This is a genomic window from Streptomyces griseiscabiei (assembly GCF_020010925.1).
In the GTDB taxonomy this organism is placed as follows: domain Bacteria; phylum Actinomycetota; class Actinomycetes; order Streptomycetales; family Streptomycetaceae; genus Streptomyces; species Streptomyces griseiscabiei.
Window position 1 is genome coordinate 2,518,915 of the sequence record NZ_JAGJBZ010000001.1, and the last position, 115,343, is coordinate 2,634,257.

97 protein-coding genes and 5 pseudogenes (1 of these 102 running past the window's edge) are annotated in these 115,343 nt (G+C 69.7%); 41 read left to right on the forward strand and 61 right to left on the reverse strand.

Translation table 11 applies throughout. The features are described 5' to 3' along the window. Positions 1-25, forward strand: the 3' end of a protein-coding gene (locus tag J8M51_RS10840; protein ID WP_086751623.1) for a DUF885 domain-containing protein. 1,667 nt of this gene lie to the left of the window's left edge; 25 of the gene's 1,692 nt are visible here — the last part of the coding sequence; the start codon falls outside the window, past its left edge; the stop codon is at positions 23-25. A 121-nt stretch (positions 26-146) separates the two neighbouring features. Here the strand turns inward: J8M51_RS10840 and J8M51_RS10845 are convergent, their stop codons facing one another. Continuing rightward, the gene (locus J8M51_RS10845) at positions 147-674 is read right to left on the reverse strand and encodes an immunity 21 family protein (protein ID WP_086751621.1); all 528 of its coding nucleotides are present in this window, start codon (positions 672-674) and stop codon (positions 147-149) included. 65 nt (positions 675-739) lie between these two features. Further along, positions 740-1,225 carry a rhodanese-like domain-containing protein gene (locus tag J8M51_RS10850; RefSeq protein ID WP_086751619.1) on the reverse strand — a complete coding sequence of 162 codons (486 nt, stop codon included), beginning with the start codon at positions 1,223-1,225 and terminating at the stop codon, positions 740-742. A 131-nt stretch (positions 1,226-1,356) separates the two neighbouring features. Between J8M51_RS10850 and J8M51_RS10855 the strand changes: the two genes are divergently transcribed. Next, complete coding sequence (locus J8M51_RS10855; RefSeq protein WP_086751640.1) at positions 1,357-1,812, forward strand: Lrp/AsnC family transcriptional regulator; 456 nt, start codon at positions 1,357-1,359, stop codon at positions 1,810-1,812. Positions 1,813-1,817: 5 nt separating this feature from the next. Here the strand turns inward: J8M51_RS10855 and J8M51_RS10860 are convergent, their stop codons facing one another. The 5 genes from J8M51_RS10860 to J8M51_RS10880 form a co-directional block, all read right to left on the reverse strand. Continuing rightward, positions 1,818-4,817, reverse strand: coding sequence for an AAA family ATPase (locus J8M51_RS10860; RefSeq protein ID WP_267299138.1), 3,000 nt, complete (start codon positions 4,815-4,817; stop codon positions 1,818-1,820). 43 nt (positions 4,818-4,860) lie between these two features. Continuing rightward, entirely contained in the window at positions 4,861-6,024 is a 1,164-nt protein-coding gene (locus tag J8M51_RS10865) for an exonuclease SbcCD subunit D (RefSeq protein WP_086764241.1), read from the reverse strand. Positions 6,025-6,205: 181 nt separating this feature from the next. Continuing rightward, a complete protein-coding gene (locus J8M51_RS10870; protein ID WP_086764238.1) occupies positions 6,206-6,832 on the reverse strand; it encodes a YigZ family protein in 627 nt (208 codons plus the stop codon). A 45-nt stretch (positions 6,833-6,877) separates the two neighbouring features. After that, on the reverse strand, positions 6,878-7,423 hold the full coding sequence (locus J8M51_RS10875; protein WP_086764235.1) for a SixA phosphatase family protein: 546 nt from the start codon (positions 7,421-7,423) through the stop codon (positions 6,878-6,880). Further along, positions 7,420-8,121: a hypothetical protein gene (locus J8M51_RS10880; RefSeq protein WP_086764233.1), complete on the reverse strand. Its 702-nt coding sequence runs from the start codon at positions 8,119-8,121 to the stop codon at positions 7,420-7,422. Before J8M51_RS10880 ends, J8M51_RS10875 begins: the two co-directional genes overlap by 4 nt. A 232-nt stretch (positions 8,122-8,353) precedes the next feature. Here J8M51_RS10880 and J8M51_RS10885 point away from each other — a divergent pair, with 232 nt between their 5' ends. Beyond that, on the forward strand, positions 8,354-8,761 hold the full coding sequence (locus J8M51_RS10885) for a CoA-binding protein (RefSeq protein WP_086764231.1): 408 nt from the start codon (positions 8,354-8,356) through the stop codon (positions 8,759-8,761). A 49-nt stretch (positions 8,762-8,810) separates the two neighbouring features. On the opposite strand, the gene J8M51_RS10890 is transcribed toward J8M51_RS10885, so the two are convergent. From J8M51_RS10890 to J8M51_RS10905, 4 genes are all read right to left on the reverse strand, one after another. Continuing rightward, entirely contained in the window at positions 8,811-9,830 is a 1,020-nt protein-coding gene (locus tag J8M51_RS10890; RefSeq protein WP_086764229.1) for a universal stress protein, read from the reverse strand. Positions 9,831-9,941: 111 nt separating this feature from the next. Further along, complete coding sequence (locus J8M51_RS10895) at positions 9,942-11,462, reverse strand: VWA domain-containing protein (RefSeq protein WP_267299139.1); 1,521 nt, start codon at positions 11,460-11,462, stop codon at positions 9,942-9,944. Next, positions 11,459-12,379 carry an AAA family ATPase gene (locus J8M51_RS10900; RefSeq protein WP_086763411.1) on the reverse strand — a complete coding sequence of 307 codons (921 nt, stop codon included), beginning with the start codon at positions 12,377-12,379 and terminating at the stop codon, positions 11,459-11,461. Before J8M51_RS10900 ends, J8M51_RS10895 begins: the two co-directional genes overlap by 4 nt. A gap of 112 nt (positions 12,380-12,491) precedes the next feature. Continuing rightward, positions 12,492-13,148, reverse strand: a complete 657-nt coding sequence (locus tag J8M51_RS10905; protein ID WP_086763413.1) for a TetR/AcrR family transcriptional regulator — start codon at positions 13,146-13,148, stop codon at positions 12,492-12,494. Positions 13,149-13,299: 151 nt separating this feature from the next. Between J8M51_RS10905 and J8M51_RS10910 the strand changes: the two genes are divergently transcribed. Then, complete coding sequence (locus J8M51_RS10910; protein WP_086763415.1) at positions 13,300-13,857, forward strand: NAD(P)H-dependent oxidoreductase; 558 nt, start codon at positions 13,300-13,302, stop codon at positions 13,855-13,857. 115 nt (positions 13,858-13,972) lie between these two features. Here the strand turns inward: J8M51_RS10910 and J8M51_RS10915 are convergent, their stop codons facing one another. The 3 genes from J8M51_RS10915 to J8M51_RS10925 form a co-directional block, all read right to left on the reverse strand. Beyond that, positions 13,973-14,533: a YbaK/EbsC family protein gene (locus tag J8M51_RS10915; protein ID WP_086763417.1), complete on the reverse strand. Its 561-nt coding sequence runs from the start codon at positions 14,531-14,533 to the stop codon at positions 13,973-13,975. A gap of 56 nt (positions 14,534-14,589) precedes the next feature. Continuing rightward, on the reverse strand, positions 14,590-15,165 hold the full coding sequence (locus J8M51_RS10920) for a helix-turn-helix domain-containing protein (protein ID WP_086763419.1): 576 nt from the start codon (positions 15,163-15,165) through the stop codon (positions 14,590-14,592). Between the two features lie 93 nt (positions 15,166-15,258). Further along, the gene (locus tag J8M51_RS10925; protein ID WP_086763422.1) at positions 15,259-16,038 is read right to left on the reverse strand and encodes an acyltransferase; all 780 of its coding nucleotides are present in this window, start codon (positions 16,036-16,038) and stop codon (positions 15,259-15,261) included. Positions 16,039-16,135: 97 nt separating this feature from the next. On the opposite strand from J8M51_RS10925, the gene J8M51_RS10930 reads away from it, so the two are divergent. Then, positions 16,136-16,678: a gamma carbonic anhydrase family protein gene (locus J8M51_RS10930; protein WP_086763424.1), complete on the forward strand. Its 543-nt coding sequence runs from the start codon at positions 16,136-16,138 to the stop codon at positions 16,676-16,678. 79 nt (positions 16,679-16,757) lie between these two features. On the opposite strand, the gene J8M51_RS10935 is transcribed toward J8M51_RS10930, so the two are convergent. From J8M51_RS10935 to J8M51_RS10945, 3 genes are all read right to left on the reverse strand, one after another. After that, a complete protein-coding gene (locus J8M51_RS10935) occupies positions 16,758-17,414 on the reverse strand; it encodes a DedA family protein (RefSeq protein ID WP_086763426.1) in 657 nt (218 codons plus the stop codon). Between the two features lie 112 nt (positions 17,415-17,526). Continuing rightward, on the reverse strand, positions 17,527-19,140 hold the full coding sequence (locus J8M51_RS10940; protein ID WP_267299140.1) for a carboxylesterase/lipase family protein: 1,614 nt from the start codon (positions 19,138-19,140) through the stop codon (positions 17,527-17,529). A 156-nt stretch (positions 19,141-19,296) separates the two neighbouring features. After that, positions 19,297-19,734, reverse strand: a complete 438-nt coding sequence (locus J8M51_RS10945; RefSeq protein WP_086756664.1) for a DUF4442 domain-containing protein — start codon at positions 19,732-19,734, stop codon at positions 19,297-19,299. 189 nt (positions 19,735-19,923) lie between these two features. On the opposite strand from J8M51_RS10945, the gene J8M51_RS10950 reads away from it, so the two are divergent. After that, positions 19,924-20,991 carry a hypothetical protein gene (locus J8M51_RS10950; protein WP_086756666.1) on the forward strand — a complete coding sequence of 356 codons (1,068 nt, stop codon included), beginning with the start codon at positions 19,924-19,926 and terminating at the stop codon, positions 20,989-20,991. 128 nt (positions 20,992-21,119) lie between these two features. Beyond that, positions 21,120-22,433 (forward strand): MFS transporter, encoded by a 1,314-nt coding sequence (locus J8M51_RS10955; protein WP_216587559.1) that lies wholly within the window; start codon positions 21,120-21,122, stop codon positions 22,431-22,433. A 62-nt stretch (positions 22,434-22,495) separates the two neighbouring features. Here the strand turns inward: J8M51_RS10955 and J8M51_RS10960 are convergent, their stop codons facing one another. Continuing rightward, positions 22,496-23,341 carry a spermidine synthase gene (locus J8M51_RS10960; protein ID WP_086763012.1) on the reverse strand — a complete coding sequence of 282 codons (846 nt, stop codon included), beginning with the start codon at positions 23,339-23,341 and terminating at the stop codon, positions 22,496-22,498. 93 nt (positions 23,342-23,434) lie between these two features. Next, the gene (gene tuf, locus J8M51_RS10965) at positions 23,435-24,616 is read right to left on the reverse strand and encodes an elongation factor Tu (protein WP_086763010.1); all 1,182 of its coding nucleotides are present in this window, start codon (positions 24,614-24,616) and stop codon (positions 23,435-23,437) included. Positions 24,617-25,128: 512 nt separating this feature from the next. On the opposite strand from tuf, the gene J8M51_RS10970 reads away from it, so the two are divergent. Then, positions 25,129-25,926 (forward strand): TVP38/TMEM64 family protein, encoded by a 798-nt coding sequence (locus tag J8M51_RS10970; protein ID WP_086763008.1) that lies wholly within the window; start codon positions 25,129-25,131, stop codon positions 25,924-25,926. Between the two features lie 34 nt (positions 25,927-25,960). Here the strand turns inward: J8M51_RS10970 and J8M51_RS10975 are convergent, their stop codons facing one another. Next, complete coding sequence (locus tag J8M51_RS10975) at positions 25,961-27,130, reverse strand: thiolase family protein (RefSeq protein WP_086763006.1); 1,170 nt, start codon at positions 27,128-27,130, stop codon at positions 25,961-25,963. Positions 27,131-27,233: 103 nt separating this feature from the next. Between J8M51_RS10975 and J8M51_RS10980 the strand changes: the two genes are divergently transcribed. Then, positions 27,234-27,704 (forward strand): winged helix-turn-helix transcriptional regulator, encoded by a 471-nt coding sequence (locus J8M51_RS10980; RefSeq protein WP_086763005.1) that lies wholly within the window; start codon positions 27,234-27,236, stop codon positions 27,702-27,704. Between the two features lie 236 nt (positions 27,705-27,940). Here J8M51_RS10980 and J8M51_RS10985 read toward each other — a convergent pair whose 3' ends face one another. From J8M51_RS10985 to J8M51_RS10995, 3 genes are all read right to left on the reverse strand, one after another. After that, positions 27,941-28,552: a cupin domain-containing protein gene (locus J8M51_RS10985; RefSeq protein ID WP_398856309.1), complete on the reverse strand. Its 612-nt coding sequence runs from the start codon at positions 28,550-28,552 to the stop codon at positions 27,941-27,943. 104 nt (positions 28,553-28,656) lie between these two features. Further along, a complete protein-coding gene (locus J8M51_RS10990) occupies positions 28,657-29,592 on the reverse strand; it encodes a DUF6807 domain-containing protein (RefSeq protein ID WP_086755962.1) in 936 nt (311 codons plus the stop codon). Further along, entirely contained in the window at positions 29,589-30,827 is a 1,239-nt protein-coding gene (locus J8M51_RS10995) for a Gfo/Idh/MocA family protein (protein ID WP_179203109.1), read from the reverse strand. Before J8M51_RS10995 ends, J8M51_RS10990 begins: the two co-directional genes overlap by 4 nt. Positions 30,828-31,174: 347 nt before the next feature. Between J8M51_RS10995 and J8M51_RS11000 the strand changes: the two genes are divergently transcribed. From J8M51_RS11000 to J8M51_RS11030, 7 genes are all read left to right on the forward strand, one after another. Further along, entirely contained in the window at positions 31,175-32,050 is an 876-nt protein-coding gene (locus J8M51_RS11000) for an undecaprenyl-diphosphate phosphatase (protein WP_086755958.1), read from the forward strand. A 455-nt stretch (positions 32,051-32,505) separates the two neighbouring features. After that, positions 32,506-34,041, forward strand: a complete 1,536-nt coding sequence (locus J8M51_RS11005; RefSeq protein WP_225966627.1) for an ISL3 family transposase — start codon at positions 32,506-32,508, stop codon at positions 34,039-34,041. Between the two features lie 353 nt (positions 34,042-34,394). After that, positions 34,395-34,757 carry a MaoC family dehydratase gene (locus J8M51_RS11010; RefSeq protein WP_075693505.1) on the forward strand — a complete coding sequence of 121 codons (363 nt, stop codon included), beginning with the start codon at positions 34,395-34,397 and terminating at the stop codon, positions 34,755-34,757. 892 nt (positions 34,758-35,649) lie between these two features. Continuing rightward, the gene (locus J8M51_RS11015) at positions 35,650-36,090 is read left to right on the forward strand and encodes an ester cyclase (protein WP_044472782.1); all 441 of its coding nucleotides are present in this window, start codon (positions 35,650-35,652) and stop codon (positions 36,088-36,090) included. Then, the gene (locus J8M51_RS11020) at positions 36,087-36,641 is read left to right on the forward strand and encodes a TetR/AcrR family transcriptional regulator (RefSeq protein WP_231885174.1); all 555 of its coding nucleotides are present in this window, start codon (positions 36,087-36,089) and stop codon (positions 36,639-36,641) included. Before J8M51_RS11015 ends, J8M51_RS11020 begins: the two co-directional genes overlap by 4 nt. Positions 36,642-36,858: 217 nt before the next feature. Next, positions 36,859-37,701 (forward strand): alpha/beta fold hydrolase, encoded by an 843-nt coding sequence (locus tag J8M51_RS11025; RefSeq protein WP_006379149.1) that lies wholly within the window; start codon positions 36,859-36,861, stop codon positions 37,699-37,701. A gap of 123 nt (positions 37,702-37,824) precedes the next feature. Beyond that, positions 37,825-38,277, forward strand: coding sequence for a DUF1569 domain-containing protein (locus J8M51_RS11030; protein WP_006379044.1), 453 nt, complete (start codon positions 37,825-37,827; stop codon positions 38,275-38,277). Between the two features lie 433 nt (positions 38,278-38,710). Here the strand turns inward: J8M51_RS11030 and J8M51_RS11035 are convergent, their stop codons facing one another. The 6 genes from J8M51_RS11035 to J8M51_RS11055 all read right to left on the reverse strand — a co-directional run bounded on the left by J8M51_RS11035 (position 38,711) and on the right by J8M51_RS11055 (position 48,177). Beyond that, positions 38,711-40,837, reverse strand: a complete 2,127-nt coding sequence (locus tag J8M51_RS11035; RefSeq protein WP_173402941.1) for a glycoside hydrolase family 2 protein — start codon at positions 40,835-40,837, stop codon at positions 38,711-38,713. A 237-nt stretch (positions 40,838-41,074) separates the two neighbouring features. Beyond that, entirely contained in the window at positions 41,075-41,614 is a 540-nt protein-coding gene (locus J8M51_RS46260; protein ID WP_078507299.1) for an alcohol dehydrogenase catalytic domain-containing protein, read from the reverse strand. A 249-nt stretch (positions 41,615-41,863) separates the two neighbouring features. Further along, positions 41,864-44,842: a glycoside hydrolase family 2 TIM barrel-domain containing protein gene (locus J8M51_RS11040; RefSeq protein WP_216868753.1), complete on the reverse strand. Its 2,979-nt coding sequence runs from the start codon at positions 44,840-44,842 to the stop codon at positions 41,864-41,866. Positions 44,843-44,924: 82 nt separating this feature from the next. Next, positions 44,925-45,866 (reverse strand): carbohydrate ABC transporter permease, encoded by a 942-nt coding sequence (locus J8M51_RS11045; protein WP_006379287.1) that lies wholly within the window; start codon positions 45,864-45,866, stop codon positions 44,925-44,927. Continuing rightward, positions 45,863-46,885, reverse strand: coding sequence for a carbohydrate ABC transporter permease (locus J8M51_RS11050; protein ID WP_006378583.1), 1,023 nt, complete (start codon positions 46,883-46,885; stop codon positions 45,863-45,865). The genes J8M51_RS11045 and J8M51_RS11050 overlap by 4 nt, the downstream gene beginning before the upstream one ends. Continuing rightward, on the reverse strand, positions 46,882-48,177 hold the full coding sequence (locus J8M51_RS11055) for an ABC transporter substrate-binding protein (RefSeq protein WP_006378736.1): 1,296 nt from the start codon (positions 48,175-48,177) through the stop codon (positions 46,882-46,884). Before J8M51_RS11055 ends, J8M51_RS11050 begins: the two co-directional genes overlap by 4 nt. A gap of 521 nt (positions 48,178-48,698) precedes the next feature. On the opposite strand from J8M51_RS11055, the gene J8M51_RS11060 reads away from it, so the two are divergent. The 3 genes from J8M51_RS11060 (at position 48,699) to J8M51_RS11070 (ending at position 53,412) form a co-directional block, all read left to right on the forward strand. Then, complete coding sequence (locus J8M51_RS11060) at positions 48,699-49,763, forward strand: LacI family DNA-binding transcriptional regulator (RefSeq protein WP_173402939.1); 1,065 nt, start codon at positions 48,699-48,701, stop codon at positions 49,761-49,763. A 224-nt stretch (positions 49,764-49,987) separates the two neighbouring features. Then, positions 49,988-52,045, forward strand: a complete 2,058-nt coding sequence (locus J8M51_RS11065) for an RICIN domain-containing protein (RefSeq protein ID WP_037727461.1) — start codon at positions 49,988-49,990, stop codon at positions 52,043-52,045. A gap of 110 nt (positions 52,046-52,155) precedes the next feature. Then, positions 52,156-53,412 carry a sensor histidine kinase gene (locus J8M51_RS11070; protein WP_006378614.1) on the forward strand — a complete coding sequence of 419 codons (1,257 nt, stop codon included), beginning with the start codon at positions 52,156-52,158 and terminating at the stop codon, positions 53,410-53,412. A 117-nt stretch (positions 53,413-53,529) separates the two neighbouring features. Here the strand turns inward: J8M51_RS11070 and J8M51_RS11075 are convergent, their stop codons facing one another. The 8 genes from J8M51_RS11075 to J8M51_RS11110 all read right to left on the reverse strand — a co-directional run bounded on the left by J8M51_RS11075 (position 53,530) and on the right by J8M51_RS11110 (position 63,791). Next, complete coding sequence (locus J8M51_RS11075; RefSeq protein ID WP_006379216.1) at positions 53,530-54,333, reverse strand: alpha/beta fold hydrolase; 804 nt, start codon at positions 54,331-54,333, stop codon at positions 53,530-53,532. Then, entirely contained in the window at positions 54,330-55,928 is a 1,599-nt protein-coding gene (locus tag J8M51_RS11080; protein ID WP_006379147.1) for a glycoside hydrolase family 43 protein, read from the reverse strand. Before J8M51_RS11080 ends, J8M51_RS11075 begins: the two co-directional genes overlap by 4 nt. A gap of 11 nt (positions 55,929-55,939) precedes the next feature. Then, positions 55,940-57,088, reverse strand: a complete 1,149-nt coding sequence (locus tag J8M51_RS11085; RefSeq protein WP_006378835.1) for an alginate lyase family protein — start codon at positions 57,086-57,088, stop codon at positions 55,940-55,942. 85 nt (positions 57,089-57,173) lie between these two features. After that, a complete protein-coding gene (locus tag J8M51_RS11090; RefSeq protein ID WP_256964237.1) occupies positions 57,174-59,105 on the reverse strand; it encodes a hypothetical protein in 1,932 nt (643 codons plus the stop codon). A gap of 6 nt (positions 59,106-59,111) precedes the next feature. Then, positions 59,112-60,587 carry a hypothetical protein gene (locus J8M51_RS11095; RefSeq protein WP_256964235.1) on the reverse strand — a complete coding sequence of 492 codons (1,476 nt, stop codon included), beginning with the start codon at positions 60,585-60,587 and terminating at the stop codon, positions 59,112-59,114. Positions 60,588-60,597: 10 nt separating this feature from the next. After that, positions 60,598-61,464, reverse strand: a complete 867-nt coding sequence (locus J8M51_RS11100; protein WP_173402938.1) for a carbohydrate ABC transporter permease — start codon at positions 61,462-61,464, stop codon at positions 60,598-60,600. Continuing rightward, positions 61,461-62,414, reverse strand: a complete 954-nt coding sequence (locus tag J8M51_RS11105) for a carbohydrate ABC transporter permease (protein WP_006379128.1) — start codon at positions 62,412-62,414, stop codon at positions 61,461-61,463. Before J8M51_RS11105 ends, J8M51_RS11100 begins: the two co-directional genes overlap by 4 nt. Positions 62,415-62,462: 48 nt before the next feature. Further along, a complete protein-coding gene (locus J8M51_RS11110) occupies positions 62,463-63,791 on the reverse strand; it encodes an ABC transporter substrate-binding protein (RefSeq protein WP_006378647.1) in 1,329 nt (442 codons plus the stop codon). A gap of 377 nt (positions 63,792-64,168) precedes the next feature. On the opposite strand from J8M51_RS11110, the gene J8M51_RS11115 reads away from it, so the two are divergent. The 3 genes from J8M51_RS11115 (at position 64,169) to J8M51_RS11125 (ending at position 68,487) form a co-directional block, all read left to right on the forward strand. Continuing rightward, positions 64,169-65,182: a hydroxyacid dehydrogenase gene (locus tag J8M51_RS11115; RefSeq protein ID WP_173402937.1), complete on the forward strand. Its 1,014-nt coding sequence runs from the start codon at positions 64,169-64,171 to the stop codon at positions 65,180-65,182. Positions 65,183-65,299: 117 nt separating this feature from the next. Next, positions 65,300-67,264, forward strand: a complete 1,965-nt coding sequence (locus J8M51_RS11120) for a glycoside hydrolase family 127 protein (RefSeq protein ID WP_013005177.1) — start codon at positions 65,300-65,302, stop codon at positions 67,262-67,264. A gap of 227 nt (positions 67,265-67,491) precedes the next feature. After that, complete coding sequence (locus J8M51_RS11125) at positions 67,492-68,487, forward strand: LacI family DNA-binding transcriptional regulator (protein ID WP_231885171.1); 996 nt, start codon at positions 67,492-67,494, stop codon at positions 68,485-68,487. 444 nt (positions 68,488-68,931) lie between these two features. On the opposite strand, the gene J8M51_RS11130 is transcribed toward J8M51_RS11125, so the two are convergent. After that, positions 68,932-70,482, reverse strand: a complete 1,551-nt coding sequence (locus tag J8M51_RS11130) for an endo-1,4-beta-xylanase (protein WP_231885299.1) — start codon at positions 70,480-70,482, stop codon at positions 68,932-68,934. A gap of 215 nt (positions 70,483-70,697) precedes the next feature. Then, a complete protein-coding gene (locus tag J8M51_RS11135) occupies positions 70,698-72,131 on the reverse strand; it encodes a GH1 family beta-glucosidase (RefSeq protein ID WP_010354074.1) in 1,434 nt (477 codons plus the stop codon). A 453-nt stretch (positions 72,132-72,584) separates the two neighbouring features. Here J8M51_RS11135 and J8M51_RS11140 point away from each other — a divergent pair, with 453 nt between their 5' ends. Beyond that, complete coding sequence (locus J8M51_RS11140; protein WP_075693511.1) at positions 72,585-73,544, forward strand: LacI family DNA-binding transcriptional regulator; 960 nt, start codon at positions 72,585-72,587, stop codon at positions 73,542-73,544. Next, entirely contained in the window at positions 73,426-73,839 is a 414-nt protein-coding gene (locus J8M51_RS11145) for a cutinase family protein (RefSeq protein WP_223786226.1), read from the forward strand. The genes J8M51_RS11140 and J8M51_RS11145 overlap by 119 nt, the downstream gene beginning before the upstream one ends. Before the next feature lie 137 nt (positions 73,840-73,976). On the opposite strand, the gene J8M51_RS11150 is transcribed toward J8M51_RS11145, so the two are convergent. Then, positions 73,977-74,624, reverse strand: a complete 648-nt coding sequence (locus J8M51_RS11150; protein WP_013005176.1) for a TetR/AcrR family transcriptional regulator — start codon at positions 74,622-74,624, stop codon at positions 73,977-73,979. Between the two features lie 268 nt (positions 74,625-74,892). Between J8M51_RS11150 and J8M51_RS11155 the strand changes: the two genes are divergently transcribed. The 6 genes from J8M51_RS11155 to J8M51_RS11180 all read left to right on the forward strand — a co-directional run bounded on the left by J8M51_RS11155 (position 74,893) and on the right by J8M51_RS11180 (position 84,467). Continuing rightward, entirely contained in the window at positions 74,893-76,167 is a 1,275-nt protein-coding gene (locus J8M51_RS11155) for an ABC transporter substrate-binding protein (protein WP_006378806.1), read from the forward strand. Positions 76,168-76,331: 164 nt separating this feature from the next. Then, positions 76,332-77,318 (forward strand): carbohydrate ABC transporter permease, encoded by a 987-nt coding sequence (locus tag J8M51_RS11160; RefSeq protein WP_006378862.1) that lies wholly within the window; start codon positions 76,332-76,334, stop codon positions 77,316-77,318. 89 nt (positions 77,319-77,407) lie between these two features. Further along, positions 77,408-78,229: a carbohydrate ABC transporter permease gene (locus J8M51_RS11165; protein ID WP_006378596.1), complete on the forward strand. Its 822-nt coding sequence runs from the start codon at positions 77,408-77,410 to the stop codon at positions 78,227-78,229. A gap of 127 nt (positions 78,230-78,356) precedes the next feature. Beyond that, positions 78,357-80,192, forward strand: coding sequence for a glycoside hydrolase family 3 protein (locus J8M51_RS11170; RefSeq protein WP_006378679.1), 1,836 nt, complete (start codon positions 78,357-78,359; stop codon positions 80,190-80,192). A gap of 43 nt (positions 80,193-80,235) precedes the next feature. After that, a complete protein-coding gene (locus tag J8M51_RS11175) occupies positions 80,236-82,653 on the forward strand; it encodes a glycoside hydrolase family 3 N-terminal domain-containing protein (protein ID WP_223786224.1) in 2,418 nt (805 codons plus the stop codon). A 200-nt stretch (positions 82,654-82,853) separates the two neighbouring features. Beyond that, a complete protein-coding gene (locus J8M51_RS11180) occupies positions 82,854-84,467 on the forward strand; it encodes a GH35 family beta-galactosidase (RefSeq protein WP_006379260.1) in 1,614 nt (537 codons plus the stop codon). On the opposite strand, the gene J8M51_RS11185 is transcribed toward J8M51_RS11180, so the two are convergent. The 7 genes and pseudogenes from J8M51_RS11185 to J8M51_RS11215 all read right to left on the reverse strand — a co-directional run. Next, the gene (locus tag J8M51_RS11185; RefSeq protein ID WP_010354077.1) at positions 84,461-85,231 is read right to left on the reverse strand and encodes an SDR family NAD(P)-dependent oxidoreductase; all 771 of its coding nucleotides are present in this window, start codon (positions 85,229-85,231) and stop codon (positions 84,461-84,463) included. The genes J8M51_RS11180 and J8M51_RS11185 overlap by 7 nt on opposite strands. A 55-nt stretch (positions 85,232-85,286) precedes the next feature. Beyond that, the gene (locus J8M51_RS11190) at positions 85,287-88,184 is read right to left on the reverse strand and encodes a glycosyl hydrolase (RefSeq protein WP_006378968.1); all 2,898 of its coding nucleotides are present in this window, start codon (positions 88,182-88,184) and stop codon (positions 85,287-85,289) included. A 181-nt stretch (positions 88,185-88,365) separates the two neighbouring features. Further along, positions 88,366-88,590, reverse strand: coding sequence for a hypothetical protein (locus J8M51_RS11195; RefSeq protein WP_075693497.1), 225 nt, complete (start codon positions 88,588-88,590; stop codon positions 88,366-88,368). Continuing rightward, complete coding sequence (locus J8M51_RS11200; protein WP_107307715.1) at positions 88,493-88,849, reverse strand: alpha/beta fold hydrolase; 357 nt, start codon at positions 88,847-88,849, stop codon at positions 88,493-88,495. The genes J8M51_RS11195 and J8M51_RS11200 overlap by 98 nt, the downstream gene beginning before the upstream one ends. Before the next feature lie 135 nt (positions 88,850-88,984). Beyond that, entirely contained in the window at positions 88,985-89,788 is an 804-nt protein-coding gene (locus J8M51_RS11205) for an IclR family transcriptional regulator (protein ID WP_010354078.1), read from the reverse strand. 224 nt (positions 89,789-90,012) lie between these two features. Next, a complete protein-coding gene (locus tag J8M51_RS11210; RefSeq protein WP_306080762.1) occupies positions 90,013-90,447 on the reverse strand; it encodes an FAD-binding protein in 435 nt (144 codons plus the stop codon). 196 nt (positions 90,448-90,643) lie between these two features. Continuing rightward, positions 90,644-90,946, reverse strand: a pseudogene (locus J8M51_RS11215) (FAD-binding protein); the annotation flags it as partial. Between the two features lie 264 nt (positions 90,947-91,210). On the opposite strand from J8M51_RS11215, the gene J8M51_RS11220 reads away from it, so the two are divergent. Further along, the gene (locus J8M51_RS11220; RefSeq protein WP_006378900.1) at positions 91,211-92,212 is read left to right on the forward strand and encodes a MarR family winged helix-turn-helix transcriptional regulator; all 1,002 of its coding nucleotides are present in this window, start codon (positions 91,211-91,213) and stop codon (positions 92,210-92,212) included. Here J8M51_RS11220 and J8M51_RS11225 read toward each other — a convergent pair. Beyond that, a complete protein-coding gene (locus J8M51_RS11225) occupies positions 92,199-92,495 on the reverse strand; it encodes an oxidoreductase C-terminal domain-containing protein (protein WP_006378921.1) in 297 nt (98 codons plus the stop codon). The genes J8M51_RS11220 and J8M51_RS11225 overlap by 14 nt on opposite strands. Before the next feature lie 703 nt (positions 92,496-93,198). Further along, complete coding sequence (locus J8M51_RS11230; protein WP_010354081.1) at positions 93,199-93,324, reverse strand: hypothetical protein; 126 nt, start codon at positions 93,322-93,324, stop codon at positions 93,199-93,201. A 102-nt stretch (positions 93,325-93,426) separates the two neighbouring features. On the opposite strand from J8M51_RS11230, the gene J8M51_RS11235 reads away from it, so the two are divergent. From J8M51_RS11235 to J8M51_RS11245, 3 genes are all read left to right on the forward strand, one after another. Further along, complete coding sequence (locus J8M51_RS11235; protein ID WP_037727451.1) at positions 93,427-93,720, forward strand: hypothetical protein; 294 nt, start codon at positions 93,427-93,429, stop codon at positions 93,718-93,720. Between the two features lie 165 nt (positions 93,721-93,885). After that, entirely contained in the window at positions 93,886-94,506 is a 621-nt protein-coding gene (locus tag J8M51_RS11240) for an enoyl-CoA hydratase/isomerase family protein (RefSeq protein ID WP_010354083.1), read from the forward strand. Between the two features lie 25 nt (positions 94,507-94,531). Then, complete coding sequence (locus J8M51_RS11245; RefSeq protein ID WP_223786221.1) at positions 94,532-94,942, forward strand: hydrolase; 411 nt, start codon at positions 94,532-94,534, stop codon at positions 94,940-94,942. A 49-nt stretch (positions 94,943-94,991) separates the two neighbouring features. On the opposite strand, the pseudogene J8M51_RS11250 reads toward J8M51_RS11245, so the two are convergent. From J8M51_RS11250 to J8M51_RS11265, 4 genes and pseudogenes are all read right to left on the reverse strand, one after another. Then, positions 94,992-95,663, reverse strand: a pseudogene (locus tag J8M51_RS11250) (helix-turn-helix domain-containing protein); the annotation flags it as partial. A gap of 32 nt (positions 95,664-95,695) precedes the next feature. Then, positions 95,696-96,613: an IS3 family transposase gene (locus J8M51_RS11255; protein WP_012998059.1), complete on the reverse strand. Its 918-nt coding sequence runs from the start codon at positions 96,611-96,613 to the stop codon at positions 95,696-95,698. Further along, positions 96,610-96,918 carry a transposase gene (locus tag J8M51_RS11260; RefSeq protein WP_041668893.1) on the reverse strand — a complete coding sequence of 103 codons (309 nt, stop codon included), beginning with the start codon at positions 96,916-96,918 and terminating at the stop codon, positions 96,610-96,612. Before J8M51_RS11260 ends, J8M51_RS11255 begins: the two co-directional genes overlap by 4 nt. 68 nt (positions 96,919-96,986) lie before the next feature. After that, positions 96,987-97,241: pseudogene (locus tag J8M51_RS11265) on the reverse strand (helix-turn-helix domain-containing protein); the annotation flags it as partial. 455 nt (positions 97,242-97,696) lie between these two features. Between J8M51_RS11265 and J8M51_RS11270 the strand changes: the two are divergent. Next, positions 97,697-98,887 carry an IS110 family RNA-guided transposase gene (locus J8M51_RS11270; protein ID WP_006378715.1) on the forward strand — a complete coding sequence of 397 codons (1,191 nt, stop codon included), beginning with the start codon at positions 97,697-97,699 and terminating at the stop codon, positions 98,885-98,887. 48 nt (positions 98,888-98,935) lie between these two features. Here the strand turns inward: J8M51_RS11270 and J8M51_RS11275 are convergent, their stop codons facing one another. Then, complete coding sequence (locus J8M51_RS11275) at positions 98,936-99,373, reverse strand: VOC family protein (protein WP_010361140.1); 438 nt, start codon at positions 99,371-99,373, stop codon at positions 98,936-98,938. Between the two features lie 384 nt (positions 99,374-99,757). After that, positions 99,758-100,072 (reverse strand): hypothetical protein, encoded by a 315-nt coding sequence (locus J8M51_RS11280; protein WP_223786220.1) that lies wholly within the window; start codon positions 100,070-100,072, stop codon positions 99,758-99,760. Positions 100,073-100,682: 610 nt separating this feature from the next. Here J8M51_RS11280 and J8M51_RS11285 point away from each other — a divergent pair. Then, positions 100,683-101,920 (forward strand): annotated as a pseudogene (locus J8M51_RS11285) (IS256 family transposase). A 224-nt stretch (positions 101,921-102,144) separates the two neighbouring features. On the opposite strand, the gene J8M51_RS11290 reads toward J8M51_RS11285, so the two are convergent. Together J8M51_RS11290 and J8M51_RS46460 are read right to left on the reverse strand one after the other, a co-directional pair. After that, entirely contained in the window at positions 102,145-102,915 is a 771-nt protein-coding gene (locus J8M51_RS11290; protein ID WP_006379225.1) for a recombinase family protein, read from the reverse strand. Between the two features lie 134 nt (positions 102,916-103,049). After that, positions 103,050-103,388: pseudogene (locus J8M51_RS46460) on the reverse strand (zinc finger domain-containing protein); the annotation flags it as partial. A gap of 70 nt (positions 103,389-103,458) precedes the next feature. Between J8M51_RS46460 and J8M51_RS11295 the strand changes: the two are divergent. The 5 genes from J8M51_RS11295 (at position 103,459) to J8M51_RS11315 (ending at position 107,410) form a co-directional block, all read left to right on the forward strand. Continuing rightward, positions 103,459-104,274 carry an oxidoreductase gene (locus J8M51_RS11295; protein ID WP_010358267.1) on the forward strand — a complete coding sequence of 272 codons (816 nt, stop codon included), beginning with the start codon at positions 103,459-103,461 and terminating at the stop codon, positions 104,272-104,274. 76 nt (positions 104,275-104,350) lie between these two features. Next, the gene (locus J8M51_RS11300) at positions 104,351-105,262 is read left to right on the forward strand and encodes an alpha/beta hydrolase fold domain-containing protein (RefSeq protein ID WP_006378832.1); all 912 of its coding nucleotides are present in this window, start codon (positions 104,351-104,353) and stop codon (positions 105,260-105,262) included. Positions 105,263-105,336: 74 nt separating this feature from the next. Beyond that, positions 105,337-106,350 carry an NADP-dependent oxidoreductase gene (locus J8M51_RS11305; RefSeq protein WP_006378619.1) on the forward strand — a complete coding sequence of 338 codons (1,014 nt, stop codon included), beginning with the start codon at positions 105,337-105,339 and terminating at the stop codon, positions 106,348-106,350. Positions 106,351-106,487: 137 nt separating this feature from the next. Further along, on the forward strand, positions 106,488-107,078 hold the full coding sequence (locus J8M51_RS11310) for a TetR/AcrR family transcriptional regulator (RefSeq protein ID WP_006378871.1): 591 nt from the start codon (positions 106,488-106,490) through the stop codon (positions 107,076-107,078). A 182-nt stretch (positions 107,079-107,260) separates the two neighbouring features. Then, positions 107,261-107,410 (forward strand): hypothetical protein, encoded by a 150-nt coding sequence (locus tag J8M51_RS11315; protein ID WP_162138053.1) that lies wholly within the window; start codon positions 107,261-107,263, stop codon positions 107,408-107,410. Between the two features lie 8 nt (positions 107,411-107,418). Here J8M51_RS11315 and J8M51_RS11320 read toward each other — a convergent pair whose 3' ends face one another. From J8M51_RS11320 to J8M51_RS11335, 4 genes are all read right to left on the reverse strand, one after another. Beyond that, positions 107,419-108,114 carry a Tn3 family transposase gene (locus J8M51_RS11320; RefSeq protein WP_006378841.1) on the reverse strand — a complete coding sequence of 232 codons (696 nt, stop codon included), beginning with the start codon at positions 108,112-108,114 and terminating at the stop codon, positions 107,419-107,421. Positions 108,115-108,487: 373 nt separating this feature from the next. Beyond that, on the reverse strand, positions 108,488-110,998 hold the full coding sequence (locus J8M51_RS11325; RefSeq protein ID WP_006378563.1) for an ABC transporter permease: 2,511 nt from the start codon (positions 110,996-110,998) through the stop codon (positions 108,488-108,490). Between the two features lie 80 nt (positions 110,999-111,078). Then, complete coding sequence (locus J8M51_RS11330; protein WP_013005175.1) at positions 111,079-111,858, reverse strand: ABC transporter ATP-binding protein; 780 nt, start codon at positions 111,856-111,858, stop codon at positions 111,079-111,081. A gap of 1,299 nt (positions 111,859-113,157) precedes the next feature. Continuing rightward, positions 113,158-115,314 (reverse strand): DUF6351 family protein, encoded by a 2,157-nt coding sequence (locus J8M51_RS11335; protein ID WP_006378768.1) that lies wholly within the window; start codon positions 115,312-115,314, stop codon positions 113,158-113,160. Positions 115,315-115,343: the final 29 nt, after the last annotated feature.

A 115,343-nucleotide genomic window follows, 5' to 3' on the forward strand; every position in this document is an offset into this window, starting at 1 on the left:
GGTGGAGGAGCTGTCCCGGCTGTGATCCGGGCCGGCCGGGCCCGCCACCGCCATCGCGGGCCGGGCCCGGCCGCCACCACCGCCGCTTCCGGCCGGGCCCGGCCGCCGCCGCACCGCTTCGGGGAGCGGGGAATCCGTACGACCGCTCAGCCGGTCAGGGGTCTCACGCGGACCAGGCCGAGCCAGGTCTCCGGCCCCGTCGAGACATGGGCGGCGCGCACCCCGTAGCGGCCGGGGCCCAGCTCCACCCGTATGTGGTCCGTGTCCCGGAAGGCGCTCCCGGGCCAGGCGGCGTCGAACAGGACGACCGGGCCCGGCACCCGCCACTCCACCTCCGGCTCCCAGACGGCCGTGTCGAGCGCCGCCGGGACGGCCGCGAGGAGTTCGGCCTCGGTGTCGGCGGCGTACCAGCGGACGAAGGTGCCGTGCTCGGGGAGGTAGGCGGTGGAGGCGGGTTCATGGCCGAGGACCAGGGCGCGGGTGTCGCCGACCGGCAGCAGGCCGATGTGACCGTCGACGTCACAGGCCCGGTCGTAGTCGGACGAGGTCTCGTCGCCGTCGGCGCCCGCCCAGAACGGCAGTACCGCCTCCGGCAGCGCTATGAGCGGTCCGCCGCTCGACTCCACCCACCGCACCACATCGGGCACCGCCACCGCATCCGCGTATCCAGCCATGCCCCGAAGCTACACGGCGCCCGCGTAGCCGAACTCGCCGCCCCCGCACCCCTCTTGACAGATTGTCAGCAACCGCAGTTCGCGTCGTCCACCGGGCCGGTCAGCGGGTCCACCGCCTGCCGCGCCCCGCCCTCCCAGGTCTCGTAGGCGAGGCCCTCACGCGCCCAGTACTCGAAGCCGCCGAGCATCTCCTTGACCCGGAAGCCGAGTTCGGCGAGGGCGAGCGCGGCGCGGGTGCCGCCGTTGCAGGCGGGGCCCCAGCAGTAGGTGACGACCGGCACGGACTTGTCGAGCAGCGTCTCCGCCAGCTCGGTGATCCGCGCGGTGGGGAGGTGGACGGCGCCCGGGACGTGACCTTGCTCCCAGGACCGGGTGGAGCGGGAGTCGAGGACGACGAAGCCGGGGTCGCCGTCGGCGGCGAGGGCTGCGGCCACGTCGGAGACGTCGGTGTGGAAGAGGAGGCTCGCCCGGAAGTACGCGGCGGCCTCGGCCGGAGCGGCGGGGGCGACCCGCAGGACGGGGTTGGCGGCGGACGTGGCGGTGACGCTCATGAGCCGGCCTTTCTCTCGTGGAAGCCCTTGTTTCCCTGACCTGAAATCTATGGCCGGTGATCATCTCCATGAAGAGGCGTTCCACGGCCCGAGGCTTGATCGGCCGGGGATTCCCCTGCTATCCCTCGACCATGACCGTGAATCCCCCGCACGAGCCCGATGTCACCGACTGGCGCATCCTGGAGGTCCTCCAGCGCGAGGGCCGGGTCAGCTTCGCCGAACTCGCCCGGGCCGTGTCGATGTCGCCGAGCGCCGTGACCGAGCGGGTGCGGCGGCTGGAGGAGGCGGGCGTCATCCAGGGGTACGCGGCCGTCGTGGACCCGGAACGGCTGGGGCTGCCGATCCTGGCGTTCGTGCGCCTGCGCTACCCCAACGGCAACTACAAGCCCTTCCACGACCTGGTGGCCGTCACGCCCGAGATCCTGGAGGCGCATCACGTCACGGGCGACGACTGCTTCGTGATCAAGGTCGCCGCCCGTTCGATGCGCCACCTGGAGGAGGTGTCGGGCAAGATCGGCGCGCTGGGGTCGGTGACGACGAGCGTCGTCTACTCCTCACCGCTCCCCCGGCGCCCCCTGGGCCACTGACACGATCACCGGCCCCGCTGCCGCACGACCGACCCCGTCCGCTCCTTGACGACCTCCAGCTGGGCGTGGACGCGCCGCCGCAGATCGGCGACATGGCTGACGATGCCGACACTGCGGTCGCGTTCGCGCAGCGCGTCGAGGACGTCGAGGACCTCGTCGAGGGTCTGGTCGTCGAGGCTGCCGAATCCCTCGTCGATGAAGAGCGTGTCGAGACGTACGCCACCGGCCTCGTCGGTCACGACGTCGGCGAGACCGAGGGCGAGCGCGAGGGAGGCGAAGAACGTCTCTCCGCCGGAGAGCGTGGCCGTGTCCCGCTCCCGCCCGGTCCAGGCGTCGACGACATGCAGCCCGAGCCCGCTGCGGCCCCGTCCGGCCCGGTCGTCGGAGTGGACGAGGGTGTAGCGGCCGGAGGACATGCGCTGGAGCCGTACGGACGCGGCGGCGGCGACCTGTTCCAGCCGGGCGGCGAGGACGTACGCCTCCAGCCGCATCCTGCGCTCGTTGTCGGCGGAGGTGCCGGCCGTGAGCGTCGCCATCCGGGCGACCCGGTCGTACTCCTCCCGCAGGGGCGCGAGCCGGCGTACGGCGGTGGTGGCCCGCGCGGAGAGCCGGTCCAGTTCGGAGCGGCGGCGCTCGGCTGCGTCCCACGCGGAGACGGTGTCCTGGAGCCGCCGGGCGGCGGCCTCGGCGGTCCGCTCGGCGGTCGCGAGGTCGGCGGGCGGCCGCTCGGCCGCGGCCGCCGTCTCCGCCTCGGCGAGGACGGCCCGTACGGCGGCCCCCTCCGACTGCCGGGCGTCCAGGCGGTGTTGAAGATCGCGGTGGGCGGCGTCGTCGAGGACGGCGGCGGCAGCGGCCACCGGGGTGTCGAACCCGGCGCGGAAGGCGGCGTCGGCGAGGCGCGCGTCGGCGTCCTTGAGCCGCTGCGCGGTGTCGTCGGCCGCCCGCACGGCGTCGGCGGCCCCGGTGAGCAGCGCGGCCAGCCGTTCCAGCTCGGCGGCCCGCGCGGACACGCTCTCGGCCTCGCCCCGAGCCTCGGTCAACTCCGCTTCCAGGGCTTCCCGTTCCCGTTCCAGCGCGTCACGCCGGGTGGTGCGGGTCGCGGCCCGCAGCACCGCCTCCTGCTGGGCGGCGGTCCGCCGGTCGTGTTCCCGTTCGGCGTGCAGCAGCGCCTCCCGCGCGGGGTGCAGCTCGCCGGCGCCGCGCCGTGCCTCGGCGTACGCGTCCTCCAACTCGGCCGCCAGCTCGGCGAGTCGAGCGGTCGGGGTGTCACCGGCCTCGGCGCTCGCGGCGGCCAGCGCCCGCTGGGCGAGCCCGAGCAGCCGCTCCGCGTCGGCGCGCTCGGCGTCGGCCCGCTGGAACGCGGCGAGCGCCCGCTCCTCCGCCTCCCGGTCCACGTGTCCGGCGACCTTCCGGGCCGGCTCGGGGTGTTCGGTGCCGCCGCAGACGGCGCAGGGCCGCCCCTCGACGAGTTCGGCGGCGAGTTCCGCCGCGATGCCCGACAGCCGCTGTTCCTTGAGGTCCAGCCAGTGCGCGCGGGCTTCCACCGCCGACTCGGCCAGCCGCAGCACCCGCGCCTGCGCCTCGTCGGTGTCCCGGCCCAGCTGGTCCCGCTGCCGGGCCGCCGCGAGCCGCTTCCCGGCGGGTTCCCGGCGCTCGGCGAGCTGTTCGGCGCGGGTGGCGGCCTCCTGCGCGGACTCGATCCGGGTCCGCAGCTCGGCGCGGGCGGTCTCCCAACCGGCCAGCCAGCCCCCGGCGTCCTGGAGGACGTCCTCGTCGGCCCGCTCCTCGTCGAGCAGTTCCGCCCGCTCGCCGAGGAGCACCGCCAGCCGCCGCTCCGCACGGCGGGCCGCCTCCAGACCGCCCAGTTCCTCCGCCACCTTGCGGGCGGCGCCGGCGAGCCCGGCGGCACCCGCGTCGGCGTACGTCCCCGGCAGCCCGGCGCGCCCCCGCTCTTCCTCCGCACTCGCCCGCCGATGCTCGCGCTCGGCCTCGTCGCGCAGCTCCAGCGCGGGCACCACGGCCTCCGCCTTGCGGGCCCGCTCCATCCGCGCCCGGTCCTCCCGGTGCGCGTCGGCCCGCTCCTCCAGCCGCGCGGCCCGCTCCCGCGCCTCCGCGAACCGCCGTTGCAGCCGGGCGACTTCGCGTACGTCGTCCAGGGCGCGGTCGGCGGCGGCGCGGGCCGACTCGGCGGCGGCGCGCGCGCAGTGGGCGACGGTGAGCCGTTCCCGCGCGGTGCTGCGGGCGACGGCGGCCCAGCCCAGCACGGCGTCGGCGAGCCCGGGGTCGCCGGGTGCCGCCTCGGGCGGCTCCGGGCCGTCCCCCGCCGCCTGCTGCATCCGGTGGGCGTCGGCGAGCAGGTCCGTGTCGCCGTCGCGCACCCGTGCCTCGGCCGCCCGGCGCCGGTCGGCGAGCCGCTTCTCGACGGCGGCGAAGTGATGGGTGTCGAAGAGCCGGCCGAGCAGCTTTCCGCGTGCCTCGGCGTCGGCCCGCAGGAACCGCGCGAAGTCGCCCTGCGGCAACAGCACGACCTGGCAGAACTGCTCCCGGCTCATCCCCAGGACCTGGGTGATCTCCTCGCCGATCTCCTGGTGGGACCGGCTGAGATCCTTCCAGGACCCCGCGCCCGCGTCGTACTCGCGCAGCCAGCTCTGCGCCTTGTCGACCGTGGTCCCCGCCCGATTCCCCTTCTTCGGCCGCTCCCAGGGCGGCTGTCGGGTGACCTCCAACCGGCGTCCGGCGACGGTGAGTTCGAGCCGGACCTCGGTACGTGTCGAAGGCGCCGCGTGGTCGCTGCGCAGGGTCATGCCCTGCCCGCCGCCGTTCTGCCGGGCGCCCGGCACCGAGCCGTACAGCGCGTAGCAGACGGCGTCCAGGACCGAGGTCTTGCCCGCGCCGGTCGGGCCGTGCAGCAGGAAGAGCCCGGCGGCCGAGAGGTCGTCGAAGTCGACGGACTGGGCGCCGCCGAAGGGGCCGAAGGCGGTGATGTCGAGCCGGTGGAGCCTCATCGGTCCCCTCCCGGGGCGGGCCGGGGCGACGGGTGGACGGGGTTCACCGGGCGACCTCCCGCACCGTCTCGTCGGCCCTTACGTCGTCGAACGCGTCCCTGAGCACGCGCCGTTCGTGTGCGTCGGGGCCCGTGCCGCGGACGTGGGCGACGAAGTCCTCGGCGATCTCCTGGTCGTCGCGGCCGGCGAGGCGGCGGGCGTAGGAGATGTCCGGGTCGCCGGGGGCGCGCTCGGGATCGAAGACGAGGCTGAGGGTGTGCGGGAAGCGGGCGCAGAGCCGGGCCATGGGCTCGGCGGGCCGGACCGGGTCGGTGAGGGTGGCCTCGACCCAGGCCTCCTCGTGCCGGGCCAGCTCCGGGTCGGCGAGCAGTTCGTCGAGCCGTCCCCGGATCCGGGCGAGAGGACGGGGGACGGGGCAGTCCACGCGCTCGGCGTCCACCGAACCGTCGGCGCCGAGGTCCACCAGCCACATGCTCTTGCGGTGGTCGGCCTCGGAGAAGGAGTACGGCAGCGGGGACCCGGAGTAGCGGACGCGGTCGGTGAGGGTCTGGCTGCCGTGGAGGTGGCCGAGCGCCACATAGTCGACGCCGTCGAAGACCCCGGCCGGCACGGAGGAGACACCGCCGACGGAGATGTCCCGCTCGCTGTCGCTGGGCGCGCCGCCGGTGACGAAGGCATGGGCCAGGACGACGGAACGGGTGCCCTCGGCGCGGGTGGCCAGATCCGCCCGGACCCGGTCCATGGCGGCGGTGAGCACCGCCTCGTGGCCCGGCTTCTCGACGCCGAACTCGTCCCTCACCAGGGCGGGTTCGAGATACGGCAGCCCGTAGAAGGCGACGTCGCCGTCGGCGTCCGGCAGCACCACCGGCGTCCCGACCGCCGAGGCCGCCGTCCGCAGATGGACGCCCGCCCGGCCGATGAGTCCCGCGCCGACACCGAGCCGCCGCGCCGAGTCGTGGTTCCCGGAGATCATCACCGTGGGCACCCCCAGCTCGGCCAGCCGGTGCAGGGCGTCGTCGAAGAGTTCGACCGCCGCCAGCGCGGGCACCGCCCGGTCGTACACGTCCCCGGCCACGACCACCACGTCCACGTCGCGCTCCCGCACGGTGGCGACCAGATGCCCGATGAACTCGGCCTGCGCGCCGAGCATGTTGACGCGGTGGAACGTCCGGCCCAGATGCCAGTCGGAAGTGTGCAGCACCCTCATGAGATCGCCCCGACCCGCACCTTCACCCCTCATGCCCCTCCGGAACCGCCGCGATACAGCGCCGAACAGCGCGAACCGCCACGAACCGGACCAGGGCTCACCGTCAACGCCCGCCACGCTAACGCATCCCGCACCCGCTCCTCTCCGGAACGGGGAGCCGCGGGCACACGTCGAGGGCCGGTCAGGCGTCCCCGTACGCCTCGCCGCCGAGTTCCAACTCTGCCGTGCCCGCGGTGGAGTCGGCGAGCCAGGCGCGGAACGCGTCCACCTCGGCGTCGGGCAGGGCGATCTCGATGGTGACGGCCTCCGCGTACCGCACGTCACGGACCTCGCGCCCGGTGGAGCGCAGGTCGTTCTGCACCTTGCCGGCGCGCTGGTGGTCGACGGTCACCGTGGCCAGCCGGAAGCGTCGGCGGGTGAGGGTGCCGAGCGTGTCCAGGGCCTCGCCGACGGCACCGCCGTACGCCCTGATGAGGCCGCCCGCGCCCAGTTTGACCCCGCCGTAGTACCGGGTGACGACGGCGACGACGTACCGCATGTCCCGGCGGAGCAGCATCTGCAGCATGGGGACGCCGGCGGTGCCGCCGGGCTCGCCGTCGTCGCTCGCCCGCTGGACGGCCGCGTCGGCGCCGATGACGTACGCGAAGCAGTTGTGCGTGGCGTCGGCGTGCTCCTTGCGGACGGCCGCGACGAAGTCCTGGGCCTCCTGCTCGGTGGCCGCCGGGGCGAGCGCGCACAGGAACCGGGAGCGGTTGACCTCGGTCTCGTGCACGCCGGCGCGGGCGACGGTGCGGTACTCGTCCTGCATCCGGCCAGCCTATGCGCAGGCCGGCGCACGCCGAGGGGCGCCCCGTCAGGGCTTCTTCTTCCCCCGGGCCACGATCAGGTCCGTCAGCAGGGCCGTGCCCGGGGTGAGCGCGGCCCAGGTCTCGCCGTGCCAGGAGAGGAACGCGATCGCCGAGGTGGGGAACTTGGTCCGTACGTCGTCCAGGGTGTCGTCGAGGCCGTCGCCGGCCAGGTCGAGGACGAGTTCCTCCAGTCCCGGGTTGTGGCCGACGAGCAGCAGCGTGCGCACCCGGTCGGGGACCTCGCGCACCACGTCGAGCAGCTCCGGCACCTCGGCGGCGTACACCCGCCCGTCATGCCGTACGGGCGGCGGCGTTCCCCACTCCGCGGCGGCCAGCTCCCAGGTCTGCCGCGCCCGTACGGCCGTGGAGCAGACGGTGAGGTCGGGCAGGCAGTCCGCCCCGGCGAGGGCCCGGCCGGCAGCGGGGGCGTCGCGCAGGCCGCGCGGTGCCAGGGGCCGCTCGTGGTCGGGAACGCCCACCGGCCACGCGGACTTGGCGTGCCGCAGGACGACGAGTCTGCGCAGGGGGCCCACGCCGGCGCGCGTGATCATGCCGATGCTCCGATCTCACGGGTGAGTTCCAGTCCGAGGAGCCGGTCCGCGTAGGCGTACGTCTCGAACCGCGCGCCGTCCGGCACGTCCCGCGCCCCCTCCACCTCCCTCAGTACGCCGAGCACCGCGCGTACGTCGAGGTCGTCCTCCCACGCGGCGCGCAGGGCCTGCCGCACGGGCTCGGGAACGGGCCTGGACGGCCGCGTCGCCCAGGCCGCGACCGCCGCGCGCCAGTGGGCGACCGTGTCGGCGGCCTCGGCGAGCGCGGTCGCGTCGAGGGTGGCGGGGGCCCGGTGGGGCTGCGCGAGAAGGGCGAGGCGGAGGGCGGAGCCCGACGGGGCCGGGGAGCCCGACGGGTCGGGTTCCCCGGGGCCGGTCACCGGGGCGACCGCGACGCTGAGGCCGGTCCCGGGCTCCCCCGAGCCGAACACCCGCAGCACCCGCTGTCCTCCCCCCGCCGTCGGGGCCTCGCTCGGCCGGACACCGAGGTCGTCGGCGCGCGCCCGCAGCGCGGTGGACGGGTCGGCGACCAGCAGGACGGGGCTCCCGCCCAGTTCCAGGGCACGGGCGAGGACATCGGCGACCAGCAGGACCCGCAGGGCCGAGGTGTCGTCCCCCGGCACGTCGGCATGGACCCGGGTGAGCGCCCTGCGGATCTCGGCGGGCTCGCCGGTCCGGGCGTCGGTGATACGCAGCACGGGGTGAGCGTAGGCGCGGGACGGCCGGAACGCAGTGCGGAGGACGGTATTCCGGAGATCGCGCCGTACCGCGGCCGCTCGAAGCCGTACGTGAACCAGTTCCCGGAAGCGGTGCCGGACGTCACGCCCGGCACCGCTTCCGGGAATCGCCGGGCCCCGCCCGCTGTTGCCGCTGGCAGCGCACCGCACGGACGGGCGCTCCACCGGCCGACCGACCGACAGAGGAGACGGCATGTACGGCGACCCCGCCACGATCCGCAGGGTGCTGACGGAACTCGGCGACACCTGGGCCGTCGTCGGCCTGTCCAACAACCGCGACCGGGCGGCGTACGGTGTCGCCCAGGTCCTCCAGCGCTACGGCAAGCGCGTCGTCCCGGTGCACCCCAAGGCCGAGACGGTCCACGGCGAACAGGGCTACGCCTCCCTCTCCGCCATCCCCTTCCCCGTGGACGTCGTCGACGTCTTCGTCAACAGCGACCTCGCGGGCTCCGTAGCCGACGAGGCCACCCGCATCGGTGCCCGGGCCGTCTGGTTCCAGCTCGGCGTGATCGACGAACCGGCCTACCACCGCACCCGCGAGGCGGGCCTGGACATGGTCATGGACCGCTGCCCGGCCATCGAGATTCCACGGCTGGCCTGAGGACCCCGCTCCCCCGGTCCGCAGAGCATCGTCGAGGCGGCCCCGGACCTCACTCGTGCGCGACCACGGCCACCGGCACCCCCGCGTGATGGAGCACGGCGTGCACCACGGGCCCGATGTGCGCCCCCACCGGCGAATGCCGTACCCGGCGCCCGACGACCACCAGGCACGCGTCCCGGGACGCCGCGAGCAGATGCTCCGCCGCCTTCCCCCGGCGGGACTCCTCCACCACCTCCACCCCGGGAAACTCCCGTCGCCACGGCACCAGCACCTCGGTCAGCGTCCCGGCCTCCACCTGGCCCACGTCGGCGTCGAGATCGGCCTCCAGCTCGGGCCGCTCGCGGAGGCCCGAGTGCGGCGGCGGACGCCAGTCGTGCAGGATCCGCAACGTGGTCCCGCGCACCAGGGCCGCCTCGAACGCGAACCGGATCAGCGTGTGATCCGGCTGCACGGTGTCCAGCCCGAGGACGACGGGCCGGAACGGCGACCCGGCACCCGGCTCGCCCTCCGTCCCCGGCTCGGTCCCTTCCCCGGCCGGCCCCGGCGAACCCGGCCCTCCGGCCGGCCCCGGCACATGCTCGTCCGAGGCCCGCTCCCCGGCCCGTACGAGCACCACCGGCCGCTCCGTGTGCGCGACCACGTGCAGCCCCACGGAGCCGAGCAGGAACCCGGCGATCCCGCTCAGCCCGCGGGAGCCGAGGACCAGCAGTTCCCCGCTGTGGGCCACCCCCACCAGTTCCTCGCTCGCCCGGCCCGCCAGCTGCTCGACCCGCACGTCGAGGCCCGCGTGCCGTGACCGGATCCCGTCGGCCGCCTCACGCAGCACCTTCCCGACGCCCGGGTCCCGCCACGCGCTCCGCCCCACGCCCACCGGTCCCACCTCCGCGCCGACGGGCGGGCCCGTCCCCGGCCCCAGCACCGGTTCCCTGCCCATCGGCTCGGGAACCGGCTCCCAGACATTGACCAACCGCAGCGGCAGCGCGCGAAGCGAAGCCTCCCTGGCCGCCCACTCGGCGGCGGCCAGACTCTCGGGCGAAGCGTCGATACCGGCGGTGACGGTGCGGAACATGGGCGCACCTCCAGAGGTCGAGGTCTGCTTCCAGGATCGCCGCAGCGCGGCCGATCCGCAGGGGCGCGACCGGGCCGCGGTGAGGGGGCCCGCCCCCGCACGGGCCCCGCGTCACACCGGCAGCAGCCGGGTCACCAGTTCCCCCAGCCGCCGCGCGTTCCGGCAGGCGTGCATGTCGACGATGTCGGCGTAGACGTGGGCGGCGGAGTCGCCCGTCCCCCACTGCTGCGGCGACTCGGGGTTCAGCCAGTGGACCCGGCGGGCGCGGGCCGCGATCCGCCGCAGGGCCTCCGGGTGCGGATCGAACCCGTTGGTGCGGGCGTCCCCCAGGACGATCACCGACGTACGGGGGCCCACGGCGTCGAGGTGCCGCTCGGCGAACTCCCCGAGCGCGGCCCCGTAGTCACTGCTGCCGTGCCAGCCGGAGACGGCGGCCTCGGCGGTGATCCGGCGGGCGAGCTCCGCGGGGTCGGCCGCGCCATGGGTGACCAGGCCGGTGACCTCGTCGACGCGGTTGACGAACGCGTACACCCGCACCTTGCTGAACTGGTCCCGCATCGCCTGCACCAGGAGCATCGTGAAGTTGGCGAACCCGGCGACCGAGCCGGACACGTCGCAGAGCAGCACGATCTCCGGGCGGGCGGGCCGGTGCCGCCGGTAGGCGGGGCGCAGGGGCACCCCTCCCGTGGACAGCGAGCGCCGGAGGGTGCGCCGGATGTCGATCTGACCGCGTGCGGCCCGGCGCCGCCGGGCGGCCAGCCGGGTCGCGAGCTTCCGGGCCAACGGCTGTACGGTACGGCGGAGTTCGACGAGCTGCTCACGGCTCGCGATCAGGAAGTCGACCTGGTCGGCGCTGGGCGCGACACCCCGCGCGGCGATCGTCTCCGCGCCCCGGCGCTCGGCGACCCGCCGCCGCGCCTCGGCACCCACCCGCTTCCGGAACTCCTCGATACGGCGCCGCACTTCGTCGGCGTCCAGCCGCTCGGTGAACCCACCCGAACCGAGACCGGAGCCGCCACCGGCCTCCGCACCCGCTCCCGCGTCGAATGACAAACCGCCACCGAATCCCATCCGGAACCCGGCCCCGCCTCCTCCGCCCGTCCCACCCGTCCCGCCGGCCTCCCGCGCACCCGCCAGAATCCGCGCCAACAGCGTCTGCGGCCGAAGGCGGTCCAGCGTCTGGTGGGCCGACCAGCCGTCCGACCCGGGGGAACCGTAACGGCCGAGCAGTTCCACGGCCTCGGCCGCGAGCCGGCCGAGCGCGACCGCGTCGTTCAGGGCCAGCGCCTCGGCGAGCCGGTCCCGCAGCTCGTCCCGGTCCCCGGCCGAGGCCCGCCGCGCACCGGTCAACTCCCCCACGCCGAGGGGGAAGTACAGCTCGAAGGTCGAGTCGAACACGGCGCGCTGCCGGTCGGCGCGCAGCAGCGCCGCCGCCAGCCCCTCGCGGATCCGCTCCCGGTCGGCGAGGCCCAGCACCTCCAGCACCGCCGCCGCGTCCACGGTCTCACCGGGCCCGATCCGAATCCCGTGACCACGCAACGCCCGTACGAACGCGGTGAGCCGGTCGGCCAGCGGCGCCGCCGAAGCCGTACGCACCTCACGCACTCCGTCGGCCCCGGCCCCGGCGGTCATACCAGCGTCAGCTTCCGCGCGGCCTTCTCGATGTCGTCCTGGTGCTTGAGGATCACGCCCAGGCTGTCCCGTACGACGTTCTCGTCGAGGGTGTCGGCGCCGAGGGCCAGCAGGGTGCGGGCCCAGTCGATGGTCTCGGCGACGGAGGGGGCCTTGCGCAGCTCCATCTCGCGCAGCGCGCCGACCACGCGGACGACGGAGTCGGCGAGGGCGGCGTCGAGGCCGGGGACCCGCAGCCGTACGATCCGGCGCTCCAACTCGGCGTCGGGGAAGTCGAGATGGAGGAAGAGGCAGCGGCGGCGGAGCGCCTCGGAGAGTTCCCGGGTGGCGTTCGAGGTGAGGACGGTGAAGGGGCACCGGGTGGCGGTGATCGTGCCCAGTTCCGGGACGGTGACCTGGAAGTCGCTGAGCACCTCCAGCAGCAGCCCCTCGACCTCGACGTCCGCCTTGTCGGTCTCGTCGATGAGGAGCACGGTCGGCTCGTCGCCCCGGATGGCGGTCAGCAGGGGGCGGGTGAGCAGGAACTCGTCGCTGAAGATGTCGGTGCGGGCGTCGTCCCAGGCCTCGTCGCGCCCGGCGGTGATGCGCAGCAACTGCTTGGCGTGGTTCCACTCGTACAGCGCGCGGGACTCGTCGATGCCCTCGTAGCACTGGAGCCGGACCAGCCGGGCGGCGCCGACCCGGGCGACGGCCTTGGCCAGTTCGGTCTTGCCGACGCCCGCCGGGCCTTCCACCAGCAGCGGCTTGCCGAGCCGGTCGGCCAGGAAGACGGTGGTGGCGACGGCGGTCGAGGCCAGGTATCCCACGTCGGCGAGCCGTGCGGCGACCTCGTCCACAGAGGCGAAGAAACCGGTCCCGGTGGCTTGCGGCCGCTCGTGGGCGTCGTGCTCGGCACGGTCCGCGGACTCGTAGGTCATGTGCTCTCCCCCTGGCCCTGTGCGCGAGGCCGTTCCCCGACACCTCCCCCAAAGTTACCAAGCGGTCGCTTTCCCTGTCTGCGGACCGAGGGTCCCGGTCCCGGACCGGACCTCAGGCCGCCACGACCAGCCGCTCCACCAGATCCGCCCATCCCCGCTCCAGCCGGTCCAGCGACATCCCGCGCCGCTCCACCAGGTGATCCACGAGCCCGATGTCCAGATAGCCCAGCAGGGTCTGCGCCAGCAGTTCGAGGTCGCCCGTCGCACGGGCCCGGCGCAGCAGCATGCACAGATGGCCGAGACGGAGCTGCGTGGCGGGGCCGGTGTGGCGGCGGGAGAGGTCGGCGCGGGCGGCGAGGTAGAGGTCGCGGTGGGCGTACTCGTGGCGGATGACGGCGGCGCCGAAGGCCCGCAGCCGCTCGACGGGCGGCGCGTCGGGGCCCAGGGGCGGCGGCCCGGTCAGGAAGGCGGCCTGCAGCTCCCGCTCCTGGTGGTCGAGGAGCGCGACCATGAGCCCGAACCGGTCGCCGAACCGCCGGAAGACGGTGCCCTTGCCCACCTCGGCGGCGGTCGCCACGGCCTCCATGGTCAGATTGGCGGCTCCGCAGTCGGCCGCGAGCTTGGCGGCGACCTCCAGCAGCCGCGTACGGTTGCGGGCCGCGTCCGCGCGCAGTCGTGGCTGGTCGGAGGCGGTCGGGGTGAGGTTCAGCAGTCCGTCGAGGGGGTCGGGGTCCTGAGGCGCCGGGAAGGGCGGCAGCGACTCTTTCATGAAATGAGCGTAACGCTCACCACAGAGAAGTGGACCCCGGTCCGGATAGGTGCTACAAATTTCAACGGACCCCGGTCCGCTTAGCTCGCCCCACCGGGCCCGTGCCCGGTCAGCCTTTCCCCACGTGCACATCCTTGCTAGGAGTCAGCTCATGTCCGTACGCATCCTCGCGCTCGTCGGCAGCCTTCGCGCCGGTTCGCACAACCGCCAGCTCGCCGAGGCCGCCGTGAAGCACGCCCCCGAGGGCGTCGAGATCGAGCTGTACGAGGGTCTGGGCGACGTCCCGTTCTACAACGAGGACGTCGACAACGAGGCCGCCCTCCCGGCCACCGCCGCCCGGCTGCGCGAGGCCGCCGGCCAGGCCGACGGCTTCCTGCTGTTCTCCCCCGAGTACAACGGCACCATCCCGGCCGTCCTGAAGAACGCCATCGACTGGCTGTCCCGCCCGTACGGCGCCGGCTCCTTCACCGGCAAGCCGGTCGCCGTGGTCGGCACCGCGTTCGGCCAGTTCGGCGGCGTGTGGGCGCAGGACGAGACCCGCAAGGCCGTCGGCATCGCCGGCGCCACGGTCCTGGAGGACGCCAAGCTCTCCATCCCCGGCTCGGTCGTCCGCTTCGCCGAGACCCACCCGGCCGACGACGCCGAGGTCGTCACCGGCCTCACCGAGGTCCTGAACCAGCTCACCCAGGCGGGCACCGCCGCCGCCTGATCCGGCGCTCAGCCGTCCCGCCGGGTCCCGGGCCACACGCCCGGGGCCCGGCGTCGGCGTTCCCGGCACCGGCACCGGCGCCGCGGCGAGCGACCCGGCCGCTCCGGGGCCGCCCTCAGACGGTCACTCCCAGCCCCTCCAGCACCACCGCGTTCGGCAGCTCCGCGAGCGCCTTCCCCGGCACCAGCAGCTTGCCGCGCCGCCGGCCGCTGCCGACCAGGACATACGGCAGATCGACGACGGCCGGGTCCACCAGCACCGGCCAGGCCGCGGGCAGCCCGAGGGGCGTGATGCCCCCGTACTCCATCCCGGTCTCCCCGACAGCGGTGTCCATCGACGCGAACGAGGCTTTCCGCGCGCCGAGTTGGCGGCGGACGACGCCGTTGACGTCGACGCGGGCGGTGGAGAGCACGACACACGCGGCCAGCGTCGACCCGCCGCCCCGCCTGCCCGCGACGACCACGCAGTTCGCGGACTGTTCGAGCAGTTCCTGCCCGTAGTGCTGGACGAAGACCGCGGTGTCGGCCCACGCCGGGTCCGTCTCGACGTACAGGATCCGGTCGGCGGGAACACTTCCCGGCCAGCCGCGTACGGTGTCGGCGACCGGGCCGACGAGGTCGTCGAGGCAGTCGGGGGCGGGGGTGACGTGGTCGAAGTCTCCGATGGGTGCGCGCATGGACGCACGGTAACAAAGGCCCGGTGGCGGCCGGTTCGGCGTCCCGGTGCCGCGTCTCAGTGCTGCACGGGAGGCACCGACACCGTCAGCACCAGCTCCGTCGGCACGTCTCCCCGGTTCGCGTACTCATGGGCCGCGTTGGCCTCGAAGGTGACGCTCGAACCGGCCGGGACGCGGTACTCCGTGCCCTCGACGGTCAGGGTCAGTTCACCGGCCGTGACATGCGCGATCTCGACCGTGCCCAGGGGGTGCGGGTCCGACCCGCTGCCCTCGCCCGGCATCAGCAGCCAGCTCCACATCTCCAGCGGGCCGGGCGCCTCCGTACCGGCCAGCAGCTTGCTGTAGCTGCCCGCCTCGGTGTGCCACAGCCGGACCACCTGCTCCGGCGGGACGATCCGGACCCTCGGCCCCTGCTCGTAGTCGAGGAGCGTGGTGACGCTGACGCCCAGCGCGTCACCGATCTTGACGACGGTGCCGATGCTGGGGTTGGTGCGGGCCTGCTCGATCTGGATGAGCATGCCCCGGCTGACTCCGGCGCGGGCCGCGAGCGTGTCCAGGGTGAAACCCCGCTCGGTGCGCCAGCGCTTGACGTTCCGCGCCAGGGACTGGGTCAGCAGGTCGAGATCCGACACATTCCGTCCAATATTCTCAATGGCAGGGTTCAGTGCGATGCACCAACGGTGACGGGCCCACTGTACTGGCTGTCCTGGTCGGCACCCCGGCGCTCAGGCGGACTCCCCCGCCCCCTCCGCGTCCCATTCCGCCAGCGCCAGCAGCTGTTCCGGGGTGACCCCGTCGGGGATCGGCACGGGCGCGGGCGTGCGGATCGGGGGCTGCCACCCGTCCACCGGGTCCCACCGGCGCACGACCCGCGCGGGCGCCCCCGCGACCACCGAGTGGTCCGGCACCGCACCGCGCACGACCGCTCCCGCGGCGACCACCACGTTCCGCCCGATCCGCGCCCCCGGCAGGATCACCGCGCCCGTGCCGATCCAGCAGCCGGGACCGATCGACACCGGGTCCATCCGGGGCCACTGTCTGCCGATCGGCTCGTGCGGGTCGTCGTAGGAGTGGTTCGTGGACGTCACATACACATACGGCCCGAAGTAGCAGTCGCTGCCGATGGTGACGGTGGTGTCGGCGATGACATGGCTGCCGCGGCCGAGGACGACCCCGTCACCGATGCACAGGATCGGTTCCGCGCCGAGGTCCAGATCGGGCATCAGCCCGGCGGTCAGGGTGACCTGCTCGCCGATGATGCAGTGCGCGCCGAGATGGATCCACGGCTCGCCGAAGACCGTGCCGAGCGGGAAGGCGAGTCTGGTACCGGTTCCCATCGCGCCGAAGCGGAGGCGGCCGGGCCGCTCCGCCGTCACCGACCCCGTGCGCTGCAGCCACGCCCAGCCCGCGTGGACGGCGCGCTGCACGAGGCGGCCCCGCCAGGACGAGAACGTGTTCTTGCTCTTCGGCACCCGCTCACGGTACTCACCCGGCGGCACCCCCATGACGTCATGGAGCTGTGATCTTCACCCCACGCGGGGCCCGTCCCATGGCTTACGGTGCGGGTGAGGACTGATCTTCACCCAGCATCTGGAGGCGGCGATGAACCGGCAGCGGGCCCTGATCACGACGTTCGGCGGCAGGAAGCCGGACGTGGAGGAGGCGGCGTTCGTCTCCCCCACGTCGGTGGTGATCGGCGACGTGACGCTGCGGCCGGGGTCGAGCGTCTGGTACGGGGCGGTGCTGCGGGCCGAGTTCGAGCCGATCGTCATCGGCGTGGACGCCAACGTGCAGGACAACTGCACCCTGCATGTGGACCCCGGTTTCCCGGTCTCGATCGGCGAGCGGGTCTCGATCGGGCACAACGCGGTGGTGCACGGTGCGACCGTCGAGGACGACTGTCTGATCGGGATGGGCGCGACGGTGCTGAACGGCGCGGTGATCGGGGCGGGGTCGCTGGTGGCCGCGCAGGCACTGGTGCCGCAGGGGATGCGGGTGCCGCCGGGTTCGCTGGTGGCGGGGGTGCCGGCGAAGGTGAAGCGGCCCCTCACCGACGAGGAGCGGGAGTTGGTGACCTTGAACGGGACGCACTACACGGAGTTGGCGGTGGCGCACCGGAAGGCGCAGGAGGAGTACGGGGCCTAGACCGTCAGCGGGTGGGCGGAGGCCGGTCGGCCCACGCGGCGGAGCCGTACGGCGACACGGCCCCGCGCCCCCGCTGGGCCTACCGGGCTTCCCCGGCGGCCACCAGATCCCCCTCCGACGCCTCCGCCTTCTCCGCCGCCTTCTTCGCCTTGCGCTTGATCACCAGCATCGAGGTGACACCGATCAGGACCGCCAGGACCAGGCCCAGCCAGGAGAAGCGCTTGAGCCAGGCCTCGGCGACGACACCGACGTAGTAGATGACGGCGGTGGTGCCGCCGGCCCAGAGGATGCCGCCGAGGACGTTGGCGACGGCGAAGCGCCAGTAGGGCATCTGCAGGACGCCAGCGAGGGGCCCGGCGAAGATGCGCAGGAGGGCGATGAAGCGGCCGAAGAAGACGGCCCACATGCCCCACCGGTCGAAGGAGCGCTCCGCGACGGCGATGTTGCTCTCGCTGAAGTGCTTGGGGAACCGCCGGCTGAGCTTGGCCAGCAGCGGGCGCCCGCCCTTGCGGCCGATGGCGTAGCCGATGGAGTCGCCGATGATCGCGCCGGCGGTGGCACAGGCACCGAGGACGAACGGGTCGATCTCGCCGTGCTGGGAGGCGAGCAGCGCGGAGGAGACCAGGATGATCTCGCCCGGCAGCGGAATGCCCAGGCTCTCCAGGCCGATGACCAGTCCCACCAGCAGATAGATGGCGAGCGGAGGCACTGTTTCGAGCCACTCCTGGACGTGCAAAGCCGGTTCCTCCCGTGCAGCGGATCAAACGGATCTCAAGGCCCCCGGCGTACGGTCGCGGCGGAGCGCACGCCGGGGCAGCCTACCCGCTTACTCGGACGGCGCCGGATGCCTACGGGTTGTCCCACAGGTCGCACCGGTGCTCACCGTGCACGGTCGCACTCAGTGCGTTGCCGCCCTGTCCGGCGGTCCGCAGGGAGAGGATCTCGCCGCCCCCGGCCGGGATCGCGGGCTGGCCCGCGGCCCTGGGCACCCCGTCGCGGACGAAGGAGCCCCAGTAGTCGGTCATCTGGCGGGCGAGCCGGCGCTGCCCGGCGTCGAGCGGTGACTCCAGGCCGAAGTGCCGGAAGAGGTACTGCACCTCGTTGACGTGGGTCGCGCCGAAGTCGAAGTCGGTGCCCAGATCGCGGAGCGAGGCGAAGGGCGGGGAGGTGCGGTCGGCGAACTCGTACGCGTAGACCGGGCCGCGTTTGGCGAGGGTCCGGTTCAGCCGCAGCGCGGAGCAGGCGAAGAGCTGGTCGCCCTGGACGGCGGCGTAGGCCAGGGTGGGCGAGGCGTACCCGGCGAGCGGGTAGCGGTCCAGGGCGCGTTCGCCGAACTCGGCCCGGACGACGGCCGGGTACCGCTCGGCGGTGAGCGGGGCACCGGCCCCGTCGAAGCGCGCGAAGGCGAAGAGGCGGCCCTCGTCCTGGTTGGCGCCGTTGAGCACGGGCACCCCCGCCGCCGCGCCCTCGGCGTAGGCCCGGGCCGGCTGTACGGGCAGGAACGCGCCGCCGACGACGGGGCCCCAGTTCAGCCCGGCCTGGGCGGCGAGGATCTCCTCGGCGGACCGGCCGCGCAGACAGGCCACGTCCGCGCAGTCCAGCCGGGCGAGGAAGGTCCGCCCCTGGGCCGTCGCCGCCTCCCGGGTGCGGCCCGCGCAGTCGCCGTACGCGCCGCTCTGCACGATCCCGGCGCGGAAGAGGCCCTTCCCGGTGGGCGAGGCCAGCTGGGTGCAGACCGAACGGCCGCCCGCGGACTCACCGGCGACGGTGACCCGGGCCGGATCGCCGCCGAAGCGGCCGATGTTGGCCCGGACCCAGCGCAGTGCGGCCTGCTGGTCGAGCATCCCGAAGTTGCCGGAGACCCCGTCGCGCGCCTCGGCGTCGAGGTCGGACGTGGCGAGGAACCCCAGGGCGCCGAGGCGGTAGTTGACGGTCACGACGACCGTGCCGGTACGGCGGGCGAAGGCGTCCGGCACGACGTCCTCACCGGCGCCCGCGGTCAGTCCGCCGCCGTGCAGCCAGACCATGACGGGCCGCTGGGCGCCGCCGCGCGGTGTGTACACATTGAGGTCGAGGCAGTCCTCGGTGTGGGTCGGCTGCTCGTAGCCCGGGTCCCAGCTCGCGGTCTGCGCGCATCTGTCGCCGAACTCGCGGGCCTCCCGCACCCCTTGCCAGGGGCGGACGGGCCGGGGCTCGGTCCAGCGGAGGTCCCCGACGGGCGGCTGGGCGTAGGGGATGCCGAGGAACTGCCGGCCCTCGGCGGTGTTCTCGCCCCGGACCCAGCCGGAGCCGGTGCGGACGAGGGGCGACCCCGAGCTCTCCGCCCGTGCCGGTGCGGGGGTGAGCAGGGCGGCGGCGAGGGCGGCGGCCAGGACGGTGACCACCGGGCCCAGCCGCCTCGGGACGGGATCCCGCCGTCTCGGGCGCAGGGTGCCTGAACGCCGGGACACGGTCTCTGACATGAGCCGTCACTCCTTCGTGGGGGCGTCGGACGGACGTCGTGCGCATGTGTCGGCGGCGAAACTAGAGGCGACAGTGACTCGTGTCAATGACGGGAACAAGCCGCCCCCGCCACCCTGTTCGGGGTGCGGGAGGGCGGCGAGGGGCGGGGCCCCTGCTCAGGAGTTGGGGCGCAGTGTCCAGACGACGGTCATCTCGCCCGTCACGGCACCGTCACCGCGCCGGATCTCGATGGTGACGGGGAACTCGGGGCGCTGTCCGGCGTCGAGTTCGGCGACGACCTCGGCGGCGGGGCGGCCGAGCGTGGCGGTGGCCGTGACGGGGCCCATCGCGAGCTTCCGGTACGCGATCTCCGCGCCGACCGCGAGCGGCACCGCCCGGGAGAGCTGGTCCCCGAACGCGGCGAGCACGATCGTCCCGCTCGCCGTCTCACCCAGCGTGAACATCGCGCCGGCGTGCGGCCCGCCGACGTGGTTGTGGAACTCGCCCTGGTCCGGCAGCACCACCACAGCCCTCTCCGGCGTGGCCTCCAGGAACTCCAGCTTCAGGGTCCTGGCCATCGGCACGGTGGCGGCGAGCATCTCGCCGATCGACATCTGGTCTGCGCTCATGGCGCGATGTTACCCGCGAGTAGCCAATCCTGGCCAGAGGTGCCGGAGTGAAGGACCCGTGGCGGCCCGGAAGTCGTCGTACCCCGGCGTTTTGGAGCCGTTCGTCCCGACTGCAAAGGCTCTTCGTGGACTCCCGTGGCACCCCGGCCCCCGGCACATCTATGGTTACGAGCCATGTGGCCAGGACAGCAGCAGCCGCCCGGGGGCGAGCACCAACCGCAGCAGCCGAATCCGTACCAGCAGCCGGGGTACGACCAGTCGGGACAGCCGGGGCAACCGGGACAGCCGGGATACCAACAGCCGGGGTACCAGCAACCCAACCCCTACCAGCAGCCCGGGTACCAGTCGACGGGCCAGCAGGCCCAGTACGGGCAGCAACCGCAGTGGGGTGCCCAGGGGCCCGCGGGCCCGCCGGTCCCGCCGGGCGGAGGCGGCGGCAACCGGACGAAGCTGATCGCGATCGTCGCGGCCACGGCCGTCGTCGTGGCGGCCGGTGTGACGGGCTTCCTGGTGCTCGGGGGCGACGGCGACAAGGACGACTCGAAGACCCAGTCCTCCTCCTCGTCCTCCCCCTCGCCGACCGCGTCCGAGAGCACGGAGGACAATCCGCGCGGTGAGGACGCCGGGGCGAAGCCGACCGTCGCGGGCTGGAAGGTCGTCGTCAACCCCAAGTGGGGTACGGCCTTCGACGTGCCCCCCGAGTGGGACGTCCAGTCGCCGGACACCTTCATCGGCTTCGAGGACGACAAGAAGGGCGACGGGTCGGTCCTCATCGGCATGTCGGCACCCGCCATCCTCAAGGAGAAGTGGTGCGTGTCCGACGACGACAAGGACGGCAACGAGAGTTCGAGCTCCCTCGCCGCCGCGGGCACCAAGGGCCAGCAGGGCGCCAAGGGCACCGAGGACATCGCCCGCAACGACGCTGCGTGGTGGGTCTTCGGCGGGTACACCGACCAGAAGGACTCCTCCAAGAAGAAGCTGACCATCGGCAAGGCCGAGGCGTACACCACGGCGTCCGGTGTCGAGGGCAGTGTCGCGACCACGTACTCGAAGGGTGTCGCCAAGAAGGGCAAGTGCGACTCCGACGGCAAGGCGACCACGTTCGCGTTCAAGAACTCCGCCGGTGACTACGTCTCCTGGACCTTCCACGGCGCCAAGGGCGTCGCCGACGAGGTCCCGGACGCGACGGTGAAGAAGATCCTCAGCACGGTACGGCTGTACGGCGAGCCGACGGGCGGCTGAGCCGGCGGACGGCGGGGCCGCCCCGGTGACCGGCCCCGCGTGGTCCCGGGTCCGGGTCCGGCCCGATCCGGCCACAGCGCACGCGAAAACGTTTTGGCAGGCGGGGCCGGGGCGGGGATAGTCGGCGGGTGACGACTCCCGCCGCCTTCCGCCGCCCCGCCTGGGCCGGCCGCAACTACACCCTCCTGACGACGGCCGCGGTCGTCACCAACCTGGGCAGCCACGGCGCCCTGATCGCGGCCGCGTTCGCGGTCCTGGAGTCGGGCGGCGACGGCGGGGACGTCGGCCTGGTCGCGGCGGCGCGCACCCTCCCGCTGGTGCTGTTCCTGCTGATCGGCGGCGCGATCGCGGACCGTCTGCCCCGCCACCGTGTGATGGTCGCGGCGAACACCCTCAACTGCCTCTCCCAGGCCGTCTTCGCCGTGCTGGTGATCACCGGCACGGCCGACCTGTGGCAGATGATGCTGCTCTCCGCGCTCGGCGGCACCGGCCAGGCGTTCTTCAACCCGGCCGCCGAGGGCATGCTGCTCTCCTCGGTCACCGCCGAACAGGCGGGCCGGGCCTTCGCGCTGTTCCGTCTCGCCTCGCAGGGCGCGACCATGACGGGCGCGGCCCTCGGCGGCGCCATGGTCGCGGTGATCGGCCCCGGCTGGGTGCTCGCGGTGGACGCCGCCGCGTTCGCGTTCGCCGGCGCGCTGCGCGCGTTCCTCGACGTCAGCCACATACCGGACCGCGAGCCGGGCCACGGCATGCTGGCCGATCTCCGGGACGGCTGGCGGGAGTTCACCGGCCGTACCTGGCTGTGGGCGATCGTCGTCCAGTTCTCCCTGGTAAACGCGGTCATCGTCGCCGCCGACGCGGTCTACGGCCCCCAGGTCGCCCGCGACAGCCTCGGCGGACCCGGTCCCTGGGGCCTGGCCCTCGGCCTCTTCGGGGCCGGCAACGTCGTCGGGGCACTGCTCATGACCCGCTGGAAACCGCGCCGTCTCCTCCTCGTGGGCGTCCTGTGCGTGTTCCCGTTCGCCCTGCCGTCCGCCGCGCTCGCCGTCCCGGCGCCGATCTCCGTGCTGTGCGTCGCGATGTTCGTCAGCGGTCTGTCGATCGAGGTGTTCGGCGTCTCCTGGATGACCGCGCTGCACCAGGAGATCCCCGAGGACAAGCTGTCCCGTGTCGCGGCCTACGACTGGTTCGGCTCGGTGGCGATGGTGCCGCTCGCCGCCGCGCTGGCGGGTCCGGCGGAGAGCACCTTCGGACGTACGGCGGCCCTGTGGGGCTGCGCCGCGCTGTGCGTGGCCGCCACGGCGGCGGTCCTCGGCGTACGGGACGTACGGAACCTGACCCGGCGCACGGTCCCGGTGGCCCTGGCCAAACCGGCGGGCGAGCCCGAAGCCGAGCCCGGCCCCCGCCCCGAGCCCGGACCCGAGTCCCACAGCCGAGCCTGACTCCGCCCCCGCCCCCGCCGCTGCCGCGTCGCACCCGCGGCACGGCACTCGGCGATCCCGGTTCAGCCGATGCCGAAGGCTCCGGCGGGCGGCTCCGGCGACGGTACGGCGTCCTCCTCGCGGACGGGCGCGGCGCCGCCGATGAAGGCGCGCAGCGCCGGGCCGTGCTCGACCCGGGCCGGGAAGGCGTCGGCGGCGGTCCTGCGGGCCAGGGCGGCGATGTCGGGCGGCCGGTGGGCGGCGACCAGCACGGCGTTCCCGAACCGCCGGCCGCGCAGCACACCCGGCTCGGCGATCAGCACCAGCTCCTCGAACACCGTGGCGAGCGTGGCCAGTTGGGACCGTACGAACGCGAAGGGCGCGGCATCGGCCAGGTTCGCGAGATACACCCCGTCCGCGCGCAGCACCCGTCCGGCGGCCCGCGCGTACGCCACGGTCGTCAGATGCGCCGGGACGCGTGAGCCGCCGAACACGTCGCCGACGACCACGTCGGCGGAGTCCGAGGGGGCCGCTTCGAGCCATTCCCTCGCGTCCGCGCCGTGCAGCGCGATGGCCGCGTCGCCGGGCAGCGGCAGCTGCTCGACGATCAGTTCCAGCAGACCCCGGTCGTACTCGACGACCTCCTGCCGGGACCCGGGCCGGGTGGCGGCGACATACCTGGGCAGGGTCAGCGCGCCCCCGCCGAGGTGCAGCACGTCGAGCGCCCGCCCCGGCTCCGCCACCGTGTCCAGCACATGACCGAGCCGTCGCGCGTACTCGAACTCCAGGTGCGTCGGCTCGTCCAGGTCCACGTACGACTGCGGCGCCCCGTCCACCGTCAGCAGCCAGGCCCGCTCCCGGTCGACGTCCGGCATGAGTTTGGCGGTGCCCTGATCGATGGCACGGGAGACGGGTATGGCTTCGTTCACGGTGCCCATTCTGCTGCAGGGAGCGGTCCGGAAGGGGCGTGGGGGACCGCGGGCCGGCCACGCGGCCCGCGGTCCCCCACGTGCGCACACCCCCTACTGGACGGCCGTCACGGTCCCCGCCCCCACGGTCCGGCCGCCCTCACGGATCGCGAACCCGAGCCCGGGCTCCAACGGAACGTCCCGGCCCAGCTCCACACTCATCGTGACCCGGTCCCCCGGCCGCGCGACCCCGACCTCCCCGAGGTCGACGTCGCCCACCACGTCCGCGGTACGGATGTAGAACTGCGGCCGGTACCCGGTGGCCACCGGGGTGGTACGGCCCCCCTCCCGCGCCGACAGCACATACACCTGGGCGGTGAAGTGCCGCTTGGGCACGACGCTTCCGGGCGCGGCCACGACATGACCGCGCCGGACGGAGTCCCGGGGCACCCCGCGCAGCAGCAGCGCGACGTTGTCCCCGGCCTGCGCCTCCGCCATCGGCTTGCCGAAGGTCTCCAGGCCGGTGACGACGGTCTCCACCTCGGCGCCGAGCACCTCGACCCGGTCGCCCACATGGACGGTGCCGCGCTCGACGGCCCCGGTCACGACGGTGCCCCGGCCGGTGATGGTCAGGACGTTCTCCACGGACAGCAGGAACGGCGCGTCCAGATACCGCTCCGGCATCGGGACGTACGTGTCCACCGCGTCGAGCAGCGCGTCGATCGACGCCGTCCACCGCGGGTCCCCTTCGAGCGCCTTGAGACCGGAGACCCGTACGACGGGTACGGAGTCGCCGCCGTACCCGTGCGCGGTGAGCAGCTCGCGGACCTCCAGTTCGACGAGGTCGATCAGCACGTTGTCCTCGCCGTCCTCGACGGAGTCGGCCTTGTTCAGCGCGACGACGATGTGGTTCACCCCCACCTGGCGGGCGAGGAGCACATGCTCGGCGGTCTGCGGCATGATCCCGTCGAGCGCGGAGACGACGAGGATCGCCCCGTCGAGCTGCGCGGCCCCGGTGACCATGTTCTTCACGTAGTCGGCGTGGCCCGGCATGTCGACGTGCGCGTAGTGCCGGGTGTCGGTCTCGTACTCGACGTGCGCGATGTTGATGGTGATGCCGCGCGCCGCCTCCTCGGGGGCGCGGTCGATGCGGTCGAACGGCACGAACGTGCCAGCCCCGCGCTCGGCGAGGACCTTGGTGATGGCGGCGGTCAGGGTCGTCTTGCCGTGGTCGACATGGCCCATCGTGCCGATGTTGAGATGCGGTTTCGTGCGGACGTAAGCAGTCTTGGACATGGCGGTACCTCGAAGCCTCTTCAGCGGTACTGAGTGATGGCCCCGGCGGCGCGGAACGGCGGCCGGGACGGGGACCCCGAGGTTCTGCCGACCCTCCCCCTGCGGGGTCCGCCGGAATGTCCGGGAAGGGTCAGCTTCGGGCGCCGTCTGCGGCGGCCACGACAGCGAGAAGGGCAGCCTTCGGCACATCCGCGACTGTCGCGGATGCGGCGAGAACGAAGGCGTGCCGGAACATGAGGCCGATCATCGTCGACAAGTCGGCCCGCGTCGAATGGTTTTCGGTACGCGCGGGTTCCCGGAGGGAGCGGAAGAGAGATCCTTCACAGGAGGACATGCGAGGTGAACGCGGTCCCGGCCCGCGCCGTGTTCCGGAAGGCGCAGGCAGCGCGGTGCGCGGTGCCCGCCGGGACACCGGTCGGGGTGTGCGGGACGAGCCGGATGTTCCGCTCGTTGTGACCCCCGTGAGACGTTCCGTACGGCATTCCCGTACACGGGTCGGTTACCGTCGTCGAATGCTCGATGCCACCACCCGCTCTGGGGGCACCGCCACGGTCCTTCCCCGGGCCGCCGCCACGGAGCTCGCCGTCGCCGTCCCGGCCGCTTCCTCCGTCCCGGCCGCTCCCGTCGTGCCGCCGGGGCGCGCCGCCCGCTGGGGCAGAGTGCTGCTCTCGCCGTGGGCGCGGTTCTCGCTGCTCGTGGCGCTGCTGCTGGGCGCGGTGTCGGCGGTCCTGCTGTTCGAGCCGCAGCGGCTGCTGGCCGACGGCTGGCCGCCCCAGCTGAGCGGTGCCGCGGCGGTGGTGATGTTCGCGGTGGCGTACGGGCTGTGCACGGTGGCGTTCGTGCCGCGGCCGATCCTCAACATCGCGGCGGGCGCCCTCTTCGGCTCCCAGCTGGGTCTGGTGTCGGCGCTCGGGGGCACCGTCCTCGGGGCCGGTATCGCCTTCGGCCTCGGCCGTATGCTCGGCCAGGACGCCCTGCGGCCCCTGCTGCGCCACCGCTGGCTGAAGTCGGCGGACGGACAGCTCAGCCGCCACGGCTTCCGCTCGATGCTGGCGGCCCGGCTCTTCCCGGGAGTGCCGTTCTGGGCGGCCAACTACTGCGCGTCCGTCTCCCGTATGGGCTACCTCCCCTTCCTGCTCGCCACCGCCCTCGGCTCCGTCCCGAATACGGCCGCCTACGTCGTGGCCGGTGCCCGGGCCTCCTCCCCGACCTCGCCCGCCTTCCTGATCGCCATGGCCTGCATCGCGATCCCGGCCCTGATCGGCGCGGCGGTGGCCTGGCGCAAGCGCCACCACCTGCGGGCCCGCTGAGACCCGGGCCCGGCCGCGCGCACCGGGGCCCGTCTCACACCGCCTCCACCACCATCGCGTTGGCCAGCCCGCCCGCCTCGCACATGGTCTGCAGCCCGAAGCGGGCGCCGCGCTCCCGCAGGGCGTGCACCAGCGTCGTCGTCAGCCGCGCCCCACTCGCCCCGAGGGGGTGCCCCAGGGCGATCGCGCCGCCGTGGACGTTGACCTTCCGCAGGTCCGCCCCGGTCTCCCGCTGCCAGGCGAGCACCACACTGGCGAACGCCTCGTTGACCTCGAAGAGGTCGATGTCGTCGACGGTGAGCCCGGCGCGGCGGAGCACCTTCTCGGTGGCCGGTACGACTCCCGTGAGCATCAGCAGCGGGTCGGAGCCGGTCACGGCGAACGCGTGCAGCCGGGCCAGCGGGCGCAGCCCGAGCCTGGCCGCCGTCTCGCCGGACGTGATGAGCACGGCCGAGGCCCCGTCGTTGACCGGGCTGGCGTTCCCGGCGGTGACGTTCCACTCGATCTGCGGGAACCGCTCGCCGAACGCGGGGTCGTGGTACGCGGGCCGGAGCCCGGCGAGGATCTCGGTCGTGCTGCCGGGCCGTACGCACTCGTCGTGTGTCACCCCGTCCAGCGGGGCGACCTCGGCGTCGAAGCGGCCCGCTTCCCAGGCGGCCGCGGCCTTGCGATGGGACGACACCGCGAAGGCGTCCATCTCCTCGCGCCCGATCGACCACTTCGCGGCGATCAGTTCGGCGCTGATGCCCTGCGGTACGAGCCCCTCGGGGTAGCGCGCGGCCACACCGGGCCCGAACGGGTCCTTGCCGGGCGGCACGTTGGACCACATCGGCACCCGGCTCATCGATTCGACGCCACAGGCCACGACCATGTCGTACGCCCCGGACATCACACCCTGGGCCGCGAAGTGCACGGCCTGCTGGGAGGAACCGCACTGCCGGTCGACCGTGGTCGCGGGCACCGCCTCCGGGAAGCCCGCCGAGAGGACGGCGTAACGGGTCGTGTTCATGGCCTGTTCGCCGACCTGGTCGACGGTGCCGCCGATGACGTCGTCGACGAGCGCCGGGTCGACGCCCGAGCGGTCGACGAGGGCGCGCAGGGTGTGGGCGAGGAGTTCGACCGGGTGGACCTGGGCGAGGGAGCCGTTCGACCTGCCCCTGCCGATCGGGGTGCGTACGGCTTCGACGACGACTGCGTCACGCATGAGCGGGCCTCCAGGGCTGCCGGGCGGCTACCAGTGAGTAGGAAATCCGAACTCACCATAGCCCGATAAGTTGGAAAAACAAACCCTCCCCTAGACTGGGCTCATGCCCGCCTCCCGTGATCCGCGCCCCTGTTCCATCGCCGACGCGCTGGCGATCGTCGGCGAGAAGTACTCCCTGCTGGTCCTGCGCGAGGTCTGCCTGGGGAACAGCCGCTTCGACCAGCTGGCGCGCAACATCGGGGCCCCGCGCGACGTGCTGGCGACCCGGCTCCGCCGCCTGGTCGACGCGGGCATCCTGGACAAGCACGCCTACAGCGAGCGCCCGCAGCGCTTCGAGTACCGGCCCACCCGGGCGGGGCTGGAGCTGGAGCCGGTCCTGATGACCCTCATGGCATGGGGCGACCGCCATCTCCGGAAAGACGACGACCGCCCCATGGTGATCGAACACATCTGCGGCAACGAACTGATCCCGACCGTCACCTGCAAGGCCTGCGGCACCGAGGTCCACCACGAGGACCTCACGGCCCACCCCCAGACCCCGGGCTGGAAGGTGACGGGCCCGACGGCCGGCTGAGCCCCGGGCTCACACGAGCGCCCTGAAGGGGCGCGAGGAACTGCGCGACAAGCCACCCACGACCGTCGGCCGCCCCACCACACCACACCCCGAGCCGGAAGGCGATGCCCGACGGCACCCCGGGAAACCCGCTCGCACCAGCCCCCTCAAAGGGCGCGGGGAACCGCGCGGCAAGCCACCCACGACCCGCAGCCGCCCCGCTCCACCACGGCACCCCCACCCCGGAAGGCGCCCCTCTACTCCCCCTTGTAGACGTCCAACCGCCCGCACATCCCGAACTTCCCGTGCTCGACCGGCCCCTCGGCCCGCACGACGGCGTCGGCCAGATGCGACACGTCCCCCCGCTCCAGCCGCTCCAACTGCTCCCCGGTCACCGCGGCGGCGACCCGCGCACCCCGCTCCCACCGCGCCCGCCACTCCGCGAGCCGGGGCCGTACGAGCGCGGCGGCGGCCCGGTGGAACGCGGCGAGCGGCTCGGGGCCGGAGGCGTCGCGCAGGGCCCGGTAGCCCTCCAGGGCGAGGTCCCGCCGGGCGCGGGCGACCCGCTCCCGCTCCTCCTCCGGCGCGTCCACCGGGATACGGGTGGCGGCGGCGTACGTCTCCGGGTCGGTCAGATACTCCGGGGGCAGCGTGAGGACGGCGTCGCCCGCCTCCGGGAGCCCGCTGTTCTGCATGAGCACGGTGATCCGCAGCTCGTCCTCGTTGACCAGCCGGTGGATCGTGCCGGGGGTGAACCAGGCGACCGTCCCGGGCGCCAGCGGCGTCACCTCGTACCCGGACGTGGTCAGCGTCTGCACGGCCCCGCGCCCGCCGGTGACGACGTACGCCTCCGAACAGGTCAGATGCATATGGGGAGTTCCGCCGCAGACCCCGTCGGCCGCGGGCCAGTCGTACACGGACAGATGCGAGACGGCGACCCCGCCCGGCAGCCCCTCGTACCCCTCGTAGCCGTTCACCACGGGTGCGCCTCCAGGTACTTGGCGATCTCCTCCCGTTCCCAGGCGCCGTCGGCCACGACGACCCGGTAGCAGCGGGTGAGCGTGTCGCCGGGGGCCAGCTCCAGTTCGTCGAAGAAGGCCCAGGAGGGGGCGACGGCGGCGAAGGGCTCGTTGCGGACGAACCAGTGCGCCGGGTGGGCGCCCCCCGCTCCCGTGTGGTCGTTCTCGGGCGCGTGCACGAAGAGAAGCGTGGCGTGGCCGTCGGTGCCGTCGTGCTCACCCGAGTAGGCCAGCCAGGGCGCCTGCTCGCCCATCAGCCCGGGTCCCTCGGCGTCGGGCCCGATGATCCGCCCGTCCCGGAAAGCGCGCGGACCGCGCCAGAACAGGCCCGTGTAGCCCGCCATCTCCCGCCCGGCGGTCGTCGGACTGCCGAACAGCAGCGGCTCGTCCCGGCGGTTGGTGATCACGCTCGTCCAGGTCAGCGCCCAGGAACCCGACGCGGTGTCGACGTCGTGGATCTCGATCCGGCGCTCCTCGTCGGCCCACAGCTCCCCGGTGTACGGGTGCCAGGTCAGCCGCTCGGCGATCACGACCCGCTCGCCGTCCGACTCGACGACGTCGAACCCGGTGTGCGTCATCGAGCCGACCCGCTCGGGGATCGGCAGATAACCCTCGCCGTGCACATAGGAGTTGCCGCCCCACAGGTTCTGCCCCGACAGATGCGAGGCGGTCAGCTGCAGGCCCTTGTGCCAGCGGTGGTCGTTGGGCCGGAAGTCGGTGACGACGTCCCCGGCGAGCGTCCGCAGCGGATGCAGATACGGCTTGGGCGCCTCCCAGGCCGCCTCGGGCCGGTAGACGTAGCTCAACAGCTCGACGCCGGTGGTGGGTTCGGTGACCGTGATCCGGTCGCCGTGGGCGTGGACCACGCGCAGCCCGTCGTGGAAGGTCATGCGGTGATCTCCTCACTCGTGCCGGTGGAGCCCGCGTCGGCGGAGCTCCTGTCGGCGGACACCTGGGCGGTTCCGGGCGCCCACCCGGGGGCGCCGCCGTGCATGGCCGTGTAGTACGGGTCCCCGGGGCCGATCTCCCCCCGCCGTACGGTCGCGTCGGTGAACGCGGACTTGTACAGCGCGGCGATCAGCTCCAGGCTCGTACGCCCGTCGGCGCCACTGCTGCGCGGGCGTTCCCCGGCGCGCATGCTCGCGACCAGTTCGCGCAGCTGGGCCAGGTGGGAGCTGGGCACGTCCTCGCCGAAGTCCCGCCAGGCGGCCGCGTCCTCCTCCGGGGTGCCGGGGGCCGGGGTGATGGCCCAGTCGGCGTTGGAGTGGCCGTACAGATGGGTCAGTTCGACGGTGGCGCGTTCGCAGTCGATACGGATGCGGCTGACCTCGTCGGGGCTGAGGACGCTGTTGACGACGGTGGCCAGCGCGCCGCTCTCGAAGCGGACGAGGGCGGTGGAGACGTCCTCCGTCTCCACGTCGTGGACCAGGCGCCCCGCCATCGCCCGGACCTCGCTCCACGGGCCGAGCAGATCGAGCAGCAGGTCCATCTGGTGGATGCCGTGGCCCATGGCGGGCCCGCCGCCCTCGGTGGCCCAGCGGCCGCGCCAGGGCACGGCGTAGTAGGCGGTGTCGCGGTACCAGGTGGTCTGGCAGTGGGCGACGAGCGGACGTCCGAGGCTCCGCTCGGCGAGCAGCCGCCCGACGTGCCGCGAGCCGGAGCCGAAGCGGTGCTGGAAGACGATCGAGGCGTACGGTCCGCCGGTCTCCGCGCCCTCCTCCGCCTCGACCGCGTCGAAGTCGGCCAGCGTGGGCACGGGCGGCTTCTCGCACCACACCCAGGCCCCGGCCCGCAGCGCGGTGATCGTCTGGTCGCGGTGCAGGGTGGGCGGGGTGCAGATGCTGACCAGGTCGGGCCGCTGCTCCGCGAGCATGCGGTCGAGATCTGTGTAGCCGTGCGGGATGCCGTGCTCGGCGCAGAACTTCGCCACCGCGTCGGCGTCGATGTCGACGGCGGCGACGACCTCGGTCTCGCCCTCCTCGGCGAGCCGCTCCAGCGCGGGCAGATGGGAGCCGCCGCCGATGGCGCCGATACCGATGATCGCGGCCCGGACGCGGCGGCCGGCCAGGGGGGTGGGGGGACAGTGGTCCGGCGTCGGGCTCGGGTCGTTGCTGGTTGTGGGCATGGACGTGATCAGCACTCCATCGAACGTGACATCGGACGGTGGTGGGCGCCTGGTGGCGGGGGTTCCGGCGGAACGGCGACCCTCATCACGGCAAGCGCTTTCCCTCGCCAGCAAAGTATGTGCGGACATAGTGACTGGTCAACACCGCGGTTCCGGCCGTTCCACGCCTTGGAACGGCCGGGCCGTCGCCTGTTCCGCGCAGCGCGGTTCCGGCCCTGCGAAACCCCTGTGGCAGCCCTGTCACCAAGGGGCGCTAGGCTGCCCCCCAGCACCTGTGATCACCCGCCCCGCGGCGCGGCACGTCTTCCGTCGGCCCTCCACGATCAGCGCTTGGACCACGTAACTTCATGTCTTGGTTTGAATCCCTCATCCTCGGACTCGTCCAGGGGCTGACCGAATTCCTCCCCGTCTCCTCCAGCGCGCATCTGCGCCTGACCGCGGCCTTCTCCGGCTGGGAGGACCCGGGCGCGGCCTTCACCGCGATCACCCAGATCGGCACCGAGGCCGCCGTGCTGATCTACTTCCGCAAGGACATCGCCAACATCATCTCGGCGTGGTCGCGCTCCCTGTTCAACAAGGAGATGCGCAGCGACCACGACGCCCAGATGGGCTGGCTCGTCATCGTCGGCTCCATCCCGATCGGTCTCCTCGGTGTGACCCTCAAGGACCAGATCGAGGGCCCCTTCCGCGATCTGCGCCTCACGGCCACCATGCTGATCGTCATGGGCATCGTCCTCGGTGTGGCGGACCGTCTCGCCGCACGCGACGAGACCGGCGGCAAGCACCGCGCCGCCAAGGAGCGCAAGAGCCTCGAACAGCTCAGCATCAAGGACGGTCTGATCTTCGGCCTCTGCCAGGCCATGGCCCTGATCCCCGGCGTCTCCCGCTCCGGCGCCACCATCAGCGGCGGCCTCCTCATGGGCTACAAGCGTGAGGCCGCGGCCCGCTACTCCTTCCTCCTCGCCATCCCGGCCGTGATCGCCTCGGGCGGGTACGAGCTGAAGGACGCGATGGAGGGCGGCCATGTCTCCTGGGGCCCGACGATCTTCGCCACCGTCATCGCCTTCTTCGTCGGCTACGCGGTCATCGCCTGGTTCATGAAGTTCATCTCGCACAAGAGCTTCATGCCGTTCGTCTGGTACCGCATCGCCCTCGGTGTGGTGGTGATTGTGCTGGTCAGCATGGGTGTGCTGAGCCCGCACGCGGGCGAATCCGGCGGCTGAAACCGGGCCGCACAGGTAGCGCTGTCTAGCATTTCCTAGCGCCTGATTGCAGCATCACGCCATGATCATCTCCCACTTGTCTCCCACTCGTCTCCCACCTGGGAGGCGGGACGCACGGCCAAGTAGGGGATGACGCGGAAGGGCCCGCACGATGGTGCGGGCCCTTCCGCACAGAGGGTGGAACGCGTCATCTGAGGTTCATGTCCGGCCTAGGCCGCGACCCTCTCCACGAGGAAACGCAGCCGCTCGTCCACCGTGTCCCAGGCAGCACCCGGTGAGGTCGTCCAGCGCGGCGGCGGCCGTGAGGGTGAGCCGGCCGAGGCGCGCTTCCATGTCCTCCCACGTGTGCGTCACCTCGACTGCCTCACCAGGCGGACCCGTGCCCCGTACACCGTTATGGCGGCTCTGTTCCGTAGTCGGTGGTGACGGTTGGTGACGGGCGTCGTTGATGTTGTATGCGAGATGTCAACTCCCTCGTGGCAACGGTGTTCTCAGGGCTCTCAGCGCTGGTCATCGAGGATGTGGCGGACGACGGCGAGATGATCCGGGTCTTGGCCCGAACCCGGGATGTTCCCTTTCCCTGCTCGATGTGCGGGGTCCCGACGGGGAAGGTGCACGGATACCACGTCCGGACCGTTGCGGATGTGCCGGTCGATGGCCGCCGGGTCGTGGTCAACGTCCGGGTACGACGTCTGGTCTGCCCGGTCCTGGGCTGTCGGCGGCAGACCTTCCGCGAGCAAGTCCCTGGGCTGATCGAGCGCCTTCAGCGCCGCACCACGCGTCTGACCAGCCAGGTCTCGGGGGTGGTCAAAGAGTTATGCGGCCGGGCGGCTGCCCGGCTCACCCGGTTACTGGCCGTGCCCGTATCGTTCGCCACCGCCCTGCGGGTGCTGCGGGCAATACCCCCGCCGACGCTGCGGATCCCGAGGGTGATCGGGGTCGATGACTTCGCCCTGCGCCGCCGGCACCGCTACGCCACGCTCATCATCGATGCCGAGACCGGGGAACGCGTCGACGTCCTGCCCGACCGGGAAGCCGCCACATTGGAGGCTTGGCTGCACGGGCAGAAAGGGATCGAAGTCGTGTGCCGGGACGGCTCGGCCACCTACGCCGAGGCGATCCGCCGGGCCTTGCCCGACGCGGTGCAGGTCAGCGACCGCTGGCATCTGTGGCGGAACCTGTGCGACAAAGTTCTGGCCGAGGTCCGCGCCCACGCCCCCTGCTGGGCCACCGTCAACCCGCCCCGGCCCGGCGGCGTCCGCGAGCAGACCACCCGCGAGCGCTGGCATAAAGTCCACGCCCTCCTTGACTCCGGCGTGGGCCTGCTCGACTGCTCCCGCAGACTGAACCTCGCCCTGAATACCGTCAAGCGCTACGCCCGCATCCCTGAACCGCCCGCGGATCGCATCGCCCCCCGCTACCGGCCCACCCTTGTCGACCCCTACCGCGACCACCTGCGCCGACGCCGTGCCGAGGAACCCGCCGTCCCGGTCACCCATCTCCTCGAAGAGATCCGGAAGTTGGGCTATACCGGCAGTGCCAACCTGCTGGTCCGCTACCTCAATCAGGGCCGCGCTGAAGGCGACCGCCCCGTGACAACCCCCCGCCGCGTCGCCCGGCTCCTGCTCACCCACCCCGAGCACCTGTGGACCAAGGACACCGACCTGCTCGGCCTCCTCACCGCGGCGTGCCCGGAGATGACCGAACTCGCCCGACTCACCGGCGAGTTCGCCGCGTTCCTTACCCCGGCCCATGGCAACAACGACAAGCTCTCCCGGTGGATCGCGACAGTCCGCACCGCTGGCCTGCCCCACCTGCTCAGCTTCTGTAACGGCCTCGAACTCGACCGCGCCGCCGTGAACGCCGGCCTCACCCTGCCCCACCACAACGGCCGGACCGAGGGCGTCAATACCCGAACCAAGAAGATCATGCGGCAGATGCACGGCCGAGCAGGATTCGACCTCCTCCGTCACCGCATCCTCCTGCAATGAGGAGAACGCACCGTCACCACCGACTACGGAACAGAGCCCGATTGCTGACACGTCCTCAGGCCGATAAACAGGGGCAGCCACGCGCCGTGGACCATTACTGGGCATTCCGGGTCAGCGGGTGCGGGCCACCAGTGGCGGTGCTGGTGGAGAAGGCGTCAACACTGAAGGGGCGGCAGCGCCAGGCCACCCAGGCTTCCGGGGCTCGTCCAGCGAGCGGTGCAGCAGGCGCCCAGCGTTGTGGACCAGGTACGCGACGACGCCAGCAGCGTCACATTGCTGTGTTCAGGGGACCGCGTCCGGCACCTGAACAGCGGTGGCGGTGAGTGCCGCCGTAGCGCCCGCCCCAGAATGACATCGACCGTTTCGCCGATGTCACCGGCGATCACCAGTGGATCCACCTCGACCCGAACAAGGCCGCGAAGGGCCCGTACGGAACGACGGTCGCCCACGGCTATCTGGTCCCGTCCCTCGTCCCCATGCTCCTGTCGGAAGCCGCGCGGACCGAGGGGCTGACCGCCGCCATCAACTACGGCAGCAACAAGGTCCGTTGCCCGGCCCTCACACCCGTGAACTCCCAGGTGAGGGGCATGGTGGAGCTGACGGAACTGCGGCGCGGACCGCAGGGAGCCCAGGCCGTCCTCCGCGTCACCGTCGAGCGGCGGGGCGGCGACAAGCCTGTGTGCGTCGCCGAAGTCGTTGCAGTGCTCTTCGAGTGAACCCACAGAGGAGAAAGCTGACATGAGAACCCCTCCCTCATAGCGGAGGGAGGCATCACCCCGTCGGCGACCTCCTCCCCACGGAGACCAGCCGCGGCATCTTCCCCTTCGGCGGCGTCACCACCCCACCGTTCGACCCGGTCTGCCTCCGGCCAACCAAGGCAGCGCCCTCCTCGACAAGCGGCGGCTGGGCGAACTGGCCGTCCAGCGAGTCGGCCAACTCCCCGCAGGCGAACTGCCACCCCCTATCGTCCCGATACCAAACTTGGATGTCCGCGGCACGCCGTGACTCACCCTTTACCTCGATCCGGCAGCGAGGTTCGGGCGCTGAGCGACTCGGCGGTTCGCTCGCAATGTCCCCTGCAGTCGGGGGTGGGCCGTCGCGTGACGCTGCGGCTGCGCCGGGCTCCACGGGCCCGGGGTGGTGCGGGTCTCCCCCGTTCTGGTCTTCGTCGGGACAGGACCGACGGTCGGGTGACGGCGGGAAGTTCAGAGAGTCGCCGCCCGCAGGTGGTGAACGCGTTGGCCCAGGGCCAGGTGGCCTCGATGCGGAGCAGGCGGCGGGCGTGCTTCGCGATGCGGGCCCGCAGGCGGCAGAGGCGAAAGCGCCTGGTGCCGGGCTCGGCATCGACCAGATCGGCGTGGTCGCGCACCGCCAGGAGCCTCACCCAGGCGTCGCGGTCGGCGGTCAGGTTGGCGGAGAGCATCCAGCCGCAGTTCCCATCCCAGGACTCGGGTGGGAGGTCAATCAGGCCCATCACCTTGTTCGTGGGGCACCCGGTCCTCAGTTCGCTTCGCTGTAGTCGTCACCGCGGATGATGCCCCAAGGCAAGCCCCCACCTTGGGCCAACCGGCCCTTGGCTCGCATCTTACTTACCTGTAAGTTAGAAGCATGGTTACCACCGTGGCCGAAGTGGCCGCATCAGACATCAAGGCCCTTGAGGCGTTCTGCGATCGATGGGAGAGGGCTTGGAACGAGCACGATGGCGATGCCGCGGCGGCGTTGTGCGCCGAAGACCTGGTGTACGACGAGCCGGCGCTCGGTGAGACGGCACACGGCCCCGACAGCCTCCGCGCCTTCGTGACGCAGATGGCACAGGCCTTTCCCGACTACTCGTTCACGCGTATGGGGTTGTACGGGGAGGTGACGCGGCGGGCCGTGCTGGTGGCGTGGCGCTTCTCGGGGACCCTCGCCGGCACGGGGCAGCGCGTGGAGTTCCACGGTGACGACCGTCTGGAGCTGGGAGAGGACGGGCTGATCCACGCCTACCGGTGCCTGTACGACCACCGCTTCGTGCTGAGTCAGATCGGCCGCGCGAAGGCCGAGAAGTGACCGAGCCCGGCCGCACCCGTAAGCCGGCGTCGGTGCGGCGGGCTGAGATCATGGAGGCGGCCGACGCTGAGTTCGCCCGGAAAGGACTGTCGGGGGCGGGCATCGAGGCGATCGCCGCACGGGTCGGCATCTCCCATCCCCGCATCGTGCAGATGTTCGGCTCGAAGCGTGATCTGTTCCTTCAGGTCGTACACGCGGCCTACGACGGGATCGAGGCCACCTTCGAGAGCGCCGAACCGACGCTGAGCGCGCTCGGTGACGCCTACCGGCATCTCCTGCAGAGCCGACCCACTGTCGGCCTCGTCCTGTTGCAGGCTTATGCCGCGTCAGGCGACGCGGTGGTCCAGGAGTCGGTACGGCGGCGCCAGCTCGACCTCCAGCAGACCATCACCCGTCTGACGGGCGCCGACCCGATGCAGGTGCGCTCCTTCTTGGCCACCGGTCTCGTCCTGACGGTCTCCACCGTGCTGGACCTGCCTGAACGGCGCACCGACACGGAGTGGGGCGCCTGGATCATCGGCCGCACGGACCCACCCACCGACGAGCCATGAGGCGCAAGCGGCGACAGAACTGATGCGCCCTGAGGGGCACCCGCAGCGCCGCGACACCGCGCGATCGACGAGCCGTCACCCTAGGTCGCCGCAGCTGTCGCCGCATCTCCACCCGCCGGCTCGTCCTGGCGGTGGCTCTTTCGGCGCTGCTCGGCAGCGGAGCGTTCGTGGGCACGATGCCCCGACGGGGCGCCCACCTTCCCGAAAAGGATGCACCATGACAGAACACCTTGAAATCCCATCGGCTTCAGGCACCTTCGACGCGATCGCAGCAGGACCCGCCGACGGGCGCCCCGTCCTGCTCCTGCACGGCTTTCCCCGGACCGCCGTCCTCTGGGAAGAACAAGTGGCCGCGCTGGGTGACCAGGGCTTCCGCGCGGTCGCGCCCGACACCCGCGGCTATTCGCCAGGTGTGCGCCCGATGCGTGCCGACGCGTACGGGGTGAGCGAACTGGTCGGGGACGTTCTGGCGGTGGCCGACGCACTCGCCTGGAACCGCTTCGACCTCGTCGGACACGACTGGGGCGGCGCCATCGCCTGGTGGACCGCGGCCCGGCACGCCGAGCGACTGCGCACGCTCACCACCGTGTCGACGCCGCATCCCAACGCGCTGGGCGAGGCACATCGCACCGACGACGACCAACGCCGTCGCTCCCAGTACCAGCAGGACTGGCGCAGCCCCGACACAGAGGCCCGCTTCCTCGCGGACGACGCCGCGCTCCTGCGTTCCCTCTACCAGGGCAAGGTTGCCGACCATCACGTCGACTCATACGTACAGCGTCTGTCCGAACCCGGTGCGCTGAGCGCGGCCCTCAACTACTACCGCGCCGACCGGCCTGACGCCGCGGTCGGGAAGATCCAGGTACCCACGCTCTACGTCTGGGGCACCGAGGACGTCGCGCTCGGGTCCACCGCAGCTCATGCCACAGAAAAATGGGTGAGCGGCCCCTACTCGTTCCACGCACTGCAAGGCATCAGTCACTGGGTCCCCGATGAGGCTCCCGAGGTCCTCACCAGCCTGATCATCGACCACCTGAACGAGCATGCACCGGCGCTCTGACGCAGTAGTCAGTACCAGTGCTTGCCCAGCGAGCGGGGAGTGCCCGGCATGGGCCTGCCGCCAGGGGCGGGACCGACGTCGGGGCCCTGGCCGTCGAGCATGCAGGAAACGGAATCTTGCGATATGACCTCACTCACCCTCGTCCAGCTCACTGAACGGCTCCGCAAGGACCTCGGTCGCCCCGAGCGTGACCTGCTGGCGCCGGGCAGCGCCTGGAACCTGTCCCAGACACTGCAGCACTGTGCCCAGACCGTCCGCTACTCCGTCTCCGGTTATCCCAAGCTCAAGCCCGCCCTGTTCCGGGCGACGGCAGGCGCTCTGGCCAAGTGGGTCTTCCTGCGCCGCGGAGCGATGAAGCACCCGCTCGGCGCGGAGATCGACGGAGCGCCGCCGCTGGACCCGGGCCTGCCGGTGAGCGAGGCCGCGGCCGGCTTCACGGACGCGGTGGCCCTGTTCACCGGCCACACCGGAGAACACGCCCCCCACCCCGCCTACGGACGCTGCACACACGACGAGTTCGCGCGGCTGCATACCATGCACCTCGCCGAACACCTCCCGGGACTGGCCCATGCCTGACACTGCTCCCGCCGGTGCTCGTTCATCGTGACGCAGGACGTGCGCGACGCCGTTCTGCGGCCGGGCGAATTCACCCTCCGCACGAAGCTGACAGTTCCCATCGAACGGGCCATGGCTCGCCCTGCCGTGATCATGGCCCCGACGGCAGTCGCACGAAGCTGACGCCGTGGGCGACTCGGCGTGACACGCGGCGGCGGACTGAACGGCACATCGAAGCTCCGGTCGGGCAGAACGACCTGACAGGTCACTCTGCCCACCGGAGCTTCGTCGCGTACGTCGTGTGCCACCTGGCATCGTCACGCCGCCGAGACCCGCCCACCTACGGGATCGTGGCGGTGGTCATACGGCCACCCGAGAACTGTGGCATCGCCCGCCCTACCCCTGTAGCGCCTGTGCCGCGTGCGGACCGGGCGGCTGTCGAGGGGCGGGGTTCTCAGCCGAGTGTCCAGTTGACGCTGTCGGTATAGGTGGAGCCGTTGATGGTCGCGGTGACCGTCACGGTGTTCTGGCCGGGCCTCAAGGTGATGCTGGGCCATCTGAAGATGTGGTCGCTGCTGCTCCGGGTTCCCAGGGAGGTGCCGTTGAGGGTGGCGGTGACCTGGCCCGCGTTGGAGTAGACCTTGAGTTCGGTGGTGGGCTCGGTGCGCTGGGTCCACCGACGGCTGGTGATGTAGAGGGTGGGAGTGGTAGCCCAGTTGGACTTGTACCAATAGAAGGCGTCCTTGCGGATCTGCCGGTCGCGGGTGACCAGGCCCTTGTCGTTGATGCCGGGCTGGCCCCCCTCGCTGCGGCCGTCGGAGGGGAAGTCGAACATGGCCCAGACGAACGTGCCCCAGATGAAGGGACGGGCGGCGAGCTGCTTCCAGGCCGCTTCGTGGAACAGCGACTGGTACTCCTCGGGGTGCCAGGATCCGCCCGGAGCCGGCTTGGGCGGGTTGAGGGCGTGCTGGGTGGTGCTGGCGCCGACGCCGTACTCCGACATGGCGATCCTGCGGGACGGGGAGGTGGCGTGCAGGTTGTCGGCCCACGCGCCGAGGTCGCCGTCCTTGGAGCCGTAGTACCAGCCGTAGTACTTGTTGAAGCCCGTGGTCTGGGTGTGCAGTCCCGCCTGCGCGTTGTCGGGGTCCTCGCCGCGGACCGCGTAGGTGGAGAGCCTGTCCGGGTCCTCGGCCTCGACGATGTCGGCCAGTGACGCGAGCAGCGTGTTCGTGGCGGTGCCGTTGTAGTCGATCTGCTCGTTGCCGATGCCCCAGAAGGCGATCGAGGGGTGGTTGTAGTTCTGCCGGATCAGTTCCCGCAGCTGGTTCTGGGTGCTGGTGGTGAAGGCGGCCGAGTCGGTGACGAGGTCGACCAGGGGAATCTCCGCCCACACGATCATTCCGCGTTCGTCAGCGAGGTTGTAGTCCTTCTGGTCGTGCTGGTAGTGCGCCATCCGGACGGCGTTGGCGCCGATCTCGCTGATGAGGTCGAAGTCCTGGGTGTGATCGGCGTCGGATATCGCCCAGCCCTGGCCGGCCCGGTCCTGGTGCAGGTTGACGCCATGCAGGTGGAGGTGGCTGCCGTTGAGGCGGAACCCGGTGTTGGCGTCGACGGCGATGGAGCGAAGACCCAGGCGTTCGGTCACCACATCCGTGATCTGGTCCCCGCCCCCGGTGACGTCATGGATCTCGACGCCGGCGTTGTGGAGGTAGGGATCCGCCAGGCCGTTCCACAGGTGCGGGCTGCTGATGTGGAGAGTCTGCTGGACCTCCGTGCCGGTGGCCGCGAGGACGGTCTGCGCGGTGCTGCTCGTCTCCGCGACGACGGTCCCGCTCTTGTCCGCGATGACGCTGCGCACGACCACCGATCTGGTGGTGGTGCTGTCGTTCCACAGCTTCGTCGTGACGGTCACCGTGGCCGAGGCCGCGCTCACGTTGGTCTGCCGGAGGTAGACGCCGGGGCCCGCGTAGTCCGTCATCCGGACGTGGAGGTCGTCGACGGCCCACAGGCTCACGTTGCGGTAGATGCCGCCCTGGAAGGTGTAGTCCGCGCTCAACGGGGCGATGCCGGTGTCGCGGGCGTTGGTCACCTTCACCGCGATGACGTTGTCCCCGCCCGGGACGAGCGCGGCCGTGGCGTCGAAACGGAAGCGGGAGTACCCGCCCTTGTGCTGCCCGAGGTACGTGCCGTTGACCCAGACGTCGGCGATCTGGTTGACCCCGGCGAACTGCAGGTACAGCCTCTTTCCGGCGAGTTCGGCCGGCACGGTGTAGCGGCGGCGGTACCAGCCCACTCCGCGGTAGTAGTCGTTGCCGCCGTCGGCACCGCCGACGGCGTTCCACGTGTGGGGGGTGACGACGGACGTCCATCCGGAGTCGTCGAAACCGGGCGCTTGCGCACCAGTGGCGTCCGCTCTGATGAATCGCCACCCGTTGTTGAGGTGGATCCACACCCGCGGATCCGGCGCCGTGTACGTCACAGCGGCGGACGCGGCACCGGCATGCGGGATCCCGGCCAGCGTGGCCAGTACTCCCGCTGCCGTCCCGCCGAGTACCTGTCGGCGACTGGGCAAACCTGTCATGTCAGAACTCACTTTCCGTGGAGTCGAGAAGGAAATCGACCTGGCGCGGCATTACGCCGACGACCGTGGCGGGCCGGGCAGCACCCGGATCGGGCTGACGGCCTGCTTCAGACAACCGGGAGGAGTGCCCCGGCCCGCCTCGCGTCCAGTCGGCGCTTCTCCCGGGCAGCGGCGCCGTAGTGGCACGAGGTGTGATTCTCGGAGATGCGGGGCCGCGCCGGCCGGCGCGGCCGTTGGTCATGTGGAAGCCGGGCGAGGTCGCACCTGGAGAGAGGGCCCCGGCACGTCGGCACAGTCGAGCGGAATGCCTCCCGATGACCCCATGGCCGAACCTCGCCAAGCCCGAGGAAGGACCGACACACGGAGCAACCCCCTATACCTGGGCTCACCACTCGGCTTCCGCCATCGGCTCTCGGACGACTGCGACGCGCTCATGGAGTCGGGAACCCGGTAGAGACAACGCTCGTGGCCGACCCTGCGCGCAGGGCACAGCCCGCAAGGCTGGGTGGGGTTGATCACGACCAGGCCACCGGGCTTGAGGCCGGCGACGGCCGGGCCGACCTCGGTGACCGTGCCCACGCCCTCGCGGCCGAGGATCAGGCCCTTCTGTCCGATGGCGTACTTGCCCTTCCGTTTGGTCATCAGACGGTGTGCGAACCCATGGATGCATCCTTGAAGACCGCACCGCTGTTTCGGCCCGTCGCTGACGAAGTGTGTGCCGGGAAACGGTCCTGACGAGGGCGGTGGGCTTCGCCGGGTCGCCTGGCCGGCCGCCATCGCCCCTCGACAGCGGCCCGGGGCTCGCCGAGCTCGGCACAGGCTCGCGCGTAGGCCTCGGCCCGGCCGATCTCGGAGAGGGGGATGCGGCAGGCGCCCGGCTCGAGCGGCATGCTCTCGTCGAGGGCAGTCCGCGGTCCGGGACCATCGTTCGGGGAACCGCCAGCCACCCCCGCCGCCGGGCCGTGCAGCGCCCGGTCGGCCCGCCGGCCCACGGTGGGCAGCAGCGTCGCCGACGGGCTCTGTTGCTCAGGCGCCCGGTGTGATGCGCAGCCTGATGGTGCGGGCTTCGGGGCGCAGCACGAACTCCGGCCACACGTCCGGCCCGCAGGACCGGGAGCCGAGTCCGTGCTGGACGGCGTCGATGATCAGGTGACTCGCGGTCGACTCCGGGAGCTCGAAGGGATGTGCGGCGCTGGCGATCTGCTGGGGGGTGTGGCGCCCGAGGGTGAAGCCGGGGCGCCGACCGCGGGCGTCGGGGAGTGCCACGAGCCGCAGTACCTCGGTGCCGCCGCTGGTCAGCGTGAGGCGCCGCAGCTGGGAGCGGTGGCCGGTCTCCTGGGGGCGCGCGTAGGCGACCGCGAGGTCCCCGATCGGGTAGGAGAAGCGGCCGGTGCGGGCCGCGCGGAGACTGTCGGGGTAGGACTCCAGCGGGCCCAGGCCGAACCAGTCCGCGCCGTCGACGGGTGCCGTCCCGTCGGGCAGTTCGAAGCGCACCCCGATCCGCGGCCACACCGACCGCCAGCCGCGCGACGGCTCGATCTCCACGCGCAGTTCGAGTTCGCCGTCCTCGATCGACCAGAGGGACTCCACGGTCACCGAGAGGGCGGAGCCCGCGGCGGAGACCCGGTCCACGGTGCGCAGGGCGTCCGCGGCCTGCTCGACGTCGAGGCGCCGCGTGGTCAGCCGGTCCAGGCCGTCGCGGCGCCAGGTGTCGGCGCTCGACACCCCGAGGACGCTGTTGTCGCTTCCCTCCAGCCGGTCGGCCCGGCTCTCGTCGTTGTCGGTGGGCGCGCGGAACAGTTCCAGGCGAGGGCCGGCCACGGGGCGCCCGGCGAGGCGGGTGAGGGAGCCGCCGGTGAACTCGGCGATGCCGAGCGTGAGCGTTCCCTCGCCGGGCCGCCAGTCGCGCCGGGGCCGGGCGACGGGCACCGGCCGCCGTACCGAGCGGTCGAGTTGGGCGGTGGCGATCTCATGCCCCTGCGGCGCCCAGGCGGTCGCCGTCGCCAGCACCGCCTCGACCGTCAGCCAGGTCTCGCCGTCCGGGGCCACCGCGACCGGCGGCAACGGCACCCGCCCCGACTCGCCCGCCGCGAGGACCGGGGCATCCCACTCCCCCAAGTCCACGAGGTTCCCGTCGTGCTCGACGCGCCAGCGAAAGCGCAGGTCGGACGTGTCGGCCGAGTGCCGCAGGTTGGTGATCACGAGCTTGTCGCCGTCGAAGGCGAAGCGGATCGGCGTCACGACCGCCTTGAACTCGTACAGGCTCGGCGTCGGCACGTCGTCGCTGAGCAGCATCCCGTCCATCACGAAGTTGCCGTCGTGCACGACCTCCCCGAAGTCGCCGCCGTAGGCGTGGTACGGCGTCCCGTCCGGGGCCGTGGCCAGGATGCCGTGGTCGCGCCACTCCCAGACGAAACCGCCGTGCACCCGCGGGAACCGGTGGACCAGTTCCTCGTACTGGTCGAGGGCACCCGGCCCGTTGCCCATCGAGTGGGCGTACTCGCACAGCAGGAACGGCTTGGTGCGCTGCCGGGCGCCCTGCGCGGGGGTGCAGCCGAGCAGCGGCGCGACGGAACCGTCCGTGCCGATCTGCTCGATCTCCGGGACCGTCGGATACATGCGGGAGTAGACGTCGGTGTACTCGCCGGTGTAATCGCCTTCGTAGTGCACGGGACGCTCGGGGTCGCGGGCGTGGACCCAGGCCGACATCGCGGCGAGGTTGGCGCCGGTTCCGGCCTCGTTGCCGAGTGACCAGATCACGATGGCGGGGTGGTTCTTGTCCCGCTCGACGGTGCGCTGGACACGGTCCAGATAGGCGGCGCGCCAGGCCGGGTCGTCGCTCGGGTTGTCGGCCCAGTCGACGTTCTCGAAGCCGTGGGTCTCCAGATCGCTTTCGAGGACGACCCAGAAGCCGAGTTCGTCGGCGAGGTCGAGCAGCCGGGGATGCGGGGGGTAGTGACTGGTGCGGATGGCGTTGACGTTGAACCGCTTCATGCGGGCCAGGTCCGCGCGGGCGTGCTCCTCGTCGAAGACCCGGCCGCGCTCGGGGTGGGCCTCGTGCCGGTTCATCCCGTGGAAGACGACACGGCGGCCGTTGACCAGGAGCCGGTCGCCGTGGATCTCGACCGTGCGGAAGCCGACCCGCAGGGCGATGCTCTCCGCGGCCGAGGACACGGTGGCGTCGTACAGGCGGGGCCGCTCGGCCGACCACGGCTGGACGCCCGCGATGTCGAGGGGCGCCACGTCGGCCGGGGTGGCCCAGACCCGCTCGACGCCGAGTTCGGGGATGCGCAGGGTGACGGGGAACGCGGCGGCGTCGGCGGTGACCTCCGGGTCGATACGGCCGTTTCCGTGGTCGTAGCCGGTGCGCAGCCAGACGTCCTCGACGCCCCCGGCCGGGCGGGCGAGCAGGGTGACGTCCCGGAAGATGCCCGGCAGCCACCACTGGTCCTGGTCTTCCAGGTAGCTGGCGGCCGACCACTGGTGCACCCGTACGGCGACGACGTTGCCGCCCGGTCGCACCGCGGACGTCACGTCGAACTCGTGGGCCAGCCTGCTGCCACTGGCGCTGCCGATCTCGACGCCGTTCACCCACACCCGGAACAGCGACTCCACCCCGTCGAACCGCAGCAGGACCCGCTCGGCGTCCGACCAGTCCTCGGGGACGTCGAAACGGCGGCGGTAGTCGCCGGTGGAGTTCTCGTCGGGGACGTGCGGCGGGTCGATCGGGAAGGGGTACTGGACGTTCGTGTAGATCGGCCGGCCGTAGGCGCCGTCGCCCTCCAGCACCCAGTGCGCCGGCACCGGGATGCTGTCCCAGCCCCGGTCGTCGAAGTCCTCGGAGGCGAAGTCCTCGGCGACGGCCGCCGTGGGCGACAGACGGAACTGCCAGGAGCCGTTGAGCGACTGGGAGGGAGCGTCGGAATGCAGCCAGGAGCGGGCCGGGCGCAGGGCGCCCCGCCACGGTGCGGTGTCCGACACATACGTGGGGAGCTGGGAAGGCAAGGGGCTCACAACCTTGTTGGGGCGTTCGGTGCTCACAGGTGCTGCTCCGGGGAAGTGCGGGGAACGAGTGGGGGGTTCAGGTTCAGCCCTTGTTGGCGCCCAGCGTGAGGCCGCTGACGAACTGCCGCTGGAGCACGAAGTACACGATCAGGGTCGGGATCGCGGTGAGCAGGGCTCCGGCTGCGACCAGGTTGGGGTCGGTGAAGTACTGGCCGGAGAGGTTGTTCAGCGCCGAGGTGATCGGCATGTTCTCGCCGGTGGAGATCAGCACGATCGCCCAGAAGAAATCGTTGTAGATCCAGATGGACAGCAACGTCGCCAGGGCGGCCATGGCGGGCTTGCACAGGGGCAGCACGATCTGCCAGTACAGGCGCCAGACGGAGGCGCCGTCGACCAGGGCGGCCTCGGTCAGCTCGTGCGGCAGGGAGCGCATGTAGTTGGCCAGCACGAAGGCGCAGAAGCCGGACTGGAACGCCACGTGGATCAGTACCAGGCCCAGCGCGGAGTCGTAGAGCTTGCCGCTCATGGTGATGCCGGGCAGGTCGATGAGCAGATACAGGCGGTACAGCGGGGTGATGATGACCTGCTGGGGCAGCAGGTTGCCGGCCGTGAACACCAGCAGCAGGAACAGATTGACCCGGAAGTCGAAGCGGCTGACGTAGAAGGCGACCATCGACGACAGGAACAGCGTCAGCAGCACCGCGGGGATCGCCACCAGCAATGTGTTGCCGAAGTAGTGCAGCATGTCTGACTGCTGGAAGGCGTTGGTGAAGTTGTCGAGGCTCAGTTCGTCGGGCCAGGAGACGTAGCCCTTGGTGCTGGTCTCGGCGTACGGGCGCATCGCCGCGTACATCGCCCACAGCAGGGGTGCGAGCCAGGCCAGCGCGGCACCGGCGAGGAAGACGTGCAGCAGGATCCGGGCAGGGCGGACGGGGGTGCGCTGCTTGGCCAGCGCGCCAGAGTTCAAAGGGGTGGCGCGAAGCGCCTCGTTCAGGGTGGTGGTGGGCGACGGGTGGGAGCTCATGCGCGCCGCTCCTTCCGGAAGGTCGCGATCAGATACGGGATGATCACGGCAAGCGAGATCACCAGCAGGACCACGGCGATCGCGGAGCCGTATCCGATGCGGCTGGACTCACCGATGATGTTGTTGGTGACCAGGATCGACAGCAACTCGGTGCCCTCGGCGCCCTTGTTGAAGACGAAGACGAGGTCGAAGGCGCGCAGCGCCTCGATGATCGTCACGACCAGGACGACGGTGTTGGTGGGGCGCAGGGTGGGGAAGATGACGTTCTTGAACGTCTGCCACTCGTTGGCGCCGTCCAGCGAGGACGCCTCCCGAAGCGCCGGGTCGACACCCTTCAGGCCGGCCAGGTAGAGAATCATCATGTAGCCGGTGTGGCGCCAGGAGGCGGCGATGAGGACGGACCACAGGTTGAGGTCCGGGTCGCCGATCCAGTCGATGTAGTGGCCGGGCTCGTTGGCGCCGATGATGCTGTTGATCAGGCCGGTGTCGGGGTTGTAGACGAGCTGCCATACGAACCCGATGACCGCCATCGACAGCACGACGGGCAGGAAGAACGCGGTCTGGTACACCTTGCTGAACCGGATCTTCTTGTCGAGCTGCACGGCCAGGAACAGGCCGAGCGGCGTCGGGATCAGGATGAGCACGACGAACCAGACGATGTTGTGCTCGACGGCGGGCCAGAACTGCGGGTTGCTGGTGAACAGCTCACGGAAGTTGTCCAGGCCGACCCATGTGATGGAGTCGAAGCCGATGCCGTCCCAGGTGGTGAAGGCCAGCGCGATCGAGGCGAGAGCTGTGAGCCAGACGAGCATGACGTGCAGGATCGTCGGCACCCCGGCCATCAGGCCGAGGGTGAGGCGGTCCCGTCGGGTGAGCAGCCGTCGGTGGCCCAAGGGGGCGCGCAGCCGCTTGGTCTGATTCTTGGTCACATTCTTCGGGTTGCCCGGGGGCGGCACTGCGGCCGCCCCCGAGGTGCTGGTGGTTCCGGTCCCGGTACCGGTGTTCGTGGTGGCGGTCATGCGGACGCGAAGATCGTCTTCTTCTGGCGCTCGATCGACGCCAGCAGGCTGTCGACGCCCTTGGGGTCGCGGACGAACTTCTGCAGGGCGGGCTGCATCACCGTGGAGGTGAAGTCCGGGCGGCTGTCGCGGTCCATGAACTGGGTGAGGTGCTTGGCGCCGGCGATCGTCTCGTACGCCTTCTTCTGGAGCGGGGTGTACGAGGAGGTGTCGGCCTTGTTGGAAGCCGCGACCAGGCTCGGGTCGGACTTCAGGTAGATCTGCTCTGCCTCCGGGGTGCCCAGGAACTCCAGGAGCTTCAGCGCGCCGTCCTTGTTCTTCGGAGCCTTGGAGAGCATGAAGCCGTCGGTGGGCGCCTCGACGGTGTCCTGTCCGTGCGCGGAGTCGATCTCCGGGAAGGGGAAGAAGTCAAGGTCGTCCAGGTCGGCCTTGTTCGTGAACTGCTGCGCCACGAAGCTGCCGAACAGGTACATGCCCGCCTTCTTCGAGATCAGCGTCTGGGCCGCGTCCTGCCAGGTGCGGCCGACCGCGCCCTCCTGGTGGTAGGGGAGGATCTCGGCCCAGTGGTCGAAGGCGGTGCGGACCTTGGCATCCGTCCAGGACGCCTTGCCGGCCATCAGCTCGACGTGGAAGTCGTAGCCGTTGGTACGGAAGTTGATCTGGTCGAAGGTGCCGAGCGCGGGCCAGGCGTCCTTGTCGCCGAAGGCGAACGGAACCAGGCCGTCCTTCTTCATCTGCTTGCACAGGGCGACGAGCTGGTCCCAGGTGGTGGGGACCTCGTAGCCGTACTTCTCGAAGACGCTCTTGCGGTAGAAGACGCCCCAGAGGGACGTGGAGATGGGCACGAAGTAGTACTTGCCGTCCGCGCCCTTGCTGAGCGCCTTCATCGCCTCGGGGAAGTTTCCGCCGATCTTCTGCCACACGTCGTCGATCGGGGAGGCGAGGCCCTTGGCGGCGAAGAACTGCATGCGGTAGCCGGCGAACCAGTTGAACACGTCGTCCGGGGTGCCCTGGAGGTAGGTGTTGATCTGCTCCTGGAACGTGTTGTGGTCCTTGGTGTTCACGTCGACCGTGATCCCGGACTGCTTCGTGAACGCCGCGTAGATCTCGGCGAACGCCTTCTTCGGCACCGCGTCCGACGCGTTCGACCCGAGGCTGACGGTCTTGGGGTCGGATGCCGTGCCGCTGCCGCTGCCGCTGCCGCCGCAGGCGCTGAGCAGCGGTATGCCGGCGCCGAGGACGGCTGCGCCACCGATACCGCGCAGGACGGTGCGTCGGCTGGCAGAAGGCATGGGCCGACCGAGGGAGGAAGAGTGCATTTCGGCTCCTGACAGGGCGGCCGTGCTCAGGCGGCACGTCGGCCCGCGGGGTGTGACGGGGAAGCGGTCGTCTACGCGACCAAGACTCAACACGATCGAACAAATTCGACCGGCGGTTGGGAGGAAGAGTGAACGCTCCGAGGAGTCGCTGTCAAGCCCCTTCGACCTGACCTCAGAGCTGACCGTACCTGTCGGCAGGACGGCCGGCCTACCGCCGGAGGGGAGCGACACCCCCGTTCCGCGAGCCGGCGCGAGAGCCAACTTGTATCCCTTGACCAGCAGATATGTCCACCACGGGGGCTCTCCGCACGGCGACTGCGACTCCCTTCGCCGACCGGCCGCCCTCCGACGAACCCGCATCCGCCCCTCGGAATCGATACCGCCGGAACCCTTGACGTACCGCTGTCGGCTACGTAGACATGACCACGCGGTCAGACCGCGTGGTCATACAGTTGACCGCCTTCGATGCAGACGTACGGCCGTCGGGAGACTTCATGGCAGCAGTGGTGGGACGGAGCGAGGGCTCCGCTGTGCCGCGCAGCGCGGACGTGGCCCGCCTGGCCGGGGTGTCACGCAAGACGGTGTCCCGGGTCCTCAACAACGAGCCGTACGTCTCCGAGGACGCCCGCACCAAGGTCCTCGCGGCCGCCGAGGAACTCGGCTACCGGCTGAACCAGGCGGCCAGGACACTGGTCTCCGGGCGTACCGGCTCCATCGGTGTGGTCGCCCTGGGCACCGCCGGCTACGGGACCGCTTCACTGCTCGTGCACATCGAGCGGGCCGTGCGCGACGCGGGCTACGCGCTCCGCGTGGTCAACACGCCCGACGGCGACCCGACGGGCATCGCGGGTGCCGTGGCGTCGCTGCTCGAACAAGGGGTGGACGGCGTCATCGTCTCCGAACCCATCGTGGAAGGAGACATCAGCGTCCGCGTCGGCGTCCCCGTCCTCTTCCTGGGAGCACCGCCCGCCTTCACCGCCACCCGCACCGTGACCATGGGTGTGGGCGCACAGGAACTGGCGCGGGCGGCCACCGAGCATCTGCTGGACCTGGGACACACGACCGTTCATCATCTCGCCGGTCCGCGGCGCTGGTACGCCACCAAGGACCGCATCGAAGGATGGCGTGCGGCGCTCGCGGCACGGGGCGCGCACGAGCCGCCACTGCTCAACGGTGACTGGTCGGCTGCCTCCGGCCATGCCGTGGGCCGGGCGCTGGCGTCGGACAGGTCCGTGACCGCTGTCTTCGCGGCGGGCGACGAGATGGCCATCGGGCTCATCCACGCCCTGCGGGAAGCCGGGCGCCGCGTACCCGAGGACATCAGCGTCGTCGGCTTCGACGGCAACCCGGTCTTCGCCTACGTCTCTCCTCCCCTGACCACCGTGCGCCAGCCCTTCGAGGCCGCGGCCAGAGAGGGCATCCGCCTTCTCGTGCACGCGATCGAGAAGCCCGACACCGACCTGCCGCAGGCGAGCGACCCACCGGTCGAACTCGTCGTCCGCGGCTCGACCGCGCCTCCGCCGTCGCACCCCGACAAGACGGACCGGCCCACCACCTGAGAGCACCCCGGCTTCGGAGAACACACCGCGCCCCGGGCACAGCTCCGCCACTCGCACCAGCCGTCTCACTCGCGAGGCGGATCGGTCCGACTCCTATGCCGCACGACACCGCGGTTCCTCGTACGCGGTGGACGTGCACTCCGGGCTCGCCGCTTCCCACCCGGTTTCGTCCCGGGCGGCACGCACCGGACCCTCCTGTCCCTCCCCTGCCCTGAGAGCCGCACATGTCCCCTGCACTGTTGAGCGCCAGACCCGGCGCCGCTCAGCATTCCCGCCCCACCACCCTGCTGTTGCTCATCCTGGCGCTGATCGTCGCCGCGGCGACGATTGTGCTGCCTGCCTCGGGGCGGGCTCAGGCCCTCTCCCGTCCCTCGCAGACCATGTACACCCCGCCCGCGGGTGCGCCCTCGCCCGGTTCGCTGTACCCGCGGGTGCTGCGTCTGCAGCACAACGGATCGGCCAACGGCACCCTGCTCGCCACGTTCGAGCAGTACACCAACGGTACGCCCGTCTTCCCGATCTACCGCTCCACCGACAACGGCGACTCCTGGAGCAAGCTCTCCGACGTAGCCGACACCGAGAACGGCTGGGGCATGCGCTGGCAGCCCGAGCTCTTCGAACTGCCCACGGCCATAGGCGACTTCCCGGCCGGGACCATCCTGGCCGCAGGTGACTCGGTGCCCTCCGACCGGTCGGCCACCAAGATCGACATGTACGCCAGCACCGACCGCGGTCAGACCTGGGACTTCGTCAGCAACATCGCCACAGGCGGCTCGGCGTTCGACACGAACGGCCAGACTCCCGTGTGGGAGCCGTTCTTCCTCGTCTCCGACGGCAAGCTGATCGTCTACTACTCCGACCAGCGCGACCCCGACCACGGCCAGAAGATCGTCCACCAGGTCTCCACCGACGTCCGCAACTGGGGCCCCGTCGTCGACGACGTGGCAATGCCCACCGCCGGCGACCGGCCGGGCATGCCCACCGTCGCGAAGCTGCCGAACGGCAAGTACGTCATGTCTTACGAGTACGGCGGCGCTCCCGAGGGCAACTTCTCCGTCTACTACAAGATCTCCTCCGACCCGGAGGCGTTCGGCTCGGTCACCGGCATCCCGCTGCGGACGACGGGCGGCGTGGTGCCGCAGAGCGCTCCCTACATGACCTGGCTGCCCACCGGCGGCCCCAACGGCACACTCGTCGTCAGCGCCAACAGCGCCGAGGACCTGTTCATCAACACGCAGAACGGCGCCGCGAACACCTGGACGCGCATCAGCGCCAATGTGATCGGCGGCTACAGCCGCGGCATGACGGCCCTCGCCGACGGGCACAGCCTGCTGATCCTCAGCGCCGGACGGGGAGGCAGCGGCCTCTCCAACCCGGTCACCTACAGCACGATCGACCTGGGCGGCGGCGTCTCCGACGGTGCCACCTACACCATGACCAACGCGAACAGCGCCCTGAACCTCACGATCGTCGGCGGCTCCACCACCAACGGCACCACCGCCACCCAGCAGAACCCCACCACCTCCACCAACCAGCAGTGGCGCTTCGAGCAGCAGTCCTCGGGCTACTTCAAGATCTTCAACGTCGCCAGTGGCAAGGTCCTCGGCGTCCAGAGCCAGTCCACCGCCAACGGCGCCACAGTCCTGCAGTGGGATGACAACGGCACGCCCGACCACGAATGGGCCATCGCGCCCCACCCGGCCGGCGGGTACAGCATCACCAACCGCAGCAGTGGCAAGCTCCTCGAAATACCCAGCGCCTCCACCACCGTCGGCACCGCCGCCGTCCAGTGGAGCGGCACCAGCTGCGGCTGCCAGCGCTGGAACCTCACCCAGACCGCCCTGCCGCCCCTGGGCACCGGCCAGTACGTCCTGGTGAACAAGAACAGCGGCAAGTACCTCGACATCCCGAACGGCTCCACCACCGCCGGCACCGCCGCCAACCAGTGGCAGAACACGAACTGCACCTGCCAGCTCTTCACCTTCCAGTCCGCCGGCAGCGGCGCCTGGAACATCAAGAACACCAAGAGCAACCTCAACCTCGACATCCAAGGCTCCTCCAGCGCCGCGGGCGCTGCCATCGTCCAGAACACCGCCTCCAGCGCCGACTCCCAGAAGTGGACCCTCACCGACGGGGGCGGCGGCTACTACAAACTCCGGAACGTGAACAGCACCCTCGTCGCCGGCGTCACCCAGTCCTCCACCGCCGACGGGGCAGCCGTCATCCAGTGGGGCAGCGCCAGCCTCGACGACCAGCTCTGGAAGATCGTCCGGATCAACTGACCGTCCCACCGTGCCATGACCAGGCGCGGGGACCGCCGGCGAAGCGGTTCCCGCGCCTGACGTCCGCCTCGGCCGACCAGCCGAGGCGCAGCCGACCGCTCCTCTCTACAGTGACCGATGTGAACCTCCTGCCTGCGACGGACGACCCGACCACGACGCGGACCCGCCGACAGGGCTGCCTGCGTGCGACGGGCGTCATCACACTGGTCCTGCTGGCCGCCGCGGACGTGCTCATCGCCGTCACCAACGGCAAGACCCTCTGGCCTGTGCTCCTGCTGCTGTCGCTCGGCCTCGCGGCCGTCCTGTGGCCCTCCGCCCGGCAACCCGCGTGGCTCACTCCCCAACTGCGGGCCGCCCTACCAGCAGGCGCTTCCCTGGCCTTGACCGCCGTGGCCACGACGACCGAGCGAATTCGTATGTTCGGCCCTGGGGAAGTGGCGGTCCTGCTCTGCCTGCTGCTGCTCGCCGTCCGTACCTGCCCACCACGATGGGCAGGCCCCTGTGCCCTGCTCGTCGGCGGGGCGGCCATCGCTGCACCGCTGCGCTTCTACGCAACCGGCACCCAGGACGACGCCCTGATCCTGGGGCTCACACTGGTAGTAGCGCTGATGACCGGCATCACCATCGGCCTCGGCGGCTACCTGCGCTCCCTGGACCACAGGCGCGGCGTCGCGGTCGCCGAGACCCGTCGCTCCGAACGCCTCGCCATGGCAGCCGACCTGCACGACTTCGTCGCCCACCACGTCACCGGCATCCTCATCCAGACACAGATGGCCCGCATGATGGTCAGCAGCGAACCAGATCGCCTGGACCCGGTCCTGGCGGGAATCGAGCACGCCGCGACCGAGGCGCTCGACTCCATGCGGTTGACCGTCGGAATCCTGCGCGAAGGCCCGGAGCAAACGGCCCGGCTGGAGCCGGGCGAGAACCACCTGGTGGGCGACCTGGCAGCCCTCACGGAACTCGTCGACCGATTCGGCGGCCCGACCGGCCCGAAGGCCGAACTGCACCGCTCCGCCTCCATGCCCCCGAATCTGCCCCACGAGGTACAGGCCGCCGCCTACCGCGTCGTCCAGGAAGCCCTCACGAACGTACGGCGCCACGCCGCCGACGCCACCGAAGTCACCGTCGCCCTCGCTCACGCCGACGACACCCTGCACGTGACGGTGCGCGACAACGGCCGCGCAGGCGCCCCGCTGCCCTACGCCGCCCGCGGCGGAGGCTTCGGCATCGTCGGCCTCACCGAACGCGTCACCGCACTCGGCGGCACACTGCACACCGGCCCACGCGAGGACCACGGCTGGGAGGTCATAGCACTCCTCCCCACCATGCGACGAGCGGGCCCTGGCAGGGCCGGGCATCGCTAAGGGCGCCGCCAACTCCCGCAGTCCACCCGCCCCCCGGCACCGGACTGAGGTCTGCCCGCCGGGGCGAGCAGGTGCTGCGTCCAGTTGCTGGAGCCGGTGAACGGGCGCAGGCACTTCCTACCGGGTCCCTTGTCCAGCCGTCGCCCAGTCCTCCAACAGGCGCACTGTGCGTCCGACATGTTCCTCGTGCAGGTAGTGCCCGGTGTCAGGCCAGTGTTCGACGCGGGAGCCGGGGACATGCAGGGTGCCGCGTTCCCAGGTGGCCGCTTGCGCCGAGGTCCATACGGTGAGCGCGGGCTGGCTGCGCCGGCGCAGATACGCCTCGCTGTGCGGGCGGACGCCGACCGCGCCGGAGTCGGTGTACATGCCCGCGTACGCCTGGGCGATGACGTGATCCGGGGTGCCGAGCATGGTGCGGACATGTGCCGTACGCAGTCCGGCCGGAGCGCCTGCCGGGAAGGCGCCGGCGATGAACTCGGCCGCGGCACGCGCCCCGCGTTCCCGGTACTCCGCGAGCCGGGCGGGAATCCCCTCCACTTCCGCCCCGTGCGCGCCGTGAGCCGGATCAAGGGCGATGACCGAGCGGACGAGCTCCTGATGCCGGACCGCGAGCAGGTTGACGACCTGGCCGCCCATGGAGTGGCCCACGGCGATCGCCGGCCCGGTGCCAAGGTGCCGGAGCAGCGCGGCGAGGTCGTCGGCCATCTCCGTCGGCGTGTTGCCCTCGTCGGGGACGTCCGACCGGCCGTGCCCGCGCAGGTCGGGGACGATCACGCGGAACCGGTCGGCCAGCGCCTCGGCGTGCGCGGACCACTCCCGGCCGTCCCCGCCCCAGCCGTGCACCAGAAGCAGCGGCACCGCCTCGTCGGACCCGAGATCGGTGCGGAAGAGGTGGACGCGTCTCAGGTCGTCGATCGTCATGCGGGGCCGTCCGGAAAGGTCCGGTACGTGGCGTGGGCGAAGTCCGCGTGGACACCGGCGCCGTCGAGGTCCTGCACCCACAGGCCCCACATGGCGCCGGTGAAGCCGAGAACGCGCAACTGGCCGTCGTGGAACTCGTCGGCGTGCTCGTCGGACAGGACGGTGGCGTCGAGCTCGATCGGCAGCGTCTGGACTCCCCCGCCGGTGTCGTACGAGAAGCGCAGGGCCGGAACGTCGAGTTCCGCGTGCAGGACGACCGGGCGTCCGGGCTTCAGCGGTACGGTCGGCTCATGTGCGACGAGACGGCCGGCTTCGCAGCTCAGTGCCCGCAGGACCGGGGAGCCGTCGTCCTCGGCGGTGACGTACAGGTAGTGCCAGTTGCGGGTGTTGTAGTAGGCCGTCAGACCGGCCAGATGGTCGGGGGTGCGGGGCGAGAAGGTCAGGCTGGTCTCGAAGGAGCAGCGCGGGGCGGTCACCCGCCGGGCCACCAGACTGGGCGTGCGGCGGCCCACCGGCGACTGACCGCCCCGGATGCGCAGCCGCCCCGGTGCCGGCTCGATCCAGTCGTCGCCGGCCGGGCGGCGCAGGGTGGACCAGTCGGGGCCGAGAACCGGAGCGTCGAAGCAGTCGTGCGCCGGTGGTTCGGCGACGGGCGCCGGTGGCAGCGCGGGTGCCGGCACCGCTACGGCGGGTACGGCGCCGGGGATGCGGGGCCAGCCGTCGTCGGTCCAGGTCACCGGTTGCAATGCGGTCTCCCGGCCGAGCACGCACCGGCCCCGCTCCGTGTGAGGGCGGGCGGCGATGTGAGCGGCGTACCACTGGCCCGTCGCCGTCTCGACGAGGGAGCAGTGCCCGGCCTTCTGCAACTCCAGGGACGGGTCGTGCCGGGACGTGAGCAGGGGGCCGGCCGGATCGGCCTCGTACGGGCCGAGCAGGTCGCGGGAGCGGGCCACGGCCGCGCCGTGTTCGTATCCGGTGCCGCCCTCCGCGTGCACCAGGTAGTACCAGCCGTCGCGCCGGTAGAGATGCGGGCCCTCGGCGACACCGACGGAGGTTCCGGTGGTGAGGGTGCGGGGTTCGCCGAGCAGGGCCCGGGTCTTGCGGTCGTACTCCTGGATCTCGATCCCGGCGAATCCCTCGCGGTCCGGACGCCAGTCGAACCGCATGTTCAGCAGCCAGCTGCGGCCGTCACCGTCCTCGTCATGGAACAAGGAGACGTCGAAGCCGCGGCCGTGCAGCGGAACCGGGTCGGACCACGGTCCTTCGATCGAGGGGGCCGTGGTGACGTAGTTGGGAAGGTCCTTCCATCCCTCGGCGTAGGTGTCGACGACGGTGAAGACGAGGTGGAACAGGCCGTCCGCGTACGACAGTCCGGGCGCCCAGATGCCGCCGGAGTCGGGGACGCCGGTGAGGTCGAGCAGGCGCGTGCTGTCCAGAACCCCGCCCAGGGACCGCCAGTCGACCAGGTCCCTGGAGTGGTGGATCCGGACGCCCGGGTACCACTCGAAGGTGGAGGTGGCGATGTAGAAGTCGTCGCCGACGCGGAGGATCACGGGGTCGGGTTCGAAGCCGCGCAGGACGGGGTTGTGGATCACGAAAGCTCCGCTCAGAGGGTGAACAGCAGGGTGCCGAAGCCCACGTGGTCACATTGGAACGCCGCGCCCTCCGGGCTGATGTTCCCGATGGCCGCGTACGTCCAGGGGGCGGGCAGGCTGCGGCGTTTGACGTAGTGGTTGAAGGCCATCTCGTAGATCGGGCGCAGATTCCCGCGCTCGACGGTGGAGATGGAGTTGAACGTGAGCCGGCAGGAGCCCCAGACGGTGTACGGCACGTCGTTGCCGGTGTTGTACTTCGCCGTGTACTCGAAGCCGGCCAGCAGCCGGTTGGCGGAGGCGGAGTACAGGTCCTGGCCCTGGACCCAGGCGATCTCGCAGGCCTCGGCCATGCTGCCCAGGATGAGCTGGGTGTGGGCCTGGTCGCGTCCGCTGTCCACGCACTGGCCGGAGTCCCTGATCACCCGGCTGATCTTGCAGCAGTCGTGCAGGTGGAAGGCGTCGACGGCGGCGTTGTAGAGGGAGGTGTCGTTGCAGAACACCCCGAACGCCATCATCGCCTTGATGCAGTTGGTGCCCCAGCCCGCGTCGCCGAACGTCCTCACCAGGGGCACGAAGACGTTCCTGAAGAGGTTCTCGGTCTGGGTGATCTCGGCCGCGGACCAGCTGCCCGAGGGGGCGGTGTACCGCATCAGCTCGGCTGCCGCCGCGAGTTTGAAGCCGTAGATGGAGGCCGCGAGCTGGGCGTCCTTGCCGGTGATCGAGGTGAGGGTGGAGGACCATGCCTTGATGATCTGCAGTGCCTTGGTGGCGTGGGCGGTGGTGCCCGTCAGGTTCCACATCAGGGCGTTCTGGTAGGCCGCGTTGCAGTCGTTCCAGAACTCCCAGTTGCCGATCTCGGTGGTGCCCCGGTCGATGGTCGTGCGCGGGCCCAGCATGGCGTAGGTCGACTGCGAGTACGCGTTCGCCCTGAACACGTTCCAGCCGCTGAGCCAGGGCTCGGTGGCGGCCGCGATCCGCGTCTTCATCCGCTGGATGTCGGAGAGTTTGTGCAGCACCCCGGGGTGGATGAAGGAGGTCAGGGCGTCCGCGGTCGGGGCCGCGGCGATCCCGGTGGCGGCCGCCGTGGTGCCGACGGCGGTGATCTGCAGGAAACGGCGGCGGCTCGGGGACGCGGGCGTGGCGGGCTGTGACTCGGACATGCGTCTTCCTCTTTCACTCGACGTTGAGTGTCAGGGGGTGGCAGATGAGGGGGAACCGGGCGTCGGCCCGGCTCCCCCGGTGCGGTCAGCCGGCCGCGCGCCGGCCCCGGTACAGCACGAGCGTGCTGCGCGGGCCGACCTTGGGACGCTGTCCGGCGCCGATGACGCGGCCGGTGGCAAGGTCGCGGGCCGGACCGAAGTCCTGACGGGCGGGCAGGGTGTACGTCCGTTCGGTGCTGGTGTTCATGGCGATCAGGTAGTCGCCGTACTCGCACAGATAGAACGGGGCGCGTCCGACGAGCATGGTCTCCACGCCCTCGAAGTCGACGCCCATGGCCGGGTCCGGGACGTCGGCCGGGACCGGAGCGAGCGGGTACACGTCACCCTTGAGTGCCTGGTGGAGGGTGTCGCCGGGGGGCGGGAAGCCGCCGGGCGGGATGTGTCCGGCCCCGGGATCGTTGATCGCGTAGTCCCACAGGATCCAGTCGTGGACCGTGTACGTGTCGTCGGTGGCGCCCGCCGAACGCTGGCGGATCGTCGCGGAGCGCTGGTCGGTGGGTGTGAGGTGGTGGATGCGGGCGTAGTCGTTGACGCCCTGCCGGGCGCGCCAGTACAGGGAGGCGAAGAGGAGTTCCTCGCCGTTCTTCACGGCCAGGACGCCGTTCTCCTCGTCGGTGAAGACGAAGTCGGGCCGGTCCCAGGCGGTGGGGATGCGCCCCGGGCGGGCCGGGAGGGCCTGGAAGGCGTCCCAGTCGCGGGAGACCAGGCGCAGCGCGGCGAGGCCGACGCGGGTCCAGGTGTGGTGGACGAGCAGATCGAGCTGCCGGTAGAACTGCCCGTCGTCGACCATCTCCTGGGTCCAGCCGACGATGTCCGGGTCCTTGAACACCACCGCCGACATCAGCGGGTGCGAGTCCCAGGCCGTGCGGGAGGCGTAGGCGACCTCACCGGGGTAGACCTCGTTGCGCCAGCCGACGACGGTCTCGATGCGGGAGACGCGGGCGCCCGTCTCGTCGACGTCGACCACCCGGAACCGCCCCCGGGCCTTGATGATCTTCACCATCTGCTCGCGCAGCTCCGGCGCCTCCTGGGCCCGGTATCCGCGCGTGACCGACTCGTACATCATGACCAGCCAGTCGTGGACCTCGCCGTAGCTGCCCACGTACCCCAGTTCGCGGGTCAGGCCGGCCCGGCTGACCTGGTGGTAGCTCTCACCCAGCGGCTTGGTGGGGTTGCCGTCCTTGTCCTCCTTGCCGAGGTAGGGCTTCATGCCGAGCGACTGGTACAGGTAGTCGCGGGCCTTGTCCTCCGGCAGTGCGAGGTCAGGGGCGAGCAGGCCGAGGCCGCGGTTGGCCTGGTAGAGGCCGATGGCGCAGATCTGCGACTGGTTGGTGTAGTGCGGGAAGTGCTGACGCCAGTAGTCCCGGCTCGACTTCAGCATGTCGGTGTAGGCGGCGCGCCGCACCGGCTGCTCGTGGGTTCCGGTGGCCTCGGGCGCGACAACGGCCAGGTCGTCGAACCAGGCGGTGCCCGGTCCGCTCAGCCGCAGATGGAACTCCACCTGGGTGGCGCCGGAAGGGGTTTCCAGGTCTATGGAGACCTGCTCCCACCCATGGGTTCCGGTGGCGGCGTACTGCCGGTGGTCGCCGCCGACGAGTTTGCCGCTCGCGTCGAAGAACAGCGGGTCGATGTGGGCGCCCGTGCCGGTGACGCCGTCGGTCCTGACCCAGGCGCCGTAGGTGTACTTCCCCTTGCCGACCTGGAGCTTCGCCGTGTTGTACGCCGTGACGAAGCCGTTCGCCGCGGTGGCGGCCAGCCTCAGCGACGCGGAACCGGACCGGTTGACGGACGCGTCCCGAGCCCAGGAGGCGTCGGCGGTCTTCCCCCAGCCCGGCACCTCCCAGCCCGACGGGGTGCCGGTGCCCTGCTCGAAGCCGGGGTTGCGCAGCTCGGTGGGCCCCACCATGTCCACGGAGTCGAACCAGGCCGTGCCGGGGCCGGACAGTCGCAGGTGCATCTCCACCTAGGTGGCGCCGTCGGGTGTGTCCAGGTCTATGGAGACGTATTCCCAGCCATGGGTGCCGGTGGTGGCGAACTGGCGGTGGTCGCTGCCGACCAGCTTGCCGCCCGCGTCGAAGAACAGCGGGTCGATGTGGGCGCCCGTGCCCGTGACGCCGTCGGTCCTGATCCAGGCGCCGTAGGTGTACTTCCCCTTGCCCACGCGGGTCTTGGGCGAGTTGTACACGGTGATGAATCCGTTCGCCGCGCTCGCCGTCACCTTGAGCGAGGCGGAGCCCGACCGGTTGACGGTGGTGTCCCGGGACCAGGAGGCGTCGGCGGTCTTCCCCCAGCCAGGTACCTCCCATCCCATGGGAGTGTCGCCGCCCTCTTCGAAACCGGGGTTGGAGATCTCGTACGGCGAACCGGTCACCTTCTCGTCCAGGCGGTCGCCCAGGTGCTCCCAGAGCAGCGCCAGCACCAGCCCGACCCGGCCGAAGCCCTGCCACTGCTGGTCGGAGCCGGTCATCACGGTCGCGTCGTTCTTCCACGCCATGTACCGGCCGTCGAGCGCGCGCAGGACGCGGTCCAGCGCCGCCGGGTCGTGGTACGCGGGGCTGCCGGACCAGAGGTAGCCCTCGGCGAGCGACTGGAAGGCGAAGGCGTCCATGCCGGCGGGGTTGGCCCCGGTCAGGTAGTGCTTCTGGTCCTTGGCGACCCGTTGACGCACCGCCTCCAGGATCTCGGGGCCCTCGACGGTACGAGCCTTCGGCAGCGGCGCGGGGCCCTGCACCTCACCCTTGGGCGGGACGAAGTACGGCTCGGTGTGGGTGTAGAGGCGGTAGATGCCCCGCGACGGCGTGGTCATCTTGTAGTACAGCTGGTCGACGTTCTGGCCGTAGGACCAGATGCGGCCCATCGAGCGGATCTCCAGCTTCACCTTCTTCCTGCCCCGGGTGAGCCGCTCCGGAAGCGGCAGGGTGTGGAAGAAGAACCGGCCCGGGGTGCGCGGCGCGGTGTCCAGGATGTCGAGGCTGTCGACGGCTCCCTCGTCCTGGTAGCCGACCTGCTTGCCGTCGCAGAACAGCTGCAGCCGCCACATGTTCGTGCCGGAGCCCGCCTGCTGCGAGGTGGTGTCGTAGTCGTCGCCCCACAGGCGAACGGTGACGTAGGTGGTGTCGGTCGGGCTGACGACTACGTCGAACTCGAGCGTGCCGCCCCAGTACGTGGCCGGCTCGGTGGGGTTGAGGACACGGGCCTTCTGGCCGAGGCCTCCGGTGACCGTGTCGGAGAGCGTGGCAGTGAGACCGTGCGCCGACTCGGAGCTCCCGTTGCCGAAGACGACGATGTCCAGGGGCTTGCAGACGGCCGGCTCGAAGGCGGCGTCCGCGGCCGGGGCCGCGGCGGCGGACGGGGAGTTCAGCAGGCCGAGGCCGGCCGCGGCGACGCCGGTGGTGCCGGCGTACTTGAGGACATCACGTCTTCTGGGTGCGTTGGGCACGGCTGATCCTTTACTTGAGGCTGCCCATGAGGATTCCGCTGCGCCAGTACTTCTGGAGCGCGAACATGAAGACCGCGAGCGGAACGATGGACAACAGGGACCCGGTGAGGACGAGGGTGTTCATGTCGCGGGCGGTCTGCGCCTGCTGGAGCCAGGAGTACAGCCCGAGGCTCACAGGGAACGTGCGCTCACCGGTGAGCATGAACAGGGGCAGGAAGAAGTTGTTCCAGATGTTGATGAATTCGAGCATGAAGATGGTGATGCCGCCGGTCCGCATCAGCCGCAGCGCGACCGACCAGAAGATCCGCAGCTCCCCGGCGCCGTCGAGACGGGCCGCTTCCATCAGTTCGGTGGGGACGGAGCTGTCCGCGTACACCTTGCCCAGGTAGACCCCGAACGGATTGATGAAGTACGGGATGAGTACCGACCAGATGGTGTTGGTCAGGCCGATCTGGGCGAAGACGAGGTACAGCGGGAAGGCCAGCAGGGTGCTCGGCAGCAGCGAGGCACCGACGATGACCGCGAAGAACGCGCCCCGGCCCCGGAAGTCGAACTTCGACAGCCCGTACCCGGCGGCGAGCGAGACCAGGGTGGAACCGGCCGCGCCGAGTGTGGAGTAGAGGATCGAGTTGCCGATCCAGCGGTTGAACACCCCGTCGTGGTAGGTCCAGATCTCCTGGACGTTGTCCGCCAGGTGGTTGGAGGAGAACCACAGTCCGAAGGTGGAGTACAGGTCCGTCTGGTTCTTGGTCGCGGAGACGATCAGGAACCACGTCGGGGCGAGTGAGTAGATCAGGAAGAGGACCAGCAGGCCGGTGGTGAGCGCCACCGCGCGGCGGGTGGGGCGCACGCCGCCCCCGGATACGGCAGCGCTCATGACATCTTCCTGTTCGTGGCCCGGTAGAAGACGAAGGCGAGGATGCCGGTGACCACGGCCAGGACCAGCGACTCGGCGGCGGCGTACTGGTAGTCACCGGTCTTGAACGCCTTGTCGTAGATCTCCATCATCGGAGTGAAGTCGGTGTTGATCGACTCCGGCGCGATCTGCCGCAGCAGCAGTGGTTCGGCGAACAGCTGCAGCCTCCCGATGAGGGAGAACATGCCGGTCAGCACCAGGATGCCGGTGATGTTGGGAATCTTGACCGACCAGGCGATCCGCCACTCCCTGGCCCCGTCCAGTCGGGCCGCCTCGTACAGCTCGCGGGGCAGCGCCTGTAGCGAGGCGGAGATCAGGATCATGTTGAAGCCGATCCCCTGCCAGGTCAGCAGATTGCCCAGGGAGAGGTAGGTGTTGAGGCCGCCGAAGAAGGTGATGTCCGTGCCGGCGCCGTGCGCGAGGTCGAGCAGCGGAGAGCCCGTCGGGCTGTAGAGGAACAGCCAGATCACGGTGGACACCACGGCGGGCACCACGTACGGGATGAGCAGCGCCGCGCGGAAGAACCGCACCGCACGGGCGGCCACCCCGTCCAGGAGCAGGGCGAGCAGCAGCGACAGGCCCAGCATCACCGTGATCTGAGCCGCTCCGAACAGCAGCGTGCGCAGCATGCTCGACCAGAAGGCGCCGTCGCCGAGGATGGAGGCGAAGTTGGAGAAGCCGGTGAAGACGACCCGGGTCGGGCCGAAGCCCAGCCCGCTGCTCTTCTTCTCCCTCAGGCTCTGGCTGAAGGCATAGCCGATCGGCACGACGTACGTGGCCAGGAAGCCGAGCAGGAAGGGCAGTGCGAACAGCAGTCCCTTGTGGGCTCCCCGGCTCCCGGCCCGGCGGGGGGAGGGCCGCCGGGCCGGGGAGTCGGTGGCGACCTTGGGGGGTCGCGTCAGGGTGGACACGGGTGTCTCCAGAGGTGGGTCCTACAGAGGCGGGGCCTACAGGGGAGGTCAGCTGCCGGCGACGGCCTTGATGCCCTTGCGGTTGAGGTCGTCCACGGTCCACTTCTGCAGCGAGGTCAGCATGTCCTTGACCGTCAGCTGCTTCTTCATGACCTTGCCCCACTGCTTCTGCATCTCGGAGTACATCGCCGCGTAGTTCGGCCCGTACTGCCACTGCTCGCCGACCCGCGAGGCCGCCGTGGTAATCACCTGCGCGCTGTCCGACTTCCCGTTGAACATCCCGGTCGGGATGATCTTGTCGACGTACGGCGAGACGTCCTTGACGGCGGGGAACAGGCCCGACTTGGAGTCCGGGTCGGTGAGCGCCGTCAGTGACTCCTTGCTGCTGCTCAGCCAGGCGGCGAACTCGGCGGCGCGGTCGGGGTACCTACAGCCCTTGAGGACGCCGGTGGTGTCGAAGTTACTGGAGGTCTGCGGCTTGGCGGTGTCGAAGGCCGGCGAGTCGGCGAGCTGCCACTTGCCCTTGGACTTGGGGAAGTTCGTGTCGTAGATCGGCAGCTGCCAGGTCGAGCTGGTCATCGCGATGGTCTTGCCGAGGTCCCAGGTCTTGAAGACACCCGGGTCGGCGTACGACGCGTTGGAGGCGAGGTCGTTGTCGACGAGCTGCTGGACGATGTCACCGGCCTTGAGCGCCTCGGGAGAGGCGAAGTCGATGACCCAGTGGTCGCCGTCCACCTTGTACCACTGCGCGCCGGCCTCCCAGGACAGGTCGACGAGCGAGCTCGGGTCCTCGCCCGCCATGTTGTAGATCTTGACGTCCTTGTCCTTCTCCTGGACCTTCTTGCCCGCGGCGATCAGGTCGTCCCAGGTCTTCGGGGCCTCGATCCCGTACTTCTGGAACAGGTCCGCGCGGTAGGCGGTGAACAGCGGCGCCGACCCCATCGGAATGCCGAAGGTGGTGCCTCCGGGGCTGACCGCGTTCCACGCGGCGACCGTGTACGCGTCCTTGTGCTTGGCCGCGACCTCGCTGATGTCGGTCAGCAGTCCGTCGGCGGCGAAGCTCGCCAGGTTCATCCCGTCCATCTTGGACAGACAGGGCGCGGTGCCCGCGTTCACCGCGGCCCGCAGCTTCTGGTAAGCGGTGTCACCCGCAGCGTTGACGAACTTGATCTGCGTCTCGGGGTGCTTCTTGTTCCACACCTCGGCCTGCGCCTCGATGCCGTCCGTCCAGCTCCAGAACTCCAGCGTGACGTTGCCCTTCGTGGCCGCCGAGGCGTCGGTGCCGGAGTCGTCAGAGCAGGCGGTCAGCAGCAGCGAGAGAGAAGCGGCGGCGGCCACCGAGACAAGGACCCTGGGGCGCATACCGGACTTGGACATCGGTCCTCCACGAAAGGAATGGGACGGCGCCTGCACGTGGGGGAACGGCGCGGTCAGGGCGACGCGAGGGGAGAGAAACGGGTACTGCGCGGCGAGGCAGTAATCGTTTGTTGTCGTGGACGGTACGACCGAGGGAGCCAGATCCACAAGAGGTGGCGCCGGATTGTTTCGCTCGACTTTCCAGAACGTTACCTGTCGATGCGCCTGACCATGGACGTTCGCGCCATCGCGGGGCAGGTGGGTGGACTCTCTGTGACGTACCTGTGTCGCAGAGCTGGTCATTGACCGGGTTCTCTGGGGCTTCTAGCGTGGAATACGTTTACTGTGACGCTCAGGCTTGTCGCCGGCCGATCCCGGCGCCCCTCCCCAGGAGCAGCATGCATACGTCAGTGCCGCCGTTCGCCCTCTTCGCCATGAATCCGGTACATCTGCCCGAACTCTTCCCGCCTCCGCTGCTGACCCGCCTCCAGCAACTGGCGCGGGTCGACCTCACGCTCGTCGCCCAGGACTTCTCCGATCCCGCCGTGGCCGAGGCCCTGGGCCGCGCCGAGGTACTGGTCACCGGCTGGGGCTGCCCGCACCTCGGCGCGGAGGTACTGGCGGCGGCGCCGCGACTGCGCGCCGTCATGCACGCCGGCGGCAGCGTCCGCCACCTCGTGGGTGAGCCGTTCTGGGAGCGCGGTCTCACCCTCTCCAGCGCGGTGCGGGCCAACGCCCTGCCCGTGGCCGAGTACACGCTCGCCGCGATCCTGCTGGCCGGCAAGGACGCCTTCGGGCTGCGCGAACGCTTCCGGGCCGAGCACGTCTACCCCGCTGCGACGGAGTACGTGACGGTCGGCAACCTCGGCCGCCGGGTCGGTCTGATCGGCGCCTCCCGGGTGGGCCGCCGGGTCCTGGAACTGCTGCGGCCCTTCGAGCTGTCGGTGAGCCTCCACGACCCCTACGTCGACGCCGCCCAGGCCGCGGAACTGGGCGCGGTCCCGCTGGGCCTCGACGAGTTGCTGCGCACCAGTGACATCGTCAGCGTGCACGCCCCCGACACCCCGCAGACCCATCACATGCTCAACCGCGAGCGGCTGGCGCTCATCCCCGACGGCGGCGTCCTCATCAACACCTCACGGGGCGCCCTCGTCGACCACACCGCGCTCACCGAGGAACTGGTGAACGGCCGGCTCAGCGCGATCCTGGACGTCACCGACCCCGAGCCGCTGCCCGCGGACTCCCCGCTCTACCGCCTTCCGAACGTGTTCCTCACGCCGCACATCGCCGGCTCCCTCGGCAACGAACTGGCCCGCCTCGGCGGCACGGTGGTGACGGAACTGGAACGCCTGACGACGGGGCTGCCGCCTGCCCACCCGGTCCACCGGGCCGAACTGGCGATCAGCGCCTGAGGACTTCGACGCCCACCCGCCGGCCGAGGACGCCGCCCGCCCGCCCGGGCTCCCGCAACGCCGATCCCGTCGCACCCCACCCCACCCCAGCCCGTCCCTCTTCCCTCGGAGACACCCTTGAACACCATTCAGGCCGGACCGGTCCACCCCTCCCCACGTGCCGTCTCACCCCTGCGTCCCGCCTCCGCGGCCCGCATCGAGGGCGGCTTCTGGGCCGAACGTCGCCGGGTCAACGCCCGGATCTCCCTCGCCGAGGGCCCGGGGCGGCTGGAGCAGGCCGGCAACCTGGCCAACTTCCGTGCCGCCGCGGCCCCGCGCACCGACGGCGCGGACACCCCGTCCGGCACCGGCTTCTCCGGCGACTTCCAGTTCCAGGACTCCGACGTCTACAAGTGGCTGGAAGCCGCCTGCTGGCAGCTCGCGGACACTCCCGACGAGACACTCGCCACCGAGGTCGAAGCCATCGTCGAGCTGATCGCCGCCGCCCAGCGCGAGGACGGCTACCTCCAGACGTACTACCAGCTCGGCGGCGGCATTCCCTGGACCGAGCCGGGCTGGGGACACGAGCTGTACTGCGCGGGACATCTGATCCAGGCCGCCGTGGCGCACCACCGGGCCACCGGTTCCGACCGGCTGCTCGCCGTGGCCCGCCGGCTCGCGGACCACATCGACTCCGTCTTCGGCCCTGGCAAGCAGGTGGACACCGTCTGTGGCCATCCCGAGGTGGAGACCGCCCTCGTCGAACTCCACCGGACGACCGACGAGAAGCGGTACCTGGACCTCGCCCGCTACTTCCTGGAACGCCGCGGTCACGGCACCCTCTCCTCCGGCGCCGACCGGGGCCACGACCGCGACCCGGGGCCCGAGTACTGGCAGGACCACACGCCGGTCCGCGCGGCGGACGAGGTCACCGGCCACGCCGTACGCCAGCTCTACCTCCTCGCCGGAGCCGCCGACCTGGCCGCGGAGACCGGCGACACGGAACTCCGCACGGCGCTGGAGCGGCTGTGGCGGGACATGGTCACGACCAAGACCTACCTCACCGGCGCCGTCGGCTCCCGGCACGACTGGGAGGCCTTCGGCGACGCCCACGAACTGCCGGCCGACCGCGCCTACGCCGAGACCTGCGCCGCCATCGCCTCCGTCCACTTCTCCTGGCGCATGGCCCTGCTCACCGGCGAGGCCCGCTACTCCGACCTCGTCGAGCGCACCCTGTTCAACGGCTTCCTGGCCGGCGCCGGTCTCGACGGCCGCACCTGGCTGTACGTCAACCCGCTTCATCGGCGGGCCCGTTCACACGAACGCCCCGGCGACCAGACCGCCCACCGCACCCCCTGGTTCCGCTGCGCGTGCTGCCCGCCCAACGTCATGCGCCTGCTCGCCGGGCTCCCGCACTACCTGGCCACAGCCGACGACAGCGGTCTGCAACTGCACCAGTACGCCACGGGCGTCTACGGCGGCGACGGCCTCACCGTACGGGTGACGACGGAGTATCCGTGGGAGGGCACGGTGACCGTCACCGTGGACGAGGCTCCCACCGCCCTGCCGCGCACGCTCTCCCTACGCCTGCCGGCGTGGTGCGCCGACCACACCCTGACCGTGAACGGCACCACCGTCGAAGACGGGGCCGACTCCGGCTGGCTGCGCATCACCCGCGCGTTCACCCCCGGCGACACCGTCCGCCTCGACCTCGCGATGCCGGCCCGGCTCACCGTCCCTTCCTCACGCGTCGACGCCGTCCGGGGCTGCGCCGCCGTCGAACGCGGTCCGCTGGTCTACTGCCTGGAGCAGACCGACCAACCGGGGCGCCTGGACCCGGACACGATCGCTGTGCCGCCGGACACGCCACTGACCGTGCGCAGCCGCCCCGAACTGCTCGGCGGGGTGCGAACGGTGAGCGTCGCGGGGAACCGGCTCCGCGCCGACGATACGTCCGGCGACTGGCCCTACCTGCCGTACACGTCGGCGACTTCCGGCGAACCCCACGAGAGCGTCGAGCTGACGGCGGTGCCGTACTACGCCTGGGCCAACCGCGAGCCGGGCGCCATGCGGGTCTGGCTGCCGCTGGCCGCCCGCGGGTAGACGTCGGCGCGGTCAACATGCCCGCAGTAATCGTTTACCAAGATTCGGGAACCGGTCGCACCCTTCTGTGTCCGCGAGGATGCTCAGTGCAGTAACGTCAAGGTGTGACAGCGAACGGAAACGGTTCTCCCCCAACGCCCGCCTCCCAGGCTTCTAGGCGTCGGCGCAAGAACCAGGCAGGTGAAGAGCGCCCCAGCACGATTCGCGATGTCGCCGAACGGGCGGGGGTGTCGGTAGCAACCGTTTCCAGGGCCCTGGCCGGCAACTATCCCGTGTCGGCCGCCACCCGGGAGCGCATCATGGCTGCCGTGGAGTCGCTGCACTACGTGGTGAACGTCCACGCCAAAGCCCTCTCCGGTCGGGTGGCCGGTCCCGTCGCACTGGTCCTGCGGGACATCACCGGGCCGTCGCTGGCCCATGTCGCCGCCGGGGTCGAGCAGGAGGCGGCCCTGCGGGGCCGGCTGAGCCTGGTCTGCGCCACTCACGGAGACACTGCCCGCGAGGACGACCTGGTGCAGTTGATGCGCGAGCAGCACGCGGCCGCGGTGGTCCTCGTCGGCGGGGCAGTGCAGGACGAGGTCTACTTCCAGCGCATGACCGAGTACGCGCGCGCCCTGGACGCCGCCGGGTCACGTCTGGTCCTGGTCGGCCGCCCGCCCCTGCCCGGGCATCACCCAGTCACCGTCGTGGACTACGACAACCGCGGAGGCGCCTTCCAGGCCGCAGACCATCTGTTCGTCCAAGGCCACCGGCGCGTCCTCTTCCTGGGCGGCGACCCACAACTCAGTACGGGGGCGCAACGGAGGGAGGGCTACCTCCACGCCCTGCGCGCGCACGGCGTGGAGTACGCGGAAGAACTGGACGTCCCCGGTCCGTACACCCGCGTCTCCGGCTACCAGCGCACGAGGGACGCGCTGAAGGCGGGGGTCGATTTCACGGGCGTCCTCGCGGGGACGGACATGGTGGCCCTCGGTGCGTTGGCCGCGCTCCGCGACGCCGGCCTGAACGTCCCCCGGGACATCTCCCTGGTGGGCTTCGACGACGTCCCCTTCGCCTCGGACCTGACCCCGTCGCTCACGTCGGTCCGGGTGCCGTACGAGGATCTCGGCAGAACAGCGGTCCGGCTCGCCCTGGAGCACAGCGAACGCATCAGCGGCGACGACCATGTCGTCCTCAGTACGCAACTGGTGATCCGTCAGTCCGTACGCCGCCCCCGTCCGTAAGGCCGTTGAGACTCCTCGTCCGTTCGGTCGGGAACCCTGGACGGCGGGAACAACTCCGCAGATCCCGCCCTGGGTCACTCCGCCCCCGCCAGGGCAATATCACCCAGTCCCGCAGTCCTCTTGGCAACCTCCCACTTCGTTCATACCGACTTCCACTCCAGAAAGAGGCCCGCAGCGGTGTACTCCCGCAGCCCGGACCACCACCCATCCACAATAGCGAGGGCAACGACCAACGCAGCACTTCGTGCGCAAGTCGCAGCCGGGGCGAGTGCAAACCCTCCGTCAACGCATTGGGTGCCCGTGTCTCCAGCCTGCCGGTGGCCCTTCGTCCTCTCACCCGGCGGAGGAGTTGGACAGCACGCGACGCAGACGCCCGGCGCACCCTGTCGTGAGCGCGCCGGGCGTCTATCCCCCGTTTGACCGTAGACGAGAAACTACTTGACGTCAGGCGACCGTCACGTCCACGGGATCCGATTCGGTCGATCCCCTCGCGTTGGTAAGGACGACCTTCAGGCTGTGCTTGCCCTTCGGAACCCCGGACAGAGCTACCTGAGGCGACTGTGCGTTCGGCGAATCGGCGGCCAGCTGGCCCTCACCGACGACTGCCCCGTCGAGGTAGAAGGTGTACGAGGTGGCGTTGGTGCCCCACCACAGGTTCGCGGTGGCGGTGAAGGTGCCGTCCTTGTCCCAGTTGTCGTGGCTGACCACGGGCTTGCCCGGGGCGGCATCCGTGACCGTGACAGTCGTGGTGTTCGTGGACGTGGTGCCCTTCGAGTTGATCAGTTCGGCCCGGTACGCGTAGGTGCCGTTGGGCCTGTCCTTGAATTCGGTCACGACTGACTGCGAGGTGCCGCTGACTGTCGTGGGCACCCGCGCGGCGACGAGCTTGTCGTTCTCGTAAAGACGGAAGAAGCTGCCTGGCGTGCCGTGCCAAAGGTTCATCTTCACGCTGTAGTTGCCGTCATGGAGGCCGTGGGTCCACCCGCTGGTGTTCGACAGGGTGCCGGCGCCAGCAGCCGAGGAAGCGGAGACGAAGTTCCGCAGAGCGTCGCGCGTGGCGTAGTACGCGGGCTTGGGGTTGTACTCCTCGTCGAACATGAGGGGCTTCGCGCCCGGCAGCCACGTGTAGGCGTGCTTGTCGGTGAAGCCCCAGAAGCTGATGTCCCGGATTCCGGCCGCCAGCGCCTCGGCCATGACGTCCCCGTAGATCTGCGTCTGCTGATCCACGTCGTAGGTGTGCACGTCGAGTTCGGTGATCGCGACTTCGAGTCCGAGCTTCTGGTAGGACTTCGTCATCTCTGTGATGACTCCGGGCTCGGGACCCGCCTGTGTCTCGTGCATCTCGAAGCCCACCCCGTCGATGGGCACACCGTCGGCGACCATGCCGGCCACTAGGTCGTAGAGCTCCTGGCGCTTCGCCGGGTAGAACTCCACCAACGCCTCGTTGATGAACAGCTTCGCCTCGGGGTCAGCGGCGTGCGCGATCCGGAACGCTTCCGCGATGTAGTCCTCGCCGAGCACCTCGTAGAAGTGGTTCGGCGCGAGGCCGGTGCCGCCGAAGGTGGAGAACGGCTCGGTCATCACGTCCCACCGGTCCATCTTTCCGGCGTAGCGGTCCATGATCGTGTTGAAGTGAGTCTTCATGACCGCGCGCAACTCGTCCGGGTCGGTGACGTCGGTCACGTATTCCGGGTTGCAGCACTGGGAGATGAGCCCGTGTCCCTTGACTACCATGTCGTTGTCTTCAACGAAGTCGACGAGCCGGTCGAGGCCCCCGAACTCGAAGTCGCCCTCCGTGGGCTGGACGAATTTCCACTTCAGCTCGTTCTCGGGAGACAAGCTGTTGAACTGTTCCGCCAGCACCTCGCCGAACTTCGGTTCGTCGAGATAGGTGGGGTTGGTCGCCCCCGAGCCGATGAGGATTCCCTCCTTCGCTGCCAGTTCGCGGAGGGTCGCGTCTGAATCAGCTGAGGCGCCGGTGGTGGGGAGGGCCACGGTCAAGAGCCCTATGGTGACAGTTGCGAGCGCCGCGCCGATGCGGTGCATTCTCATTGAATGGTGTCTCGCTTTCCTGTTGAAGGATGGTCCGAGGGCACGCTGCGGTATCCGGACGACGTGGACCGTACGCTGTCTCCCGGCGGCCCACGAACGCGGCTCGGCCCGAGACCGCCTCTGCGGGTGTGCAGAATGCGGAAATTGAGGGTGGTCGCTCAGCGGCCGGCGAGGGCCGGGACGACCTTCGTGGCACACAATTCCGCGAACCAGTGCGCGCTCAGTTTCGGAATGCGCTCGTGGGTGTCGTAGTCGACCCGGATGATGCCGAACCGCGGGCCGTATCCCATGACCCATTCGAAGTTGTCGAGCAGCGACCACACGAGGTACCCGACAACGCGGGCGCCCCTCTCGCGAGCACGATGAGCCGCCGTGACGTGATCGATGAGGAACTGTGTTCGGTCGCGGTCGACGACCACGCGCCGGCCACCCGAGTCGTCGACCACGTCCTCGAAGGCCGCGCCGTTCTCCATCACCATGATCGGCAGTTCGGGGAACTCCTTGGAAAGGGCGACCAGATGATCCTCGAGGCCTCGTGGTTCGATCCCCCAGTCCATCACCGTTCGCGCCAGCTCGTCGCGGCGGACGAACTCGATGCGCTCCGAGCCCGGGAAGGGCGTGCCGCCGGAGCTTTCGGCGCTGGGGTCGAAGTCCTGATTCAGACGTACGTGCATGACCTCGTAGTAGTTGACGCCGAGCAGGTCGATGGGCTGGTGGCAGATCTCCAAGTCGCCCGGCAGAACGAAGCTCCAGTCGGTGAAAGCCCGGGTGTCTTGCAGCAGATCGGCCGGATAGTTCCCGCGGAGCATGGGCCCTGTGAACACGCGGTTGGCCACAGCGTCGAACCGACGCGCGGCTTCGGCGTCCTCGGGGGTCTCGGCTTCGATGCGGAAGATGTTGAGCACCACGGAAATCTGTGCTTCGGCATTGGTCACGGTGCGCCGCAGTGCTGCCACCGCGAGTCCGTGGGAAAGGTTGAGGTGGTGCGCAGCCTTGAGCGCATCTGCATGGCTCTTACCGCCAGGCGCGAACACGCCATTGCCGTACCCGGCGAAGGAGTTGTTCCACGGCTCGTTGTGGGTTGACCAGACGGCGACCCGGTCCCCGAGGGCCGCCCCCACGATCTCCGCGTACTTCTCGAAGGCGAATGCGGTTTCCCGCCCTCGCCAGCCGCCGTAGCGATCCTCCAATGCCTGCGGGAGGTCCCAGTGGTTGAGCGTCACGATCGGCTTGATGCCGCGTGCGAGCAGTCCGTCGACGAGGCGCGAGTAGAACTCCAGACCCTCCGGATTCGCTTCGCCCTCGCCCGTGGGCATCACGCGCGGCCAGGAGATGGAGAACCGGTAGGCGTCGAGGTGGAGCGAGGCCATCAGGTCGAGATCGACCTCGACGCGGTGATAGTGGTCCGCGGCGACGTCCCCGGTCGCCCCCTCAGCAGTCTTCCCCGGGGCGTGGCTGAACGTGTCCCAGATGGACGAGCCTCGACCGCCCTCCCTCGCGCCACCCTCGATCTGGTACGCGGCGGTCGCGGCGCCGAGGATGAAGTCGGGCGGGAACGCCAAGTGCCCGCGGTCGATGGAGTCGCGATACATGGATCAGCCTCTCTGGTGACGTGGCGCCAAAACCTATCACCTGAACTGTTATCGGCACAGGGTTGCGTCAAGGCGAACTGCGACTTCACATTCGCGATGACTTCCGCTGCCGAACATCCACGTTGACCTGAGGGGAAGACGGCGATCGACTCACGATGGGCGTGCTTCTGCAGGGATCGACCAATCGGCGCACTTCGGACCAAGCCGTTTCGCCGTCACGGCAGTTGCGGGTGCGTACGGCAACGACGGCAGCCGACGAGGCGCTTGCCAACGCTGACCAGCGCAGGGCTGCCTGAACGCCACAGGTCCTGACCGACCATGGCCGGTGTCGGTGCGGTCCCTGGGCTGGTGCCGTCAGGCAGAGCGCCCCAGGTCGGGCGTAAGGTGGCCGTCGGGTTGCGGCTGGACGGCTCCGGCAGCCGGCGCTTGGAGGGTCTCGGTGGTGCGTCGCGGGTGACGAGCGCGGATGTCGCGCGGGAGTCAGGCGTGTCGCGGTCAACGGTGAGCTTCGTACTCAACTACGTGCCGAAACAGACCATCCCGGAAGCGACGCGACAGAAGGTTCTGGCGGCTGCCGAGCGGTTGGGTTACACCCCGAACGGGCCCACGCAGGCACTGTCGCGAGGACGCGGCAGCACTGTGCTGCTGCGCCTGCCGGACTTTCCGCCCAGCTCGATCGTCGCCGAGCTCGATCGGGGATTGGCCTCGCAAGGATTGATGCTGGTGACCCATACGGCCAGCCCGGGCCGCCAGCCGGCTCTATCGCTGGCCGCCCCGGTCGCGGTACCGGGACTGACCCCCTTCGACGCAAGGCAAGTCGTCGCATTTCAGGCACGCGGCGCCCGGGTGGTACTGCCAGGACCCGACGACCCGCCGCCTCCCCGTGACGACGCGGGCCGCGTCGTCGGCGCGGCCCAGGCGACCCACTTGGCCTGGCGCGGCACCGTCCGCATCGGCTACGTCCACCCCGCCGATCCCCGGCTCGGACCGATGTCCGACCGGCGCCACGCGGGCGCCGACGAAACAGCGCGCCGGCTCGGCCTGCCTATGGTGCCCTCGCGTCGCATGCCCGACGACGGGGACTTCACGCCGATACTGCGCAGTTGGCCGGCACAAGCGCCCGTCACCGCGATCGCCGCGTTCAACGACGACGTCGCCCTGGCGATCTTGAACGCCGCGTGGGTTCTGGGCGTGGAAGTTCCCTCCGAGCCGGCCGTGATCGGCGCGGACGACATCGCGGCCGCCCGGTACGCCTGCCCACCGCTGACTACGATCCGCGGCTCCAACAAGCCCTTTGGGGCCATGCTGGCCGGGTGGGTTCTGCAGCGGCTCGACGCCGGCGGAGTCGCGCCCCCCAGCTCGGACGAACCTCCGGTGTGGACACCGGACATCGTGGCCCGAGCGTCCGCCTGACCGGTTCTCCAATGTCGGAGTCTGCAGCCAAGGAGCCCTCACGGGTGCGGCCACCGTGGCCGTCATACCCGGCGCCACAGAGCCGAAGGTCAAGGCAGTTGTGCTCTTCGGCAACCCCATCCGCGGGTTCCCGACCTACCGTCAGGTGACCGGCACCTACCAGGCACGCACGCTCGACGACTGCGCGACCGGCGACCCGATCTGTGGCGGCGGGACGGACTCCGCCGCCCACGGCGCCTACTCCCAACCGCAACACAACGACTCCGCCGCGGAGTTCATTGCGGCACGCATGTGACGCAACGTCCACAGTCCGACAACGGATGCGAGTCATGAGCACCGCTGAGACCGCCGCCTGACGGCCGCTTGCGCCTCCGGCTTCGCGCGCGAGCGGAGCCGGAGGTCTTCATCAACCCGGCGGACCGTGAACGACGCTCAGTCGGAGTCGTCGTCGCGGCGGTTGGAGTCGTCCGAAGCCGCCTGCTGCACCCAGTGCGCCCGAGCAGCAGCCACGAGCCGCCAGAAGGCGTCGATGGCCTCGACGACATCCAGGTCGTCCCGGTATCGCCGCTGGATCTGGAGCCCGTCCTGCAGGGCGGTCCCCAGCGTGGCGATCATCTCCGGGCTGATCCCCATCGGGGCACCTTCGGGCGCCTCAGGGCCGGGGTCGAGCGTGAGTGTCTGGGCTGCCTGGTAGTGCTCGACGAAGTACGGGTGCGCCGGATGATCGCGATCAATCGCCTCGGCCGAGAGGATGATGTACAGGGACGTCAGTCCCTCGTGCTCCGCGGAGTGACGCGCGACCTCGCGGGACCGCGTAGCGACATCGGTGGCGTGCTGCTCCGACAGGTAGTCGGCAACGGACGTATCGCGCAAGTTGAGCACTTCGACCAGGAGTTCTTCCTTGTCGGCGAAGTGGTGGAGAAGCCCTGTCTGTGTCAGGCGCATCCGCCTGGCGAGCTCACGCATCGACGAGTGTGCGTATCCGGATTCAGCAAAGAGCTCGGCTGCAGCGGCGACGATCTCCCGGCGGCGCTGGAGCCCCTTGCGATAGGGCCCCCGAGGCCCGGTGCTTTCCGCCATGCCTTCAACATACAGCGACGCGGCGGCCCGTTTGACCTGGGTGTGGGCGTGACGATGAAAACTCCACGAAAACTTGTCAGGTGAACTGTGTTACGTGATACTGACGGCCACCGCCACTCCGAGACGACATCTCAGCCGGGGACGCAGCGGCATACACGACGTTCGGGTGACGGGGTTCGCGCACGTCTCAGGAGCGTGGTGCGGCCGGGGGGGGCGGCTCCTTGCCGCCGCAACATCGCGGCACACCGCCTGGAAATAAGGAGTACAGATGCGATCCATTCGAAGGTCCCTCGCTGTGCTTGCAGCGGTCGCATTGACCGCCGTCACCGCCGGGTGCGGATCCAGCGACGAGGGCGATGCCGGCGGCAAGATCACCCTCAACGTCTCGACGTTCAGCGAGTGGGGTTACAGCGGCCTGCTGAAGGAGTACCAGAAGCTCCACCCCGACATCACGATCAAGCACAACCGCTTCGCCACGAGTGATGAGGCCAAGGAGCAGTTCCAGACCGCGCTCGGCGCGGGCTCGGGTCTCGCCGATGTCATCGGTGTCGACAACAGCTGGATGCCGCAGATCCTCAAGTACCCGGACAACTTCGTGGATCTCTCCTCACCGAAGGTCGAGGGCCGCTGGCTGGACTGGACAACGAAGATCGCCACCACGGACGACGGCAAGCTGCTCGGATACGCGACGGACCTGGGACCGCAGACGATCGCCTACCGCGCCGACCTGTTCAAGGAGGCCGGTCTGCCGAACGACCGCGAGGAGGTCGCCAAGCTCTTCGGTGGCGACAACGCGACATGGGACGACTTCTTCGCCGTCGGCGAGAAGTTCAAGGCCGCCAAGACAGGTCCGGCGTTCTACGATGCGTCGGCCTCGGTGGCGACCGGCTGGACCGACCAGTACGAGGTGCTCTGGGAGGACCCCAAGAACGGCGAGATCATCGCCGGCGAGAACAAGGACCTCCGGAACATCTACGACACCGTGATGTCGCATGAGGGCCTGTCCGCAGACCTCGCGCGGTTCAGTGAGGACTGGGTCAGCGCATTCCAGAAGGACAAGTTCGCGGTGATGCTCGCGCCTTCGTGGATGCTCGGCGTCATCAAGGGCAATTCGGCCGGGGTCAAGGGCTGGGATATCGCCGACGTCTTCCCCAACGGCGGTGTCAACAGCGGCGGTTCGTACCTCAGCGTGCCGAAGCAGTCCAAGCACCCCGAGGAGGCGCAGGCGCTGGCGGAGTGGCTCACCGCCCCGGAGCAGCAGATGAAGGCGTTCAAGGCGTCGGGCAACTTCCCCAGCCAGGTCGAGGCCCAGAAGAGCCCTGAGATGCAGAAGGTGACCGAACCCTTCTTCAACGATGCGCCCGTAGGAAAGGTCCTCGCCGAGCGCGCGTCGAACATCAGCGTGGTCCCGTACAAGGGTGACAACTACTTCGCGATCACAGCGGCATTCAACGACGCGGTCAACCGTGTCTCGGTCGACAAGACCCACTCCGCCAAGGAGTCATGGGACATGTTCGTCGAGGGACTGGACTCGCTGAAGTGATCGGTTCGTCCGCGCGCTCGGGGGCGCCCTCCGCGGACGGCGCCCCCGATTCACCATCGGAGGAAGAGCGCATGGTCCGTCCGGCAGGGAGCGCGTCACCCCGTGGTGATGCCTCACCTCCACACACGCCCTCGCCCTGGCATCAGCGTCTGGGCCGCTGGGACATGAAGGCGTCGCCGTACGCCTATATCTCCCCGTTCTTCATCCTGTTCGGGATCGTCGGCCTGTTCCCGCTGCTGTACACCGCCTACGTCTCGCTGCACGACTGGGACCTCATCGGTGGGCAGAGCGAATTCGTCGGGCTCGACAACTTCACCTTTATCCTCGACCAGCCGGTCTTCTGGGATGCGATGGGCAACACCGTCAGCATCTTCCTGCTCTCGACGGTCCCCCAGATTCTGATCGCCCTCGTACTTGCCAGCCTCCTGCACGCGAACATTCGTGCGCGCACCTTCTGGCGGATGGGGGTACTGCTGCCGTACGTGATCGCTCCGGTCGCCGTGACGCTGATCTTCTCGCGCATGTTCGCGGACCAGTCCGGTCTGGTGAACGCGCTTCTCGAGCAGCTGGGCATGGATCCGATCGGATGGCACCGGGACAGCCTTCCGGCGCACATCGTCATCGCAAACATGGTCAACTTCCGGTGGACCGGCTTCAACACCCTCGTGCTGCTTGCGGCGATGCAGGCGATCTCCCGTGACCTGTACGAGGCGGCGATCCTCGACGGCGCGGGGCGGATTCGACAGTTCTTCTCCGTCACGGTGCCGTCCGTGCGTCCGACGCTCATCTTCGTCGTGATCACGTCCACGATCGGCGGGCTGCAGATCTTTGACGAGCCGCGTCTGTACGACACGCAAGGGCTCGGCGGCAGTTCAGGGCAGTGGAAGACGATCACTCTGTACCTGTACGAACTCGGCTGGAACCAGCAGCGACTGGGCCGTGCAGCGGCCGTCGCGTGGCTGCTCTTCCTGCTGATCATCGCATTCGCTCTGGTCAGCAACTGGCTGTCGCGCCGCATCGCTTCCGGAGACGACGCCACGGCCGGCTCCCGGCAGACGCGCCGTGCCGCCCGACGCAGCGCACCGAGCGCAGCAGCTCGTACGCCCGACTCCTCCGCACCGTCCGGTGCCACGCCCGGGAGCAGCACGTGACCCCTCCTTCCATCCCATACATCGAGCAGACGTCCGGTCGTGGAGCCGCCCGTGCGGCGCGCCGTCGGCGTGGACGGAACGACGGCGCTGTGCGCCGACCGGGAAAGACGACCTACGTCATCCTCACTCTGGTCGCGCTCATTTCGATCTTCCCGCTCTACTACGCGCTCCTGCTCGCGTCCTCGACGTCGGCAGAGGTCGCGCAGAACCCGATCCCCTCGCCGATCCCGGGCGGGCAGCTGGCCGACAATCTCACGCGGGTCTTCGAGTCGGACATCGACCTGCCGCGCGCGGTCTGGAACTCGGTCTTCGTCTCGGTGACAACGGCCCTCGCCGTCGTGTTGGTGTCCACGTTGGCCGGCTTCGCCTTCTCGAAGCTCCGGTTCAAGGGACGTGCCGGCCTCCTCACATTCGTGGTGGGCACCATGGCGGTACCCACTCAGCTCGGGGTCGTGCCGTTGTTCATCGTCATGCGCGAGATGGGCCTGACGGGAAGCCTCTGGGCGGTCATCATCCCCGGTATCGCCTCCGCCTTCGGCGTGTTCTGGATGACGCAGTACCTCCAGTCGGCGCTGCCCTATGAGCTCATCGAGGCAGCCCGCATCGACGGGGCATCAACGTTCCGGATCTTCCGCTCCATCGTGCTGCCGGCCGCCAGGCCCGCGGCCGCCATGCTGGGCCTGTTCACCTTCATCGGGGCGTGGACCCAGTACTTCTGGCCGTCGATCGTGCTCGGCACGACCAATCCGACACTCCCCGTCGCGCTGCAACTGCTGCAGGCCGGGTTCTTCAAGGACATCCCCCTCATCATGACCGGCGTTCTCGTGTCCGTGGTGCCGCTTCTCGTGCTGTTCGCCGTACTCGGCAGGCAGTTGGTCGCAGGCGTCATGCAGGGAGCCGTCAAGGGGTGACCCGCCCGCACCGCACTGCCGGACCGGGACATGTGCCGGTGCACTGACACGGTGCACGGCCCCGACCGCCCCGAGGGGGCCTGCACCCAGGCCCCGGGAACGAAATCGAGAGGAACTCCCACCACTCATGCCTGCGACGACTGCATCGGGCAGTACCACCTTCCGCGATCTCAACGGCAACGGGCGCATGGAGCCCTACGAGAACCCGCGGCTCAGCGCCGAGGAACGCACGGAAGATCTGTTGACCCGGCTCTCGCTCGAAGAGAAAGTCGGTCTGCTCTTCCACACAGTCATCGAGATGGGCCCGGGAGGCACCGTCCTCGAAGAGCCCGGTGCGATCAGCAAGTCACCCACCAGCGAGGTGATCCTGGGCAGGGGGATCAGCCACTTCAACACGCACCGAATCGAAGACCCTCGGGCAGCCGCACGGTGGCACAACGCGATCCAGCGGCTCGCAGAGAAGACCCCGCACGGCATCCCGGTCACGATTTCCAGCGACCCTCGACACGGATTCCTGGAGAACATCGGGGCTTCCTTCACTGCAGGTCCGTTCTCGCAGTGGCCCGACGCCCTCGGCCTTGCGGCACTGCGCGACCCGGACACCGTGCGCGAGTTCGCGCGCCGGGTGCGCGAGGAGTACCGCGCCGTCGGCATCCGCATGGCACTGCATCCTCAGGTCGACCTCGCCAGCGAACCCCGCTGGGCACGCCAACTCCAGACGTTCGGCGCCGACACCGATCTCGTGGTCGCCTACACGCGCGCGTACCTCGAAGGTTTCCAGGGCGCGGCGCTCGACTCAACGAGCATCGCCTGCGTCACCAAGCACTTCCCCGGCGGCGGCGCGCAGCTGGACGGCGAGGATGCGCACTTCCCGTACGGTCGCGAGCAGGTCTACCCGGGTGGTGCGTTCGAGGAGCACCTCCGTCCGTTCGTCACCGCCGTCGAGCACGGCACCGCCGCGGTCATGCCCTACTACGGCATGCCGGTCGGTCTTGAGATCGACGGCGAACCGATCGAGGAGGTCGGGTTCGGGTACAACAAGCAGATCCTCACCGGGCTGCTGCGCGAGCGGCTGGGCTTCGACGGGCTGATCGTCACGGACTGGGAGCTGGTGAACGACAACCACGTCGGGGACCAGGTCCTGCCCGCACGCGCGTGGGGGGTTGAAGAGCTCGACGCCCGCGAGCGCATGGTCAAGATCCTCAATGCCGGCGCGGACCAGTTCGGCGGTGAACAGTGCACGGATCTCCTGCTTGAGCTCGTACGGGATGGCGTCGTCCCGGAGAGCAGGATCGACGAGTCGGCGCGCCGCGTCCTGCTGATCAAGTTCCGGCTCGGTCTGTTCGACAACCCTTTCATCGACGAAGATGCCGCCGTGGCCGTTGTGGGCAACGCCGAGACCCGGCGGGTCGCCCTGGAGACACAGTCCCGTTCCGTCACCGTCCTGAAGAACTCCGTGGTCGAAGGAAGGCCAGTGCTTCCGCTCGCCGTGGGCGCGCGCTTGTACGCGGAGGGGATCGATCCGGAGGTCCTCGGCCGGGAGTTCACCCCCGTGACGACGCCGCAGGAGGCAGAACTGGCCATCGTGCGCATCGACGCACCGTTCGAGCCGCGGGACGACCTGTTCCTGGAGTCGTATTTCCACCAGGGGTCTCTTGACCTGCCCCCCGGCCTCGTACACCGACTGCGTAGGATCGCCCACTACGCCCCGCTGATCGTGGATGTCGCCTTGGACCGCCCGGCCATCCTCACGCCGCTCGTCGACGCGCTCGCCGGACTGACCGTCACCTTCGGTGTCTCGGATGACGCTCTGCTCACCGCCCTCACCGGCCGCATCGCTCCGGAGGGCAAACTTCCCGTCGAGCTTCCGCGGTCGATGCAGGCCGTACGAGAGTCCGCGCCGGACGCGCTGGCGGACACCGCCGACCCGCTGTTCCCCCTGGGATCGGGGCTGGAGATCTGATGTCCCGTTCGTGGAACCCGCACTCGCACAGAAGGATCACGTCATGACCGACGCACGTTCCCGCGCCATCGAGTTGCTCGGTCGCATGACCCTGCACGAAAAGGTCGCGCAGCTGACGTCGCTGATCCCGACAATGCTCTTCGACGCCAAAGGCATCCGCCCGGACGTCGCCGCGGCCAAGCTGGCGAATGGCATCGGCTACATCGAACCGCACATGGGGGGCTTTCCGGCGAACGCGGCCGAACTCGCCCGGCTCAACAACGCGGTACAGCGCCACCTGGTCGAGAACACCCGCCTGGGCATTCCCGCGATCATGCACATCGAGGCGCTGAACGGTGTGAACGCCCCCACCTTCACATCCTTCCCCACCGCGATCGCCCTCGCGGCCACCTGGGACACCACCGGGGTGGGCGAGATGGCCGCACTGACCCGTCGGCAGATGCGATCCGTGGGCCTGCACCACGCCCTGTCGCCGCTGCTCGACATCGCCCGCGACGCGCGATGGGGCCGAGTTCACGAGACGTACGGCGAGGATCCATACCTGGTCAGCGCGCTGGGAGTGTCCTTCGTACGCAATCTTCAAGGCGAGTCGCTGCTGGACGGGGTCATCGCCACCGGCAAGCACTTCCTCGGCTACGCAATGAGTGAGGCCGGTCTCAACATGGCGACCGTGCCGATGGGAGCGCGCGAGCTGCGGGAGGTGTACGCGCGCCCCTTCGCCGCCGCCATCCAGCTCGCGGGACTGGGCTCGATCATGAACTCGCTCGCCGACTGGGACGGAGTGCCCGCTGCCGCCGACCCTCGGGTGTTCCGCAAGATGTTGCGCGACCAACTCGGGTTCAACGGCACCGTCGTGTCGGACTGGCTGTCGATCGAGAACCTCGTGACCCATCATCGCGCCGCGCGCGATGCACGCGAAGCGGGCGTGCTCGGCATGCGGGCCGGCATCGACGTGGAAATGCCCGAGCCGTTCGGCTACGGCGACAACCTCGTCGAGGCCGTCCGCGACGGCGAGATTCCCGAAACGACCGTCGACGAGTCGGTCCTCCGCGTACTGACGCACAAGTTCCAACTGGGCCTGTTCGAGAACCCCTACGTGGAAACCGACCCGGTGGAGATCATGTCCGTGGCGCAGGAGGGCCGCGACCTCTCCCTGCGTCTTGCGCGCGAGTCCGTCACGCTCCTCAAGAACGACGACGGGGTGCTCCCACTCAGCGGCGCCCCGCGCATCGCGGTCGTCGGACCTCATGCCGAGGCTGTGGGCACGGCCTTCGCCCCGTACACCTTCCCCTCCTTCATCGAGCTGACCCGAGCACTGCTGAACGGCAAGACGAGTTCCATGGTCGGTGTCGAAAACCTCGACTCCTTCGGCCCCGACGACGCCTACGTGCACGAGGAGATCGGCGACCTGCTCGCCATGAGCGAGGACGAGTTCGCGAGGTCGCGCTACGAAGCGGTCTCCCTGGCGGACGCCCTCCAAGCCGCGCTACCCGACTCCGAAATCCTCGTCGCAACTGGATGCGGAGTCACCGACGGGGCCGAGGGGATCGGCGCGGCAGTCGACGTCGCGCGTGATGCGGATGTCGTGGTCCTGGCACTGGGCGGCGTGGCGCGATGGTTCTTCGGTGAACGGACGGAGGGTGAGGGTGCGGACACCGCCGATGTGACGCTGCCGGATGTACAGCGTCGGCTCGTGCACGAGATCGCCGCGCTCGGCAAGACGACCGTCGGCGTGATCTTCTCGGGCCGCCCTCTCGCCCTTGGTGACGTCGAGCCCGAGCTCGACGCCATCCTGCTCGGGTACTACGGCTCGCAGTTCGGCACACCTGCCGTCGCGGAGATCCTCAGCGGCACGGCCGAGCCGCAGGGCCGCCTGCCGTACACGATCCCCCGCTCCAGCGGTCAGGTCCCCCTCCATGCGGGCCAGCGGTTCGGCAGCGGATACCGCCGTCGGGAAGGCGATCCGCACGGCGGATACGTGGACGAGTCCGCGGCACCGCTCTACCCGTTCGGGCACGGCCTGACGTATACCGAATTCGTCTACTCCGACCTCCAGCTGAGCAGCACGTCGATCGCACCCGACCGCACCGTCGAGGTCACCGCGACCGTCACGAACACGGGCGACCGCCCAGGCGTAGAACTCATGCAGCTCTACGTCGAGGACGATGCGCCCGGCGTGTCGAGGCCGGCGCTCCAGCTCGCGGGGTTCCATCGCCTCGAACTGCAGCCAGGGGATCAGGCGACGGTGAGATTCGCTCTGGAACTCCCGCTGCTGGCCTACCTGTCCCTGGACGACAGATGGGTCGTGGATCCGGGCCCGATGTGGATCTCGGTCGGCTCGTCGTCGAGTGACCTTCGCCTGCGCGGTCGCCTGGACGTCGTCGGTGACACCGTGGACGTCACGCGACGGAGGGTGTACCTGACCCACTCTGCACGGACCGCTCCTACGACGGGAACGTGACACGCGAGACCGCCGCCCCGCCAGCAGCCCGTGGGGAGCGGACCTGACACCGCTCCCCACGGGCCTTCGCCTGGCCAACTATCCGGCATCGCGCCGCACCCCTGGGACGGCGATGGCTGAGAGCGCCGGCAGCGACCTGGCGCCGTCCGCCGCCCTCGCCCGAAGACACCGCTCAACCGGAAGACATCGATGGGAGCCCCTTGCAACACCACGGCATAGACCAGGCCACGGGCCAGCTGATCGTCGGCGGTACGCCGTACCTGATCCGCGGCATCGAGGTCCACAACTCCACCTCGTCCCACGCCGACTACCTGGAACCCGTGTGGAAGCGGTGTGCGGACGCAGCGGTCAACACCGTTCTTGCACCGGTCAGTTGGGAGCTTGTGGAACCGACGGAGGGAGAGTTCGACTTTCACTTGGTCGACGCCATGCTCTCCGGTGCGCGCGACCACGAGCTCAAGCTGGTGCTTCTCTGGTTCGGCAGCTGGAAGAACGCTTCGTCGAGCTACGTGCCGGCCTGGGTCAAGCTCGATCCGGTCCGTTTTCCGCTGCAGGTCGACGAGGCCGGCGATCCGCTGGACAACCTCAGCCCGTTCTCCACGAACAACCGCGACGCCGACGCGGCCGCTTTCGCGGCCTTCATGGAGCACCTCGCACGCGTCGACGGCCGCGAGAAGACCGTGATCATGGTGCAGGTCGAGAACGAGGTCGGGCTGCTCGGGGCACCGCGCTCCTACGGAGCGGACGCGGCAGCCGCATGGGCGGCTCCCGTTCCGGCAGCCCTTGCGGAAGCACTGCGCAACGGAGCCTCCCCGTACGTCCAGGCCCCGGACGAGCCGTCCACCCCGACGTGGGACCTCCTGACGGGCGACTCCGACCGGAAGGCCGAGTTGTTCATGGCCTGGCACTACGCCTGCTACATCGAGCACGTCGCCGCCGCAGGCCTGGCCCGCTACGACATCCCGCTGTTCGCCAACGCCTGGCTGGACTCGAGCGTGCCGAACGGATCGGAGTCCGCGAACATCGCCGTCGCCGGCGGCAGCGCGCCGGGGGTGTTCCCCAGTGGGGGGCCACTACCGCATGTCAGCGCTGCCTGGAAGCTGGCCGCTCCCTCGCTCGCGTTCCTCGCCCCAGACGTGTACTTCGGCGACTTCGACATCCCGTTCAAGCGCTACGCGGACACGAACACCACCTTGTTCGTGCCCGAGATGCGCGCCGACTGCCACGGGGTCTCGCACAGCTTCCTCGCCATCGGACAGTACGGTGCCATCGGGGTCTCGCCGTTCGGCTTCGACTCCCTCGACGATGACCGCACGGTGGAGCTGCGCCGTATCTATGCGCAGCTCGCGGCGCTGGAGAACGACATCCTTGCCGCACAGCCGCGAGGGCGCGTGCGCGGCTTCCGGGTCCCGGCCTCCAAGGAGGAGACGTTCGCCCTCGGCAAGTACGAGTTCGTGATCAGGGCCTATCCGGAACACGGCAACGGCGAGCGGTTCGGCTATGGGCTCCTGCTGCAGTTCGACGACGACGTGTTCATCGCCGTCGGCGACAACTTCACGGTCTGCCCGCGCTCGCCGGACGGCCGGCCGGTGGCCATCTTGCAGGCGGACGAACTCGTGGCAGGCACGGGCCGGCTCCGTCCGCGAAGGCGCCTCAATGGTGACGAGACGTTGTCCGGCACCGGCATCAGGATCGCGGAGCACCCGGCCCCGATGCACGGTTTCATGGCGACCAGCGGGATCCCGTCAGGGGTGGTGAGGTTCTCGCTGTACTTCCCCGGGGCGCCGAGGGGCACCGCCGCCCCGGACTACTGATGGGTGCCGCCGTCAATACGGATCTCCGTGCCGGAGATGAAGGCGCCGTCGTCGGAGATGAGCGTGGCCACGACTGCTGCCACCACCTCCGGCGACCCGTAGCGCTCCCGGACTGCGGGAGTGAGCTTCGCGAAGAGGCTCCAGTCGGTGTCCTCCGGCACCAGTGACGCGAAGTTCTCGGTCATGGCGCTGACGATGCCGCCAGGGCAGATGTTTACCGCGCGCAAGCCCTGCTTGGCGTACTCCTGGGCGATGCTGTGCGTGAAGGACAGGATCCCGCCCTTGCTGGCGGAGTACGCGGCCAGGAACGGATGGGCGAACTGGGCTGACGTGGAGCTGAAGTTGACCACGACGCCGTTACCCGTCTCCAGCAGCGCGGGCAACGCGGCCCGGGTGACCAGGAACGTGCCCGTGAGGTTCACGGCAAGGACGCGGTTCCACAGCTCGAGCGAGCACTGGTGTGTATGCGCTCCGCGCAGCATGCCGGCGATGTTCACGAGCGCGTCGAGCCCGCCGAGGGTGGCAATCGTTTCACCCACGACGTCGACGACCGCGTCCGCGTCCGCCACGTCCAGCGCCGCGGTGACGAGCCGCTCGCCGGTGCCGGCCTTCGCGGCCAGGCCGGCGGTCCCGCTGAGCCCCTCTTCCTCGATGTCCGTCGCGACGACCGCCGCTCCTTCCTCGAGCAGCCTCAACGTCGTCGAGCGTCCGATGCCCGAAGCGGCTCCGGTGACGAACACGCGTCTGCTGCTGAGTCGTTCCATGAGGTTCCTCCAGGTCTCGACGGTGCGCTTGCCCTGGCCGCGAATCGCCGCCCGCTCATTCCGGGATCGGTACCTGGCGGTACGGCGCGATACGGACCGGCCCCATGAGGCCGTATTGCTGCCGGGGCTTCTCGGCCTGACCCGGGAAGCCTTCCGTGACCCGAAGGCGATTGCGCAGCGGTGTCGCCACCCGGACCGTGATGCTGTTGTCTCCTTGCTTCACGTAGCCACTGAGATCGATCCGCCGGCCGACCTGGTCGGACGGTGGCAGCGTCGTGCCGTTGACCGTCACCTCGAAGGTGTCGGTGACCTGTCCGAGGTCGAGGTAGGCCCCGTCCAACCGCACGAGCCGTACCGTGGTGCGATAGGTGCCGACCCCGGAGACGTCCTCAAGGCCGGGGATGGCGGACCAGGGTGCAAGGCGGTTCAGGTGATGCTCGTGCTCGCTGACTTCGAGCTTGCCGTCCGGGCCTCGGTGCCAGTCCTCGACGGAGAGCTCCCACACGTTCAGCTCCTGGGCTGCCCCGGTGGGAGGAACGGTCACCCTCCGTTCGGAGCCGTCGTCAAGCTTCACGGTGTACGAACCAGCCGTTGAGCCCCGCAGGAGCAGACCGCCACCGGGCGCCGTCACGACCTCTCCGCCCGTGGTGGCGACCACATGACGGGCACTGCCCGGTACGAGAACGATGATGGTGGATTCGCCGGGTGCGAGCCGCACCGGGACTGTGATCCGCCCGCGTTCTGTTCGGTACTGGGCGACTGAGGTGACCGTGCCCGTCCAGGCATCCAGTTCGTAGGGGGTGCCTCGGCCCTCCAGGGCGACCTCCTCGGACACGGCTCTTTCCGAGGAGTTGTGCAGGTGATACAGCGCGCCTCGCGACAGTGTGCGACGCAGGGCGAGCACGGCGGGAGCGACGCGCGTGTCCGCTGCGGGACGGATGCCGAGCACCTCGAAGACGGCGGGCAACCCGCTCGGTTCGGCGACGTGGCGTACCGAGGCCTGCTTGAGCAACAGGTCCATCAACTCGGCCAGTGCCGCATCCTGCTGTGCCGCCCGGTGGGCGCCAGGCGTGCGGGTCGGCGGCGCACCGACGATCACTACGGGCAGGCCGCTGCGGGCGTGCGACAGCAGCAGTCGGGCGGTGGCTATGGGCAACGTGGGCTGGCGGTCGAGGATCAGCGCACGATAGGCGGGTCCTTCCGGGGCAAGGCGCCGGTCACGTACGCGGGTTCCGTCGAGTTGTGCCGGGCCGGCGAAGTCGTAAGTGAAGCCGTCCAGCCCGGCCGGGATGCGCATGCCGGTCCCGTAGGCGTGGCGGTAGACGACCAAGTCCACCGAAGGCCTGCCCTGGCGCAGGGCGAACTGCGTGCGCGCAGTCCAGTCGACGATCTTGCCGGTGTCGTTCCACGTGGGCTGGCGCGGCCCCCATGCCTCGGAGAAACCGTTGCCGCCCTGGAGGGTGAACGGTGAGAAGCCGGGCCAGGTGGTTCCCAGGCCCGCCTCGGTGGCGAAGCCGTGATAGACGACCTGGTTGACACCGTGGGCGAAGGCGGCGTTGAAGTGCTTGAGCATCTGCGGCCAGGTCTGCGCGTACGCCTCGCCGTAGATCGCGCAGCCTTCGAGCGAGAAGACGCGCTGCCCGGACAGGTGCACCGCACCGGACGAGAGCCATCGGTATGGCTCGTCGGTGTAGTCGGGCGCCGCGCCGAGCGACTCGGTCTCGTTGATGTCGAGGGCCGCGCCGATCGTGGGAACGTCGGTGGTGGTGCCGTAGGGCTGGGCCCGCAGTCTCAGGCCCATGGCGTGCGCCCAGGACTTCAGTGGCTCGACGTGCTCACTGATGTACAGGTCCGTGAGCGTGTGATAGTAGTCGTCGCGGACGCGGGCGCCACTGTCGTCGGTGAACGCGAAGTCCGGGGTGTCGTCGGGTGTCACGCTCGTGTACTGCCGGTGGATCCGGTCGATGAACAGCACCGGCAGGTTGTCGATCAAGGAGTAGCCGCGCAGCTTCTTGAAGCGCGCCGGAAGTTCCCGGGACCAGTGCTGGGCGGAGTCCAACTCCAGGGAATCTTCGAAGAGATCCCCTCCGTTGTCCTGCAGCAGACTGCGCAGGCGGGGCGTCAGGACGCGCTCGTCCCAGTAGCTGGTTACTGCCCGGGTACCGGCGGCACTGAAGTGGTCGACGACATACGCCGCCTCTGTCGTGGCGGCCTGGCCGACGACGGCGGCCTGGCCGGTGCCGCGCTGCCAGAACGCGAACAGCAGCCACTGCCCATCCGCTGGGGCGGTCCAGGCGAGGGTGCCGTCGCTCACCCGTCCTGTGAGGTCGATCCGGGAAGCCCGCTCGAGCAGTACGGGCTTCGCGTCGGTTGGGCCCGCGCAGCGAAACGCCTGGACCGCTATCAGGGTTTGCTCGGTGACGCCCGCGTGCGGCTGCGGGGCCGCCGGCACGGGCCCGTCGTATGCTTCGCCGCCCGCAAGGACCGCACGCCCGTAGGCGATCTCCTGGGCTGCTTCCGGGCTGTCCGGCGACAGCCCGGGGGCCACCAGCGGCCAGGCCGGGCCCACGGTGAGATCGATGCGCACCCCGTGCCTGTGACCGGCGGCGACCGCCTGCTCCAGGCGCTCGGTGAGCACAGCGCTGCCCCAGCCGTACTGCTGAGCGTCGGCGGTGACGATGCACTGGATCTCGACTGCGCCGAAACCTCGGCCTGCGATCGCCTCGATCTCCGCGTCGATGGTTTCCGCCGCGATCTCTCCGCACGGCCACCAGTAGCGGATCTTCGGCCGGGCATTCGCAGGCGGGTGAGCGAACCGCCGGACGAAGGCGCTGTCCAGCCCGGTCGACGAAGAGGCGGCAGCGCTCTTGGCCCCGGCCCACAAGGTCCCCGTGGGTGCCAGCGTCACCGCGGCCGCGGTCGCACAGAACTGTCTGCGGGAGAAACGGGACACAGCGGCTCCAGATGAAGTGATCCCCGGCAGTCGGGAGTTGGTGTGCCGGGCACCCTTTCATCGCCTGGGCCGTTCGGTGTCGGTCGATCCCGGTGACCGGGAGCGCCTCACGTGGTCCCTCAACCCTCAAGAAGAGGCAGCAGTCCCGCCGTCAGCAAAGTTGCGCCATCCGGCGGGGCGTTCAATCACCCTCGCCGCCGTCGAGCACCTGGTGCAACCAGGCGCGTTCGGCCTGGCTGATGCTGCGGACCATGAGCAGCATGCCGCGGCGGTAGGGATCGGCGGTCTCCTCCGCGGACAGCGGACGATCACCCTCGTAGAAGAAGCTCGCGGAAGTCTCCAGGAACTCCAGCCGGCGCCGCAGCACGGCGTGCTCGCCGGAAGAGCTCCGGTTTGCCGATCGCAAGCTGAAGTGCGACGACTCCGCCCATAGAGTTGCCGACAACGTCGGCCTGCTGCAGTCCGAGCCCGTCGAGCAGCGCTCGCACGGCCCGCGGCGCGGCCAGCATGGGGTGCCTGTCGGTCGGATCGCTGATACCGAAGCCAGGGAACTCCAGGACGAGACAGCGGAATTGCCGCGCAAGCGTCGGCAGGTTGTGCCGGAAGTTGCGCCAGCCGGTGACAACCGGGCCCCGACCCGTGCAGCAGGAGCGGGTCAGAGCGATCCAGAGAAGCGCTTCCTCCCGGGCGTGAACGCCCGGGGTTCCGCGCTAGATCAAGCTGAACTCCCCGGTCGCCGGCAGGGGGACCGGCGACCGGGGTCTGTACAGGGACCAGGAATCTACGCGCAGAGGCGCCGCTCAGGCCGTGCCTACGCGTGCCGTGCGCAGTGCGCTTTCGCCGAACAGGTCCAGAGTGATCCGCTGCGCCATGTCGTACACCAGCGGCGCGATGCGCTCCAGTGGCGACGCGTGCCCGGCGACCAGGGAAATAGCGCCGACCGGACCCTCAGGTCCCCGGATCGCCACGCCGACGCACGCGATCCCCTCGACGCACTCCCCCCGTTCGACGGCGAGCCCTCGGTCACGCCGGATACGGCCGAGTTCACGGTGAAGTGCGGGAAGGCCGTCGACGCTCGCGCCCGTCGCGGCCGGCACCCCGTCGGCGTACAACTCGTCGATCTCTTCCGGCGGCAGCCAGGCGAGCATCGCCTTGCCGAGCGCCGTGCAGTGCGCGGGTGCCCGGCCTCCGACACGGGAGGCGACAGCGGCAGCCCGGCGGCCGCCGACCTTGTCCAGGTACTCGACATACGTCTCGTCGAGGGTGCCCAGATGTACGACGAGGTCAGTCATGACGGCGAGCTCGTGCAGCCACGGCGCGGCGGCCGCGCGCAGATCCGAGTGCCCGCTCTCCCGCGCCCCCCAGGTCCGCACTCGCCGCCCGAGGTGGTAGCCAGAGCGGGTGTGCTCGACCCACTGCAGCCGCACGAGCTGGTCGAGGATGCGGTGCGCGGTCGACCTCGGAAGTCCGGTGCGGCGGGAGACCTCCTCCAACAGCAGCCGGGTCTTCGGTCCCTCGAAGCAGTCCATGATCAACGTCATTCGCTCGACCATCGAGGGCGGTCGCACCGCGACCTCCGGTCGTGACGACAGCGCCAGCGTCATTGTCAGCACCCTTCGGCCACTGGAATTGATTTCAATTCTAGTGACGCCACGGTTACTGCCAAGAGATGTGCATGCCTTTTATCAAGTAATTTTGAGCCCGCTTTCCTCCGCTACAGAATGGAGGAATCGGGCGAAATGGCCCCAACTTGAAGGACAGCTCGGACAGATGACTGTATGCAGCCAAGTAAGGTGTGCGCCCCTCGGGGAGTACCTTGGCAGGGCACTCAGCCCGCGGCGCTCTTCGCCGCGTGCTCCATCGCCAGGTAGCTGAACACCATGGCGGGACCAATCGTGGCTCCTGCCCCGGCGTACTCGTTGCCCATCACCGCGGCCGATGCGTTGCCCGTGGCGTACAGACCAGGGATCACGCTGCCGTCCGGCCGCAGCACGCGGCCCTGAGCGTCCGTCAGTACGCCGCCCTTGGTGCCCAGATCCCCCGCCTCCGATCCGGATCGCGTAGAAGGGTCCGCCGTCAATCGTGTCGAGATTGGGGTTCGGCAGTGAGTGGTCGCCGTAATAGTTGTCGTACGGACTGTCGCCGCGCCCGCAGTCCTCGTCCCTGCCCTTGGCCGCGAAGCCGTTGAAGCGAGCGACCGTGGCCTCCAGGGCGTCCGGCGGGACCGCGATCTTCTCGGCGAGTTCGCGCAGCGTGTCCGCATTCGCCACCAGGCCGCTGCGTAGAACGAGCAGCCACGGCGCGGCGGCCGCGCGCGAGACGACCCGCCAGGCCGCCACGCCCAGCATCCGCCGGGCCTTCCACTCGCGCCGGATCATCATGAGGTTACGCGCTTCGTAGCCCGTGAACCACAGACCGAGCGGCATGGGGACGTCCAGCGCTAGCAACTTCCGCTCCTCGTCCCCCAGTTTGCGGACGTCGATCGGACGCGGCTGGATGGTCCTGCCCGCCGCCCTGCCGCCGGGCAGCTCAGGGTGATAGTCGGAGTAACCGGGACACCAGGAGAACTCCATGTGCCGACTGACGCGATGCAGCATCTCGAGCACCTCGAGCCCGCAGTCGACGTAGGCGTCGATCCGATCGGCCGCGACGCGGTCGCCGACGACAGCCCGCAGATAGTGCCGCACGTCCTCGACATCGTCCGTCTGCCCCTCCTTGCGCGGGGTGGGATTGTTGGGGATCCAGATCCCTCCGCCGGACATCGCGGTCGAGCCGCCGATCCCGGCCGCCTTCTCGACCACGAGCGACGTGAGCCCGAAGGTGTTGGGCCGTGATGGCCCCGACCATTCCGCCGGCCCCGCTGCCGCCGATCAGTACGTCGACCTCGTGGTTCCAAATGGTCCCGTCAGTGCTGGGCACCGCTGCCGACTCTCTGCCACCCGCATGGATGTGCAATGCTTGATAGATGTCCCGTATCTCGGCATACGGGCTGCCGTTCATGGAGTGGTGGGGGAAGGGGAGTCCGCGTGGACCGGGTGCCCGAGGAGCTCGCGCTGGAGAGGGCGACGCTCAGACTCATCAACACGGTCGCCTTCATGTCCGGTACGCGGGCGCACAGCCGCGGGTTGCGAGCGGTGACCGGAACCGAACTGTCGCCCTCCGACCTGCGCTTCATCGAGCTCCTCGGCAGCCGTGGCGCGGTGCCGACCAGCACGGTGGCACGCGAGCTCGGCATCGATCTCGGCCAGACGAGCCGACAGGCGGCCCAGCTCGAGGCTGCCGGACACCTCGTACGCAGCACGGATCCTGCGGATCGCCGCCGGACCCTGTTGGAACTGTCGGAGCCGGCCGCGGCGACGCTCGACCGGTGGCTGCTCGCATGGAGCCGCGACTACCTGGTGGCGGAACCCCGGTGGTCCGCTGACGGCATCGCGGCGCTCGCCGAATGGTTCACGCTCGTGTATGACCGGCTGGTGACGGCGCTGCCCGACAGCCCCCGGTCCGCGGCCGCTGACCGCTGGACGGAGCTTGCGGGTGACGACTACGACGCCGGAACCCGCGCCTTCTTCCGCCCAGTCATCGGAATCGTCACCTGGGTCGGCCAGTCCAGCGGGTTCAACGATCTGCTGGAACTCATCGACGCGCCCGTACGGCAGACCGGGCTGTTCGCCCTCCAAGTGATCCAACGCAGCGGCCCTCTCCCCGTCGCAGAGGTCGCGGCCCGGCTCGCGATCGACCCTTCGCAGGCGAGCAAGCGCCTGCGCCAGCTCACCCAACTGCGGCTGGTGGACCGCGCGGTGGACGGGTTCGACCGCCGCAGCACACTGGTCCGCATCTCGCGCAAGGGGGCGGCGCTGCTCACGCGCGTGCTCGAAGTCCAGCTGACGGTATTCCAGAAGCTGATCGACGACCTCAGCTCCGAGGACCGACAGCGCTGGACGCCCTTGGTCGAGTCGTATGTCACCACGCTGCTCGACGCTCGGGGCTCGACCGGCCCGTCCGGAGGAGATCTGTTCAGCCGGAACTGACCGCATTCGCGGTCACCGCCTTGATGAGCGTCTTCAGCGATACGTCCGGATCCATGAGATCGGAAGCCGCGATCTCCGTTCCGGAGGCCAGCGCCTTCTTCAAGGCCATGAAGTCGGCGGTCGCGTTGACGGCCTCGACAGCCGCCAGTCGCCCGTCCCGGTAGTAGCCGACGAGGCATCTGTCGCGATCGCCGAATTGGCGTGTGACAGCAGTGTCGTCGCTCGCACGCAGTCCGACGATCCGGATGCGCAGGCTGCCCTGATCCGACCAGAACCACGGCACGCACGTGTACGGACGACGCTCGCCGAGGATCGTGGCGGCCGCGGCATCGGGCCGGGCCCTGCGCGGCGAGTTCCACCACGCGCACGCCCGCCAGCGGTCCGCTTCCGGTCGCCATCAGAACCCCTCGGGAGCGGTGCCGACGACGCCCTGCTCCACCAGGCCGGCGTACGCCTCCTCGGTCAGCCCCAGTTCACCGATCAGCACCTCGCGATTGTGTTCGCCCAGGGTCGACGGGCGCCGAGTGAGCCAGGCGGGCCGGCCTCGGTGGCGGAACGGGAGAGTCGGCAACGGAACCGTGCCGGCATAAGGCAGTTCGGCCGTTTCGTACGCGCCTCGTCCTGCGAGGTGAGGGTGCTCGTGCACCCACCGACTGTCGATGGACACGGCGGCGGGGACACCGGCCGCGAGGAGCAGACCGACGACTCATCGGCCTCACGCTCCGCGACCCAGGCGCCGATTCGGGCCTCCACCTCGTCCGCAGCCTGCCGGCCGTCACGGTCGGCTAGGGTTGGATCGGTGCGCCAGTACGTCGCCCGGCTTCCATGCCCGTCTCGACGGCCGCACCTGGCGGGTCGACGGCGCGATGTCGCACGATACGCGCGTGGCGCCGGGCGAGCGCCTGGCGCACCGAAGGGTCGTCCAGGACATACGAGCCATCAGGCGCCTTGGTCTCGGCGGCCCACGCCCGCACACTCGCGAGGATCTACTCGAAGGGCGCCGTGGCCACCACGGCGACGCGTTCGGTGTTGAGCTGACCGGTGATCATGGCCCAGCCGTTGTTCTCCCCACCGATGCAGTTCTCCACCGGCACCCGGACGTTGCGGAGCACTTTCTCCTTAGGGGAACAGGTCTTACTGTGTGGGACACATAACCGCTTCGCTGTTCGCAGGACACCTGCCAACAGCGCAGATGCGGGAGAACTAACGGCTTCATGACAAGCAAATTCCTGATGAGCGGCCGCCTGGAACTCACCGCAGCGGGCGCCCCGGTGACGCCGCTTCATGTCGTTCCGCTCGACGGCATGGACTGGGACGACCCCTTGCTCCCGCCTCGCGTAGCTCCTGCTCCGCTGCTCGTGGGCGTTGCCACCGCGCCGCTCCCACCCGAAGCGGTGCCGGTCGTCGAGCAGCTCACGGTCACCCTCGGCGGCGGACTCGCCCCGTACTGCGCGGGGACTGCTTCGGATGTCGACGCCGTCCGTGCCACGGTCGCCGGCGCTCCGTAGGCTGCGCTGACGCTGGACGAAACGCTCCGAGCGACGCCCAAGGCGACGGTCGCCGAAGGACTGCTCATCGAGTCCCTCTCATACTCGATACTGCTCGGCGCCAGGGAGTTCGCGGCTTGGCGATCGCGCTCCAAGCCGCGCCCCACGGCGGCCTGTGCGGATCCGGTGCTCCTCGACCGGGACGACGGCACGCTACGGATCACTCTCAACAAGCCCAAACGGCATAACGCGTTCGGCCACGCCGTGCGCGACGGGCTGCTCGAAGGGCTGGAGTTAGCGCTCCTCGATCGAAGCGTGGAACACGTTGTGGTGAGTGGCGCAGGCCCGTCGTTCTGCAGCGGTGGCGACCTGGACGAATTCGGCACGGCGCCGGACATGGCGACCGCTCACCTCCTCAGGCTGCACCGCTCCGCCGCGCGTCATGTCGCCGCTCTCGGCGACCGAATCCGCTTCGAGGTGCACGGTGCCCGCGTCGGCGCGGGCGTCGAAGTACCGTCCTTCGCACCCCGCGTGACGGCGGCAGACGACGCGTACTTTCGGTTGCCCGAGCTGGAGATGGGCCTGATCCCGGGAGCCGGGGGCACGGTTGGCGTCACACGCAGGATCGGGCGGTGGCGGACGGCGTATCTCGCGTTGACCGGGCACGCCATCGATGCGACGCCGGCGCTGGACTGGGGACTGGGGGACGCACGTGCCGAGAGAGGGGATCCGCACCGGCGGAGCATGGAGGAACTCCCGTGCCGACACGGTCTTCCGCGACGTCGAGGTCGACGGCCGAAGGGTTGACGTCCACGTACGCGGTGCGACCGTCGTGGCGGTCGGTTATATCACCCCCGTCGCAGGGGCAGAGGTGGTCGAGGGTCATGGCGACGCTCTGCTGCCCGGGCTGCACGACCACCATCTGCATCTCCTCGCGATGGCGGCCGCCGCGTCCTCCGTCGACTGCGGTGTCCACGCGGGCGACCCTGACGGGCTGGCCGCCGCGCTGCGCTCGGCCCCCGGCACCTGGGTGCGCGCCGTCGGCTACCACGAGCGCACAGCGGGCCACCTCGACCGGCAGGGTGCTCGACGCATGGGTGCCCGACCGGCCGTGCGTGTCCAGCACCGCAGCGGGGCCCTGTGGATTCTCAACTCCCCTGCGCTGGCTCTCGTCCACCACATCCTGGACCACTCACCCGAAGTGGAACGCGATGCCGTCGGCCGCCCCACGGGCCGACTGTGACGCTACGACGGCCCTGTTCTCGTATAGCTACGGCGAGGGGGCAAGTAGCTCAGTGTGATTTCAGGGCCTCTGCACGGAAGATTTCAAGTCCAGTGAGACGGTCGTACACCGGAGGGCCGGCGGCTTCTTGCATCCGCTTGGCTGCACTCCGCGCGTGCTTGATCCGGTCCTTCGCTTCAGCCTTGCGACCACCGCGCGCGGCAGAGACAGCAGCGCGCAGTTGCAATGTCCCCCAGGCCCGAACAGCCAGCGGGTCACCGCGGTCGTACTCTCGCTGCACGCTGCGAATCGCCTTGTCGGACAGGGCAACAGAGTCGTCCCAGTCTGCCGTTGCCCACATGTCCCACACGCGCATCCAGTCGGCGACGGCAGGCATCACCGGGTCGCCCGACAGCCGCGCAGACCAAGCAGCTCGTTCGCATGCCATGGCCACCAGCTCCGGGTGTCCAAGCGCGTGCGCGGCAGTGTGGGCGAACTTGCAGCACACCGCGTAGATGGCATACGCCTCTTCCTGCTCATGGCCCGTGGCGACTTCGGCCAGGGCGCGCGCCTCACGGAACAGGTCGGGGAGCACCTGCACGATCGCCACGTTCGCGGCAGCGTCGCGGAGGCGATGCAGGCGGGTGGTTTCCTGCCACAGCTGACCGGCTGTACGGGGCGTTCCGTCGAAGACGGGAGCGAGGTCGTAGCGGCGCAGCTCGCGCATGATCGCGGCGGCAGACTGAGGTTCCCCCGTCATGCGGGAGCCGCTGATCAGCTGGTCAGCAGGGGTTGACGGGTGTTCAGATTCGTTGGTTCGGCCGTCGCCTGCTCGGCGTAGTACTTCTCCTCGAACTCGATCGGGCTGAGGAAGCCGAGCCGTTCCTGGATGCGGCGGGAGTTATAGAAGCCGTCGATGTACTCGAAGAGCGCGAGATTCGCCTCGGCCCTCGTGGTGAAGGTGCGGCCACGGAGGCCCTCGGTTTTGATGAGCATCCAGAGGTTCTCCGCGAGGGCGTTGTCGTACGAGTCCCCGACGGAGCCCATGGACGCCTCAACTCCCGCCCGCATCAGCCGGGTTGTGAGCTTGATGGACGTGTACTGACAGCCGTGGTCGGCGTGGTGGATGAGCTTGCCCGGCTCGACCTCGCGGGACGCGAGCGCGTACTCCAGCGTGGTCAGGACCAGGTCGGCGTCCGCGCGGGCGGAGGTCTCCCACGCGACCACCCGCCGGGAGAATGCGTCCCGGATCGCGGAGAGCCACAACGGTCCCTCGCCGGTGGAGACCATCGTGAGGTCGGTGACCCACAACCGGTTCGGCGCCGGTGCGGTGAAGTCCCGGTTGACCAGGTCCGGGGCGAGGCTGGCCTTGGGATCGCGGCGCGTGAAGCCCTTCCGCCGCGGGCTGATCCCCGCGATGTCGGCCTCGCGCATCAGGCGCTCGACCCGCTTGCGGCCCACGCGTGTGCCCTCGCGTCTGAGGACGGCGTGCACGCGCGGCGATCCGTAATTGCCGCCGGACTCCGCGTGGATCTCCTTGATCCGCTCGGCCAGTTCGACGTCGCGGCGTCGCCGTTCGCACGGTTCCTTCTCCGCGCGGCGCCAGCGGTAGTAGGTGGAGGAGGGGATGTGCAGTTCCCGCAGGACGCACTCGACTCCCAGGCGGGGATGCTCGTCAACGAGCGCCGTCACCTGGGCCGGGTCGGGTCGAGTTGCGCCGCGAAAAAAGCCGAGGCCGTCCGCAGGACGTCGTTGGCCCGCTTGAGCTGGGCGTTCTCCTTGCGCAGGGCCGCGAGCTCGGCGCGTTCGTCGGTGGTGAGACGGTCGTCGCGTTCGCCGGCGTCCGCCTCGGCCTGGCGGATCCAGCCGCGCAGGGCCTCGGGGTGCACGCCGAGGTCGACGGCCAGCTTCTTGATCTGCGGCTTCGGCTCGGTGGTGCGGTACATCCGTACCGCACGCTCACGCAACTCGAGCGAGTATTTCCGGGGTGCAGCCATGGTCACAGGTCCTCTCATGAGTCCCATCTGACCCGCTGTCAACTTCCTCCGCATCTCGGGGGAACCTCAGACACCTGCCACTGGTTCTCGGCCGGTGCGGTGTTGTTGTACGGACGCCCGATCAGGTCGTTCGGGTGTACATGCAGTTCCGAGGCGAGCAGGTTGAGCAGGCCGACGCGGTCGAGTTCGATGTGGCCGCGTTCCATCTTGGACACCCAACCCTGTGTTTTGCCCAGGGCGGCAGCGAGGTCGGCTTGCGTCATGCCAAGGCGGAGCCGTGCGCGACGTGCGCGACGGCCGATCTCTTCGGCTTCTTCCAGCATCAGCGCGCCCCCCTGGGGGTGAGGCGCCAGCGTTCGAGAGGGCGGCGAGGCATCGTGCTCCATCCATCAGGGCTTGTCCCCTTGACGGTACCGAGGTCGCTGGGCCGAGTGTGGAGTGCCCAGGGCAGGAGGTGACTACTTGTGGTGCCTGGGTCAGTCCAGCCCCGACGAACCGGCGGCTGGCTGCCATGGCTCCAGCCCAGCCTGCCGGGCTGCACTCAACAGTTCCCTACGTTGTCTGCGGGACAGGGCGAGCCCTTCGTATGGTTCTTCCACCCAGGGGCGTCGGGCGTGGCTTTCAAAGTTCTGCCGCTTGGGGCAACCAGCGATTGGCCACCCGACGCCCCACGACGACTCGGCTGCCAATTAGGAATTGCGAATGATCGCTCCGTAGGGAATCGACAGCGAGGTCGTCCGTCGGGAGGCACCGAGCACACCCACCGCACGGAGGCACCATGGCCGCGATCTGGGCCGGCATCGACGCAGGCAAAACCCACCACCACTGCGTCGCGATCAACGAGAGCGGCCACCGGCTGCTGTCCCGGCGCGTCGCCAATGACGAGCCCGAACTCCTAGAACTCCTCACCGACGTCCTAGCCCTTGGCGACGAGGTGACCTGGGGCATCGACCTGGCCGACGGCGGAGCCGCCCTGGCCATCACAGTCCTCTTCAACCACGACCAGCAGGTCCACTACATCTCCGGCCGCGCCATCCACCGCGCCTCCGAGAGCTACCGCGGCGAAGGCAAGACCGACGCCAAGGACGCCGCCGTCATCGCCGACCAGGTCCGCATCCGCCGCGACCTGAACCCCTTACGCACCGGCGACGAGACCGTCACCGACCTCAAGATCCTCACAGGTCGCCGTATAGACCTGGTCGCCGACCGCACCCGCATCGTCAACCGGCTCCGGGCCCAGCTGCCCGGCATCTTCCCCGGCCTGGAACGGGTCCTGGACCTCACCAACAAGGGCCCGCTGACCCTGCTGACCGGCTACCAGACCCCCGCGGCCATCCGCAGACTTGGCGCCAAGCGCCTGGAGACCTGGCTGCGGAACCGCAAGGTCCTCCGAGCCGACCAGCTCGCCGAGGCCGCGGTCGAAGCCGCCGAACGCCAGCACACCAGCCTGCCCGGCGAGAAGCTGACCGCCCAGATGGTGCACACCCTGGCGAAGGAGGTGATGGCCCTCAACGAGCAGGTCGCCGAGCTCGGAAAGCTCATCGAGGCCCGATTTCGCGATCACCGACACTTCGAGGTGATCACCAGCATGCCCGGCCTCGGCATCATCCTCGGTGCCGAGTTCCTGGCCGCCACCGGCGGTGACATGGCCGTCTTCGGAACCCCCGACCGCCTCGCCGCCTTCGGCGGCGTCGCCCCGGTCCCGCGCGACTCCGGCAAGATCAGCGGCAACCTGCGGCGCCCGCAACGCTACAACCGCCGGCTCCAGCGCGTGCTCTACACCTCCGCGCTGATCAGCATTCGGCGGTCCGAGGCATCCCGGCGGTTCTACGACCGCAAACGCGCCGAGGGCAAGCGCCATACCCAGGCCGTCCTTGCCCTCGCACGCCGCCGCGTCAACGTCCTCTGGGCCCTCCTCCGCGACGGACGGCGCTACGAGCCCGCTCCGCCGACAAGGGCTGCCGCATAGGAAGGGACGCGACACGCTGCGCGCGGCCAATTGGCCTGACCGACCCCGTCAGACCAGGCAAAACTCGTTACCTTCCGGGTCTGCCATCACCACGTGATCCGGCCTGCCCTGCAACTCGTCCTCGCGGACCACGGTCGCGCCCGCAGTGGTCAACCGCTGCACCGCCTCGACCACGCGCGGCCAGCGCACCTCCCACGGGGTTTCACGGCCGCCACCAACTTGCACGTCGATATGCAGCCGGTTCTTCGCCACCTTCGGCTCCGGCACCTTCAGGAAGGACAAGGTGGGGCCCACGCCATCCGGATCTGACAGGTACGCCCCGTCATCCCACTCGTCCTCCGGAACCTCATGATGCGAGAACCACTCCTCCCAGCTCCCGAACCCTGCGGGCGCGGGCTTCTCCGCGTAGCCCAACGCCAGCGCCCAGAACGCGGCCAGTTTCCCCGGGTACGCACAGTCGATCGTCAAGCTCCACTTGGTCGCCATGAGCCCTCCCCAGTCGGATGAACGGACTGTACCCCGCACCTCCGACACCTCCTGCCCGCTACCTCAGGCGTGCGCCACGGCTTGACGAACGGCATTAGGAATCGCCGACCGCAGCCCCCGTTTTTTGGGGCCCCGGCCACGTGCTGAGATCCAGGGCTTGCCGTCGGCCCTCACTCGTGTCGTGGTTCTGAGCGCGCCAATCCGGCATGACTCGGTTCGGTGGCAAAAAGACTAAGTTCAATTTCGAAACAATGAAATCCGGAGCTCACCCGAGACACCAGCCGGACTATAGATTTGCCCACCAAGAGCCACGGAAAGCGAAACGACCTGCCAACGGAGTCGGCAGGTCGTCACGAAGGATCGAGCTTCTTTAAGGCCAGTCAGCTACTTTCTCGTTATCCATATAGCAACCGACGACACCTGGTCATTCCACGGCAAATTGGGTATGCCTTGATCGAAATTGAAGCGCTGGGCATTGTTGGAGCTGCTCGCCCTGAACCGTGTTTCGTACTCTCCGAGCGGCACCTGCCCGCCATTGTCTCGATAAAATTGCTGATGAATCGTGACTGTTTCATTCGGGTGATTGGCGCGCGACATCACACTCCCGAGAATGCGAAAGGAGGACATGGTGTCGCTCTGGTCGCGGTACAGTTCATGGAGGTCAATTGTCGATACCGTCGGCCCGTCATCGAAATTCACTGACCATCTGCTACTCGAGCCACTACCTCCCGCACACTGGTAATTCGTGTCGCAATACCCCACAGCAGTGAAGGTGGAATTGGCGAACGCAGCGGAAGGATTTGCGACCACAACGCCCGACGCGGCGAGAATAGTCGCAAGGCTCGTAAGAACGCGACGCTTTGGCGAACTTGATTGAGTCTTTGGCGTCACTCCAGAGGTTCGCATGAGATCTCCAAGAGTGCGAATTTTCAGATTCACTACACGTCCTCTCTGCAGGCGAGGTGTTTTAAAAGGCGCTTTCAGGAAGAAGCATACCGGCCCAAGCACTGGTTGGCCCCCGTTACGTCCGGGGCTTCCGTTCGCGCTCATCTTCGCGCTGTCTCGGCGTGGGCACCTCGACCGAAAGGCCAGAAACCTGCAGACCTTGACCCGCAGTCTGGCCGAATGGCTGAGGCGATTGGCGATCTGAAGTGCTAGCAGTTCGCTCCCGCCGTGGTTGCGTCCATGGAGATGGTGTACGGGTTCGACCTGATCCGGGGGTTTGCTCCGGCGTCGGGATGAGGCCCGCATAGATGAACGGCCACCGGCTGATCTTCGAGGTGTCGAAGCCTCGAAGGAGATCAGCACGATGACCGCATCCGACAGTCTGCCCCTGCACGCCCTCGCCGAAGACAACCTCGCCGCGGCGAGTCCCGATCTGCTGCGCGCGATGGTCAAGACGTTCGCTGACGCGCTCATGTCCGCGGAGGCGGATGCCCTCTGCAATGCTGAATACGGGCAGGTCAGCGAAGAGAGAGTCAACCACCGGAACGGATATCGCCCGCGCGAGTGGGACACGAGGGCCGGCACCGTCGAACTCGCCATCCCCAAGCTCAGGAGCGGGAGTTACTTCCCGCACTGGCTGCTGGAGCGACGTCGCCGGGCCGAGCAGGCCCTCATCTCGGTGGTCGCCACCGCCTACCTGCTGGGCGTGTCCACCCGCCGTGTCGAGAAGCTCGCCGAGTCCCTCGGCGTCACCCAGCTGTCGAAGTCCCAGGTCAGCGCGATGGCGAAGCACCTGGACGAGCAGGTCGCCGCTTCCGCAACCGGCCCCTGGATCAGGGCCCTTACGCGTTCGTCTGGGTGGACGCGCTGACCCAGAAGGTCCGCGAGGGCGGCCGGATCATCAACGTCCACGCCTTGATCGCGGTCGGCGTCAACGCCGACGGGCACCGCGAGATCCTCGGCATCGATGTCGCCACCGCCGAGGACGGCGCCGGCTGGCTGGCCTTCCTGCGCTCGCTGATCGCCCGCGGCCTGTCCGGCGTCCAGCTGGTCATCTCCGACGCGCACGCCGGCCTGATCGACGCCATCGGCGCGGTCCTGCCCGGCGCGAGCTGGCAGCGATGCCGCACTCATTACGCCCGCAACCTGCTCAGCCAGGTCCCGAAATCGGCCCAGCCCTGGGTGGCCACGCTGCTGCGGACCGTCTTCGAACAACCCGACACCGACGCCGTGAAGGCCCAGATGCAGCACGTCCTGGACGCGCTGGAGGCCAAGTTTCCCAAGGCCGCAGCCCACTTGGACACCGCCCAGCACGACCTGCTGGCCTTCACCGCCTTCCCACGCGAGATCTGGCGGCAGATCTGGTCGAACAACCCGCAGGAACGGCTGAACAAGGAGATCCGCCGCCGCACCGACGTGGTCGGCATCTTCCCCGACCGCACCGCCGTCATCCGGCTCGTCGGCGCCGTGCTGGCCGAACAGAACGACGAGTGGACCGAGGCCCGCCGCTACATGGGACTCGACCTGCTGGCCAAAGCCTGCCTCCACCCGATCGAGTCAGAAACCCACGAGACCGACCTGCCCACCGAACTCACCGCATAGCCTCAAAAGGAGATCACCGAGTGGCCGTCAATACACCACTCCAGCGGACGTGACCCCCGCCGTGGTCGCCAGTCAGGGGCATTGCGTGAACGAGATCTGTCTGGGCGCGGCGATGTAGGTCTGGCGTCCGGCTGTCCTGGCGGAAGACGCTGATGGCGAGGTTGCGCAGGGAGGCCATGGCGCGGGGCAGCTTGCCGATTTCTCACACACACCGAGGGACCCTGCTATCCAGGCAGGGCCCCTCGAAGCAGCTCAGTCACCCAATTCGATACCCAAACTGTCCGCGAGTTCGCGGAGGTCTTCAACCGAGATCTGGGGGGCTTTCGCCGCTTGCCGAGATGCCCAACGCTCCAAAATTTCGTCCATGGCGGCTCTGACCTGCACTTTCTCCAAGTGTCTTGACTCAAGTATCTGACGGAAGGCTTGTGTCCCTTGCGCTTGCCGGTGGGGATGAACAGGTCGGGCTGGATCTGCCCGACGGACTCGCCGCCGGCCCGGCGCCGGAGCACGGTGTGCAGCATGTCGTCGGTCATCGCCGGGGGCCGGCCGCCGTGCTTGCCCTTGCGGGCCGCGGTGTCCAGGCCCTCCAACGTGGACTCGCGGATGTTCTCTCGCTCGGTCTCCGCCATCGCCGCGAAGTACGCGAACAGCAGCTTGCCCGGGCCAGTGGGGTCGTAGATGCCGGGCAGGGGTCCGGCGAGCATCTCCAGGACCAGGCCGTGGGCGGTGAGGTGGTCGGTGAGCGCGGTGAGTTCGGCGGCGTCGCGGCCGAGGCGCTTCATCTCGTACACGGTGAAGATGACCCGGCAGTGCGGGGCGTGCGCCTTGACCTCCCGCGCGGTTCGCAGCGCCTTCTCGAACCGGGGCCGGACCCGCACCCGGGTGCTGATCTTCTCGCTGAAGATCTTGCCCCTCGGGATGCCGTGCTTGCTGAGCGCGTCGAGCTGGGAGTTGAGCGTCGAGCATCGCGCGTTAGCCGATGTGGATGTCCGCACTCGGCAGGTCCGGGTCGATCGGCGCCGGTGGCGGGGTGCCGGGCCGCCACGGCCGACCCCGGCCCACGGTCGGCCGGGGTCGGCACCCGCAGCGCCTTCTTCAGCCGGGGCACCTTCGTGAAGCGGCGGGTGTGGTAGGCGGAGGCGACCGCGCCGCCGCGCGAGCGGCACGGGGAACCGGGCTGGGCGACGCACTTCGGACAGGCGTGCTGTTCGGCGTCGTCGGCGTCCGACCGGTCGGTTGAGGAAGGAAGCCGAGGGTCCGTCACGGGCCCGGATCTTCGCACAATGCAAGTCTCAGAAGGAGGCCCGTCCTGCTTCTTAGTGAGAACGGGTTCTGCGAACGAACCCGGGATCGGCGGGGGTCCGGCGGCCCGCGATTGATCTTGCTCGCGCAAAGGACTGTTCATGAGAGAGCTCTGGATGAGACGGGCAGGCCGGAGATGCCGGCGCCTTCGGAGCGGCCTTGCCATCCACTCCGCCCCGCAATAACATTACGACAGTAAGCCATACGATCGAAATTCAATGTGTAAGGAGTCCGTCATGGCGACACAACGGCCGGTAGCACTCGTGACGGGGGCGTCATCGGGGATCGGTAACGCAACCGCTCGGGCCTTCGTCACAGCCGGGTTCGAGGTGATCGGAACCGGACGGAACACCTCGGGGCTCACCCCGCCCGCCGGTGTGGCCTTCCTCGACCTCGACGTGACCAGCGACGAATCCGTCACCGCCGCGGTCCGGGAAGTGATCGAACGGTTCGGACGGATCGACGTCCTGGTCAACAACGCCGGTCTGGGCTCGGCCGGCGCCGCCGAGGAGAGCTCCGTCGCCCAGGCCCAGCGCCTCTTCAACCTCAACTTCTTCGGTCATGTCCGCATGGCGAAGGCCGTTCTGCCGCACATGCGCACCCAGGGCCGTGGACGTATCGTCAACGTCTCGTCCGTCCTCGGCGTCATCCCGCAGCCCTACATGGCCCTCTACGCCGCCGCGAAGCACGCCGTCGAGGGCTACTCCGAGTCCCTGGATCACGAGGTCCGCGAGCACGGCGTCCGCGTCCTGCTCGTCGAGCCCGGCTACACCCGGACCGCCTTCGATGCCAATGCCGCGCAGCCCGACACCCCGCTGCCGCTGTACGCGGAGCGGCGGCGTGTCTTCGACGAAGTGGTCGCCGCGGCGATGAAGACCGGCGACGACCCCGCCGTCGTCGCCAAGGAGATCGTCACGGCAGCCACCGCCTCGAAGCCGAAGCTGCGCTACACCGCCGGACCGCTCGCCTCACGCATCACCACCGCGCGACGCCTCGTCCCCGCCGGGATGTTCGACAAGCAGATCCGCAGGTTCAACCGGATGCCCGGCTGAAACGTCGCACCCGGCCCATCGACCCGCAGCGCGCGCGAGAGGCGCGTTCAGCTCTGACCTGACAAGGAGCATCACCATGGGAATGAGCACGGAAGCGCAGCAGTTCGCGCAGTTCCTCGACAGCGTGCGTGCGAAGGCGTCGACGCCGGGACTCGATCTGGCCGTCGTCCGCGACATCGTCGACACACATGCTTCGGCATCGACCGAGCCGGAAGGCGTCACCTACGCCGACGTGGACGCGGACGGCGTCCCCGCCCTGTGGGTCATCCCCGAGGGCGCCGACCCCGACAAGGCGCTGCTTCACTTCCATTTCGGCGGATCGGTCGCCGCCTCGATCGCATCGGACCGCAAGGCCGCCGGCCACATCGCCAAGGCGGCCGGAATCCGCTCACTCGTCGTGGGCTTCCGCCTGGCGCCCGAGCATCCCCACCCGGCGCAGATCGACGACGCCGAGACCGCCTACCGGTGGCTGCTCGCTCAGGGCTACGCGCCGCGGAACATCGGCAGCACCGGCCACTCCATCGGAGGCACCCTCGCGATCGCGCTGCCGCTGCGCCTGCTCGCCAAGGGCGAGGCAGTCCCCGGCGCGGTCGTCAGCATCTCGCCCTGGACCGACCTCACCATCAGTAACCCGAAGGTGGACGAGAACGAGGAACTCGACAGGATGCTCAGCCGGGGCATCCTCGAGCTGTTCCGAGCGGCTTGGCTGCAGGACCCCGGCGTGGACTTCACCGACCCCGCCATCAGCATCGTGAACGCCGACCTGACCGGCCTGCCGCCCACGGCCCTCCACTACGGCGAGCACGAAACGCTTGCCGGCGATGGCGCCGATTTCGGCCGCCGACTGACCGACTTCAAGATCGTCTCTGAGGTCCGCCCGCTGCCGGAGGGCCAGCACTCGTTCATCCTGGGCGCGGGACGCGTGCCCGAGGTGGACCGGGCGATCGAGCAGATGGGCCAGTGGCTTCGACGGCACCTCGGCCGCTGAGGTGGAAGCTGCCCGGACATGCGCATCGTCCGCCGAGAAGACAACCGAGAAGATCACGCGAAGGGACGGCTGACATGAAGGCGTTCGTCGTCGAGAAGTACGGCAAGGGCGGCCTGCGCGCCGCTGATGTTCCCGAGCCCACCGTCGGGGCCGGCGACGTCCTGGTCCAGGTGAGCGCTGCCAGCATCAACCCGCTGGACAAGATGGTCCGCAACGGGGAGTTCAAACGACTCCTGAAGTACGAGCTTCCGTTCGTGCTCGGCCATGACGTCGCCGGGATCGTGACGCAGGTCGGGCCGACCGTGCGCGGCTTGACGGTCGGCGACGAGGTCTACGCACGTCCCCGCGACCTGCGGGTCGGAGGCTTTGCCGAGTTCATTGCGGTCGACCAGGACGACGTCGCGCCCAAGCCGGCGTCACTCACGCTCCGCGAGGCGGCCGCGGTGCCGCTGGTGGCCCTGGCCGCCTGGCAGATCCTCGTGGAGCGCGCCCACGTGGTGCCGGGCCAGAAAGTGCTCGTCCACGCCGGTGCCGGTGGCCTCGGATCGACGGCCATCCAGCTCGCCAAGCACTTCGGTGCCACGGTGGCCACGACCACGAACTCCCGCGCCGAGGAGATGGTCAGGAGCCTCGGCGCCGACACCGTCGTCGACTACACGAAGGAGGACTTCTCGCAGGTGCTGTCCGGCTACGACCTGGTGCTGGACTCCCTTGGCGGGGCGAACCTCGAGAAGTCGCTGACTGTGCTGAAGCCGGGCGGCCTGGCCATCGGTGTCGCCGGCCCGCCGGACTCCGGGTTCGCCAGGCAACTCGGCGCGCCCTCGTTCATGGGCGTGGCCATGAACGCGCTCAGCCGCAAGGTGCGCAAGCAGGCCAAGGCCCTGGGTGTGCGCTATGAGTTCTTCTTCATGCAGGCCAGCGGCGCCCAGCTCCGTGAACTCGGCGCCCTGTACGACAGCGGACGGCTCCGCCCGGTCATCGACCGGACGTTCCCCTTCGACCGGACGCTCGAGGCGATGGCGTACGTCGAGCAGGGGCGTACCACGGCCGGAAAGGTCGTGATCTCGATGACGCCCGGCGACGACTGAACCAGGCCGGCCGCGCAGAAGGCGTGGCGGTGCTCCAAGACGCCGCCCGCACACCATTAGAGTGCGTTCGTAATCCAATATGATGGCGAGGCCGGCGGAAAGCGGGCGACCCTTCCGGCGCACGAAGGAGCGAGCGCGTGACTCGTTACGGGAAAGAGCACAAGCAGGCGACCAGGCAGCGGATCATCGAGACCGCCGGCCGCCGGTTCAAGCAGGACGGTATCGATGGCTCGGGCATCTCGACGCTGATGGCGGACGCCGGACTGACCAACGGTGCCTTCTACGCCCACTTCGCGTCCAAGGACGACCTCGTGGCCGCCTCGGTCGCGGACCAGCTGCGCACGCAGTACGCCAACGTCATCGACCAGGCGGCCCCCGGCATCGCAGGACTCGAGCAGATCGTGCGGTGGTATCTGTCGCCCCAGCACCGCGACAGCCCCGACGACGGCTGCCCCTCCGCCGCACTCCTCGATGAGATCGGGCGCTGCCCGCAGGAGACCAAGCAGGCGTACACCGACGGGGTGCTCGCCGTCATCGACGGCATCGCCGCCCGCCTGGCGCCCGCCGATCCGCGCTCGGCGCACACGAAGACCCTCAGCGTCTACGCCATGATGGTCGGGACACTGCAGCTCTCCCGCGCCCTGTCTGACCCGCGACTCTCCGACGAACTCCTCGAAGAGGGCATCCGCAACGCCCTCACGCTGCTCAGCGCACAGGAGTCCCGCTGACACGCCGCAGCAGCCTCGCCGAGCCGGCCCGGCGAAGCCGACATCCGAGGCAGCGGGCGCGCGCCCGAGACCGAACGGGCGGGAGAGACTTCGCCGGCTCATCGACACCGCCTGATCGATGAGCGGCCGTCCCCGCTCCGAGCGGTTCCCGGCGTCGGCCCGGCTCTCCCCACCGCCCGGCCGTGACCACGGGATTCTGGGTCGAAGCCGCAGCCGACGGCTTCGACCCGGAATCGCTGGCGCTACCGCTGCGCGGCGCTCTCCCCGGCGGGCGCCGACTGCGGTTCGTCCGCTCGCTGGCCCGGGACGACTACAGCCGACTGGAGATCTAGCCGGTTGCTCATGTCCAGCTCGAACCGGCCGTAGGGGTTGACGTGAGTCCAGAACAGCGGGGACAACGCGCGCCGATCGGCATCGCCGAGGCGCTCGACCCCCTTCGGCTCGGCCAGGACCTCTGCAGCAGCAGGGTGTTGACGTGGACAAGGGCAGCCTGCAGCAGGTGCAGGGCGAGCATCGAGATCTCCTGGCTCTCGCGGTCGGCGCCGGTCAGGTCCCCGTCCTTGCCGTAGAACAGGTCGTGGTTGGCGGAGTTCCAGTTCTCCACCACTTGCAGGCCCTCGTGGATCTCCCGCCGTAGTTCGGGGCTGGCCAGGTAGTCGCAGACGAACGCTGTCCGCACAGCGCGGCCGAGCTCCTCGATCGCCCGGTAGGTCGGGTGCTTCGGGCCGCCGCAGGTGAAGCGTCGTAGCACCTGCTCGGCCTCGGCCGTGCCCAGGCGGAGCGCGGTGGTGTATTTGACGATCTGGTCGTACTGCTGGCGGATCAGCTCCCAGTCGATCGTCTTGCTGGACAGCACCGGGGCCAGGTGCGGCCACGTCTCGTCCTCGCCGGCAACCGGCCGGTACAGCCGGGCCGAGCCCACGTTCTTCAACCGGGGCAGCAGGTTGAAGCCGAGCATGTGCGCGAAGGCGAATCCGACGAATGGACGGGCCGGGCGCTTGACGATGCGGTCCTGAGTGGTGTGGTCGACCGCCACGAGCCCGTGCTTGGGGCGGTAGCCGTCCCAGCACTTGAAAGTGGACGTAGCCGGTGACGGGCAGTCCGTCGTCGATCAGCCGGTGCACGACGCGCAGACCTGCTCGGATGTAGTCGATACGCTTACGTGCATCGCGGGATCCCGTCAGCGGGTGCGGGTGCGTCTTCCGCCAGTGAGACGACTTCCGCCTGGCGGTGCAGGGGCGGCAGGGCGAGCGACTGCGTCAGGCGGGGGCTGCGCAGGATGTGTGCAGGAGGAGTCAGTGGACCCACCGAAGACTGACCTGTTGGGCCTGGGGGCCCCGTGCTCGCCACACAACCGTACGGCCGTAGGCACATCGATGTGCCTACGGCCGTACGGCGATTCCCTCCGTCTAGTCGGTCTTGATGGCCATGAGCATGTTCAGTCGGGACGCGTTGCGGGCCGGCCACATGGCGGCCAGGAGTCCGACGAGCGCTGCCAGCAGCAGGAAGAGCGCGAACCGGCCCCACGGCAGCACCAGCGCGTACCCGGGGATGTCCGCCTTTACGATCTCGCAGACGGCCCAGCCCAGGAAGGAACCGACTCCGATGCCGATGACCGCGCCGAAGAGGGAGATGACCACGGCCTCCAGCTGGATCATCCGCGTCACGCCTCGCCGGTCGAGTCCGACGGCTCGCAGCATGCCGACCTCGCGCTGTCGTTCGAAGACTGACATCGCGAGGGTGTTCACCACTCCCAGCACCGCGATGGCCAGGGAGATCGCGAGCAGTGCGTACAAGACGTTGAGCGCAGCATCGTATGTGCCGCTGAACTCGTTGCGGATGGCCTGCTGGTCGTCGATCTTGATCCCCGGGCGCCCGGGGAGGGCGTCAGCGAGCGCCTTCCTGTCCGTGCTGCCGTCCGTCTTGACGTAGATCTTGGAGAGGGACGCCGCGAGGGTCGATTCGATCACGTCCGCGGAGACGACGACAGGGAAGACGACCTCGTTGGACTCGAAGATAGCCCCGACGGTCACCCTGCGCTTCTTGCCGGAGTCCCCGTACACCGCTGGCAGGGTGTCCCCCACCTTCCAACCGTGGGATCGCGCTTCGTCCTCGGCAACGGCGATCTGCCCCTTGGCGAGCGTGCCCTGTGAGCCGGAGACCACCGGAAGGTCGAGTGCCTTGTCGAACTCCGCCGGGGCGATGGCTGTTACATCCTCCTGGATGCCGTCGATCTGCATCCACGACTGCTGCTCTGGCGACACGGCCCTGACGCCGGGGAGCTTGCGCACGGCGGCGACCGCCGAGGTGTCCAGGTCCACAGCAGTGGTCGTGATCATATAGTCGGCCTTGACGATGTCCGTGGTCATCCTGTCCATGGACTGACCGACAGTGACGCCGAGCACGGTCAGAGCACTGACCAGTGTGAGGCCGATGGCCAGTGCGGAGGCGGTGGCGCCGGTACGGCGCGGGTTGCGTACGGCGTTCTGGCCCGCGAGCGTGCCGGAGACACCGAAGCCCCGCCGCAGCAGCGGCCGTACGAGCGCGATCACCGGCCGGGACAGCAACGGGATCAGCACGAGGACACCGATCACCGCGAGGAAGGCACCGAACCCGACGATCATCGCGCCGCGCGAGCCGCCGGTCCCGGCGCCCGCGACGACGACCGCCGCGCCGAGCAGCGTGAGGATGCCGCCGAACACGTTCCGCAGGATCAGGGACCTGATGGTGGAGGGCAGGTGTGCGCTGCTGATCGCCGCGACCGGCGGGATCTTCGCTGCGCGACGGGCCGGCAGCCAGGCGGCCACCATGGTGACCAGCACACCGACGAATGCTGAGACCAGGACAGTCGTCGACGTGACGATCAGCGGCCCGTCCGGGAGCTTCCCTCCGCCGAAATCGACCACTGACTGTGCTATGGCGGCCATGACGGCACCGAGCCCGAGCCCAGCGACCGCACCGGCCGCGCCGACCACCATCGCCTCGATCAGCACGGAACGGGTGACCTGCCTGCGGGAGGCGCCGACCGCACGCAGCAGAGCGAGTTCCCGGGTGCGCTGGGCAGCCAGCATGGTGAAGGTATTGGCGATCAAGAAGACGCTGACGAAGAGCGCGACACCGGCGAAGGCAAGCAGTATCCCACTGAGCAGCGAGGCGTCTCCCTCCGCCAATTTTGCCTCGGCGTCGGCGAGTTGTTGACCGGTCTCGGCCTTCGCGGAGTCCGGAAGTACCTTGCCGATGGCGGCGGCGAGCTTGGTGCTCGAAACGCCGGGGGCGGCGGTGACGGTGACGTTCTCGAAGAAGCCCGGCTGGAGGTAGAGCCGCTGTGCGGACGGTGTGTCGAACAGCACCAGGCTGCCGCCTCCTGCCACCAGCTGGTCCTCGGTGGTGAAGATGCCGGAGAGCTTGTACTTCTTGGCCGGACCCGTCAGAGCGACAGGCACGGTGTCGCCGACATGGTAGCCACCCTTGTCGGCGCTGTCCTTGTCGAGCGCGATCTGCATGGCCTCTGTGGGACCGCCACCCTCGGTGAACGCGTAGAGCGGGTCCTTGCCGTTCTTGCCCGGCGCGTAGTTGGCGCCCGAGTTGAACGCGCCGCCGATGAGTCCGCCGTCTCTGTCGGAGACGTAGGCGAGTCCGTCGACCCGCCCGGCGGCTTCGGCGACCCCGTCCACACGGGCGACCTCTTCGAGCGTCTTCCGACTGATGCCGGGGGAATCGGAGTAGTGGTTGGGGTCCGGGTCGACCTGGACGTCCACGTGGGCGAAACTCTTGGCTTTCTGGCTGCTGGAGGAGTTCGTGTAGGTGTCGGTGAAGATCAGAGTGCCGGAGACGAACGCGACGCCGAGCATGACGGCGAGCACGGTCATCAGCAGTCTGGCCTTGTGCGCGAGGACGTTGCGCAGCGCTGTGCGGAACATGGTGGTGTGATCCCGGTGAAGTGAGGGGAGCTGAGGACGGAGGGGGTGCGTACCGGTTGGTCGGCTCTGCTGCGGGCCGCTCAGCTCGTACGGAACGGGGTCTCGAACGACTTCATGAGGTCGAGGACCCCGTCCGCGGTGGGCTCGTACATCTCGTCGACGATCCGGCCGTCGGCGAGGAAAACGACCCGGTCCGCGTAGGAAGCGGCGACCGGATCATGGGTGACCATGACGACGGTCTGGCCCAGCTCCCGTACCGAGTCACGCAGGAAGCCGAGGACCTCGCCGCCCGAGCGTGAGTCCAGGTTGCCGGTCGGCTCATCCCCAAAGATGATGTCCGGCTTGGAGGCGAGCGCACGGGCGACGGCGACGCGCTGCTGCTGGCCGCCGGAGAGCTGGGCGGGGCGGTGGCTGAGCCGGCCCGACAGACCGACCATCCGAATGACGCTGTCCAGCCACTCCTTGTCCGGTGTCCGGCCCGCGATGTCCATCGGGAGCGTGATGTTCTCCAACGCGGTCAGGGTGGGCAGCAGGTTGAACGCCTGGAAGATGAAGCCGACCTTGTCCCGGCGGAGTTTGGTGAGTTGCCTGTCCGTCAGTGACCCGAGCTCGACATCACCGACGCGGACCGAGCCGGAGGAGAAGCTGTCCAGCCCCGCGACACAGTGCATCAGCGTGGACTTCCCGGACCCCGAAGGCCCCATGATCGCGGTGAACTGGGACTGCCCGAAGCCGACACTGACCTGATCGAGGGCCACCACATTGGTGTCGCCCTGTCCGTAGACCTTGGAGAGCTCAGTGGCGCGGGCGGCGATGGCAGGGGCGGCGGCGCGGGGGCCGGTGGACGGGCTAGTGATCATGGGTAGCACTCCGATCGGGATAGAGACAGCGAGGGGCACGTGCCACGGGCCGTGCAAACGGCCACAAGAGGCCCATGGACGCGAGAGTCCGGGTCCATCCCGCTGGGAACCTCTCTATCGTCCGGTTCCCACAGATCCTGCGGATCAGCTGAATTGCCGACCACCTGAGGCTGATGCGAGAAAGGGTTTCGTCAGCCTCAGGTATGTCGTCGCATCAGCTCCTGGGATGACGCCCAGCGAAACAGCCTGAGAAACTGGCACGCGGTAGGGATGGTGTCCCTGGATTGGCACGGCGTGCATGCCTGCACCCCGGGGCGTTAGGGCGCAGGTCAGGTGCCAAACTCACCTCGAGCTCACTGATGCAAGGCAGATCCCCGCACAGGAGACGCGCCAGAGGCTGCGACCTACGCGCGCGGGGTATCAGCCTTTCGGCCGAGGACGCTTGCGACCGCTTCGTTTCCTGGCCGTTCGGCCGAGGTGGGGCGGTTGGGCGGGCAAGCGGGCTCCCTGCCATGTCTACCGCACACCCAACTGCCCTCGTCGTCAGCCTGTGCATTCCCACGGCCCACACCGCAGTGGTCGCCTCTTCGGCCCGGACTCGGTGGATTGGCCGTCATCGCCCTTGATGATGGCAGACCGACCCTTGACTCTATAGGGGATCACCGCGCCTTCTGCTTCGCGCTGGCCGAGCACCTCTATCAGGACCTGTTCGGACCCGGCCAGGCGGAGATCCTGGTCCGGTTGCGTGCCGAGCACGCCGTCTGCTGGCCGCACGGGGTACCGGGGCGGCGGCGAAGCAGGGCTCCTGTGGGCCGAGGGGCGTGGGCTTGTGGTAGCACAGTCCGGTGCCGTGCAGACAGATGACCAGCAGGCGCGGCTGGCGTCGGCCGGTGCGCGTCTCCACCACGGGTTGCAGATGGTTTCCTCGGCGAGGACGGCGGCAGTTCGACCGGGCGCTTGCCGGGGCTACGGAGCCTACTGCGATCCGGGCCGATGTTGCTTGACGGGATGGTGCTGCGCGCGGACGTCCACCGTCTGGGTGGGACGGGGCCATGGCCGGTGCTGCCGAGTCGGCTGCTGAACGGCAAGCAGACCTCCTTCATGGCCAGGCCTCTCAATCTGTTGCCGCGGCCGAGCGCGGGCTCATGGCGATCATCCAGGACACGCGTGGCCGCTTCGTCTCCGAGGGCGAGTAGTACACCGGGTGGGACATCGAGACGTACAGGGTGCTGGGCGCCCACGGTGTAGCGCTTAGCTGGGGATGCGGGACACCGTGGGCACCGGATGAGGGGAAGCCTTTCAGGGTGTAGGGGCGGACTCCGGCGGAGCGCCCAGTGGCTGTCCGCCCGGCCCGCCGGAGAAGGTCAGCCACGGCAGAGAGGGTTGCTGGGCCACGCCTGGCTCGCGGTAGTCGCACACCCCCTCGGGGAAGGCCTTCCGCAGTCGGCCCCATTGGGCGTTGGAGAAGTCGACGGTGTAGTCGTCCCGGTTGAGTTCCTTGAGTTGGCACTTGAGGATGTTGTTGGCCGTCGGGCCCCCGGCCGCAGTCCGGGGCACACCGAAGTAAGGGTAGGTGGCGCGGCAGACGGACATATCGGAGATCTTGCGGTTGCCGATCCAGCACGCGTCGACAGCGTCGGCCGGCTTGTCGCGCACCACCTTGGTCTCGATCGGGTCGTTGGACGTGTCGGCTTCGATGCGGGTCAGCCATCTGTCCATGAGCAGGAACGCCTTCTCGCGGGCATCGCCGTCGGTTTGCACCGGAGGCACACCCGTCCAGATGATCTGATTGTCATGGCCACCGTTGGCCTGGTCGAAGCGGGCACGCATGGCGTAACTGTGGAAGTCGCTGTGGATCTCCCAGTTGCCGGGAGAGCGCAGATCGATGACGGGGACCTTGGCCGCCTCGCGGGGGTAGGTCACCCGACCGGAGCGGTATGCGACTTCCAGCGCCGCAGGGTCGGCTTCACTACGCTCCGGCTGCCACTTCCAGTCGATGTCGAGCCCGCCGACGCTCTCGTTGAGGTCGACGAACTGCTCAGCGGTGATCGTGCCGGACTCGACGGCCTTCAGGCCGTACTGGACACCGGTGTTGTCGTACGGCCGGTTGGCGAAACCGCGTTGGATGCGTTGTTCGACCGGCCCCCATGAACTCGCGGGCCTTCGGCCCCAGACGGCCACGGCGTAGTCCTGAAGAGTGCACCGCTCACCGGCAGGATTTGCCTCGGCGTCGTACACCCACGAGCGATTGGGCTCCAGAGTGGTGTGGCCGGCCAGGAATCCGCCGAGGCAGCCGGCCCCGTTGTCCGGGTCCAACCAGGTCTTGGAGTACTGCCCGTTGCCTGTCGGGTTGTCCCAGAGTGTCCGGCACACCGTCTCGAACGCGTGGCCGGTCACCGCGGTTCTGTGGGTGGTCAACGCCCACAATGGAGACCTGTCGAAGTGGTGGTCGAGTACGTGACAGTCCTCGGCCTCCTGCAGCGTGGACCAGACGTCGGGGAAGCTGCAGGAGGGCAGGATGCCGTCCAACAGACCGGGGTAGTTGGAGGTGATCCAGTGCTGCTGCATGGAACCGCCGGAGCAGCCTTGCCCGATGGTGTAGCGGATCGGGCCGTAGTTCTCGACGAAGTGCTCCTTGAGCATCACCAGCGCTTCGGTGGAGACCACGTCGTTGCAGTTCTGCCCCAGCATGTTCAGGTTGGACACCGCGACGGCGAACCCGCGGGACAGAGCCGTGTCGTTGAGAACGTTCTCCATGGGTGCGTCCTGTGAATGCCGCGGCGTGCAGTCGCCGCCGAACGGCACAAGGAGTTTTCCGTTGAAGCCGCCTTGCGGTGCCCACGGTTGCCACGGCTTGGCCGGGTCGTACAACACCGCGATGTCGTAGATGCCACGGTCCATCACGCCGCGTTCCCGGCGTACGACGTACGCGACCCGCTTGCCCTGGTCCGTCGTTGTGTATGCGAGGTCTGCGGGCGGTCTTTTCGGATCATATGCGGTGAACTGGCCGGTCAGCCAGGACTTGTAGAAGAGCTTGTACTTCGCTGGAGTATTGCACGCGACATCCTGCGGCTTCCCGAGGCCGTTCTCCTCGGTCGCGCACACCCACGGCTGTACCTGTGGCCCGGCGAACAGCGGTCCGCCGATGGGATGGCCGGTGATGGTAAGGCTTGCCGCGCCCCCCTGTGTCCGGGCCGTCATCCTGTTCTCGCCGACCTGGAGGCCGGTGACCAGGCCCAGGAAGCGGCCGTCCGGCCGGACGGCGAAAGCGGATGTCACATCCCGGCCGTCCACGTCCACGCGCACATTCTCTGGTGTTCCCCCGGAAGGCAGGGCCACCTCGACGAGGGCGTCGCCCCCGGACACCAGATCCGCGCGATTCGACAGCACCCTGATCTGAGGCGATTCCCCTGAGGCGGAGTACGCGATTCCAGTCAGCATGAGATCGAAAGCCATGACGAAAACAACCAGCCATCTGGTTCTGG

What these genes read in the sequence shown, in the direction of transcription:
- J8M51_RS11295 (WP_010358267.1), top strand. Translation starts at nt 103,459, where the DNA reads ATGGCGACACAACGGCCGGTAGCACTCGTGACGGGGGCGTCATCGGGG.
- J8M51_RS11325 (WP_006378563.1), bottom strand. Translation starts at nt 110,998, where the DNA reads ATGTTCCGCACAGCGCTGCGCAACGTCCTCGCGCACAAGGCCAGACTG.
- J8M51_RS10940 (WP_267299140.1), bottom strand. Translation starts at nt 19,140, where the DNA reads ATGTCAGAGACCGTGTCCCGGCGTTCAGGCACCCTGCGCCCGAGACGG.
- J8M51_RS11100 (WP_173402938.1), bottom strand. Translation starts at nt 61,464, where the DNA reads ATGAGCGCTGCCGTATCCGGGGGCGGCGTGCGCCCCACCCGCCGCGCG.
- J8M51_RS10900 (WP_086763411.1), bottom strand. Translation starts at nt 12,379, where the DNA reads ATGACCTACGAGTCCGCGGACCGTGCCGAGCACGACGCCCACGAGCGG.
- J8M51_RS11155 (WP_006378806.1), top strand. Translation starts at nt 74,893, where the DNA reads ATGCGATCCATTCGAAGGTCCCTCGCTGTGCTTGCAGCGGTCGCATTG.
- J8M51_RS11275 (WP_010361140.1), bottom strand. Translation starts at nt 99,373, where the DNA reads ATGGCGACCAAGTGGAGCTTGACGATCGACTGTGCGTACCCGGGGAAA.
- J8M51_RS11305 (WP_006378619.1), top strand. Translation starts at nt 105,337, where the DNA reads ATGAAGGCGTTCGTCGTCGAGAAGTACGGCAAGGGCGGCCTGCGCGCC.
- J8M51_RS10845 (WP_086751621.1), bottom strand. Translation starts at nt 674, where the DNA reads ATGGCTGGATACGCGGATGCGGTGGCGGTGCCCGATGTGGTGCGGTGG.
- J8M51_RS11205 (WP_010354078.1), bottom strand. Translation starts at nt 89,788, where the DNA reads ATGACGCTGGCGCTGTCGTCACGACCGGAGGTCGCGGTGCGACCGCCC.
- J8M51_RS11115 (WP_173402937.1), top strand. Translation starts at nt 64,169, where the DNA reads ATGCATACGTCAGTGCCGCCGTTCGCCCTCTTCGCCATGAATCCGGTA.
- J8M51_RS11235 (WP_037727451.1), top strand. Translation starts at nt 93,427, where the DNA reads ATGACAAGCAAATTCCTGATGAGCGGCCGCCTGGAACTCACCGCAGCG.
- J8M51_RS10945 (WP_086756664.1), bottom strand. Translation starts at nt 19,734, where the DNA reads ATGTCGATCGGCGAGATGCTCGCCGCCACCGTGCCGATGGCCAGGACC.
- J8M51_RS11030 (WP_006379044.1), top strand. Translation starts at nt 37,825, where the DNA reads ATGACCTCACTCACCCTCGTCCAGCTCACTGAACGGCTCCGCAAGGAC.
- J8M51_RS11150 (WP_013005176.1), bottom strand. Translation starts at nt 74,624, where the DNA reads ATGGCGGAAAGCACCGGGCCTCGGGGGCCCTATCGCAAGGGGCTCCAG.
- J8M51_RS11035 (WP_173402941.1), bottom strand. Translation starts at nt 40,837, where the DNA reads ATGACAGGTTTGCCCAGTCGCCGACAGGTACTCGGCGGGACGGCAGCG.
- J8M51_RS11110 (WP_006378647.1), bottom strand. Translation starts at nt 63,791, where the DNA reads ATGTCCAAGTCCGGTATGCGCCCCAGGGTCCTTGTCTCGGTGGCCGCC.
- J8M51_RS11045 (WP_006379287.1), bottom strand. Translation starts at nt 45,866, where the DNA reads ATGAGCTCCCACCCGTCGCCCACCACCACCCTGAACGAGGCGCTTCGC.
- J8M51_RS11075 (WP_006379216.1), bottom strand. Translation starts at nt 54,333, where the DNA reads ATGACGATCGACGACCTGAGACGCGTCCACCTCTTCCGCACCGATCTC.
- J8M51_RS11060 (WP_173402939.1), top strand. Translation starts at nt 48,699, where the DNA reads ATGGCAGCAGTGGTGGGACGGAGCGAGGGCTCCGCTGTGCCGCGCAGC.
- J8M51_RS11015 (WP_044472782.1), top strand. Translation starts at nt 35,650, where the DNA reads ATGGTTACCACCGTGGCCGAAGTGGCCGCATCAGACATCAAGGCCCTT.
- J8M51_RS10905 (WP_086763413.1), bottom strand. Translation starts at nt 13,148, where the DNA reads ATGAAAGAGTCGCTGCCGCCCTTCCCGGCGCCTCAGGACCCCGACCCC.
- tuf (WP_086763010.1), bottom strand. Translation starts at nt 24,616, where the DNA reads ATGTCCAAGACTGCTTACGTCCGCACGAAACCGCATCTCAACATCGGC.
- J8M51_RS11050 (WP_006378583.1), bottom strand. Translation starts at nt 46,885, where the DNA reads ATGACCGCCACCACGAACACCGGTACCGGGACCGGAACCACCAGCACC.
- J8M51_RS10875 (WP_086764235.1), bottom strand. Translation starts at nt 7,423, where the DNA reads ATGATCACGCGCGCCGGCGTGGGCCCCCTGCGCAGACTCGTCGTCCTG.
- J8M51_RS10850 (WP_086751619.1), bottom strand. Translation starts at nt 1,225, where the DNA reads ATGAGCGTCACCGCCACGTCCGCCGCCAACCCCGTCCTGCGGGTCGCC.
- J8M51_RS10915 (WP_086763417.1), bottom strand. Translation starts at nt 14,533, where the DNA reads ATGCGCGCACCCATCGGAGACTTCGACCACGTCACCCCCGCCCCCGAC.
- J8M51_RS11330 (WP_013005175.1), bottom strand. Translation starts at nt 111,858, where the DNA reads ATGATCACTAGCCCGTCCACCGGCCCCCGCGCCGCCGCCCCTGCCATC.
- J8M51_RS46260 (WP_078507299.1), bottom strand. Translation starts at nt 41,614, where the DNA reads ATGGCGGCCGGCCAGGCGACCCGGCGAAGCCCACCGCCCTCGTCAGGA.
- J8M51_RS11185 (WP_010354077.1), bottom strand. Translation starts at nt 85,231, where the DNA reads ATGGAACGACTCAGCAGCAGACGCGTGTTCGTCACCGGAGCCGCTTCG.
- J8M51_RS11175 (WP_223786224.1), top strand. Translation starts at nt 80,236, where the DNA reads ATGACCGACGCACGTTCCCGCGCCATCGAGTTGCTCGGTCGCATGACC.
- J8M51_RS11160 (WP_006378862.1), top strand. Translation starts at nt 76,332, where the DNA reads ATGAAGGCGTCGCCGTACGCCTATATCTCCCCGTTCTTCATCCTGTTC.
- J8M51_RS10885 (WP_086764231.1), top strand. Translation starts at nt 8,354, where the DNA reads ATGTACGGCGACCCCGCCACGATCCGCAGGGTGCTGACGGAACTCGGC.
- J8M51_RS10865 (WP_086764241.1), bottom strand. Translation starts at nt 6,024, where the DNA reads ATGAGGGTGCTGCACACTTCCGACTGGCATCTGGGCCGGACGTTCCAC.
- J8M51_RS10890 (WP_086764229.1), bottom strand. Translation starts at nt 9,830, where the DNA reads ATGTTCCGCACCGTCACCGCCGGTATCGACGCTTCGCCCGAGAGTCTG.
- J8M51_RS10860 (WP_267299138.1), bottom strand. Translation starts at nt 4,817, where the DNA reads ATGAGGCTCCACCGGCTCGACATCACCGCCTTCGGCCCCTTCGGCGGC.
- J8M51_RS10925 (WP_086763422.1), bottom strand. Translation starts at nt 16,038, where the DNA reads ATGGGGGTGCCGCCGGGTGAGTACCGTGAGCGGGTGCCGAAGAGCAAG.
- J8M51_RS11300 (WP_006378832.1), top strand. Translation starts at nt 104,351, where the DNA reads ATGGGAATGAGCACGGAAGCGCAGCAGTTCGCGCAGTTCCTCGACAGC.
- J8M51_RS11135 (WP_010354074.1), bottom strand. Translation starts at nt 72,131, where the DNA reads ATGTATCGCGACTCCATCGACCGCGGGCACTTGGCGTTCCCGCCCGAC.
- J8M51_RS11090 (WP_256964237.1), bottom strand. Translation starts at nt 59,105, where the DNA reads ATGCACCTGCGACTGTCCGGCCCCGGCACGGCCTGGTTCGACTCCGTG.
- J8M51_RS10950 (WP_086756666.1), top strand. Translation starts at nt 19,924, where the DNA reads ATGTGGCCAGGACAGCAGCAGCCGCCCGGGGGCGAGCACCAACCGCAG.
- J8M51_RS11335 (WP_006378768.1), bottom strand. Translation starts at nt 115,314, where the DNA reads ATGGCTTTCGATCTCATGCTGACTGGAATCGCGTACTCCGCCTCAGGG.
- J8M51_RS11065 (WP_037727461.1), top strand. Translation starts at nt 49,988, where the DNA reads ATGTCCCCTGCACTGTTGAGCGCCAGACCCGGCGCCGCTCAGCATTCC.
- J8M51_RS10970 (WP_086763008.1), top strand. Translation starts at nt 25,129, where the DNA reads ATGCTCGATGCCACCACCCGCTCTGGGGGCACCGCCACGGTCCTTCCC.
- J8M51_RS11085 (WP_006378835.1), bottom strand. Translation starts at nt 57,088, where the DNA reads ATGTCCGAGTCACAGCCCGCCACGCCCGCGTCCCCGAGCCGCCGCCGT.
- J8M51_RS10975 (WP_086763006.1), bottom strand. Translation starts at nt 27,130, where the DNA reads ATGCGTGACGCAGTCGTCGTCGAAGCCGTACGCACCCCGATCGGCAGG.
- J8M51_RS11170 (WP_006378679.1), top strand. Translation starts at nt 78,357, where the DNA reads ATGCCTGCGACGACTGCATCGGGCAGTACCACCTTCCGCGATCTCAAC.
- J8M51_RS11210 (WP_306080762.1), bottom strand. Translation starts at nt 90,447, where the DNA reads ATGCGGACACGCTGCGCGAACTCGCCGAGAAGATCGCGGTCCCGCCGG.
- J8M51_RS10870 (WP_086764238.1), bottom strand. Translation starts at nt 6,832, where the DNA reads ATGCAGGACGAGTACCGCACCGTCGCCCGCGCCGGCGTGCACGAGACC.
- J8M51_RS10930 (WP_086763424.1), top strand. Translation starts at nt 16,136, where the DNA reads ATGAACCGGCAGCGGGCCCTGATCACGACGTTCGGCGGCAGGAAGCCG.
- J8M51_RS10855 (WP_086751640.1), top strand. Translation starts at nt 1,357, where the DNA reads ATGACCGTGAATCCCCCGCACGAGCCCGATGTCACCGACTGGCGCATC.
- J8M51_RS10985 (WP_398856309.1), bottom strand. Translation starts at nt 28,552, where the DNA reads ATGCATCTGACCTGTTCGGAGGCGTACGTCGTCACCGGCGGGCGCGGG.
- J8M51_RS11025 (WP_006379149.1), top strand. Translation starts at nt 36,859, where the DNA reads ATGACAGAACACCTTGAAATCCCATCGGCTTCAGGCACCTTCGACGCG.
- J8M51_RS11055 (WP_006378736.1), bottom strand. Translation starts at nt 48,177, where the DNA reads ATGCCTTCTGCCAGCCGACGCACCGTCCTGCGCGGTATCGGTGGCGCA.
- J8M51_RS10895 (WP_267299139.1), bottom strand. Translation starts at nt 11,462, where the DNA reads ATGACCGCCGGGGCCGGGGCCGACGGAGTGCGTGAGGTGCGTACGGCT.
- J8M51_RS10995 (WP_179203109.1), bottom strand. Translation starts at nt 30,827, where the DNA reads ATGCCCACAACCAGCAACGACCCGAGCCCGACGCCGGACCACTGTCCC.
- J8M51_RS11000 (WP_086755958.1), top strand. Translation starts at nt 31,175, where the DNA reads ATGTCTTGGTTTGAATCCCTCATCCTCGGACTCGTCCAGGGGCTGACC.
- J8M51_RS10910 (WP_086763415.1), top strand. Translation starts at nt 13,300, where the DNA reads ATGTCCGTACGCATCCTCGCGCTCGTCGGCAGCCTTCGCGCCGGTTCG.
- J8M51_RS10980 (WP_086763005.1), top strand. Translation starts at nt 27,234, where the DNA reads ATGCCCGCCTCCCGTGATCCGCGCCCCTGTTCCATCGCCGACGCGCTG.
- J8M51_RS11005 (WP_225966627.1), top strand. Translation starts at nt 32,506, where the DNA reads ATGCGAGATGTCAACTCCCTCGTGGCAACGGTGTTCTCAGGGCTCTCA.
- J8M51_RS11260 (WP_041668893.1), bottom strand. Translation starts at nt 96,918, where the DNA reads ATGGCTGCACCCCGGAAATACTCGCTCGAGTTGCGTGAGCGTGCGGTA.
- J8M51_RS11270 (WP_006378715.1), top strand. Translation starts at nt 97,697, where the DNA reads ATGGCCGCGATCTGGGCCGGCATCGACGCAGGCAAAACCCACCACCAC.
- J8M51_RS10990 (WP_086755962.1), bottom strand. Translation starts at nt 29,592, where the DNA reads ATGACCTTCCACGACGGGCTGCGCGTGGTCCACGCCCACGGCGACCGG.